The following is a 115343-nucleotide window of genomic DNA, read 5'->3' as shown; positions in this document are numbered from 1 at the left end:
TTGTTGCTTGAGATCAGGCTTGATGAGTTAAGGCAAACCTTGTTGCAAATACATGATGGCATCATTTACCTGCGCATAGCCGAAGTAAAAAAACTTAAGCCAAAAAGGTTGCTTCTTTTTAAATTGCTAAATGAATACGGTTTTAATGAAGCTACCATTGATGACCTCATTGCCTCGCTCGATAAACACTCGGGCCGGATATTTGAATCAGGAACACACACTTTATTGCTCGATCGCGATAATATTATCCTTAAGCCAAAAACTACTGTGCTACCTGCCGAAGTTATTATCAACGCTACAGACCATGAAGCAAATTTTGGCGTTTATAAGCTTAACTTGTTACATGACGATAGCCCGTTGATTATAAAGAACAATCCGCTGGCAGTATCTATTGATGCTGATAAGCTGGTTTACCCGTTAAAAATACGTGCATGGTACGAGGGAGATCATTTTTTTCCTCTTGGGATGAAAGGCAAAAAGAAATTGAGCGATTTTTTCATTAACCAGAAAGTGCCGCTGTACCAAAAGGAAGAAATCCCAATCCTGGTAAACGGCAACGGTGAAATTATGTGGATTGGCGGCTATCGCCCCGACGAAAGGTATAAAGTGAGTGATAACACTAAAAAAGTTACTATCTTCGAACTGTTTAAACTAACATGAGCGATAAATCCGTTTTTACTGAAAAGCAATACCTTGGCCGGGAATTTATACCGCTAACCATACGCCTGGTTTTAGCCATGTTTTGTTTTGCAGCCTATTTCTTCACCGACGAACGTGAGCGTAACGGCGATTTGCTGGTTGTTGTGGGCTTTTCCATCATCATTATTTCCATTATCCTGGGGTTCCTGCTGCATTTCCGCACCCGTGTTGAAAACAAAAGCGTTATGCTTGACGGCTTGTGGACAACCAAACTGGTAAAAATAGATTTGAACAGTATTGTTAAAGCCGAAAAAGGCACCTACAGCCGCTACATGTTCAACAATCCGGTTTATAACCTGCATACCAAAGGCACCATCCGCTTTTTCACATCAGGCAATGAAGCCATCCACCTTACAGATCGTGACGGTCTGCTTTATATTATCGGCTCCAAACATCCTAATGAATTTTTGAGGGCGATAAAAGAAGAGATGAAGAAGTAAATTTATTACATCTCCCATTGTTATATAATACAATCAATTTTTTATTAGAGTAGATCAGCGCGATATTTAGTCAAATAACAAACTTTTACCTGGTGCGTATCAAATCCTTCAACTCATCAACAAAACCGGGCTCTGTGGGCTGATAAAAGTTTGATGATATTATTTTTAAGTTATCCAAAATCACATATCGCGGAATAGATGATATATTTAACTGGCGCACAATAGCTGATTTAGTGGCCGCATTAAGGTGATAATTGTTTATTCCAAGGTGTTTTTTTTCGGCCAGGGATGCTGTTTTCCAGGATACTTCTTTTTGATCGAGATTAATTGAAATTACCTCAACAGCGTTTTTTCTCAACGCAGATCTTAAACTATCCATCACCGGCAACTGGGCCCTGCACGGCGAGCACCAACTTGCCCAAAAATCCAATATGTAAAACTGTTTCTTTGATTTAAGCAGATTATTTAATGATACTTTTTTTCCGTTTAAACCAATTAACATATCGTTTGCTATAAGCTGTTTGCCATCCAACATGTTTCTCATAATGTTGTCGAGATGTATCGAATAGCTTGTATTAGCCATCTTTCTCCTGTAGTCCTTCATTATTTCGTTAAATCCATTACCTTTTTTTACCGGAGAATGAGTTAAACAAATAAGAAGATAGCTGGATTTAAACCTGCCCAAATTAGCTGCCGATGCTTCTTTATATATGGTAATGCCATTAACATAGTCCCCACCTTTGTTAATGATTTTGAGCCTGACGTAGCCGTCAATCACACTCAATAAATCTTCGGCCAAAAATAGGTGTGGGCTATTTAAAACATGCTCGATATCCTCACTCAACTTTGAAAGTACAGGTAAAGCAGGCTCAAAGTATTGGCCATTACCCTCATAAAGCCAATTAAACAACCGTTTGTAATAATGAAGTTTACAGTTGATTGTCAGTTGCTCAAATGCTGATGAATCTATTTGAAAATTAGCCAAAAGGCCATTGATCCTATCCGTTTCTTCTCGAAATTTTCTATTAAATTCTGTATAAAAAGATTCCCAAAGTTCATTCTTGGAGGATACTGCTTTGCCGCCGGGCGCAGTAGTATAGTTGGTATAATATGAAATAGAATCGTTGGATAATACAATTCTTTTTTTTAATCTTTCTGTATTCAGAAATCCCTGGCTTGTTAATGATAAATTCAATGTATCTCCAGGCGATGCAAGTACTGAAAACTTTCTTTCTTTCGTGCTTTTATCTTTTCCAAACTCAAAAAAAGTCATTGTTAAGGCAACAGGAATATTGGTTGTTACATTACGTATAATTACAGTATCCTTTTCCCCGGGATTGATAAATTTAAGTTGTTTTGCCTCCAAAAATGCGTTCATATATTCGAGCCTGAACTGCTCATGGGCTTTAAGCCGGAATAGAATCGTTGCTTTAGAGCCGTTTTCCGTTGCTTGACTATGAATTGATTTGTGCTGATCAGGCCGAAACGCGGCAAAGAGCTGAATACATATTACAGATAGTAATATCTGGTAAAAAATTGGTTTAAGGTTCATAGATAAGGCTTATATCGGGTTATAAATCAAATATAAAGAGATTATTATAACGCTCACAGCCTCTTAGGATATATAATACATGAATATTTTACTACTCACTCTCCATCACCTTCATCAATTCCTCAATAAATAAAATAGCCGCACGTTTACGGTAAACTCCTTTTTGCCACAGGATATATGATTGCCGTTTGATATCTTTTGATTCGATGGGAATGGCGGCCACTTTATTCCAGCCGATGATGGCTTTTTCATTCAGGATAGTTGCCCAATGGCCGCTCTCAACCAAAGCCAGCAATGAATGCACATCATTGAGCTCAATTTTTATATTGGGCACTATCTTTTTGCGGTTAAACAAATCATTAATAAAATCGCGCGAGCTGAAGCCTTTTCCCGGTAGGATGAGATCAAGTTTGGCCAGCTCTTCCGGGCTTACTTTCTTGAGTTGGGTCAGCGGATTATTTTTAGATACCACCATTACCACGCTCGAACTAAACAATTCCTGCATTTCCAGGTCTTCGTCATCACTTTCATTGTGGAAAGCGAGGATCATATCCAGCTCGGCCAGTCGTAGTTTTTTTTCCAATTCTTCCGGGCTACCATAGGTAATAAAGATTTTGATGCCGGGGTATTTGGTACTGAACGGAGCCAATGCGGGCAACAATAAAGAAGTAAATGCATATGAAACGCCGATGTTAAGCTCGCCGATGGTAGCATTTTGCAATTCACTTATGGCCTGCTTGCTCCGCTGCACATCGTTAAGGATCTTGCGGGCATGAGTTAAAAATATATGACCAGCCTCAGTGATCCGTACGTGCTTGCCTATCCTGTCGAACAAAAGCATGCCCAGCTCCTCTTCAAGCTGCTTTATTTGTTGTGATAGCGTGCTTTGTGTAATGAATACCGCAGCAGCAGCCTCGGTAAAGTTCATGGTTTCGGCAGCCTTAACAAAGTATTGCAGTTGACGTAATTCCACAATCAATCGTTTTTATCTATCAATCCTATTAAAACAATCTATTTTACAAATGTATTGATATGGGCGATATTTGCAGCATAAAACAATTCAATAGTCTTGCATTAAGTACTCCCCTGAATTTGCTTTTGTTATGAATTGAACAAATGAATGTGTTTCGCTCTTTAAAGTACCGTAATTTTAAGCTGTTTTTTTACGGTCAGTCAATATCCCTCATTGGCACATGGATGCAAAAAACAGCAGTGAGCTGGCTTGTTTACCGCCTTACAGGTTCGGCACTTTTATTAGGAATTGTGAGTTTTGTGAGCCTTATTCCATCGCTAATCCTAGCACCCTATGCAGGTAGTATTGTTGACAGGCATAACCGTTACCGCATTTTAGTTATTACCCAGGTAGTATCCATGCTTCAAGCCGGTGCTTTTGCTTTCATGATCTTCTTTAAAATCTATAATATCCCAGCTATTATTGGCCTCAGCCTGTTGCAAGGTATTGTAAATGCCTTCGATGTAACCTGCCGCCAATCATTAATGGTGGATATGGTTGATGACAAGGCTGATTTGCCTAATGCCATCGCTTTAAACTCAACCATGACCAACCTGGCGCGTATTGCAGGCCCGGCAATTGCAGGTATCGTATTAAGTGCTTTTGGTGAGGATGTTTGTTTCTTCGGCAACTTTTTGAGCTATATCCCTGTGCTCACCTGTTTATTTATGATGAAGCTAAACACCATAGTGCCTGTCCGTTCGGAAAAAAGCATCTGGACAGAATTACAGGAAGGTTTCAGATACGTATCCGGCGACAGCGACCTGAGCAGTATGATCCTGATGCTTACTGCAAGCAGCCTGTTTGTGATACCATTTAATACACTAATGCCAATCTTCGCCAAAGATCTTTTTAACGGCGATGCAAAAACCTTCAGCTGGTTTGAGAGCGCAGCTGGTTTAGGCTCGGTAATTAGTGCGGTATATCTGGCTAACCTGAAGAGTAATAAAAACCTGGTAAAGATCATGTCGATAGCAAGTCTCATTTTTGGTACAAGCGTGCTGATGGTGGCCTATGCAGGCAAACTCCCTTTTGCTTTAATATTTATGGTATTTACCGGCGTTGGTATGATGGCGCAAACATCGGCCATCAACACCTATATCCAAACCCATGCTATCCCGGCTATGCGGGCAAGGGCTATCAGCTATTATGTGATGGCTTACCAGGGCATGATTCCGGTGGGAAGTTTGATGGCCGGTTGGTCAGCCAATGAGCTTGGGCCGCGCAGGGCTGTTTGTATCGAGGGAATTATTGGGGTATTGGCCACTGCATTGTTTGTATTATATAAAAGAAGACAGGCAGCAGGTGAAGCCGTTGAAGGCAAAGCAGTGTTCGTTAAGTAAATCTATTTCATCTACCTGTTTAAATAAAGAAGCCCTTTCAAGTTTTGGAAGGGCTTTGTTATTCTCTATAGAACGTCAATGACGATTTTATTTGTCTTTGAGACCTACATCTTCAAACCAATCTCCCTCAAGCGTTCATCCAGATACTCACCGGCAGTGATATCAGTATATAATTTAGGATGCTGTTCATCAATGCACGAATCAAGACTGGTCAGATCCATGTTCGATTTTGGGTGCAGGAAAAACGGCACGGAAAAACGGGAGAACTTCATCAGCTCACGCGGTGGGTTTACTACGCGATGGGTGGTTGATTTTAACTTGTTATTGGTTAAACGCTGCAGCATGTCGCCAACGTTAACTACCAGGTCTTCACCATAAGCTTTAACCGGGAACCAGGTATTATCGCGGGTTAACAGTTCAAGGCCATCGGCGCTGGCTCCTATTAACAGGGTGATCAGGTTAATATCTTCGTGGGCTCCGGCACGTACAGCATCATCGGGCACCGAATCAGGATCGGTTATAGGGAAATAATGCAGGGTGCGAAGTATTGAATTACCGTTATGAACTTTATCATCAAAATAGTTTTCGGGCAATTCGAGGTAAACGGCAATTGCGCGGAGTAAATGTTTACCAGCTGCTTCCAGTTTTTTGTAAACTTCGATGGTGGTTGGGTTAAATTCGGGCAGTTCATTAACGGTTACATTATCCGGGTACTGTGCTTTCAGTACCTCGTCATCAGTTACGGTTTGGCCAATTTGCCAAAATTCTTTCAGGTCGGGGGTTTTAAAACCTTTTGCCGTTTCCTTGCCTTTACCGGTGTACCCGCGCTGGCCTGCTAAGCCTGGGATTTCATATTGCTGTTTTACTGCATCGGGCAGGGCAAACAGCGTTTTAACCTGGTTGTAAAGCCTATCTATCAATTCTTTACTAAGACCGTGATTAGTAATGGTAACAAATCCTGTTTCGTTAAAAGCCTTGCCAATATCGTTCGAAAATTGCTTGCGTTCATCGGCACTGCCGTTTATATAGGTATTCAGGTCCAGGCGTGGAATGTTTACTGTGCTCATAGTTATCGTTTATAAAACAGGTAGCAAAATTATTTAATTTTTAAGCGAGGAATACAAGATAGTGATAAAATTTTATCCCCATAATTACGCTGACCCTGTTCTCATTAACTCTTTAAAACAATTTTTGCTTTAAACGTTTTATACTTCTGCTTGTCATACATTCAGCAACACCAATGTGACAGGCCATCTTAAACATACATTATTATGAAATTTATTAATAAAATATGCGGTATTAGCTTAATAGCATTTTTAATAATGCTTGCCGCACCAAACATGAGTAAAGCCCAGGAAGGAGGCTATGTATCCGACCAGGAGTTTTACGACGAACTTGATCCATACGGTACCTGGGTTAACGACCCGCAATACGGTAACGTTTGGATCCCGGACGCCGGTGACAATTTCAGGCCATATGCTACCCGGGGCCACTGGGTAGTAACCGACTATGGCAATACCTGGGTATCCGATTATGAATGGGGCTGGGCTCCGTTTCATTATGGCCGTTGGCGCTATGATGATTATTATGGATGGGAATGGATTCCAGGCCATGAATGGGCCCCGGCATGGGTAAGCTGGAGGCACGGCGGCGGTTATTACGGCTGGGCGCCTTTACAGCCAGGTATAAGTATCAATATCTCTTTTGGCAATAGTTACAATGTGCCCGACAATTACTGGGTTTGCGCACCACAGGCATATATTACCAGGCCGAATATCTATAATTATTATGTGCCGCAAACACGAGTAGTTAACATTATTCATCAAACAACAATTATTAACAACACTTATGTTAATAACAACCGTACTTATATAACCGGCCCAAGAGTAAATGAGATCAGGCAGGTTACTAACAACCGTAACGTGCGTGTTTACAACATTAACAACGTTAACCGGCCAAACGGCGGCGGCAGGATAGTTAATAATACAGTAAACATTTACCGTCCGGAAGTAAGAAAAGCACCCGATGCACGACCTGCAAGGGTGGTAAACGCTGCGGCTTACAGGCAGCAAAACCCTAATGATGGCATCGCCAACAGACGCGGCGGTAACGCTACTATCAACCCCAATAATGCGGCCCGTCTGCGTCAAATTGCCCGTAACGAAAGACCTGATAACAAAATAGTACAGGTTAACCATCCAGGCCCGGCAGCCCGGCCTAACCCGGAAAATGGAGCTCGCCCAAATCAGCCAAATGCAAGGCCAGGAGACAATCAAGCTCAGCGTCAGCAACAGGCTCAACAACGCCTGCAACAGCAACAAGCACAAAGGCAACAACAGCTTGATCAAAGACAAAATAATCAAACCCAACGCCAGCAGCAACAACAAGCCCAGCGTCAACAACAATTACAGCAAAGGCAGCAAGATCAACGGGTAAAAAGCGAGCAGCAGAACCGTCCGCAGTCCCAGCAGGAACAGCAAGCCCAAAGGCAACAACAAGTACAGCAAAGACAGCAGCAACAGCAAGCTCAAAGAGAGCAGCAGCTACAACAGCGCCAGCAGCAGGAACAGCAGCAGGCTCAACGTCAACAGCAGCAGCAACAACAACGTCAGCAACAAATGCAGGCCCAACGCCAGCAACAGGAACAACAGCGCCAGCAACAAATGCAGGCTCAACGTCAGCAGCAGGAACAGCAACGTCAGCAACAAATGCAGGCCCAACGTCAGCAGCAGGAACAACAGCGCCAGCAACAAATGCAGGCCCAACGTCAGCAGCAGGAACAACAGCGCCAGCAACAAATGCAGGCCCAACGTCAGCAACAGGAACAACAGCGCCAGCAACAAATGCAGGCCCAACGTCAGCAGCAGGAACAACAGCGCCAGCAACAAATGCAGGCCCAACGTCAGCAACAGGAACAACAGCGCCAGCAACAAATGCAGGCTCAACGTCAACAACAGGAACAGCAACGCCAGCAACAAATGCAGGCTCAACGTCAGCAGCAGGAGCAGCAACGCCAGCAACAACAACAGCGTCAGCAACAGCAACAACGCCAGCAGCAGGAAAGGCGACCTGCAAACCGGTAAAATAAATTTATAACCGCTGCAATAAACAGCACGTATAAAGCATTATATACGTGCTGTTTTTATTTATAATCGCTATTATTAACAATGAAGAAATTCCTGCATATTAATTATTTTATCATCGCACTTGTTATCGTACTCAGTTCCACCGTCAGGGCACAGGAAAACGTAAGCAAGTCATCAACCCAAATCAACTTTATTGAAAACTCCTGGACCGAAGCTCTAAAACAGGCTGCCCGTCAAAACAAATATATTTTTGTTGATGCTTATGCCACTTGGTGTGGCCCCTGCAAAATGCTCAAGGCTACCACATTTAAAAACAACAAAGTAGCCGATTTTTACAACGATAATTTTGTAAATGTAGCTATCGACATGGAAAAAGGACAAGGCCCTGCCCTGGCTGCTGAATGGGGACTGCAGGCCTACCCTACCATGATTATATTTACCAGCAAAGGCAAACCCGTATCAGGAACCGTAGGCTATATCAGGGCAAATGACCTCATTAAATTTGGCAGGCAGGCATTGAACAAATAATTGAATTTTAACTATAAAAAAGACCGGCGCTATAAGCAACCGGTCTTTTTTTTTAACTCAATTAACAACTTTATTTAGGTGTAGATAAAAGTACCTACTAATAAAGCCAACACCTGGTCCATAGATAATGGCTCGTCAAAAGCAGCGGTAGCAACAGCTACTGAAGTAGATGTGCCTGATACACCCGGCAATGTGGTGAGATTGACCCCGCCCTGGGTAACGTTTTGTTCGCCATCGTAATTTCCGTTAACCTGCGGCACACCGGTATCGTTGCCTAAAGTAGCGGTACTGGTGATCCACGGGGAAACGCCCAGCAACTGACGGATAGCCGATGCGTGACGGGCTTCAACGGCATGAATTGATAAAGCCGCCGTCAAAATATCTTTATTGCCCAGCAAGTTAGGCGCCTGGCCTTTATAAGCACGTACACCTGTATCTTCAAAAGCCAGCGCCACCTTCAAAAACAAGTTGTAATTGCCGAACAAACCTTTAAAGGGCCCCTCACCTGTGCCGCCGCCTGCTGTAAAGTCAAACTTGGGCGAAGTAACCGGCGTACCGCCCGAAGCTGTAATAGCTGATTTCAGGAAGGCCACGTGTTGGTTTTCGTCTTCTTTTACTGCGTTAATATAAGAGGCGCCTGCAGCAGGGATCAAACCTGCTGAGGCAGCACCTGTATTATAAAATGACGACTCAAGATATTCAAGTGTTAAAGCATAATTTAAAACCTCAATCACTGTTGGAGCAGCAGCAGCCCCGTACGCCTTTTTGAGCATGGTACCCATGGCAAACGGCACAGCGGCCATAGCCACTTTTGAACCGAAGCTGGTTATATTTTTGATAGCTGCACGACGCGGATTAAGCCTGTCGTTCAGTTCGGGATCAAATTTTTCTATCTCGTCTATTATATTAAATAAATTCATGGCGATGTGGGATTAAGCTGTGTAACTATAATTGGATGCACTCACTTTAGTTTTGAGGTAGGTGTTTGCGATAGGCAATACCTCGGCAATGGTAGCTGATTTATTCAACCCGTTGCTGTCTACCTGGTCATCGGCAGCAAATGACCCTGCAACAAGCATATTGCTAATCAATGCAGCGTGCCTTGCCTCAACCGATACAATTTTACCCGCAATGGTTAAATAACCGGCATCCTGAATCAGGTAACCGGCACCATCATAAGCTTTAACACCGGTATCTTCAAATGCTTTGGCAGCACCAAGTACGGCAGCTTTTTTGGTAAAATCGATAGTGCTGAAATCGACAGTAAGTGCAGGGATTGCATTACCGCCTAAAGCAGCTTTGAAAAATTCACGGTGTAGCACCTCATGATCACGGATACTTGTGAAAAGCGCTTTTTCATCGGCGGTCATGCCCGAATATGGCGTGGTAATTACCTGGATATAAAATGCGGCTTCCAGTTGCTCAAGCGCGTAAGCGTAGTTAAGGATCGCAAGATCGCCTTTGGCACCGATATCAATGCCCCCGCCAACAATTACCTTGTGGTCTTTGTGACAAGCTGCTGTAGCTAAGAGTCCGGCTGATGCCACGCCTAACCCCGCATAGCGTAAAAATGACCTCCTGGCCATATTTGCTCCGCCTATGCTTTCCTGTTCAGATGTTTTCATAGAGTTCGATTTTTAATGCTATAATTAGTTATCTTGTAGATGGATATACGCCCGTAATAACCCGCCGGATTTCAATTTGCGATAATTAAGCTACTCTTAATTGGAGTGTTTAACTGCGGGTAAAACCTATGGCTCTATTACAGCTAAAAAGACCTCCCCAAAATTCGGAATAATAAAAAAGGCCGAAACGCTCTCGCAGTTTTTCGGCCCTACATCTACCTATGAAAACAACCCTTTGAAAAGGGTATTAATACTTATCCAAACCTGGTGCCAAATCCTAAAACCGCTTTTAAACTTCTATAAATAAGCTTTTGAAGCTAACAGATATCCCCGTGTGGAAAGCAATCCCAAAATCGGGAATTATAAGCTACTATCATTAACCATTCTTAATTAAAAAGCAATCAGATCAGAGAGAGAGATTGAAATTTCCGCTAAATAAAAAAGGCCGGACAACTCTCGCAGTTATTCCGGCCCTACATCTACCTATGAAAAACAACCCTTTGAGAAGGGTATTAAACTATATTCAAACCTGATGCCAATGTTTAAAAATGGCTTTAAATGCCTAATTGGCAGCTTTTTAAAACACAAACACTTCTCAATGTGTAGAAATGACACCCAAAACCGGGAATTAATTTCCCATTGGTTAATTTCGGCAGGCTACATTTTAATCATCAGGCAACATAACGCCGTAATAAAAAAGGCCGGACAACTCTCGCAGTTGATCCGGCCCTACATCTACCTATGAAAAACAACCCTTTTTAGTAAGGGTATTAACTTTAATTCAAACCGGGTGCCAAATACCAAAACGCCTTTCCAGTATTCTAAACGCATTTTCAAAGGCCTAATGAATATAAAGTGTGTAGATACTTTCCGGGAATAGTGGTATAATTTTCCCAAAAGTTAAAACTTGACCGGCTAAACTACCTTGCCAGTCATCACATGCCTAGATGACATATCCAGTTATATAAACCTGCTTTGGAGAGGAAACCGGCATTAAACATTTGATAATAAAAAAGGTCGAAATACTCTCGCAGTATTTCGACCCTACATCTACCTATGAAAAACAACCCTTTGAGAAGGGTAATAACATTTATTCAAACGAAATGCCAATTAATAAACATGCATCTATATGCCTTAAAAACAGGTTTTTAATATTACTTAAATATTAAACTGTAGATTTTTTCCCCAAACGAGGGTGCTATTTCCACACCCAGGGGAAACGATTAAAAAGTCAAACAATTTTTAACATAAATGCTTAATCAGGAAACCATCCCATATAAACTTTGTTAAACCGATTATGGACTATAATGTATATTTACTGGCAACCGATCCTCAAAACCCCTGCAGGGATGTGATCCACTCCAGGGATACACGCCTCAAGGTAAAAGTTTACTGCCTTGATGAAGAACAATTTAGTCCGGATGACAACGAAATTCAGCTTTACGGCTACGCCGACCAGAAGCTTTACGCTTTTGAAACGGTTAGCGTAGCTGCCGAAGACGCGCTGGATTTGGTAGGCGCCATACAATGGTATGCCCACTACATCGAATTTCCGGAAATGGAAATTCTTCCGGAAGACCCCCGCCCGCGTGCCCAGTACAGGGATGTGAAGTAAATTATTAAAACACATCTCATTAAAAATCAACACATTACAAAAAATGCAAAATATTTTTTGAAGAATAAACATCAAGCCCTATATTTGCAGTCCCAAAAGCAAGGGAGCTTAGCTCAGCTGGTTCAGAGCATCTGCCTTACAAGCAGAGGGTCACTGGTTCGAACCCAGTAGCTCCCACTAAAAGCCTGACAGCAATGTTGGGCTTTTTTATACTTGCAATCTTCGCTAAATACTTCACAAAAGTATTTGCATTATATGGCAAAGTGATTTAACTTCGCCGCTCGGTTTTACCAAAACGATGGTAAAATTAAAAACAAAGGGAGCTTAGCTCAGCTGGTTCAGAGCATCTGCCTTACAAGCAGAGGGTCACTGGTTCGAACCCAGTAGTTCCCACAATAAAAAAGCCCTGCAAATCGCAGGGCTTTTTTATTTAAAATCAGCCTTTAAAGTCTTTCAAACTCATTATTATCGCAATACGCTTTGAGTTAATCCCCCTTGAAACTACCCACAAAAGCTTTAACCGCATCAGCAGTGGTTTGAAAGAACGTCGGCCCTGCAAGCAGCGTTATTTGAGTAACAGGCTTAGCGGAACTAAGCGAATGATTTTTCAAAAAAGCCTCCGTTTCATAGGCGCTTATAGCGCCTTTAATAACGTTTACAGCAACAACGCCTGTAGGCGAATCAATACCAGCATCCTTTAAATCACTGGCATGCGAGTAACTGCTTACCCCCAACCTTAAAGCTTCGCGCATTTCCACACGGCCAACGCTGATCATTAGTTCGGGATTAAAGGACTTTCGGTCGCCAAGCCCTATGATCAGCAACTTTCCGGCAGGCAAGCTGCCAACCGACGGTGTAATGAGCATTGTTTCCAGGGCCCTGCCTTCAAACCGGCCGCTTTTACGCAATTCGGTGAGTATCCCTTTTAAGGCCTCATCTACATGTACAAGGCCGTTAAGATTACGTGGCAATGCGGGCGGCGAATTAAAAATATCGCCTTCTGTGTATTCAAAAACACAAATTACCTGAAGTGGTGTTTGCTGATTGGAGGGTGATTGAACGGCAGTTGATATTGTTATACCGTCTATTTGGCCAATTGTTACCGATGTACCGGGAGCGGGTAAAGTTGACGCTTGTGTTTGTGCCCAACCTTTTGTAAAACTTACTAAGCTGATGATTGCCATTGCAAACATCAGCTTTAACGAGCCTGTATGCGATTTTATAGCTACTTTCTTGATTATTGTAATATTGTGTTCCATGGATGGCGATGTTTAAATTGATATTATTTATCTCTCTTACTAATACATCAAAAATGGAGGAAATTGAAAAACAAAAAGATGACGTAGATTAAGAAATAAAAAATCATCTTAAAAGCTAAATAAATCTAAACGCGATTCCACCATATCACATATGAGGCACAACCAAAATGTTAAGCATTTTTTGTTCTTTTGCTTTAGCCTATGCAAACGTTAAAACAGTTAAAAAACGGAGAATTAAAAGGAGCAGTATCGCTTAAACTATCAGAAAATCTTTCCCACTTTCCTGTTGAAATTTTTGAACTGGCAGATACACTGGAATATCTTGATCTTTCATTCAATAAACTGAACGCATTACCGTCAGATTTTGGCCGGCTCAAAAAACTGAAGATCTTTTTCTGCTCAGAAAACCAATTCACTATTTTGCCGGAAGTATTGTCCGATTGTCCGTTGTTGGATATTGTTGGCTTTAAATCAAACCAGATAAAAACCGTACCGCCGGCATCGCTTAATCCTAATCTTCGCTGGCTCATCCTCACCAACAACAAGGTTACCGAATTACCTGCCGAAACAGGCAATTGCAGCAGGATGCAGAAACTAATGCTTGCAGGTAACAGACTAACAAAACTGCCGGCTACACTTGCTGGCTGCCGTAACCTGGAGTTACTCCGGATTTCCGCCAATCAACTAAGTGAATTTCCCGGATGGCTCTTATCTATGCCCAAACTATCATGGCTGGCTTTTTCGGGTAATCCTTTCAGCTATAAACCAACTGTACATTCACTTACAGCAATTGATAGCAGCGAATTGGAAATTAACCAATTGCTCGGCGAAGGCGCATCCGGTGTTATCTCCAAAGCTACCTGGAGGCATGCCGGTGAAACCACTGAAGTTGCGGTTAAAATATTCAAAGGAGCAATTACCAGCGATGGCCTGCCCGAAGATGAGATGAACGCCTGTATTACCGCAGGCAACCATGACGGATTGGTAGAATTAATAGGCCAAATCGCCAATCATCCTGGAAATAAAAAAGGCCTGGTGATGAAACTCATACCAGGGAGTTTTTACAATCTCGGCCAGCCTCCCAGCCTTGTTAGCTGCACGCGTGATGTTTTTAAGCCTGACCAGACTCTGACACCCGAACAGGTACTAAAAATTGCAGGCACCATTGCATCCGTAGCGGAGCATCTGCACTACAAGGGGATTATGCACAGCGACCTGTATGCACACAATATTTTGATTGATGATGAAGCCAACACACTGTTCAGCGATTTCGGGGCAGCCTGCTTTTATGATAAAGCCAATACAACAATAGCCAACAAACTTGAACGGCTTGAAGTAAGGGCTTTTGGCTATTTATTAGACGACCTGGCAAGGCTATGCAATGATACAGAACATCCTGATCTTAAAAAGTTATTAGTTTTGAAAGAAAGCTGCCTTAGCGAACAATTAACAAACAGACCCACATTTCAATATTTAAACGCAAAATTTTCCGGATTAAAATAGCCGGTCAAACCTGCTGTATTCATCCGAAACGCTACAGCGAATTTCATTTCCCTGACAACCTGTTTTATTTTGGGAAAACGAGTTACCTGCCCGCAATATTTTTAATTTTTTAGAAAAATTTAAACAAAAAACGATAGTTTTTGATAATCCGTCGATTCATTTAATCTATTCGTCGGTTTTTTTTTGATTTTAATAATTCTTATAGTAGATTTGTAACTATTTCAATACAAGGTTACCACCTTGATTTGTGATAAGGTTTAGGTTTAAAGCCTCCAAGCAGCGAGTGCAAGGAGGCTTTTATTTTTTACCCTTATCCATAACGCATCAACTAAAATTTTAGTATATAAAAAAGTCCTGAGTCGAAAGTATTTAGCACCGATGTTGGTGTTGTCAAAAACATCTTTGTCCATTTGTCTTTTTAATGGAGAACTACGCCACAAGCATAGCGTAAAGACGTTGGTAACAATACCAACATCGGCAAGAGCCAACCAACCGTGAGATCAGCGATTTATGATTAAAATACCGCGGCGGTTCCGGTTGAGCAATGCTGCACTGCCTATCCAACTTTGAACTTAAGACTTACGACCAACAACTCAGTACCTAAGGCTTACTTATTTTCCTTCACCACGTCAATAAGCCAGGTCACCAGGCCGATAAAGCCGGCAATAAATAAACCAGCTCCCGCACCGCGCGCATAATCATCCCATTTTTCGTTGGGGCCGCTGGGAATGGCCATCCCTGCCGAAAACAGGATTATCCCGATTAATAAAAGATAAACAGAGCGTTTTGCTTTATTTTTCATCGGCGTAAATTAAAAAAATCATTTTTAAATTCTGTATTTTTGCAACCTCTTAAAAACGAGGTGAAATTATAGATGTACAAGGAATATAAGCAGTTAAACTTATCGCAAACCGGCAAAGAGATACTGGACTTCTGGAAACAGAAAAACATTTTCGAAAAAAGCATTACCAGCCGTCCGGCGGGTAGCCCTTATACTTTTTATGAAGGGCCACCGAGCGCTAATGGTATGCCCGGGATTCACCACGTAATGTCGCGCTCAATTAAAGATATTTTTTGCCGCTACAAAACCCTTAAAGGCTACCAGGTAAAACGTAAAGGCGGCTGGGATACCCACGGTTTGCCTATTGAGCTTGCCGTTGAAAAGGCCCTGGGCATCACTAAAGATGATATCGGCAAAAAAATAAGCGTAAAAGATTATAACGATGCCTGCCGTAAGGAGGTAATGCGCTATACCGACGTTTGGAACGACCTGACCGAGAAAATGGGTTACTGGGTCGACCTAAACGATCCGTACATCACTTACAAAAACGAATACATTGAAAGCCTTTGGTGGATTCTTAAACAGCTGCACAATAAAGATCTGCTGTATAAAGGTTACACCGTACAGCCATACTCTCCAAAATCAGGTACCGGCCTTAGCTCACACGAGCTTAACCAGCCGGGCACCTACAAAATGGTGAAGGATACCACCATCACCGCCCAGTTTAAAGTTAAACGCGATAATGATTCGGAGTTTTTGTTTAACGGCATAGATACCGAGGTATTTATTCTGGCCTGGACAACCACCCCATGGACTTTACCATCAAACTGCGCCCTCGCAGTTGGCGAAGCCATTACCTACGTTAAGATCAGTACCTTTAACCCTTACACTTACCTGCCGGTTTGTGTAGTTTTGGCTAAAGACCTGATTAAGAAATACTTTAAAGCTGAAGGCGAGAACGCTTCGTTCGCTGATTACAAAGGTGGTAATAAGATCATCCCATGGAAAATTGAGGCAGAAGTAAAAGGCAGTCAACTGGTGGGCATCCACTACGAGCAGTTGATGCCTTATGTAACCAACGAGGATCTGGAGAAAAATGCGTTCCGCGTTATTCCTGCCGACTTTGTTACTACCGAAGATGGTACTGGTATAGTACATACCGCATCTGTTTTTGGTGCGGATGACTTCAGGGCATGTAAGGAAAACAATGTTCCATCAGTAATGGTGAAAGACGAAACCGGCAAAGATGTTCCGTTGGTGAACAAACAAGGCCGTTTTGTTGATGAAGTTACCGATTACGCCGGCCGTTACGTTAAGGAAGAATATTATACCGACGCCGAGCGTGCCGAAGAAGGTTTTAAACCGACCGACGTACTCATCTCTATCAAATTAAAAACCGAGAACCGCGCGTTCGACGTTAAGAAATACGAACACAGCTACCCGCACTCATGGCGCAGCGACGAGCCGATACTATATTATCCGCTCGATAGCTGGTTTATCCGCACCACAGCGGTGAAGGATAAAATGGTGGAGCTGAACAAAACCATCAACTGGAAACCGGAATCAACCGGTACAGGCCGTTTTGGTAACTGGCTGGAAAATTTAGTGGACTGGAACCTATCGCGTTCACGCTACTGGGGCACCCCGCTGCCTATCTGGCGCGAAGAAAACGGTACAGAAGAGATCTGCATTGGTTCAATTGCCGAGTTAAATGCAGAGATCGCGAAATCGATCAAAGCAGGTTTCATGCCCGAAGGTTTTGTGCTGGAAGACATGCACCGCCCTTATGTTGATGATGTTGTTTTAGTATCATCAACCGGCAATAAAATGCTGCGCGAGCCCGACCTGATTGACGTTTGGTTTGATTCGGGCGCTATGCCTTACGCACAATGGCATTTCCCATTTGAAGGCCAGGAGGAATTTAAGAATGCTTACCCGGCAGATTTCATTGCCGAGGGCGTTGACCAAACCCGCGGCTGGTTCTTCACCTTGCATGCCATAGCGGTAATGCTAAGCGAAGCAAGTGATGAGGTGAAAGCCATCAATGAGCAGGTAGGTAATAAAGGCATCGCCTTTAAAAACGTGGTATCCAATGGTTTGGTGCTGGATAAAAACGGCAACAAAATGTCTAAACGATTAGGCAATGCCGCTGATCCGTTCGAAACCATCGAAAAATATGGCGCTGATGCCGCCCGCTGGTATATGATCAGCAATGCATCGCCTTGGGATAACCTTAAATTTAATGAAGAGGGGATAGATGAAGTTAGGCGTAAGTTTTTTGGCACGCTGTACAATACCTACTCGTTCTTTACATTATATGCCAATATTGATAAGTTCACATACAGTGAACCAGAGATAGAGAACCGCAAACGCCCGGAGATAGACCGTTGGATCATATCCCTGTTAAACACTTTAAGCAAAGAAGTTGACGGTTATTATGCCGATTTTGAGCCAACCAAGGCGGCCCGTGCTATCCAGGAATTTGTTGACGTGCATTTCAGTAACTGGTTTATCCGTTTAAGCCGCCGCCGTTTCTGGAAATCTGATAACACAGAAGATAAACTTTCGGCTTATCAAACTTTATATACCTGTTTAATTTCTATCAGCAAACTGATGTCTCCAATTGCACCATTCTTTGCCGATAGGTTATATTGTGACCTGAACGCTGTTACCCGCAAGGAAGAGTTTGAATCGGTACACCTTGCTTACTTCCCCGAGTACAACAGCGCACTGGTTGATGCCGAACTGGAAGAGCGTATGCAACTTGCACAGGATGTTTCGTCGTTAGCGCTTTCGTTACGTAAAAAGGTGAATATCAACGTGCGCCAGCCATTGAGCAAAATTTTATTGCCAATACTGGATAAAAGCTTTAAATTACACGTTGAGGAGGTTAAAGACCTGATTTTGTCTGAAACCAACATTAAGGATATCGAGTATATTACCGATACCGCAGGTTTCATTAAAAAGAAAATAAAGCCAAACTTCAAGGCCTTAGGCCAAAAAGTTGGTAAGGATATGAAAGTTGTAGCCGAAGCCATCACAAATTTCTCCCAGGATGATATAGCCGCTTTAGAAGCCAATGGCAACATCCCGGTTCTTGATGGCAAATACGAAGTATTGGCTACCGATGTAGAGATTATAGCCGAAGATGTACCCGGATGGCAGGTAGCAAATCTGGGAAAACTAACCGTGGCTTTAGATGTTACCATAACCAATGAATTAAAACAGGAAGGTATCTCGCGCGAGTTTATCAACCGTGTGCAGAATATACGTAAGACCAAAGGATTTGAAGTAACTGACAGGATAAACGTGCAGGTAAGCAGCACCCCGGCGATCAGAGAGGCCGTGGAAAACAATCTATCCTACATTTGCGCCGAAATTTTGGCCGACAGCATTACGTTTGTGGATAACCTTACCGGGGGCGAGCCTGTTACAATTGACGAACAAGAAATATTGATTGCTATTAGTAAAGTATAATGAAACAAGAACAAGAAAAAACCAGATATTCTGAAGCTGACCTGCAGGAATTTAAAGGGATTATCCTGGATAAAATGCGCATAGCCCGCGAGGAATTAAACTCATTGGCTACCTCATTGAGTTCGCCTAATGCCAACGGCACCGATGATACTGCCGGTACTTACAAAACATTAGAAGATGGTTCGGCCACGCTTGAAAAAGAGCAGATAAACCAATTGGCCGCCCGTCAAAAAAAGTTTATTGAGCAGCTTGAAGCTGCCCTTGTACGTATTGAAAATAAAACTTATGGTGTTTGCCGCGAAACAGGCAAGCTGATCCCGAAAGAGCGTTTACGTGCTGTTCCGCACACAACCCTCTCTATGGAAGCTAAATTAAAGCAATAAATGAAGGCTGCTTATACCAAACCTTTTTTAACTGCTGCCTTCATCATCCTTGCCGACCAGATCATCAAGACCTGGGTACGTGCACACATGCAGCTCCAGGACGAAATTCGCTTCCTGGGAAGCAGGGGAATGCTGCACTACACCGAAAATAACGGTATGGCATTTGGTATGGAATGGGGCGGCGATGCGGGCAAACTGGCGTTAACGTTGTTTCGCATAGTTGCGGTTTGCGGTATAATTTACACCCTTATTTATTTAATTAAACACAAATACCACCGCGGGCTCATCATGAACGTAGCGCTCATTTTAGCCGGCGCCATGGGCAATATTATCGATTCAACCTTTTATGGTATAATGTATAAATATGCGCCCTTATTTCATGGCCGCGTGGTTGATATGTTTTACTTCCCGCTATTGCGTGGCACCTATCCGTCTTGGTTCCCATTTTGGGCAGGCGAGTCATTCGAGTTTTTCAGGCCGGTTTTTAACCTGGCCGATGCCTCTATCTGTGTAGGCGTAATTATGATCCTCTTATACCAGAAACGCTATTTTAAACACGAAAAACCAGAAGTAGCCAGCCCCAACAGCGAAATGGTTGAAGAATAGAATTATTAAATACTTAATATATCAAAAGCCGCGATGAGCGGCTTTTTTCGGCTCATCGCCTGTCGCCCAGGGTTAGTCGAAGGGTTACGAAGGCCCGTCCACTATGCTTCGAGAACCTAAGCATAACATCCTTTTTCTTTACGTGCCGGCCTGTCACCCTGGGCTTGTCGAAGGGTCGCGCGCAGAGGCCTGCCCACCATGCTTCGAGAACCTACCCATGACAAGATAAAAAATATGGTTTTTCGCAGCAGATCAGCTTCGGGTGAAAACGAGCAGAACGATGCTGGGCGGTGCGGCTGCAGGGCATAGCAAGTTTTTGCAGAAGTGGTGGGTATATGTGTGCGAATCGGGGCAAAATAATTACAGCCGTGGTTCTGTTCGTTTTGCAGGGTGAAGGCCGTGCCGATGGCTATGGGGCCAGTTTGTGCGCAAAGAAGCCTCTCTGCTGTAAGCCTTTTTGGTTACTTTTGTGGCGACAAAAGTAACTGGCCCCGCGCGGCCAGGAGCGCGACGATGTAAGTCAAATACTAATGAAGCCCGTTACCAGCCTGTCGGGGATTGCTTCATTCCTTACAGCAATGACTTGACGCAGATGTCATTTTACCTTCAGAGGCCACCGGATTTAAATCACTCAGCATGACATCCTCTTTTTAGTTTCCTCAAAAATCCACGTAAACCAACCTGCAAACCTGCTTACTACTACTGTTGGCATCGGTAACAATCAATGCCCCCTTCTTAAACAGGGCTATACCTTCCCAGTTATTTTTAACACCATCAAATGAACGTATATATTTCCACTGCTTACTTTTACGGGTATTCAACATTACTATTGCAGCGTAAGGGTTGTTATGGAGGTAGTTAGGATCGGTTCTTAATTTACTGCCAATCTCCGGGACTGCTTTGCTAATATTAGCCTCTGACTTTTTCACCCAATCGTTATTTAGATAAGCATCGTAATCACCGTTCCAGAAATAATTTACACCGTAGATCTTCCCGTCACCGGCTGCTGCTATGTCCGTAATCCTGAAATACAGGAATGGTGTTGTAATTTGCTGAGGCATCTTACTAAACGAAGTATCTATCAAGTAGCCGCAGCCACCTTTAGACATTGCATTAAACTCATAATAAGCCAGCAACTTGTTTTCTTTAGGGAGATAGGTAACACTTTCAAACCCGGCATTGCTGATGGGTGGATATCTTCGCAGGGAAATAAAATGCTCCGGGTCAATTATCACTTCTCCTTTAAAGGTATCTAATTTGCCCTTCAGCACAAAACAGTATGGGTATTTATCGTCCGTTTCGATAGAAAGGAAAACCGTATTATTAGCGATGCTGATAGCTTCAAAGCCTTCATAGTTTGCTTTTACAGAATCGGGGAGCAAGTTCAAATTTTTTACGCTGATGGTTTTAAAGGCTGATAATGCTGTGTCCTGTCCATCTATAACCCTGTTGATGCTATCTGCAAGGATGCTATACAGGTTAAATGTACCATCCAATTTTGTTTCTTTATGATCGCCATATTGCGGTTCGAGGTAAAGGCGACCGCCATAAATAGTCATACCCGAAAATTCTTCGTTTACACCGTTGATGGCTTTTGGCAGAGGGATGTTTTTATACATATTTTGCGCCCTCGCAGCCATTGCCGAAACGACGGTTATCACCAGCATAAAAAACAATCTTCTCTTTTTCATATCGCCCGGATAATGTTGATTAAAAATAGATAATAAAGTCCGGAAAACTTTAACCTATGCCAATTCAATAAAACCCGTTTTAACACGTTATATATTACCGCAAGCGGCTAAATAGTGTATATTGGGACTTAACATAGCCGGATTTAACAATTATCACCAAACATTGTGAGTGTTAAACAGATATATCCGCCGCGATATATAACGATTTAACACTTTTTAACATTTAAGCATGGATTTTAGTTGGCGAAAAATTGAGCGGGTGTTTAAGTTTGCCTACCGAAACAAAAAAATTAATGGAAGAACAAAATAGTTACACAGGAAATGTTTCATCAGCAGCTCCGGCAGCTCCAACATCGTATTCAACCGATATCAGGGCACTGAATGAAATGATACAAAGGGAAAGCGCGTTTATCGACCTGCTGCTTATGGAGATGGATAAAGTGATCGTTGGTCAGCGTTATATGGTTGAGCGTTTGCTGATCGGTTTACTGGCTAATGGGCACATTTTATTGGAAGGTGTACCGGGACTGGCTAAAACGCTGGCCATCAATACCCTGTCAAGAGCCATTCATGCCGATTTTAGCCGGATCCAGTTTACCCCGGATTTGCTCCCTGCCGACGTATTGGGTACCATGATTTACAACCAAAAGAAAGAAGAGTTCATTGTGCGTAAAGGCCCTATCTTCTCCAACTTTGTTTTGGCCGATGAGATTAACCGTGCGCCTGCCAAAGTGCAAAGCGCGCTGCTTGAGGCCATGCAGGAACGCCAGGTAACTATTGGCGATACCACCTATAAACTGCCCGATCCGTTCCTGGTACTGGCAACCCAAAACCCTATTGAGCAGGAAGGAACCTATCCCCTGCCCGAAGCTCAGGTTGACCGTTTTATGTTAAAAGTGGTGATCAAATATCCTAACAAAGAGGATGAGAAAAAGATCATGCGCGCCAATATCTCGCCGTCAGGCATGAATAAGCCAAACGCTATCATCAAGCCAGATGAGATCATCAAAGCCCGCAAAATTGTGCGCGAGGTTTATATGGACGAAAAGATAGAGCAATACATCATCGACATTGTTTTTGCAACCCGTTTCCCCGATCAGTTTAAGCTTGCCAAATACAAAACGCTGATCACCTTTGGTGCATCGCCAAGGGCAAGCATCAGTTTGGCACTGGCAGCAAAAGCATACGCCTTTATTAAACGCCGCGGTTATGTGATCCCTGAAGATGTACGTGCAGTTTGTCATGATGTATTAAGGCATCGTGTTGGCTTAAGCTATGAGGCCGAGGCCGAAAACATCACCAGTGAGGATATCATTACCGGCATCCTAAACGTGGTTGAGGTACCGTAAACCTTACCCCTGCCCTCTCCAAAGGAGAGGGAGATAAAAAGATAAAATTGTTAATTAAAAGGCTTTTAAAGTCCTCCCCTCGGGGGGATTTAGGAGGGTATATGGCTAAAGACACCAAGGATCTGCTAAAAAAGGTAAGGAAGATAGAGATCAAAACCCGTGGCTTAAGTAACCACTTATTTTCGGGCGAGTATCACTCGGCTTTCAAGGGGCGTGGTATGGCCTTTAGCGAGGTGCGCGAATACCAGATCGGCGACGAAATCCGTACCATCGACTGGAACGTTACCGCCCGTTTTAACCATCCGTATGTAAAAGTGTTTGATGAGGAGCGCGAGCTTACCGTTATGGTGCTGATGGATGTGAGTGGTTCTGAAAACTTCGGCACGCAAAATCAGCAAAAGCAGGATCTGGCAACCGAGCTTTGCGCGGTACTGGCATTTTCGGCCATACAGAATAATGACAAGGTGGGCGTAATCTTTTTCAGCGATAAGATCGAGAAGTTTATTCCGCCCAAAAAAGGCCGCAGCCATATCCTGATGATCATCCGCGAGCTGATTGCTTTTCAGCCCGAAAACAAAGGCACTAACGTGGCCGAAGCGTTGAAATACTTCACAAGCGTTATCAAAAAGAAATGCACGGCCTTTGTGATCTCTGACTTTATTACGCCCGAATTTGAAAACGAGCTTAAGATCGCTAATAAAAAGCACGATATCATCGCTTTAAAACTCTACGACAAACACGAGGAAGAGTTCCCGAACCTGGGACTGATCCCGGTTAAGGACGAAGAAAGCGGCCATATCATGTGGGTAAACACCGGCGACAAAGCTGTTCGCGACGCTTTTAAATGGGATGCAGTGAAACGCAACGCCGCCCTGCAGGATGCTTTTCGTCGCTCGGGGGTTGATTATACTACCATTGGCACACATGAATCATACGTTAAACCATTAATGACATTATTTAAAAAGCGGGAAGGCCGGCGGTAAAATATATGAACAGGTACATGAAATACACCCTGGCTATGTTGGTATTGCTTGCAGGCTTTTACCAAACAGGCAGGGCGCAAAACTTTGGGGCTAAAGCTACACTGGATAAAAAATCGATCCTGATAGGCGAACAAACACAGCTCAACTTAAGTATTCGTTTTCACGCTAAGGACAGTATAGGATTTCCTAAACTGGCCGACAGCATCGGCAAGATCCGGATTGTAAACTTTAAGGCAGATACTGCTTTTGACAAGGGCGATCAATCCATCGAAACCATCAACAGGCATTATACCATTACCGCATTCGACAGCGGTACTTATATCATCCCGTCATCCGTGTTTAAATCGCCGGTAGGCGATTTAAACACGGACACATTGAATCTTGATGTCAGAACAGTTGCCGTTGATACAACTAAAGCTTTCTATGACATTAAACAGCCGCTGGCTGTTAAATACACTTTTTGGGACTGGCTGCGTGATAACTGGAAGCTGGTTACAGGTATATTGCTTGGCTTGATCGTTATTGGCGCCGTGGTTTATTATCTGTTAAAACGGCCTAAAAAAGAAGTGATCGTTGAAGAAGTTAAGCCCGATATCCCGTTGCATATCCAGGCCCTTCAAAAACTCGAAGAAATCAAAAACAAGCAGCTTTGGCAGCATGACCAGGTTAAACAATATTATATTGAACTGAGCGACGTGGTGCGCGAGTACCTTGAAAAACGGTACAACATCCAAGCCCTGGAGCAAACATCCGAAGAGATCTTTGCCAGCTTAAGGCACATGGACATAGCCAGCGAAGACAGAAACCTGTTAAGGCAATTACTCATACTTGCCGATATGGTAAAGTTTGCCAAAGAGAAACCCGCGGCCAATGAAAATGAAAAGAGCATGGAAAACGCCGTTACTTTTATTAAAGATACGCAACCCCGTGCCAGGCCAACCGATGTAAATGTGAAGGGAGATGAGGCAAAATGATTTGGTTTAAAGGAATAGAATTTGCTCATCCGGGCTTTTTCTGGCTGTTCATCAGCATTCCGCTTATGGTGGGCTGGTACATCTGGAAACAAAAGCAACTGCAGGGTAACCTGGCCATGCCTACCATCAGGGGTTTTGCCATGATCACCAAAAGCATGCTGCCGCGTTTCAGGCATTTGGGCATCATATTACGCTCATTTGCAATGGCTGCGCTTATCATAGCACTGGCAAGGCCTCAGTCGTCATTAAGCTGGCAGGATACTACTACTGAGGGCATCGATATCGTTATTGCATCAGATATCTCGGGCAGTATGCTCGCCGAAGATTTTAAGCCCAACAGGCTTGAGGCCGGCAAAAACATCGCTATTGATTTTATCCAGAACCGCCCTAACGACAGGATAGGCCTGGTAGTTTTTAGTGGTGAGAGTTTCACGCAATGTCCGCTCACCATCGATCACTCGGTACTGGTAAACCTTTATGCCGATATCAAAAACGGGATGATTGAAGATGGTACCGCCATCGGGATGGGCTTGGCTACGGCTGTAAACCGTTTAAAAGATAGCGAAGCCAAAAGTAAAGTAGTGATCCTGCTTACCGATGGTTCAAACAACTCGGGCTCTATCCCTCCGGTTACCGCTGCCGAAATTGCCAAACAGTTTGGTGTAAGGGTTTATACAGTTGGTATAGGTACCAACGGCTATGCCCCCTATCCTGTTCAAACCCCAATGGGTGTACAATACCAGCGCATGAAGGTTGATATTGACGAAGGTACACTGAACAAAATTGCTACCATTACCGGCGGCAAATACTTCAGGGCTACCAACAACAGCGCATTGAAGGATATTTACGAACAGATTGACAAACTGGAAAAAGCCAAGATTGACGTTACCCAGTACCGCAAAAAAACTGAGCGCTTTTTGCCGTTCGCAATTATCGCGCTGGCGCTTTTATCGTTGGAATTTTTAACAAGACACACCCTGCTTAAGGGAGCTATAACATAACAGCATGCTACGTTTTGCAAATACAGAATTTTTATGGGGATTGCTTGCTATTCCGCTGCTGCTCTTTATTTTTTTGAGGGTAAACTGGTGGAAACGTAAAGCAATTGCCTCGTTGGGAAACAAGGAGGTGGTGATGCAGCTGATGCCGCAGGTATCCTTTTCCCGCCCCTGGATCAAGTTCATCTTTTTTATTTTAGCCTATGCGCTTGTTGTTATCGGCATAGCCGATCCGCAACTGGGTTCCAAAACCGAAGAGGTAAAGCGCAAAGGCGCCGATTTGATGATACTACTTGACGTATCTAACAGTATGCTGGCGCAAGACCTTGCTCCTAACCGTTTGGAAAACGCCAAACGTGCGTTATCCCAATTGATTGATAAACTGCATGACGACCGTATCGGCATCGTTGTATTTGCAGGCCAGGCTTATGTACAGCTTCCGGTAACTACGGATTATGCGGCAGCTAAACTGTTCCTCAATACCATTAATACCGAAATGGTACCAACACAGGGCACAGCTATTGGCGCTGCAATTAATTTAGGCATGCAGTCGTTTGATTTTAAGAACGGAACCGGCAAGTCCATTATTATTATTACCGACGGTGAGAACCATGAGGACGATGCCGTATCGGCAGCCAAAGCCGCTTTAGCAAGAAATGTTACGGTAAATGTGGTTGGAGTAGGTTCGGAAGAAGGTGCACCAATCCCCATTTATCAAAACGGCAAACAAACTGGTTTCCATAATGACAGCACCGGCCACCCCGTAGTAAGCAAGCTTAATGAGCAAATGGGCAAGGAAATTGCCGAAGCAGGAAACGGTGTTTATGTACGTGCCAACAATGCCAACAGTGGCCTCAACATTGTAATGGACCAAATAGCTAAGGTGCAGCGCAAAATGACGGATACCAAACAGTTTAAGGACTTTGAAGACAGGTTCCAGTTTTTCCTGGCCATTGCCTTTGTATTGTTATTGGCCGAGTTCTTTATTTCCATCCGTAAAAACATGCGCCTAAGCAAGATCAAATTATTTGAAGTAAAAAACACATGAAGCAATATATCATAGCCATTTTATTAGTGCTGCAGGCTTCATTTCTTTTTGCCCAGCAGGAAAAAAAATACCTGAAGCAGGGTAACGAGCTTTATCAGCAAAAAAAGTTTAAAGAAGCTGAAGCGGCTTACCGCCAGGCCATGAGCAAAAAGGAAAAAACCCTGGAGGGTAATTTTAACCTTGGCGACGCCATGTTTAAGCAAAAGAAATATGATGATGCAGCGGCGCAGTTCAATAAACTGGCAACGGCATCCATTGATAAAAATGTAAAAGCAGGTGCCTATCACAACATCGGCAATTCATTTTTGACCGAAAAGAAATACCAGGAAAGTATCGACGCTTATAAAAAGGCCCTCATTAATAACCCTAAAGATGAGGAAACCCGGTATAACCTTGCCTATGCTCAAAAAATGCTGAAAAACCAGCAGGATAAGAATAAAGGCGGCGGGGGCAACAAGAATAATAAGGACAAGGACAAAAACAAGGATGAGAATAAAGATAACAAAGACAATAAGGACAAGGATAAAGACAAAAAAGACCAGGATAAAAATAAGCAGGACCAGGACAAGAAAGATCAGGATAAACAAAACCAGGATCAGAAAGATCAGCAGGGACAACAGCCTAACCAGTTGTCAAAAGATGACGCCCAGCGTATGCTTGATGCCCTTAACAATGATGAAAAGCAAACCCAGGATAAGCTTAAGAATAAAAAATTAAAAGGTGCTAAGGTGCCTATTTCAAAAGATTGGTAAATCCTGTTGTTTTGTAGATACTAATGAAAATTAAACTTTCCATATTAACGTTGCTGCTGTGTTGCTCAAGCCTGATTTTTGCGCAGGTAAAGTTCACGGCATCGGTAAATAAAACCACCATAGGCACAGGCGAAGTACTTGAAGTAACCTTTTCCATCAATGCCAATGGCGATCGTTTCGCGCCACCGGCTTTTGGCGGCTTCCAGGTAGTGGGCGGACCCAATGTATCCAACAGTATGTCCATGATCAATGGGGTTACTTCATCAAGCATTGCTTACGGATATGACCTGGTGCCTACCCGCGAAGGCGAATTTACTATTGGCCCGGCTACAATTATATCGGGTGGACGGTCTTACAGTACATTCCCGATAAAAATTAAGGTAGTAAAAGGCCAGGGCGGGCAGGCTAACCAGCAGGCTCAGCAACAACAAAGTAACGGCCCCGATAGCCGCAACATTCAAAAAGGACGTGTAAGCGATATCTCCAAATCATTGTTTTTACGTGCTGAGGTAGATAAAACAACGGCCTACATGGGTCAACAGATCATGATGAACCTGCGCCTTTATACCCGGGTTAACATCGCCAACGGCGAACCGGAAAAAATCCCTGATCTGAACGGATTTTACAGCCAGGAGATCAAAAACAATAATCCTAACGCCCAATGGCGCACCGAAATTTTAAATGGCGTACGGTACAACGTAACCGACATTAAGCAAACCGTACTGTTCCCAGAGCATGAGGGCGATATCACCATTGAGCCTTCGGTCATGAACTTCATAGTAAGGCAGCAAGCAGCTTCATCATCAGGCGACCCATTCGATGCATTTTTTGGCGGATACGAGGATGTGAAGTACAAGGTTAAAAGCACTCCTGTTGTTATCCACGTAAAATCATTGCCGCTGGCAGGCAAACCTGCCGAGTTTACCGGCGCTGTGGGTAAATTTAATATTGAAGCTTCGCTCGATAAAAAAGATGTAAAGGCTAATGATGCCATTAATTACACCATAAAGGTAAGCGGTGCTGGAAACCTGAAATTATTAAAACCGATAAGCCCAACTTTCCCGGCTGACTTTGAGAAGTATGAGCCCAAGATCACCGATACTATTACCATAAATGCCAGCGGGGCTTCGGGCAGCAGAAAATACACCTATCTGCTGATCCCAAGGCACCAGGGTGACTTTACCATCGATCCGGTTAAATTCGCATACTTTAACCCAGCTACCGGCAGATATGTTACTTTAACTACCCAGGCATTCCATATCAAAGTAGCTAAAGGCTCCGGTGATGGCAGTAACGTTACCGCCTTTTCAAACGCGGGCAAACAGGATGTTAAGGTGCTGAGCAATGATATCCGTTACATAAAAACCGGCAGCGAGCTAAATGAAGTAGGCAGCGATTTTTATGGATCGGGATTGTATTATTTCCTGCTGATCCTGGGTCCGGTAGGTTTTGTTGGCGCTTTGGTTTACGGTAAATGGCGCGATAAAAACAACGCAGATGTGGTTGGTTTAAAAAGTCGTAAAGCAGGTAAAGTGGCAGCTAAACACCTGGCCAGTGCCAAACAGCAACTAAACGATAAAAAGGCCTTTTATGAAAACCTGTTCCGTGGTCTGTATGGTTATTTGAGTGACAAGCTTAATATTCCTTACGCAGATCTGAACCGTGAAAAGATAGCATCAGAGCTAAAAGCACGCTCGCTTGATGAAAGCCTCATTAACGAGATGTTGGACACACTCGATCTTTGCGAAATGGCCCGCTATGCCCCTGTATCAGGCATTACCGAGCAACAGGTGTTTGATAAGGCCCAGAACATGATCAATAACATTGAAAATAAAATATAACATGATGAAGCGCATTGTATACTTACTGCTCATCATCGTTATGCCGATATATGCATTAGCTAACGATGAAGCTAACATCCTGTTAAAAAAAGGGAACGACCAATATGCCAAAGGCCAGTACAAAGAAGCCATAGCCACATACCAAAAAATTGTAGATGAGGGGCACCAGTCGGCAGTGGTTTATTATAATTTGGGCAACGCCTACTTTAAAAATGAGGATGTGCCATCTGCCTTGTTGTATTATGAAAAAGCGCACAAGCTTTCGCCGGGCGATGAGGATATCAATTTCAATATCCAGTTTGCCAATCAAAAAACAACAGATAAGGTAGAAGCCGGTACCGAGTTTTTCATAACCAAATGGTGGCACTCGTTTATTCTCCGCTTTTCGTTAACAACTTTGGCAGTGATGACAATCCTGTTCTTTGTTGCAGGATGTGCATTGCTGATAGTGTATAGGTTCACTAATTCGGTAAGCATAAAAAAATGGTCGTTTTATTTGGCTTTAGTGATATTGATTTTCGGATTTGCAAGCATGTTTGTTGCAAGTCGCCAGGATCAATATTTTGACGCACACCATGGCGCAATCATTTTCAGCACATCAGTAAACGTAAAAAGTGCTCCCACACCCAATGCCAAAAACCTGTTCCTGATCCATGATGGCACCAAGGTTGAGATACTGGAAAACAATAACGACTGGATGAAGATCAGGCTGGCCAGCGGCAACGAGGGCTGGATCAATGCCTCGGACGCTAAGGAGATATAGTTTTGAGGAGGTGAAAGGATAAAGGTAAAAGGCGAAAGGTTGCAGTCCTGATAGAGTTTAATTCACCACGATGTCATTTCGACGAACAAAGGGCGGCTTGTGCGGAAGGCTGTGAGGAGAAATCTTATACGCCCTACTTAGCGACCATGAAAGCGTTAGTACAGAGCGTATAAGATTTCTCTTTCGCCCTATAGCTCTTACCCTCCACCGCTCTATCGAAATGACAAAAAAATAAAAATGCTTTTTGCCTTAAGCTTTAGGTTTTAAGCTGTGTTTCGCTAACAACTCCAATACATCCTCTTCCGTTCCGGTAAAAGGGCCTGATGATTCTATTTTAAAACTGGCCATGGCGGCGGCAAACTCACCTGCTTCCTGGAAACCTTTGCCTTTGGCACGCTGATATAAATATCCTGCCATGTAGGTATCGCCGCAACCTGTAGCATCAACTACTTCAACCGGTTTATATGCCGGGATCTGGTAATAAACACCGTCGTTGTAAATAACCGACCCCATGCTGCCCAGGGTTACAACCACTTCTTTAACGCCCCATTCGTTTAACACTTTGGCACCTTCATGGATATCAGTGATACCGGTAAGTACTTCCATTTCGTGCTCATTCACTTTCAGAATGTGGATGTGTTGCAGGGCTTCGCGTTTTTCGGGCCAGTCGATAGCCACTACGTTTTTATCTTCCACTTTACGCAGGTACCCCTGCGCATCAAGAGAAAGCTTGCCGCGCTGAGCGAGAGCTTTTATAAATTCTACAGAAATATCATCGGCCAGTAAAGGACCTAAATGATAAACGTTAGACTGAATTTCGTCAAGTTGTTCGATAGTGAAAGGATCAGCTTTTTGCAGCACACGCTGGGTACGGTGATCCTGGTTAACAGAGTAAATATTTTCAAAGTAAACTGTTTCGCCACCTGTAGTAGCATGTACTTCGATACCCTTGTTACGGAGTTTTTCAACAACCGGCATTTCGCTCAAAGCAAGCGAAGTAACCAGTGTATAGTTCACGTCCATATTACGGATGGCGTTTGAAAAGTAAAAAGAAGTACCGCCAGCCATATGCTTCACCGCTTGCGGTGTCACCACTTTATCTAACGTAATATGCCCTACACAACAAATATCGTACATGAAAATTCCCTATTATGATTTGATACTCAGCTCCTATTATAAAAACAAACGGCAAATGTAAGAAATAGGATTTTGTGTACAACAAGTTATCTGTTTTGTGACAGGGAAATCACTTTATGAGTTACTTAGAATTTATACGATGCTCAACACATCCGCACCCGCCATTTCGGCCAGATCATCAAAATATACTGATGCCAGGTGCTCCCAGCTTAACCGGCTGCTGTATTGAAGTCCCTCTTCAATAAATTGTTCTCTCAGGCTATTACTTTTAAGCAGTAGTTCAATCCTTTCAACATAACAGGCGGCATTATAGGGTTCGCATTTAAAACCGTTAATGCCTTGCTCAATAAAATCTTTTGAACCGCCGCCATCGGCGATAACGCACGGTAACCCGGATGCCATAGCCTCAATCACCACATTACCATAAGCCTCAGATACCGATGGGAACAGGAACAGGGTTGACGATGCATATAACACCGAAAGCGTTTTATGATCTACCTTACCGGTAAACACCGCGTTGGGCATCTTTAATTCACAGGCCTTACGCGCAACACCGTCACCGGCAATTATGAAGTTAACTTCGGGGTGGCGGTCCTGCATGGTGGTATAGATCTCAAACAGTGTTTCCAGGTTTTTTTCCCAAACCAAGCGACTGGCAAACAAAATGGCGGGATTATCATTTCCCATCAACGGGCGCAGACTCTTTTTATGCCGAGGCGAAAACAGGCTGGTGTCTATTCCTCTCTGCCATAGTTTCATGCGATAGGTATCAACCCCCATATCAATCAGTTCGTCCTTCATAGTAACTGAAGGAACATACACCTGATCGCATTGATTATAAAAAGCTTTGTGGCTTTCCGACATCATCTGTTTAACCTTATTAATCAGGAATGGGGTATGTTTCAGGTAGTAATCGATATATGAAATAAAATGTGTGTGATAGATACTGATAACAGGCAGCCCCTGCTGAGTAGCATATTTTAACGCGAAACTACCTAAAAGCGATGGCGTAGCAATGTGTACAACATCTGGCGAAAAGTTATCTATCTCTTCTTTTAGCTCGCTCATCACCAAGCCAGGTATTGCCATGGTGTAACCGGTGTTAATTGGTAATGTTAAAGCCGGAACTTTTAATGATTCAAATCCGGCTATACTGTCGGGACCGGCACCATAAACAAACAGAAATTCAAAAATATTCCGGTCTATACGTTTAATGAGCTGATACATGGTGCGTATTGCACCGTCAAAATCTTCAATAAGTATCTCGGCGAAAAATGCTACTCTAATCTTTTTCATCTTATTGAGTGATTAGTGGGTATTACCTGGTGTTCACCTTCGCGTATCTTACAGGCTCCGGCCCCGTCATCAGGAACTCTCTTAATTCGGCTAATTTATCGGTGTTGATCAGGTCTACCTCACATTCAAGCAAAGCTTTCCATACTTCTTTATTTTCGGGGGATGCCCACAAGCGTACCCTCTTTTTATAGTGATGTGCTGCGGCTACATAATCGCGAAGCAATTGTCTCTGATCTTCGGGCATCGGGCCTTTACCTGTCCAGCTAATCAGGCGTGAATATTTGCAACTGGCAGTTTTATAAACGGTATTTGAAAGCGTATCGGTATGCACCTGCATCAGGTCTTCATCAATAAAAGCGTAGCGCTGCTTTTGCGCCTGAAGCATTTTATAAGGTTTATTGCCGGTGATGACAATTGTTACTTTTCCCTCTATTATTTCGCCATCATTATAACTCGACAGCATAGGCGCATAGCGTTTTAAAACTTCCGACAGCTTTGCATAAGTCTTTTCAGCGTCTGATTTTATATCGATCATCAGCGTAACCGGAGAAAGTGGGTATACCACCTCCCTGTTTTTACCCTCGTAACAGTTAAACAATGGCTTTAAATAAAGCTGCTCCAGGGTGCGTTTTTTTTGAAAAGCGGGCAACATATGTGCAACCAGCAATTCGTCATCACGCAGGTAAATGTCAGCTTCTATGTTTTGAAAACCGTTATCCAAAGCATCGTACAGCGGTCGGTTGTGCCAGTAGTCATTATGTGCGAAACCTTTAGAGAGCGGGTTATTTTGAGCCTGGCAGGTAATGGCTCTGAAGGTAAGGATAACAAAAAACAGAAATTTCAGGTGCTTGTGGCAAAATGCTGCTTGCATCGTAATTTGTATTTGTTGCCACAAATTTATCCTTCAGATATGTACAGGCAGTTATGTCATGGTAAAGTAAAAGCACGAACTGCTTTAATTTATTGTAAATGACTTAACATTTTCATCACATTAAAACATACAAATTGACATCGTTCGATTAAGCTGGAGTCACATTAAACAGATATTTTATAAAGAAGTGTTGATAAACCTATGAAAGCTTGCGAAGAATTGATGCCGCAAGCTCCTGCCAGTTATTTGCTTTTTCGGGAAGTGAACAAAGATCTGAGATAAGCATAAATACATCTTCCGCACTTTTGCCTTCCTGACTTAGATATCTAATCGACGTTGAACCGGCCGATTTGGATAGCTTTTTACCATCTGCTTCAAGCAACAGCGGATGATGATAAAATACGATATCATTAAAAGTCTGCTTCTCCAATACAGTCGCCACCTGAATCTGCGCCAGTGTTGACGCCCATAGATCTTCGCCCCTTACAATCAGGTCAACGCCATAAAACAGATCGTCAATAACTGAGGTAAGCTGATAAGCCGGGAAACCGTCTTTTTTCCTGACCACAAAATTTTCCATTTCGGCAGGTAGTTGAGTTAGGATAATTTTATCGTTATAACTTTTCACCTGCAATGTAGCAGCGTTATCTGTACGTAAGCGCCAGCTCGCTTCAGGGGTATTTAAAGGGATCTGCTTATCTGAGCAGGTACAGCTTCCCGTTTCACTCATCTGCTTCCGCGAACAGGTGCAGGCAAAAACAAAATCACCCGCAACCAATTGATCAAGAGCTTCGTTGTACAGCTGCATCCGATGAATTTGGGAGAACCGGGATTCAAAATCATCAGCATCCTGCGGGCCTTCATCCCAGGGGATTTCTAAAAAGCGGAGCGTATCAAAAATATCGGTTAAATATTCGCGATTAACCCTCGCCCGGTCAAGATCATCAATCCGCAATAATATTTTTGCCCCGTGTTTGCGGGCCAGTCCCGCAGTAACAGCAAACGACAAGATATTACCCACATGCAAAAACCCGCTTGGCGTTGGTGCTATGCGGGTTTTATTAAAATGTGTTGGTATGCTTGTCAATTGCTTTTTATGCTTGATGAACGCCACAAGATACAAAAGCGGCCGGCATCAACCAATAGTGTTATATCAGGGATTAAACCAGCAATGTACCACCATCAACAACTAAATTCAACCCGGTGCCAAAACTTTGCTTCATAAGATAAACAAATGCAAGGGCAACGTCATCGGCATGACCAACACGGCCGAGCAGTAATGTATCTTTTGCCCAATTATAAAGGCCCTCTTTATTTTCGGCAGGCAGGCTGTCCCAAAGGTTAGTATCAATTACACCGGGCACCACTGCGTTTACGCGTATTGGAGCAAGCTCAACAGCAAGCGCCCTTACCAAACCTTCAATAGCACCGCAAATACTGCTGGCCATCGACCAGCCGGCTGCCGGTCTTGTTCCCGCCGTGCCACCAGTTAGGTTTACCGAGCCGCCCTCATTAATGAACGGGATGCCATATTTAACAGCAGCATAAGCTCCCCAGTAACGCAGATTAAAAAACTTACGCGCAGCCTCGATATCTGTTTGATCGATATTATAAAGATTAATGTTTTCCGCAGCAGTATAAACCAGGTGGTCGAACTTCCCGGCCTGTTCAAAAAATGATTTAATATTTTCTTCGTGCGACAGATCCACGGCGTAGCCTTCAGCATCTTCAGGCAATTGACTTAAAGCATTATTGATCTTACTTTGATTACCTGAAACTATTACAACTTTAGCACCTTCGGCAGCCGCAGCTTTTGCTGTTGCGAAGCCTATACCAGTACTACCTCCCAATATAATTACCCTTTTGCCATTTAATGACGATTTACTTTCAATTTGATTGTTCATGATGTTTATTCTTTTTTGGACACCACAAAGTTCCCCCGCAAAAAACCGATTTCACTTACCATTTGGTAAAAAGCGAATATCTAATAGCTTTATTATAGAGATACCAGGTAGCCATAAGCAAACACAATATCCAACTCAATTAATATACTTATTTAGGCATATTACTTACCTAAAAAGCCCCCCGCTGTTAAAGCGGCAAATTTTGCTTTAAAAAGATCCATTATTGCAAACTTTACCATTTCCGTCTGCTTAAAGAAGTCGGTTTCCGCATATTTGAGCATAGCATTCATATACATATCGGCTGAATCTATTTGGTCAATTGCAGAAAAATAACGGCACATGCAGGCATAATAAACTAATGCTTCACCTACATGAAAAACATTGCGATCAGGATATAAATAATTAAGATCGGACTTGCCATTAAAAACGGCTAAAACTGCTTCAGGCTCTTCATGCACAAAAAGCATTCCCGCGTAATTAATAAGTGATGGAAAATAATCAGGAAATACATTGTACATTAAAGTTATGATTTCTTCAGCTTCATCATATTGCTGGTTGTTGATGTAAGCCGTTTGGAGCAGGTTGTAAAATGGCGGTGTTGCCGGGTATTTTAAACGCGCTTCCTCAAACTCTTTTACCCGAATAGTATCTTTGTTGGCAATAATCGTTCTTAGTCTATAATACTTGCCCGCCGCTTCGTCATTATCAAAACGATTGTGTTCCAATGCGCCTTCTGTTTCACTCAACTCATACTTAGCGCCAATATAACGCTCTGATAATATCTGCCGTTCTTGTTCCGTCCTTATTTTAGCATCGTAGGTCTCACTTACATTTTTCAGAAGTTTCAGCATTGCTCCCAATTCGTTTCCATCGTTGGGATAATCAATATCATCGTCATCATAGTCATCTTCGTCCCAGTCATCCATATCGTCAAATCCATCTCCAAGATATGTATGAGTAAAATTGCCTTCGCCCGCTGTTCGTTCAAGTGTAGCTATGATATTATTGACTTTCACAGCGTCATCATAAGGACCCGATACATAATGAGGTTTTCCATTTAATCCAAAATCAAGCTCCATCAGCTCTATCGCTTCATCATCTTCCTCTAAAATATACAGTGCTGTTTCAAATTCTTTGTGCGGCTTAAATCCGTAATCTTCGGCGTATGCTATCGCGCCAAAAATGATATTATGAGCAAGTACATAATCGCACCTCTCCCAATTGAACTTGTCTTTTAAATCTTCATAGTCGTCCTGGTACAAATTGAATTCGTATTGAGCACCCTTAACACCCAGGCAAAACATATCAACCAGGTAAATACCTGCTGTTACATTTCCGTTTTTGTGCTGGCGGGCCACTATGATATTACATAAGCCGGATGTCTCCCAATCATCATTTATCAGACATTCAAAAATAGGCAGCGTACGTGCCTGTGTTTTAATATACTTTTCCGGACTTAGCTGAATTGGCTTCATTGCAACTACTTTCCCTTTTTTCTTTTTTGACATAAGTCCCCTTATTGTAAACGGTTTTGTTATTGCTCGCAAAATAAGTCAAATGTTACAAGCACTAAAGCAGAAAGCCACAACACATCAAAAACAATTGCTCAACTAATACTACATTTGAGTTATGACATTTGCAGACAGGGTTATCCAATTCAATGAGCAGCTAACCTATACCGGCGATCCTTTACCCAAAGGCATCCGTATCATGAACCCGTTTAAGGAGCATCCGCAAACTATGCGTATTGTTGATGAGTTTTATCATAAATATTACAACGATAATCAGCAGCGCCACATCATTTTGGGTATCAACCCCGGCAGGTTTGGCGGCGGTTTAACAGGCATTCCTTTTACCGATCCTAAGCGGTTGATAGCTGAATGCCACATCAACTACGAAGGCAAAATGTCGCACGAGCCTTCTTCTGTGTTTGTTTATGAGGTGATCAACGCCTTTGGCGGCCCGGAAGCTTTTTATAAGCAGATCTATATCAATTCTCCCTGCCCGCTTGGCTTTACCAGTATCGATACCAACGGCAAGGAAAAGAACTACAATTACTACGACAGCAAGGAATTAACCCGCGCCGTTTACCATTTCATGATCGAAAACATCCGCAAGCAGATTGATCTGGGCATTAATACCGAAAAATGCTTTTGTTTTGGTACGGGAAAGAATGAAACATTCCTGCGCAAGTTAAATGATGAGTACCACTTTTTTGGCGAGATCATAGCACTTGAACATCCGCGTTTTATTATGCAGTATAAAACGGCAAGCAAGCAATTTTATATTGATAAATACCTTTCAGCTTTTGAAAGTATTGCGGGGTAAACAGACACTTATTTCATGGTAAAACACTTATATTATGTGCACCAACCAATTAACCTTTAAGCTATGACCCAAAGCAAGTTTTTAACATTCCTGCTGATGCTTTTTGTTTTTCCTTTTGTTTCAAAAGGGCAATCAGCTGCAAACAATAAACTTATCTCGCCCCGCATCAGGGTGATTATGGATAATGATTTTAGCGGCGACCCGGATGGCTTATTTGCGTTAACACATTTGGTATTATCACCATCGGTTGACGTTAGAGGGATTATTGGTTCGCACCTGAATGCCAATGATGGGTTCGACAAATCTAAAACCCAGGCCGACAAGGCTGCAAAAAAAGCTGCCGAGCTATTGGCTGTTTTAAAAATCAAAGATCAATTCCCGGTAATAGCAGGCTCTAACACCGCGATGGTAAACGACAGTACCCCGGTAAAAAGTAAAGCTGTCGATCTGATCATTAAAGAAGCATCCCGTACAGATACCTCACTGCCCCTTTATATCCTCTGCGGTGCCGGGCTTACCGAAATTGCGTCGGCAGTGCTAACCGAACCTAAAATTGCCGACAAACTCACACTGGTGTGGATTGGTGGCCCGGAGTACAGCGATCTTGCACTACCCCCACCCAATTACAGCAGCCCCGAGTATAACCTCAATATCGATATCAATGCGGCGAGAGCTGTGTTTAACCATTCTCAGCTAAAATTATGGCAGATTCCGAGGGATGGGTATCGCCAGGCGATACTTTCCTACTCAGAATTACTGCTTAAAGTAAAGCCGCAAGGCGAAACAGGGAAATACCTGGCTGGTGCACTTGAAAACGTCATGAAGCTCATCCAGCAATATCATCTTAATTTGGGTGAAACCTATATCATAGGTGATAGTCCGCTGGTGTTGCTTACCGCGCTGCAATCATCCTTTGAAGCCGATCCATCATCAAGTGAATATGTGTTAAAGCCCTGCCCGCTTATTAACGCGCAAGGGGGATATGATTATAATGCCAAGGGCCGTAATATCCGTGTTTATCGCAGGTTAGATATCAACCTCATGTTTAATGATTTTTTTGCCAAGCTGGAGTTGGCAAAATAAACGCTGCATTTGGTATATTTTTAACCATAAACCGTTTATTTAGTATTACCAAAAGCGCTGTTTTGTAATTATTTTGCATGGTCATAAACCTTTGTTATCATGCTTAAAATAATTGGCAAAAAAACTCAGAATACGCTCCTGCTTACATCACTATTATTTGCGGGGGGTAAAACCCTTGCCCAAACTAATGATGCATCGCTACCCCGGCTTATCGAAAAAAATGGCAGGCACGCGTTTTTAGTTGATGGCAAACCATTTTTAATGCTGGGAGGCCAGGCGCACAACTCAAGTGCATGGCCCGCTTTAATGCCAGGCGTATGGAAATCGGCCGGGGCAATGCACCTTAACACGCTTGAAGTACCCATTTACTGGGAGCAAATAGAACCCCAGCCCGGAAAGTTTGATTTTTCGCTGGTTGATACTTTGCTTACCCAAGCCCGGCAGCATAACGTTCATTTGGTACTATTATGGTTTGGTACCTGGAAAAACGGCAGTAACCATTACATGCCCGAATGGATGAAACGCGACGCGGAGAAATATCCAAACATAACAGGTAAAACAGGCAAGCCCATTGACTCGCCTTCACCTCATTCAAAAGCCACTTTAGATGCTGATATCAAAGCGTTTTCGGCAGTTATGCGCTACTTAAAGCAGGCAGATACGCAGCATACAGTTATCATGGTACAGGTTGAAAACGAACCCGGCTCATGGGACACCGTTCGCGACTATTCAGCCAAGGCGCAAAAACTGTTTGAAGCCGATGTACCCGCCCAACTATTAAAACCGGCCATACTAAAAGCCCTGAACGTGCCGGAAAATTCAAAAGGCTCATGGGCCAAAGTTTTTGGTGAAAGGGCTGATGAATACTTCCAGGCCTGGTCAATAGCCCGGTTCATTGAACAGGTGGCAGCAGCGGGTAAGGCTGAGTATCCGCTGCCGCTATATGTAAACGTGGCACTTCGCGATCCACTTACCAATCCGTCGGCAACCCATTATGAAAGTGGGGGCGCAACAGATAATGTAATCCCGATCTGGAAAGCAGCCGCACCATCTATTGACCTGCTTGCTCCCGATATTTACCTGTCGGGCAGCGAAAGAGTGCTGAAAGTGATTGACCTGTACACCCGGGCAGATAATCCCTTGTTTGTACCCGAAGCCGGGTTAGTTGCTGATAACGCCAAATATTTTTATGATGTGCTGGCCCACGGTGGTATTGGTTTTTCGCCTTTTGGAATAGATAATAATGGCGAAAGCTCAAACGATGAACACCTCGCCGAACTCCTTGCCCATTTTGCGGATGAATATGCCATGACAGCTCCTATGATGAGGGAGATGGCGCAATGGGCATTTGACGACAAGATAAAAGCAGTTGTTGAACATGAAGACGGTGCGGAGCAAAGCATTAAACTTGGTGTCTGGGATGCCATTATAAAATTTGGTAGCGGCCGGGGTGGTGAACTTAAACCCAATAAAGACCATAGCGGTAAAGCCATGATTGTTAGCCTCGACGAAAATAAATTCATCGTGACCGGAACCAATTGTCGCATCACTTTCCAACCGGCCGACAGCAATACCGGCAAGGCATGGCAATACCTTAAGGTTGAGGAAGGCTGCTATGAAAACGGCGTATTTAAATCGCTTCGCATCCTTAATGGTGATGAAACAGATTGGGGTGGCCCGGCCATTGGCGATAAGCCGAGGGTCTTGCAGATTTCGCTGGTGGTGAGGTAAGATTAATAAATGTAGAGACGCATAATTGCGTCTCTCGCAGGCAGGTCACGCATGCAATTTTCAATTAAATGAGACTCTGTACATTAGGAGACGCAATTATGCGTCTCTACATTAAACCCCTCCTACTTCACCTCATAAACCACCGCCTCATACGGCATAAGTGTACCACTTTTTGACGGCTTTTGATAATTGCCGATTAAAACCGTTGCATTGCCCAAATCCATACCTGTTTGAGCCGGAGCTGTTTTACTTGTAAAATTCAGGAGTACCAGCAGCCTCCTGCCGTTCAACTCCCGGGTGTAAGCATAAGTACCGGGGTTTTGTGCATCGAGCAATGTATATTTTCCGTATACCAGTACCGGGTTATCCTTCCGCAGCTTTACTATCCGCCTGAAATAATTCAACGTGCTATTGGCATCTTTTTCCTGCGCAGCAGCGTTGATGCTTTTATAATTGGGATTTACCTTTATCCAGGGTATACCCGTTGTAAAACCGGCATTGGCCGTGCTGTTCCATTGAAATGGAGTGCGCCCGTTATCACGGCTTTCAAAGGCTATTCGTTTTAAATATGTAGGCAAATCGGCACCAATATTTTTTTGCCGCTGATATTCATTCAAGGTTTGCACGTCACGATAGTCATCAATTGTGCTGAAACCGGCATTGGTCATGCCCAGTTCGTCGCCATTATAATAGTATGGCGTACCGCGCATGGTCATCAAAAATGTAGTGAGCATCTTTGATGATACAGCCCTGAACTCAGGGCTATCATTACCGAACCTGCTTACCAGCCGGGCCTGGTCATGATTAGCCAGAAATATAGATAGCCAGCCCTTTGCTGCAAATGCACTGTCCCATTTGGTGAATACCTGCTTTAAATGAGTTAAACTATAGCCTTCCGGTTTGGCAATATCCACTGCTTCAAAAGCGTAAGCCATGTTCAATTCATTCCTGTCGGCATCAACTAAATTGTGCCCATCTTCAAATGTGTTACCGGCACCTTCGGCCACACTCATTACGTTATATTTACTGAGCACTTCTCTGTTCATTTCCTGCAGGTATCCGTGCAAATTGCCCTGTACGCCGTAATATTGGGTAAAGTTTTTTTCAAACCCTTTCGGAAAGGCCGGGAATGTGGTATCCTTCGCGGCAAACTGGAAAGCATCCAGCCTGAAGCCGTCAATCCCCTTATCAGCCCAAAACTTCATTATGCCGTATACTTCATTCCTGAGTTTTGGATTTTCCCAGTTAAGGTCGGGCTGCTTGCGCGAAAAATAATGCAGGTAATAGGCATTGGTAAGCGAATCATAACGCCAGGCATCATGATTTACGTCAAATAAACTGTAGCGATAAGCGGGTTTGCCCTTTTCGGCGTTCCACCAGTGATAATATTCCCGGTACGGATTGTTGCGCGAGCTCCTGCTTTGCTTAAACCATTCGTGTTCATCGCTGCTATGATTTACTACCAGATCCATCACCAGTTTTATACCGCGGGAATGCATGCCTTTCAGCAAAGCATCAAAATCATCCATGGTTCCAAAATCCTTCATGATGTTGCGGTAATCGCTTACATCATAGCCATTATCGTCATTAGGCGAGCTGTAAATTGGGTTAAGCCAAACAACATCAACACCGAGGCTTTTGATATAATCAAGTTTGGAGATAATGTCTTTCAGGTCACCAATACCGTCTCCATCGTTGTCCTTAAAGCTTCGGGGATAAACCTGGTAAACTACGGCTTCCTTCCACCATTTGCGATCAATAGTGTCTGCTCTGCCTTGATTGATTTGCGCAGCCCCTGAAAAGGCGACAAACATAAAAACAATGAGGGCCACAAAACGAATGTAAGGTACGTTCATGATTATAATTGGTTAAGTTTTAGCAGGACGAAGCCGACTTTCTGTGGTTTATAACAAGAGAATATTAAGGTAGCAATATTTAAGCGAAACAAAAAATAATGCAACTAAATCCGTCGCCTTAGCACCCGTACAAATTTGAAGTTCAAACATTATGCACATTTCGGGGTTTAGAAATGAGCTAACACCTATCACAATTAAACAGTCAGTAAATTGAATTTTTAATATTTATATCCGTTAGCGTGCATCACAAACCACCACATAAAATCTCTGCCCTGCTTTTAAAAACAGTTTTATTCATACTATTTACAGGCATATCGGTACATGCTTTCGGCCAGGTACCTGTACCTGCCGATTCGGTAAAAGCCGATTCATTGCGCATTAAAGAAAAAGTAGTACAAGCGGCCAAACCGACTGATACTTTATATAAACAATATGACTTTGGCGACCTGGTGCGTAACATACTTCATCCCGGCCGACCGGCTGCAGCCGCCAATAAAAAGTCATCGGGAATTACCATCATACCCAACGTGGCATCTAATCCAACCATCGGGTCGCAAATTGGCATCAAGGCTGTAGCAGGTAAAAAATTAGGAAACGATCCTAATACCCTGTTATCGGTTGCTGCCACATCGGCATCTATTACCACCAAGGGGATCATCTATTTTTATATCAACCATAACATATATGCACCGGGTAATAAATGGAATTTTCAGGGCAGTTTGGTTGCAGCCAAAACGGTATCGCCCGATTATGGTTTGGGAATTGGCCAGGCATCAAGCGGCAGCGAAGCCGACCAGGTGCTGGCCAACCCCGGGCGTAAAGGCAGGGCGCTGCATTCGCAATTTTATAATATCCGCGAGAAGGTATACAAAGAAATTGATAAGGGGTTATTTTTAGGTGCGGGCGCTTCCTTTGATATCAGGCGAAAAATTGAGGATACCAAATCAACAACTGATCTTACCCCATACAATATCTATAGCGACCGTCATGGATTTGCCCGCGACCATTATGCTGCTAACGGCTTGCTTTTTAACCTGCAATACACCACCCGCGACAATCAAAACCGGGCCTACAGAGGGATTTACGTCGATGCCGGCTTCCGCATTAATCAAAGCTGGATGGGGAGCTCCAAAAATGCGGTACAGTTCACTACCGATTTCAGAAAGTATTTCAGCCTGTCAGAAACTAACCCCGAACATGTTGTTGCTTTCTGGAACTGGGGCTCATACCTTATCAGCGGTAACATCCCCTATCTCGAGCTGCCAGGCACCGGCAAAGATCCGGGCTTCCGGAGCGGCAGGGGTTATGTAGTACAATATTTTAAGGGTACGCAATACAACTACTCGGAAGTAGAATACCGTTTCCCAATACTGCGGAATAAATTTGTAAGCGGCGTGGCATTCGCCAACCTGCAAACAACCAATGATGAATCGGGCACCAAAATATTCCAGGTATGGCAACCGGGTTATGGCGGCGGTTTGCGGGTACTATTTAATAAAGCAACCCGTACCAATCTTTGTCTTGACTATGCCTTTGGTCGGTATGGTTCAAAGGGGTTCTTTTTGGGCTTGAATGAAGCATTTTAAAACGGCCTCTATGTTAATCACGAAGGCCGTTTCGTTAAATCGACTACGATAGTTCTGTATAGCTTACCTAGTATAAACAGCGAACTTAGTATTTTTAGCATTGAGCGGTGTCATCCATTTAATATCTTTTCTTTTGATCGTGCCGTTTAATTGATCTGCAATTACCAATTGTTTTTTATTTATCGATATCGAGTCCTTATCGGAAGATATCGCGATCCATCCTGTTTCATCCACCATATAAAACTTATTATCAACCTTAACCAACACATCCTGATTGCCAGCTTTTGCTGCAGATAGTTTATTATCAAATGTTCGGGCGATTTTTATCTGATCAAAATGTTCCAGCGTACTGTGATAATCCAGATCGCCAATCGCCTTGTTTACCATTTTTGAAAAAGAGTTTGATCCTGATCCTTTATCTAACCCAAAATACATCAGCGCTTTTGTATCTCCCGGCAAATTGCCCCAATGCTCACTTTGCATAATGTTATTATAGCCTTTTTTAATAATCTTTAACTTAAACCTCATTTCCCCATCGGCCATAAAACCAAGTGAGATCTTAAAATAGCCCCTTACATCCGTTTTGCCAAGCAGTTTTTCATCGGCCCCGTAAATACCAGCTGCTTCAATTGGTAATAAGGTTTTTGAATCAACAATGAGACCAGCGATGTCTATATTTCTTGTCATTTTGTTATGTTTGCTGGCCAATAGCACGGCCGGGGTGAAAAACAGAAGTATCGCAACAAAAGACAACTTTGTTATTAAAATTTTATTCATGACAGTATTTAAGTTTAGGTGAAGATAGGAGTTTAACTAAAGAAAAAGAAATACGACATAAAATATCTGTGCTGTTAATTATTATTCTTAATTTTATATTACAAGCACCTGTGAAACAACCATGTAAATAAAAATACATGACATTCCTAACCCTATCAATAACCGGGAAGCATGGCCAAAAAGAAAACAGCCGATAAAGACAGCATATGGAAAAGCCTGCAATTGAAACTGGGCGTTATCACTGTTATTTTAGGTTTACTAACTACCGGGTATAATTTGATTAAGAGAGACCCACCACCGCCGGTTAACCTTGATCTGAAGGCCAGCCTGGAAATTTCCTATATCAGCATGGTCAATGATATTTATGCCCTGGCGGGGGGTGATAGTGCTGTGCGGAAAAAGGATGCCTTTTATCTTGATTACCCCATACTCACCAATGAAATTTCGGATAAAAACCTGCAGAAAACCGATCAGCTTTTTAACGACACCACAGCTAACAATTATGACCTGTTTATCACCTGCCTGATGATCCAGAACAAAGGCAAAGGCGATGCATCAGACATTGAGCTTGACATGAGCAAGCTCAATATTAACCAGCCGCTTACCGTAACTGAAGACCCTCAAAGCAAAAATGATTATGACAGCCAGATCAGGGCCAAAGGCAACGCTATGAAACAAATTATAAAACTACCTTCAAGGCTTTCAACCGGGCAAGGAATTTTAATCCCCTTATTCGTGACCTATGATAAACCAAACCCTGTTAATAAAAACAGACAATGGAAAATTGAATCGAAAACAATTTTTCTGCCGGATAATATCCGCTATACAGAACCGGCAGATACCGCCCGGAAATCATTAACAATACGAAAAATGCTGAGCCCGGTGAGGCTGGCCGAAGGTGTACAGGGGCGCGGATAGTTCGACAATGATCAGATATTCATAAGAATGGAAAATAACGAAAACCCAATACCGGTCAAACAACCTAAAAACAGCCTCGCCCTTATCCTGATAGTGGCTGGCTGTATTTTGATCATTGGCAACCTGTATTTTTATATTGCCCGGCAAAAACGCTATACTATAAAAAGGCAACAATTGGACAGCCTTGCCAAACAGCTGGACACCGCTAACGCGAAATTTGAAATTGGTTATGGCGAAATGAGCATAGCCTCATACAACAAGATGAAAATAGCTGCCGGCCAAAAAGATCATAGCCCTTTGGTTTACCCGGTAATGAAGAACGAAATAGATGATCTCATTACTGCAGGAAGCTATCACCCCGACTATGGAATTTCTTCTACCTACCTGGAGCAGTTTACAACTTTATACAGGCAAAAAAAGCTGAAGCCAATGGGTACGGCAGTAGCCTGCTTAATTATTAAACAAGTTGGAAAAGGCAAAGCAGAATCTGTAAAGCTCGACATCAACCGTTTAAAGCTTGATGAAGTAAGTGAAATGTTTGACCCTACCGATATTAATAAATTTACAGATCCGGAACGTGCAGCTAAATCTTTCCATTCTAATTCACTGCAAATAGATCTTGGCCCGATGGATACCGGAGAGGCCTTACTCATGCCCCTTTACATCAGCAACGGTTTTTTAAGACTAACAGAAGGCGGCGATCCGCCGGGATGGTCGGTTACCGCCGGGCCAATACTTCTCCCGGTTAGTTTAAATTATATCAAAAAAGATAAGCGTATTCAAAAGATCCCGCTGCAAGAAGTACTTAACCGGCCTATAGAGATCCTGGATTAGGAATCAGTTAAGGTACGATATGAACTATCTGCCGGTTAAACAAATTTTATAAATAAACAGGCCGCTCTAATCACAAGAAAAGCGGCCTGTTATTTTGTTACTACTGAAACTGGTTATTGACCGCTTGTAGCGCTCCAGCCATCACCCCAGCCACTGCCGGCTGCTGCTTTGGTACCTTTTAAAAGTTTATCATATTTTACTGTCTGTTCTTTAGTTAAAACAGCTTTGATCTTTGAGATGGTAGCTTCCCGTAATGGCTTAATATCAACCATCATTTTCGTATTATCACCTTTATCAGCGGCTTTGATCTTTTCAAACTTATCGGATGATTCCTGGTATATCACCGCAATTTTTTCGGTTTGTTTATCAGTGAGCTTTAATTGCTTTTGCAGGTCTTTTGATTTTTCAACAGGTTTGGCACCGGGCTTGGTTTGCGCGTTGCCTGCTACAGCCAATCCAATGAACATGCAGCATAGTAATAAGAGTTTTCTCATGGTTAAGATTTATTTTAATTGTTGTTGATATAAATGTAACTATTTTGGTATAAAACCAGAGCTAATATTTTCTATTACAGAAACATAATTTAATTTGTTTTGGCTGCCATTTGCATCGGCATACAACCCGGCATGTTTTTACTGCGGAAAATCAATTTTGTTAATTGGAGGGTTTTGTATTGTGCATTACCCTCGGTAATGTTTAAAAACTGGTTAGGGGCAACATTTTTAAAGTGCTGCACAGCGCCGCTTCCTGCCCACTTGATCTCAATTTCATCAATTATCCTGGCCTGGCCAACGCCTATCTCCTGCTGCAATGGCGATGACCCAAAGCTCCCGCCCGAGTTAACATCTTTATAAACAGAACGTTTAACCCCATTTTCGGTAAAAGTGAGTTTAATATGGCTCCCAATGGCTGCATTATTGGCTTTTATGCCGTTCAATTTCAGGCTAATCCAGTTATTATTACTTACACCGGGGTTCATGTATAGTGAACTGGTATATGAGTCACCAATATAAGCCCCGCCCATTTGAGCAAAAATATCCTGGTGGCCGTTGTTCCGCAAATCGGCAAATGCAACACCATGGCCTTTTTGCAAATTACCCATACGTGATGACGAAGTAATATCGGCAAATCTTTTCCCGCCGATGTTCCTGAAAAATTTGTTAGGCACCAGCGATTTGAAATCGGGGTTCCCTGTACCAAAATACATATCAGGATAGCCATCATTATCAATATCGCCAAAGTTAGCGCCCATGCTGTAAACTACCTTATCCAAGCCTGCTTCTTTGGTTACGTTAGTAAAAGTGCCGTTATGATTGTTTTTGTATAGATAGATGTTGCCGGCTTCCGGCATGGCTTTGCCCAGGGCAGCAGCGGCACTGTAATACCCCAAAGTACGATCAAAGTGATAGTTGGCAACCATTAAATCGGGCCAGCCATCATTATTATAATCATAAAACCAGGTAGTAAAAGTCCGTTGCTTGATCTGGTCAAGGCCCGATTGCACGGTCACATCTTCAAAATCAACCCCGGCTTCGGTTTTGCCTTTATTTCTAAGCAGGTATTTGCGCCCGTCCATGGTTGAGATAAATATGTCGGCAAAGCCGTCGTTATCATAATCGGCAGACGTTACCCCTTTTACAAAAGCTTTGATGCCGCAATGGGCAGCCGTGGTTACGTTGCTGAATGTGCCATTACGGTTATTCATGTATAACTGGCAGGTTGATTCATCGGCGTAGTACATCGACTCCGAATTTTCGTTACCCACAAACACGTCCAGCCAGCCATCGTTATTAAAATCGGCCCAGGTTGCGGTTTGAGTAGGGTGAAGCATAAATAAACCACTTATGGCGGTTACATCAGTAAAAGTCCCATCGCCATTGTTGCGCAATAAGGAACTTGGTTGGTTGCCGAAGCCCTTGGTGAGCCATGCACCACGTAAAACAAAAACATCCAGTTTACCATCATTGTTATAATCTGTTTGCTGGATATTCAGCCCCCCGGTAATCCCTTTTAAACCGGCGGCTTCGGTTCGGTCACTAAACGTGCCGTCCTGGTTATTTTGAAAGTAATGCATCGGATCGCTCAGGTCCCAGCCCGATGTCATGATATCAAGATAACCATCGTTATTAAAATCATCAACAATGACCCCGCCTGCCCGGCCGTTGATGTTAAGGCCAAGGCTACCGGCCACATCAACAAAGGATTTAACCTGTGATGCAGTATCCGGGTCGGCATTAAGGCCCGGGATCAGGGCATTCTTAGGCACTTTTTGAGGATACTCGCCAAGCGTCATATAGGCTATATTAATCAACCAGCGCGACTCATAATCATCCGGGCGAAGCTTTAACAATGCTTTATACACTTCAATTGCTTTTCTTGAACCTGTTTGGATCTTGTGCACCCCATCATCTTTAATTGGGAAGATACATGATGAGCCGGTATGGTTAAGCATACAATTGCTCCGTTCACCCAAACGCATATAAGCTATGGCCTGTTCGGACAGCATCTCATCGGTCGACATAAAGTCGATATTATCCATCAAGTACTTATAAACGTTTACAGATTGCTGCTCCTGCCCGGCCTTTAACAACAGCGAGGCCTTTGAAAATAAAATTTCCTGGCTTTTGGCAAGCCGTTTAATGTTAAGCAGCGAATCGCAATAAGCCAGCTTCATTTCGGGGTTAAACGGGTTTGAAATGGTGTTATTCTTTTTATTTATCTGCTTCAGCACCTGGGCCATCTCCTCATTAGATGAGTTTTGGCATGATGCTATTATGGTGAAGCCGCACAGCAGCACAAGCGCGGCGGTAACTTTTTTCTTTATCATAGGATGTTTATATACCCTCGCGGATAAAATGCCATGGCTTTTACCCGCGATAGATGTGGTATTAAATTGTCAATAGAAATTTCGGACAACACGACCATGGGCATTAAAACAAATGCAGGTCGGTAAATAGACTAAATGGAGAAAATCAGCAGGTTGCTTTGGGTGGTTGTTCGGGAATATCCTGATGAAAACTTACTAACGATTGCACAGGTTGTACAACGTTTTCAGGCAATGGTGTTACAGGGCAGTAAAATTCAAATTGCACAAATGAAAGGCTTACATTATCCTTTAAAACCATTTTGCCAAAGGGCACATGCTCTTTTGGAGAAACAGGAGTACCCTTTATTCCTTTTGCATCAAGCACATTGCTATCGGCAAAGCGGGTAGTTTTATAATTAGGAATGCACATCAGGTGAAGGGCATTCCTCGTCAATCGCATTTTTACGTAATTGTAGGTGGCGTTTCCAAATGTAATATGCCCCGATATATTTTCAAAAGTTCGCCAATCATGAATAGCAGGTAAGTTAACCGGGATAGTGACTTCGGTAAGGTCATTTACATTATACAAGCCTTTCCCAACCTGTTCATTAAAAAACCGGTCCGATTTATAAACCAGGTATTGGTGCAAAGCCAGCTGCCCGCCAATGTTAAGCAGGTAAATATTGAGCAATATTAAGGCAACAATCTTTTTCAAATGGTTTATAGTAACCTAAAGATGAGGTTTATAAACGATATTTTCAAGCTTTATCTATATTATTATGCAATTAATATTATTTAACGGGATTTAAAATATATAATACCAGGCGCATAATTGACTCACCTTGTCGGCGCTCGGCCGGACCACCCTCTCTATAACTTCGCAGCATAGCGAGTAGGGAAAATAAAAAAACAGACAGAGGCTGTATCATAAATCATGATCAGCTTTTCTTTAATTTATTCAGATACTTAAGCGATATATAGTTTTGGGTTGGATTGCCCTGTTAACAAAAAGAGGGGTTAACAGGGTTAACACAATTCAGGATTAACATTCATACATATAACTAACAATCAGAGAATTGAATGTTTTTTTTCGAAAAAACGTCAACCCCTTTTTGTATAAATATTATCGGCTAATTTTAATTCATAAGTAACACCACACCAGGGGCGATCAATTTGATTTATGATACAACCCCTACCAGCACAGCGATGTTCGGATGGGTCGATGCGTTTAATGTATACAATCAGTATTATGCCTTTTTCAGCAGGAAACGTTTCTTTAACCAATCTCTGACAGGCTCATCATACAATTTTAGGCAACCGTAGGCAATAGCTATACTGACTATAAAAATCCCCAGCCCGCCAAGCAGGCCCTGTGCCATGGGTACCTTATTATTTGTTACCCAGGCTACGTGAAAATATATTAAAGGATAATGCGTAATGTAAAGCGGGTACGAAATATCCCCCATAAATTTGCAAATCCTGATCGAGTTTTTACTTTTTAAACTCCCGCCGGCGCCGATAGCAACAATTAACGGAAAAACGATAATAATACAAAAGGACTCATACAAACCATTCATCCATAAATGTTCAGCCCCTCCTATTCTTGGCACGCATAAAACAGCAATGATCAAAATACTACAAACCGTAAACGCGCCTTTAACATGAATGAGTTTACCCATGCGACACAACAACATGCCAGCAAAAAACGGATACAGCAACCGCGTGAACCCAATATAGAGCTGTGTTTTATCAACCGACCAGCCGCCGATGACATCGCCCTGCGGCCCCATCACGGTATAATGAATCAGAAGGCAGGCCGATGCAAAAACCAATATGGCCAGCAAGGTTTTGGAGAACTTGCGGATCACCAGCGCGTACAGGATATTAGCGATATATTCAAAAAACAGTGACCAGGCCGGCCCATTTAAGGGGTGCATTTCCTGCCAGCCGCGGATATCCATAGACGGCAGTATGGGTATCAGCGTACAACCAACCAACATTACCAATAGCATTTTCCAAACCGGCGTATCATGAATAAGCGGAAAGGCTGTGCCGCTTTGCGAATAGAAGAACAGCGCACCAATAATTGATCCGACAATAACCATTGGTTGCAGGCGAATAAGGCGGCGTTTGTAAAAATCCCATTGGGTCATTTTGCCCCAGCGGTCGTCATAGGCGTAGGCAACTACGAAACCCGAGAGCACAAAAAAGAAATCGACTGCCAGGTATCCGTGATTTATGATTTGCTTAAAGCGGTTACCATCAGCATAGGTTTCAAAAACATGAAAAGCCACTACAAAAAGGGATGCCACACCGCGCAATCCGTCAAGAATTTGATAATGGCCTTTTGATTCAAGGTACGTAGGGTTTTTACTCATCAGCAGGAAAAATAAAATTGGTTGTTTTGGGGTTGATAGCACGCACTGCAAACAGGGGCATAGCACCATGGGTATAAAGATGCTTTAATTTGTTGGCAAGTCAAAACCGCTGCTGCTGAATAGCTTAAATTTGCGACAAATACATAAAAATAAATTGCTTGTACTCCCGTTATAAGTCAGGAAATATTATATCCCTTAATATAAACCAACCTTTATCATGAAAAATATGCTAAAATATCCGCTAAGCGTCATCCTCTTATTTATCTTAAGCGCAATTGATCCCGCTTGCGCGCAAAAAAAGATTTCCAAAAGTGCCGACTCCGCAGCCCGCGTAAAAGCTTTGGAAATAAAAAAGTTTCAGGAGGCTGTAGAAGCAACTCCGGATAGCCTTAAAGCACATGATGCATACATCGGGAAAGCGGGTATATATAATCCTGCGCTTATTATCCAATACGACAAGTGGATGAAACAATATCCGCAAAAAGCAAATATTCCCCTTGCCATAGGCGAGGCTTTCTATAACCGAGAAATGCCGCAAGCAAAAAAGTACTTACTGAAAGTTACAGAAATAGCTCCTAACATAGCCAAGGTATGGTATATGCTCGCTTTTGATGCTGATAGATGGGGGCACGACACCCAGGCGTCAGAATATATGAAAAAGGCAAGTATCGCCGATACTACCGATGCCAGTTATGCCTATTATTATGCCGAAACACTTAAAAAACACGACCCAAATCTATACAAACAGAAAGTACTTGATATTGTGAAGCGCTTTCCTGGTAATGAGCGTGGCGCCCAGGGTTTGTACTGGCTTGCTGAAAGGGCGGTTGACACTGCGGATAAGATCGGGTACTTTGAGCAGCTGCATTCACTATATCCACCGAAAAAATCCGAATGGTCAAATGCAGGCATGCAAAGTTTATGGGGTGTCTATATAATCACCGATCCGGAAAAAGCCCTTTCATTAGCTACCGAAATTGGAAACTATCAAAACTGGAAACCTTTAAGACTTTTTACGGAAAATGTTATTGCCGAGCGAAAGTTGGCTGCAAACCAGGATTATAGAGGTGCGGCAACGTTGCTTGCACAGGTAAAACCGCCAAGGTATCCTGATATCAGTGATTTTTATTCGCAGGAACAGGCTTCTTTGCAGGAAAAAACAGGAGATGTTAAAGGAGCCTACGATACGTTGGTTAAAAAACTTGCAAAAATGCCAATTGAAAGCACTATGGCTATAACAAAAAGATATGGGGAAAAATTGGGCAAAACCAACGATGAAGTACAACAGGATATCCAAAATATCCGGGCCGGGGCCGCTGTTAACGCATATCCATTTGAACTTGGTCTTTATAGCGGTAAAGGAAAGCTTGGTTTAAAAGACCTTAAGGGGAAGGTGGTTTTGCTGACCTTTTGGTTCCCTGGCTGCGGGCCATGCCGACGAGAATTTCCGCATTTTCAAAAAGCTATAGACAAATTTAAAGGCAAAAACGTAGAATACATAGGGATCAATGTATTGCCCGAGCAGGATGCCTATGTATTGCCATTTATGGCAAATACTAAATTCTCATTTATCCCTTTACGCGGCACGCAGGATTTTGCTTCAAAAGCTTACGGCGTTACCGGCGAACCCGAAAATTTTTTGATTGACCAAAACGGAAAAATCATGTTCCGCAACTTCAGCATTGACGAAAATAACGTCCATTCGTTAGAAATGATGATCTCATCTTTATTGGAAAAAAGGCCATAAGGCTTAAGGTAAGAATGTTGGCATGCCCGCAGCTACAATCGCGGCTTAGCGGCCAGCACTATTGGCGTGGTTTCCACAAGCTCAAGCGATTTAACCATATCTTTTGTGGTGCTTTTGTATTTTTTAAAATGAGCCGTTTGCAAATGGGCCTGGTATGCGGCGGCATCGGCATAAATTTCAAAAACTGTTATGTGGGTAGGGTTATTCTTTTCGGCTACTGCGTATAGGGTTAAAACTCCCGGCTCAACGCGTACGGCGGTTTCGGCATGCTCTTTCAATGCAGCCATATAATTCTGCAATTGAGCAGAATCAATTACAAGTTTGGCTATGCGTACCACATTGTTTTTATCCTGGGCGGCGGCACTATGTGGCGAAAATATCGATAACATAAAAACTATTAAAACTGATAACAACCCGCTGCCAAAAGCCGGTATCCATGCTGTGCGGGTATGTTTTCCTGTTGGTTCTGAAATTTCATTTATAGCTTCCATTTTTTACTTTTTATAAATAACTCAACCACCATTTTCCTTTGTTGGCCTGTTTGTAATCATCATAGCGCTTGCATAAAGGATATAAGGCCATTACTATTCCAATCCAAACAAGATACGCAACAGGCAATGAAAACCCGTAGCCCTTCAGGTTTGTTGTAAACCAGATAGGTTGTTTCAGGAACCAGATCGTCCAGTCCTGCCCGGGCGTAAGCGCTGATGCGATAATTGCTATCAGGTGTATTATATAAATATGAATAAGGTAATAAAACATGGGCACCCTGCCGTATACCGAAACTACTTTTACAACAGCTCCTTTTGATTTTTCGGTAAATGACAGGAACAGAAAGGCCGCACCCAGCGTCAACAGCAGGTACAACAACGATGGCGGATATTTATTTACCTTAATAAATGACAGGATGGTAAATAATGTATTTTTCTGTACGTTCCATTTCACCGGATCTCCATAGAGGTTAGTATAACGTAATACAATAAACAAAACAATACAGGTGGCGCCGGCTATCCATAAGTTTCTTTGCCTTTTGCTAACTTCATAGCCCGCCGCGTACCATGCGCCTAAACAATAACCTAAAGACATAACCGCCATTAAGGGTACAATGGGATACCCTACCAATAAAATTTCCTTATGCCAGGTAAAAAACTGCTGGTCATGAAGCAGCGACCAGCCAAAAGCCGGCAAAGTGCTGCCCGGCACATGAACGCCGTCTAAAAGATTATGCCCCAATATGATTATAACGCTAATGCCCAGGACCAATTTTATAGGCAGATGGATCAATGCCGCCAGTATGATCATGCTTAAGCCCAGCGCCCATATAGTAATAAAGAAAAACATGGGAAATGTGATATTGAAGTTCCAGCCGAAGTTAACTACGAACATTTCGAGAAATATGAGCCACAATCCCCGTTTTACCAGGAATATGGATAACTCTTTTTTAGTTTTCTTTTGCCCGATGAGGTATGCCGATGTTCCGGCAAGCAGCATAAATATAGGAGCGCAAAAATGAGTGATCCACCGGGTGAAAAATAATATGCCGCTTGTTTTTGTAAGGTCAAGCGGATCATAAAAAAATGACCCGGAGTATAAATAATCCCTCACATGATCAAGGGCCATAATAATCATGATAGTACCCCGGAGAAAGTCAATAGAGGTTATCCGGTTTTTTAAAATTGTGCTCATTCAGGTTTTTGGGGTAAAATTAAAGATAGCTCTTTTTTGTAATCCGTTTTTTACAAAGATTTGTCAAATTCCATAGCCGACAAAGAGGGGCTGTAAAAAGGTCGCACGCAGAGGCCCGGATTAAACACTCAGCATGACACCAATTCAAGTCTGACTATAGACAATACTAATAAATTTTATCAGGTATTAAAATTACCATATTAGCCAATTCATCATTCACCAGTATACCACATGCCATAACATTCCTTTTAACCTGTGAATATGGCGAGGCTATTTGTACCACGCAAGTGCCGCAACTACCCATTCCGCAACATAATCCAAATCCCGGGATTGCCAAATAATCTGCTATGAGCGACATCAAACTATGATACTGCCCATGAACAATTTGTAACCGGTGACTTTCGCCCAGATAATTAAGTGTTAGCGGTATTTTATTGCTTTCCATTATTTGCAGGTAGTAAACGCCGGTTTAGTAACTAATAAAAAACTATCTTCTCCGCCCTATAACTACTGCAACAATGACCATAGCGGCAGCGGGAGGTATTTTATTAGTTGTAACCGGATGTATTCGGCGGTCCCCTGTATACATTGTTATTAAAAACACCCCTATAATAAACATGGCTAAGCAGCATATCCGGATATATCCCATAACTATAGTTATTTAGTTTGGCAGTATTAACTCTCATACAAACGTTACCTGCTAACATTTAAAAATTTGTTGAGGCGTTGAATTGGTCGCCACTTTATGAAAATATTACGTTTTACTTCACCACCTCACTTACCAAAATAACAGGACTGACATTAGTATAATTTGCAAAATCCGCACGGATGGCGTCTCTTTTGGGCGCTATAGCGGCTTGATAGTCGCTTAGGCTTTTTACATAAAAAGTGCCGACTGCCATAAAAGGCAGCGGTTGGTTAGGGATACCACTTGCAATCCCTTTTTCAATGCTGTATTTAACCAAATTTGATCCTAAAAGCTGCGCCACCATCGGCATGTGCTTCGTTTCATAATATTCCATATTAAAGGTTTTACCTTCAGCATAAGGATACATGACTGATATTTTAACTAAGCCCTTTTCAACAATAGCTTCGTTCTTCTTTTCCTGACTAAACGCAGTAAAGCAAGTGGCTAAAAGGATAAATGATAAAATTAGTCTTAATTTCATAACTGGTTTATTTAAATGATAAAGCATTCTATTTTAACAGATTACACAAATATTAAAATATTGCCATTATTCACAAAACATTATGCTGACTAATGTTTAAAGTCGCACGAACGGACATGCCACGAGATTGCGTATAGGACAAAAACAAAAGCCTCAAATCTTTCGACTTGAGGCTTTTGACTTTTTTCTGGTAGCGGGAACAGGACTCGAACCTATGACCTTCGGGTTATGAGCCCGACGAGCTACCAACTGCTCCATCCCGCACTGTTTTGATAGTGCAAATGTACAATAAGTTATCACATCTGTTTGTCACAAATTGGCTCATGTGGTCAACAATTTCTTAACACACTATAATCTAACCTTTTAATTTGGTTGATATAAGTCAATTTCTTTCTTACTATAAATCAATGTGTGGCGGTTGGGTACTTTGCACCTTTGTGATACCCTGACCGATGAACGGACAGGATCATAAAATTTCAAAGAAATGAAAACCGCTAAAGAATTATTGCTCAGCTATCTTGAGCATGTCAATAACCCCGATACAGCTATTGAACTTTTTGCCGACGACGCAGTGTTCGAGCTTCCCTACCTTGCAAGTTTAGGTTTACCCTGGCAATGGAAAGGCCGGGACGTAATATATAATTTCCTTAAAAACCTACCTAAAACATTCGGCAACTTCAAATTTCAAAACATCAGGATCCATATTGATACACCTGATCAGGCCTTTGGCGAATATGATGTGGACGCTATAGTCAATTCAACCGGTCGGGTTTATCCGCAAACCTATATGGGGCGCGTGGTTGCCGAAAATGGCAAGATCAAACTGATCCGCGAAGCGCTTGATATGGTTGTAGTGGCCAAAGGAATGTTTCCTGACGGGCTGGCACACTTAGCTTAAAGCTACTTACGAGCCTGGGCCCTTTTTTAAAAATTACAATTAACCATATCTTCCTTGGTTGTCCAAACCTGTTTTTCTTAGATTCATTGCCTCAAAAATGCTTCGATCAACGTACAAAGGCCTTAACTAAAATTGTTGAGGCCTTTGCAATAATCAGATACGCTATCATCAATTAGCCACATCATTATTTTCAATCCCTGTTTTGTTTTTATTGATCCTGTCTTTTAAGCCTCCAAAATTGTAGTTCAGGCTGATGCTGAATGACCTGTAATAGTTCATGCTTTGGTAGGTTTGATTAAACTGAGGACCAAATTTTTTGCTTACACTGTTACGGTATTTGGTAAATGGATTTTTGATCCCCCCAGAGATACTGAACTTATTTTTTACAATATCCTTGTTGAAATTGAACGCGCTGTAAAAAAAGCCGTTGGTGTACCCCTGTAAACCCGTAGGGTTGCGGCTATTTATACCCAAATCGGCATTCAGGGCCCAGCCATGGTTCAGGCGTACTACGTTTGATAGCGTGGCCCCATACATCAGCAGGTTATTATTCACTACTTTTCCGTCGGCCTGGCCTTGCAGCCACAAGTACATCATATTACCATTGAGGCTTACGTTGTAAATTTTAGTCACAGGGTAACTAAGGTTAAAATTAACGCCCGCACTGCTGGCCTTGCCTGTATTAGCATAGGTAACTTGTGTAACCTGGGTAGCCCGGTCAAAATTAACTACCTGCAAATCGAGATTGTTCATGAACGAATAGTCGAGCCCGATGTTTACTGATAATTTTTTATTGCTGCCATACCCAAGCTGGATATCGTTCAATAAAACAGGTCTCAGGTTTGGGTTACCGGTAACTTCATAATTAGGGTTTGAGCGGTCAACATAAGGGTTAAGCCTGTTGATTCCCGGCCTCCTGATCCTTTGCGAAAAACCGAAGTTGATACTGCTTTCGTCTTTAAATCTTTTACTTACCGAAACAGAAGGAACAATGTTAAAATAGTTTTGATCGGCCACAGATGCCGTACTCATGAAATCAGCCCGGATCACGGTTTCCTCAACCCGCACACCGGCATTGATGTTCCAACTGTTTAAAGCCAATTGATAGGAGTTATAAGCGCTAAATACATTTTGGGTATTGGTAAACGCGTTTGACTGCGCTGCATCATGCTCATATAAACCAGTTGTTTCATTTAATGAGCTATAGCTAAAATCGCTGCTGTTATTCCTGAATATAGCTTTAATGCCGGCATCAATGGTCATTTTATTTACTGGGGTAACAAAATCAACTTGTACAGTGTGTTCTTTAAATTTTTGTTTATCGCTTTGTTGAAAATTGGGGCCCGGGAAATTTACCCTGTCAAAAAATTGAACGTCGCCATTTTTGTTATTTGTGTTGCTGCTGTACACGTATGAGAATGTAAGTAGCCTGTTTTTAACTCCTTTAAAGCCCAATTCATAATTGATACCTGCATCAATGCCATAGCTGGTGGCCTTATTATTGTTTTGAAAACGGTATTGCTCAGGCTTACTATCGCCGGTTAGCAGGGACGACTGCCCGTTATGATCGGTTGCACGGCTGCCGTTATAATTGAACTGGGCGGTTAATAAATTCAGTGTATCTATCTGCAGGCTTAATTCGGTGCCGAAATAAGCGGTTTTATTATTTGAACGTTGATAACCTGTTTGCGCCAGTGTTGTACCGGCAGTATCAACACGCTTGTTGATATTATAGGTTTGCGGCGAATTGTTGATGCTGCCACCGCCAAAAGCAGAAACACCGAACTTGCCTTTTTTAGCCGTAACAGAACCTCCAATGCCGGGGCCACCTGTAGGCAAGCTTTCATTGATATTTACAGAACCATTGATACCATCGTTGACTTTTTTGCTGGTGATGATGTTAATGATGCCCGCCAAACCTTCGGCATCATATTTTGATGGCGGTGTGGTGATCACCTCAATCCGCTCAATGGTTGATGCCGGGATGCTTTTTAAAACGGCTTTAAGGTTGCTTTCCAAGCTGCCGGAGGGCTTACCGTTAATAAGCACTTTAAAGCTTGAATTTCCTTTGAGCAGTAAATTATCATCCCCATCTAATGACAGGTAAGGAATTTTCCTCATCATGCTTAGTACATTATTTCCCTTACTTTCAGGATCCGCCTTCAGGTCGTAAATTATTCTGTCGGCCTTTTGCCTGATAATCGGTCTTTCGGCGGTTATGGCAACCTCTTTCAGATTGGTCATTACATCACTTAGATAAACCGGTTTTAGCACCAGTGTTTGCTGCTGATGTGTAAGATCGAGGGGTATTGTTTTTGAACTGTAGCCAATAGCGTTAATAGACAGCGAATAGTTTGACGGTTGTACCGAAGCAAAACTGAAGGAGCCATCGTCTTTAGTAACAGCAACCATAATGGTTTCATTGGCAGCATTCTTTAGTCGTACGGTTATCAATGGCAAAGGCGCTTTAGTTACCGAATCAGCAATATCTCCTTTTACCTGCACCGCGGTTTGGCTATAACTATTGAGGTTATAAGTGATTAACACAGGCTAATTATTTAATCCTTACGGCGGCGAAGCAGCAGGTAATAGATTAGAAAGCCGGCTGAGATAAAGATCATTTCAACTCCGTAAGGAACGGGCGAATCTTCGGCACTGTAGGGGATGAATTGCATTACTATAAAACCTATACCGGCGCAAAGGAGGATGAGCCCCCATTTTAAGGCCTCGTTGCCTGAGTTTAACTGGGCCAGAAATTTCACGCTGTTCTCATCCAGCGGCCCCGATTTAATAATGCGTTTTTTCAGCATGTAATTATAAAGGGCAAGTATGAATATGGCTATCAGTATAAAGAATACAATGATTACGATGAATGGCATTAACTGTTTCATGATCTTGTTTGTTTAAGCATTTGCTACAGTAGTCAACACATGCTGTACCGCGGTTGCAATTATTTTAAAATATTTTTTTATTCTTTTTTTGCAACCGCTAAACCTTATATATTGACTACTGTAATATGTTTAATGAACACGAGGTTGTATCCAGAATATTAAATAAAGATCTCCGGGCTTTTGAACTGCTGGTAAAGCAGTACGAAAAGCTGGTTTTCTTTGTGATAAACCGGCTGGTGCAAGACCAGCAAAACAAGGAGGATATATGCCAGGAAGTTTTCATTAAGATTCACCAAAACCTGCACCGGTTTGAGTTTCAGTCGAAACTATCAACCTGGATAGCACGTATAGCCTACTTAACCGCTGTAAACTATTTTAAAAAGAACAAGAACAATCCCCCTGCCGAATATCCAGAAAATATTGATAATCATCATTTTACAGATAAAAACCCCGAACAGGAACTGATAAAAAAAAATACCGCAGCTTATGTTAACCTGCTTATTGAGCAAATGCCGCATCAATATAAAACAGTGTTAACGCTGTACCACCTAAATGAGTTTTCATGTGCTGAGATCGAAGAGATCACGGGCATCCCGGAAGGAACAGTGAAAAGCCATCTTTTCAGGGCGCGGAAATTATTGAAAGAGAAAATTGAAAAAGACCTTAAGAAAGAAAATATATGAAAGAGCTGGATGACGACGAATTACAGGAACTATTGAACAACGGTTTAGTTCCCGATAACAAAACACTTTCGGAAGAAGATAAGAACGACCTGCTTGCTTATCAAAACTTATTTACCGCACTGGGTACCGAGCCAAAAGAAGGCCTGCCTATGAGTTTTGCCGCTAACGTTAGGAGAAAACTGCAGGAACAAATCAACCGTAAAAACGATCTGCGCTTTAACTTGTTGGCACTTGGGATATTTGCATCGGGCTTGGCCTTGGCCTATGGGTTGCTATCGGTAATGAGCCCAGAAAGCGGTGATATGTTTTTAAATGCAATTATCAGCTTTAAATGGGTATTATTAACACTGGTTGCAGGGTTTGTGGGCTATCTTTTTATTGATCAGAGATTGGTAAACAGGAGTTATTAAGAACAGGGAAACGTAGAGATCATCATTGGGAATGGGGGTTAACAGGGTTAACACGAATTCAGAAACAAACCATCAAGTAACTGATAATCAATCGAATAAAACACAATAGCGGTTACACATCTCACAATGCGCAGAGCGGGCTTAAATGTTTTGTAACCTGCAAACGGGAGACGCATGTGATGCGTCTCTACATTAAGATTAACGGGCTTCTTCTAACGTATCAGGAACGGCATCTTCGTCCTCTTCCTGTGGTTGAGACTCTTCCTTAAACACACGGATGGTTTTAATATACCTGCGCTGGTAACGATCATTCATGGCGGTTTCAGTAACGCCATTTTCATCACCCGATGTAGAATGGATAAACACCAATGGTTCACCAGGTTGTGATATCACAATACCAATATGCCCTGCACTGTGGTAATTGTGACTGCGGGTTCCGGTAAACAAAATCAGATCGCCAAATTTGGCGTCTTTAATATCAATCCCCTTAACCGGCGCAAAATCCGATGAACTGCGGGGGATAGAGATGCCGAAATGAGTAAAAACATAATTAACATAGCCTGAGCAATCAAAACCTTTTTCCGGGTTGCTTGAACCATACCGATACCTAACGCCTTTCAGGGTTTGGGCAAATTCAACCAGCTCGTCGGGTGTGGTTTCGCCGGTTTCATAATTGGCCTCAACTTCGGCATAATGATGCCTCAACCTCGCATGGCTATGCAATTTTACCGTTTTATTTGCTTTATGTTTTTTTGATGCGTGAAGTACGGCAGGCTTTGCCGGCTTCATAAGTGATAAACAAGCTACAAGGAGGAGTTTGGAACCAATTACAACATGCATTTTGTAATGATAGGTAAAAATTTCCACGGATAGCAATCAAAATGTAAAAAAGATGATTGAATCTGATACTATTATTTCATTTGCTTCATCAAAACGTAAAATGGATGTTAAAATAACAGCCATTGAAAATTACCGCAGCCCCGAGGTAAAACATATCCGTTAAATAAGGCACCTATACTGGTAAGTAACCAGTCTGATCCTGAAAAATACCTGAAACCAGTAGCCGGAAAACCACAAACTTTCATTGCGCCCGAACTGATCAGTCCGGCTAAGTTCAAAGGCTTGGAACTGATCCCTTTTTACAAATTACATGATGCCCGGTATATGATCTACTGGCACCAGGGAGATTTGAAAGAGGCAGGGAATTAAATAAATGTTAAAGCCTTATAAATTATGCCCCTCAAGCTTCGCTATTGCCTGTTCAACAAATTTTTCATTGGAGAAAAGTGTCCGTTTTCTATCGCTCCAACCGTGAAGACGGTTTAATATTTCATCCAAATTTTTGGTCTTGAACTTGACAGAAAGAAAATCTATAGTAGACAATAGCTCCAACCCAAAAGCAGAGTAAAACCCGGATAAAAAATTTTTGGTTTTGTTTACAATATCAAGAAAAGCGAGGTTTGATTCCTGGCTAAGATATGCCAGAACATCCTCTTCCGTGTCCATCATAATACCCAACTCTTCAAATGGCTTTTTATCCATAGCGCTATACCCTGTGATATAATTTCCGTTTAGATAGTAAAGCACACGTCTCACTTTACCCGAATAGGGGCCATAGAAATTTGGCTCAAAAGTTAGTTTAAACTCGCTTTTTGCCCCAAAGCGCTGCAAAAAATAAGCAACCTTTTCAGCAGCAAACTCCGATACAAATTCCCCGCTTTTAGCAAGGTCGAACAAGACCGCTAATAACATAGCCCGGGCAGGTGTCAATTTAGCGCGCTCCTCTTTCATAGCCTCTTTTATCACAGCATTAGGTAAGTAGACCTGAATATCACTCTCTATTCCATTTAAGTTTGACTCTATCAATTCCTTAACTTTATTCCATTCTAAGCCCCCGTGCCCTGTTCCTAAAGATGGTATTGCTATCGACTTAATCTGCCTTTCGTTTATTACAGATGCCAGCTGTTTCAAGCCTGTGTCTATATAGTTATATTCAGATGGTTTACGCCAGTCTGTTTTAGTTGGCAAATCAATTATTATCTTCTTACCATACAACAACGATTCTTCTTCGGTAACTATTAGATTGCCAATATCAAAACTTTTATTTTTGCAGGCCTGTTGATAGATTTTAAAATTGTGAGGAAATTCCTTTTTGAATTGAAGAGCCAATCCTTTCCCCATAACTCCAACAGTGTTTACGGTATTCACCAAAGCGTCAACCCTACTTTCTAATATATTCCCTTCAATGTATGTAATCATCTGTTAAAAATAGTAATCAGGTTTGATAACAATTTTACTTTCACTAATATCAAATGCCAAAAGTTTTTGTTTGGCATTTTTATTATAAACTGCAAACCCTAATATTGCACTTGCAGGTATATCGTCTATGACCAAAAACTCGGCCTCTTTTCTTCTTTTCAAATCAAGATCATTGTAATCAACCCAATATTGTGCGTTTATTGCTGAAAGATCAATTATATTAAGAATATCATCTATATCTGCTTCGTAAAAAAAATCAGTCAGATCGCTTACTGCATGCCCGTTTGAAAAAACAAACCTCAAATTATGAACCCTTATCTGCTCAACACTTGTAATACAATAAACAATATCTTCTGTAGATACCGGTCGCATGTTATAATATATGCTATTGGCCCCTTGCTTAATTACATATAGCATTGGCATCCGCGCACCGAAGTAAAAAGGGATGTAACGCCCAAGTGCTTCGCCATTTGGTAATATAAAACTTTCCCTCTTTGATATTAAACTTCCGGATCCAATAGGGACGTAATCTTTATTGCTATTGGCCGACCATTGATGAGTAATGCCGTTTTTAAGAATATGTGGTATATTCTCAACATGTGTCATCCTGTATAAATATATCTTTTTCAGTTATCAATAGATAAATAACGTTAAATATAATCAATACATCTCTATTAAGAGAACATCAAACAAAAAGCCTCAAATTTTTCAACTTGAGGCTTTTCATTTTCTTCGTAGCGGGAGCAGGACTCGAACCTACGACCTTCGGGTTATGAGCCCGACGAGCTACCAACTGCTCCATCCCGCACTGTATTGTGCTATATATTTGAGATCCGGCCATAACCCCGGAAAGGTGCTTCCAATTATCAAAATGCAAATTTGCACTCCGTTTTAATTGGACTGCAAAGATATAATTCGTTTCTTTGCAGTCCAAATATATTTTTAATTATTTTTTTATGGCTCATCAGGCAGGTTTTGTAAGTATAATAGGTAAACCCAACGCAGGGAAATCAACCCTTATGAACGCGCTGGTGGGCGAAAAAATGTCCATCATCACCCCTAAAGCGCAGACTACACGCCACCGCATTTTGGGTATTGTGAATGACGAAAACTACCAGATCGTGTTTTCGGACACCCCTGGTGTTATCAAACCGCACTACGCCCTGCACGAAAGCATGATGCACCAGGTTGACGGTTCTATTGTTGATGCCGACCTTATTTTGCTGGTTACAGACATTTATGAAGAATATGACGAAGCAGACGTTCTTAAAAAACTGGAACGTTCATCAGCGCCTCTTGCCGTACTCATCAACAAAATTGACCAAAGCGATGAAGAAACCGTAAAAAAGAAGGTCGAATTTTGGCAGGAGAAATTAAACCCTAAAGCCATCTTCGCGATATCGGCATTGCATGGGCACAACATTAAGGCCATTATGGATTTCGTGATCGAAAACCTGCCGGAGCATGCCGCTTATTACGAAAAAGATGCGCTAACCGACCGTAACGACCGCTTTTTCGCTTCAGAAATGATCCGCGAACAGGTGTTTAAACAATACAAAAAAGAAATTCCGTACAGCACCGAGGTTATTGTAACCGCCTTTATTGAGGGCGAAAAGCTTTACCGTATCAGCGCAGAAATTATTGTTGAGCGCGAATCGCAAAAGAACATCATCATAGGCAAAGGCGGCGAAATGTTAAAAATTACCGGCACCTATGCCCGCCGCGCCATGGAAGACTTTTTTCAGCAAAAAGTTTTCCTGGAGATGTTTGTAAAAGTGATCCCCGACTGGCGTACCAAAAAGAATTACCTCAAACAATTCGGGTACGAATAGAAAGAACAGAACCAAGACTTTTAGAATCAAGATGCAGGATAATCCAACATCTTGATCTATCATTAATAAAAATTAAAAATTTCGTAGAAGCATTTGTTAAGTTAGATAGATTTGTATTCCTGAATCTTGATTTCTTGCATCCTGACTCTTAATAAAAAAGCATGAGTAACATAGTAGCCATTGTGGGCAGGCCCAACGTAGGCAAATCAACATTATATAACCGTTTAACCGAAAGTCGCAAGGCCATTGTTGATGACTTTAGCGGTGTCACGCGCGACAGGCATTACGGCGTTGCCGAGTGGCTTAACCACAATTTTACCGTTATTGATACAGGCGGCTATGTAGCCAATTCAGACGATGTTTTTGAAACCGCCATCCGTGAGCAGGTTGACATTGCCATTGAAGAAGCTTCGGTAATCCTTTTTGTTGTTGATGTTACAACCGGCATCACAGATTTGGATGATGAGATTGCCAACCGCCTGCGCAAAAGCAATAAACCTGTTTTTGTGGTAGTAAACAAGCTGGACAATAACAACCAGGTTGCCGATGCTATGGTGTTTTACAGCTTCGGCCTTGGCGAAATCTACAGCATTTCATCAATGACCGGCTCAGGTACCGGCGAATTGCTCGACGAAGTGGTAAAACACTTTGAAGACGAAGTACTGGAAGAAAACACCCGCCCTAAATATGCTATTGTCGGTCGCCCCAACGTGGGTAAATCATCTATCATTAACGCACTTATCGGTAAAGACCGTAACATAGTTACCCCTATTGCCGGTACCACCCGCGACTCTATCCATATCCATTATAACCAGTATGGTCATGATTTTATGCTGATAGATACAGCCGGGATGCGTAAAAAAACCAAGGTTAAGGAAAACATTGAGTTTTACTCGGTAATGCGTACCATCAAAGCACTGGAAGAAGCCGATGTAATTATCCTGATGATTGATGCGGTTGAAGGCTTTGAATCGCAGGACATCAATATCTTTCACCTGGCCGAAAAGAACAAAAAAGGCGTAGTAATTGTGGTGAATAAATGGGATTTGATTGAGAAGAACAGCAAAACCATCAAGGTTTTTGAAGAGCAGATCCGCGATAAGATAGCCCCCTTTACCGATGTGCCTATTGTATTTACCTCAGTTACCGAAAAGCAAAGGGTATTAAAGGTGATCGATGTAGCCAACCAGGTTTACCAGAACCGCGCCCGTAAGATCCCTACTTCAAAACTAAACGAGGTAATGCTGCCAATTATCGAAAACTACCCGCCACCATCAATTAAAGGTAAATACGTTAAAATAAAATACATTACCCAAATTGCCGGCACTTCGCCAATGTTTGCGTTTTTCTGCAATTTGCCGCAATATGTAAAGGAGCCTTACTATCGGTTTATCGAAAATAAACTAAGGGAAAACTTTGATTTTTCGGGCGCGCCGGTGCAGGTATGGTTCAGGCAGAAATAAGAACCTTGATTTTTAGGATTTGAGGATTACCTTGAATTTGATCTATCAAATCCAGACTTTCAAAGGTTCACCACCGCGTCATTGCGAGGAACGAAGCAATCCCCTATTCGAAGGTACGCCCTGCATAGTCCGCGATTGCTTCGTCCCTCGCAATGACGTTTTTTACCCCCTGGTTGTTACGTTTCCATCCCCCTCTCCGTAATACTGCTAAACCTCAATACTTTACACTTCATGAAAAAGTTTTACTGTTTAGTACTAATAGTACTGGCCGCTTTTACTGCATGCAAAAAAGGCGAGCTATCATCTACCGGCGGAGAAGATAATGGCTGCATCAGTCGCGTTAAACGTGATTATAGCGACAGCAATAGAGTTGAACTGGCAACAGCTATTACGCTCCTGCAAAAAAATAATATCCCGGTTAACGGCCTGGTAATATATAGAGTTATTTTAAACGATAGCATAAGCAATAATGGTCCGCTTAATATCTACCAGCATGTTATAGCCTATGAAGAAAGCAAAGGTTTACCCATCTTTAATTCGGGAATAGGCTATCATTTTAGGAACGAGGTTTTTTCAACTACCATTGGCCGGCGCTATGGCACACTTAGCCTAAATACTACAGCAACGGCTCCGCTGCTCCAAATACGTAAAATTTTTATTGATGCTTTTAAAAAAGATGGCTATACCATTGATAACCGCGTTAATGAATCATCATGCCTTAATGCGGAGTTCGGGTATTACAACCTAACGCCGGATACGCCTGATCAGCCTCATTTTGCCAAAGTATGGAAGGTTACTTTTATGAATTACGATTATCCGGTGGCCTACATTCAGGATGATAACCGAAAACTATTATCCTATTTCAACGGATTATTAACACTGAACAAAACCAATAAAAAATAAAATACCGGCGCAATTGGCATTTCTTTAGCCAGCCGGCCATTCTACTTTGTCAGTTTAAAAACACAAAATGCAACATGGTTGCATTTTGTGTTTTTGTCATTTACCTTTATCCATAATTAACCGCAATATCATATGAAGGATTTTGATGTGATCATTATCGGCGGCAGCAGCGCCGGTTTATCTGCAGGCATGGCTTTGGGCCGTGCCATGCGTAAAGTATTAATTATTGATAGTGGCATGCCCTGCAACCGCCAAACGCCACACTCACACAACTTTTTTACCCGCGATGGTCAAACCCCGCACGAGATTTTGACTATTGCCCGTGAACAAACTTTAAAATACCCAACTATCACGCTGCTCCATAGCGAGGCCACTCAATGTACACCAATAACTAAGGGCTTTGAGGTTAGTACAATATCCGGTGAAACATTCAGCGCAAAGAAAATTATCCTTGCTGCCGGTATTAAAGATCAAATGCCTGACATTCCCGGCTTTGCCGAATGCTGGGGAATATCGATTATTCATTGCCCCTATTGCCATGGTTATGAATACGGCTATCAGCCTACAGGCATATTTGCTAATGGCGAAATGGCTTTTGAGCTGGCTAAACTTATTTCAAACTGGACCAAAGATCTCATCCTGTTCACTAACGGAAAATCAACTTTAAACGAAGGTCAGCAATCCATTATCAGTCATAATAATATACAAATTATTGAGGGGGAAATAGCAGCGTTTGATCATCATGACGGCCAGATAACTACCATCCATTTGCAAAACGGCTCCGAAATAAAACTTAAAGCATTATATGCGAGGCTCCCATTTGTGCAACACAGTGATATTGCATTACAATTAGGCTGCTCATTTACCGATCAGGGCCACATCCAGGTTGATGCACAGCAAAAAACAACGGTACCCGGCGTTTACGCCGCCGGCGACAGCGCTTCGGGCATTCGCTCCATAGCCAATGCGGTTAATAGCGGCACAATGGCAGGTGTTATGGCAAATTTGGAATTGATTAATGAGATTTTCCTGGCGGAAAAGAATTAGGATACGTAGAGCGTAAAAACTACTGTCATTTCGACGAACAAGCGCGGGGATCGCGCTACGCCAGTGAGGAGAAATCTTATACGCAGGCACAGCCATACAAGCATAATGTATAAGATTTCTCTTTCGCCCCGGCGCTCATGCCCCTCACGGACTCACTCGAAATGACATCTTTTGTTTAGCCTCCTTACTGCTCCAAGCCTTTTTTAAAGGTCACATCATCGGTGTTGATCACTTTAAAGTAGGCGTTATCACCCCATTTAAAGCGGGCCGCCTGGGCTTTGAGGATCGTTTTAATAGGCTCCCTTGAGATCTGTACTTCGTGCGAATCCATTTCTTTAATGGTTTGCGAGGCATACAGTATAAATTTATCTACCTCGTCATTACTAACAGCATATTGAGTTAAAAACTCAGCTTCAGTCGGATATTTTTTAAGTAATTGCTGCTGGCGGTCAACAACGTAAGCGGTAAATAATTGCTGCTGGCTCAGGTCCTGGATAAGAGGGGTGAATTTGCTGGTATCCGCCGGTACAAAAACATCGGGCATAATGCCTCCGCCGCTAAAAACTTTACGCCCGCTTGAAGTATGGAATGATGGGGTACCTTTAAAAACACTATCATTAAGGTTGCTTTGTTCTGAAAAAAGTTCGCCTTTTTGCATACGCTGGGCAAGTTCATTGCGATAACTGTCAACCCCGTTTTTGTATGATTTCTGGATAGAGCGGCCCGAAGGGGTATAGTACCTGGCCACTGTTAAATTCACTGCTGAACCATCGTCAAAAGCAAACTGCTGCTGTACCAAACCTTTACCAAATGATCGTCGACCAACAATAGTAGCCCTGTCAAGGTCCTGCAGGGCCCCTGCTAAAATCTCACTGGCCGAGGCCGAATATTCATCAATAAGCACGGTAAGTTTCCCTTTCTGAAACATGCCCGAATCGGTGGCAAAGTAATCAGTGCGGGGCTCGTGGATACCTTTAGTATAAACTATCAGCTTTCCATCGGCTAAAAACTCATCGGCTAATGATGTAGCAGCGTTAAGGTAGCCACCGCCATTGCCTCTCAGGTCGAGTAGCAATTTATTCATACCGTCAACTTTTAGCGCCGTTAACGCCTTTCTGAAATCGAGGTCGGTAGTGGCCGAAAACTTACTGATCTTGATATAGCCGGTGTTAGCATCGGCCATATAGACGGCATCAACGCTGCTTAGGTCAACATGTCCCCGTTTAACCATAAGTATTTTTAAATCTTTGCTCAGCGGAGGCACAACACTCAGTTTTATTTCTGCATCCTTTTCACCCCTGAAAACACCATTTATCCGGGAGGCTGTTAGCTTGCTCCCCGAAAATTTTTTATCGTCAACATTGATCACCTTACTGCCCACCAGTAAGCCTGCTTTTTCGGCCGGACCGCCGGCATAAACCTGCGTAATGATCAGCGTATCACGCAGTAACTGGTATTCGATACCAATACCGTTAAAACCACCGTCTAACCGTTCATTAATGGATTGCGCCTGCTGCTGCGGTAAATAAAGCGAATGCGGATCAAGGTTTTGAAGCAGGTTATTTACCGATACACCTTCAATACTATCGATATTAACGCTGTCAACATAGTTGCGGTCAACCAGTTGCAGCACCTTTGCTATTTTACTATTACTCACAAAGGAGAAGCCAAGGTTACGCGCGGCAAAATCCTTGTTAAGCACCTGGCCTATCATCACCCCTACCAGCAGCAGGATTATTGTCCGGAAAATTACACCCGCGGTCCTCTTCATAACTTATTACACACAAAGTTAACAATTGCAGGGTCAATAATTTTTACCCGCACCCTTGCATTTGATGATTTTTACCGAATTTTGTTATAAATTATTTGAAAATAAGCAATGGAAACCACTACCGAAAGGGAATCGCACTACAAAAACCTCGAAAAACAGACCGTAAGGGAAATTTTAGAAAACATTAATAACGAGGATAAAACGGTTCCGCTGGCAGTGGAAAAGGCATTGCCACAGATAGAAGCCCTGGCAACTATCACCGCAGAAAGGATGAAAAACGGCGGACGTTTATTTTACATAGGCGCCGGCACCAGTGGCCGTTTAGGCGTGGTTGATGCATCAGAATGCCCGCCGACATTCGGCGTTCCGTTTGATATGGTGGTGGGCTTGATAGCAGGCGGCGATGGCGCGATCCGCAAAGCTGTTGAATTTGCTGAAGACGATGCTATACAGGCCTGGAAAGATCTGGAAGCTTTCGACATTAATGATAAAGACGTAGTTGTTGGCATAGCCGCTTCGGGCACTACACCGTATGTGATCGGCGGCTTAAAAACGGCTAATGAGCATAATTTAGTTACCGGCTGTATTGTTTGTAACAGCGGCAGCCCGGTAGCGGCTGTGGCGCAGTACCCGGTTGAAGTAGTAACAGGCCCTGAGTTTTTAACCGGGTCGACCCGCATGAAGGCCGGTACCGCACAAAAATTAGTTTTAAATATGCTGAGCACAAGTGTCATGATCCAGCTTGGCCGTGTAAAAGGGAACAGAATGGTTGACATGCAGTTAAGCAACCACAAATTGGTGAACAGGGGCACCCGCATGGTAATGGACGAAACCGGGCTGAACGAAGAGGAAGCAGCCGGGTTACTGAAACAATACGGCAGCGTACGAAGCGCTGTTGATCATTATTTAAAAAAATAAACTGAATTTGAAGATGTGTTGATTTGGAAATTTGAAGATGCTTGTATTCGATAAATTCTCAAATTCAAAAAATTCGGGTTCAGACAATTTGAAATCAAAAACATGCACGATATTGAACCATATTACCGCTGGAGAGACGATTACGTGGCATCGGAAGATGAGTTTTCGCCTTTTTATGCGACAGAATACAGCGAATTTGAATTTGACAAGCAGGTATACAATTACCTGCTGCACCCGCAATGGGACTCATTCGGCTCCAATACCCTTTATTTAAAAGTGCTTTTTGCCGATTATGATAAAGGCTACACAATTATTGAGCTGATAGGTGAATGGAATGATGCCATCAATAACGACATTATGATGCTGAAGCGTGAGCTGCTCGACCTGATGATAGATAATGGCATCACTCATTTTATCCTGATCGGCGAAAACGTACTCAACTTTCATTCAAGCGATGATTGCTATTACGAAGAGTGGTTCCAGGATGTAGAGGACGGCTGGATAGCAGGCATCAACTTCCGCGAACACGTGATAGACGAATTTAAACACAGCAATATCGACTATTACATCAATTTTGGCGGCGAACTCGATAGCATTGGCTGGCGTACCCTGAAACCCATACAGGTTTTCAAAAAAGTGGAGGAGCAGTTGATGAGGAGATTGAATTGAGAATCAAGATTCAAGAAGTCAAGAGCCAGGAAAGCGCCAACAGGTAGCCAGACTTCTTCTTGCCTCTTGACTCTAATAGTCTTGCACCTTTCTTCATGCTGCATTCACCTTTTATTTATATATTCGTACTATAATTTTTAACACAAAATGGAATTTAAAGATCCCGAATACGTTTATAAAAACGTAATACAATTAAATGAACAGGATGCATCCCGCAAATTCATAGCTAATGTATTTATGTGGATGTTTGTCGCACTGGGCCTTTCGGCTTTATGCGCGTTCATATTTTCAGGCAACCAGGCATTATATGAAATGCTTAGGGACCCGGCAACAGGTGGCAATACTGGCTTAGGTACTATTGTAATGTTTGCACCGCTCGCTTTCGTACTAATTATATCATTTGGCTTTAACCGTTTATCATACGGTGTTGCAGCATTGCTATTCATTGCATTTTCTGCAGTTATGGGCATTAGCTTAAGCTATATACTAAGAGTATTTACAGAAAGTTCGGTACTTGGCGTATTTATTACAACCTCAGTTGTTTTCGGTATAATGGCTGTAGCCGGGTATACCACCAACACAGATCTGACCAAATTTGGATCGATTATGATGATGGGGCTCATTGGTATTATTGTGGCATCATTATTTAATATGTTTATGCATAGCTCCCAGTTAGAATACATCATTAGCTATGTTGGCATCGCCGTATTTGTTGGACTAACAGCTTACGACGTTCAAAAACTAAAACGCATAGGAGCCGGTCTTGAATATGGCACGTCATCAACAAGCAAAATGGCCCTTTTAGGCGGTTTAACTTTGTATCTTGATTTTATCAACCTTTTCCTGATGATCCTCCGTTTATTCGGCAGAAGAAGATAATCTCATTAAGAAATTCAATCATAAAGCTGCCTCCGCAAAAGGCGGCTTTTTTTGTTTAACAATGTGGCTTAGCTATGATATTTAGCGTACGTTATACACTTGCAAATGATAACTTTATTGCGCAACTTTGCAGTGCTTATGGAGAAAGACGGAGGGATTAGACCCTGCGATGTCTTAGCAACCTGTGCTTCACAAGGTGCTACATTCTACCAGGCGGCAATTACGCGCCCGGACAGATAAGCGAAAGTCATAACAACACCCGACTTTTCGAGATAAGCTGTATTTAGATTTGAGATATTAGACGTGAGATTTGAGATAGCATCTGCTTTTTCCAATTGCCTGTTTAGTGTCTTTTTATCAGATATATGGGATTAAAGATTTAAGGATCTGGCAAAGACTTTTTGCCAAGGTCTCACATCTTATATCTCATATCTCACATCTCAAAAAATGGACATTAGAAAAGAATTACAGAAACGCATCCTGGTGATTGACGGAGCAATGGGTACCATGATTCAAAGGTACCAGCTCACGGAGAAGGATTTTCGTGGCGAGCGTTTTCGCGATCATCATAGCGACCTGCAGGGCAATAACGACCTGCTCAATATCACGCGCCCTGATATTATCAAAGCCATCCATGCCGAATACCTGGATGCCGGTGCGGATATCATTGAAACTAACACTTTCAGCACACAGGTAATTTCCCTTGCCGATTATCACCTGGAAGAACTGGCTTATGAACTAAGCTACGAGGGTGCACGCATTGCCCGCGAAGTAGCCGACGAATATACCCGGCGCACCCCCGAAAAGCCGCGCTTTGTTGCCGGTGCCATCGGGCCAACCAACCGTACTGCTTCCTTATCGCCAGACGTTAACGACCCCGGATATCGCGCCGTTACCTTTGATGATCTGGCCGAGGCCTACTATGACCAGGTACGCGGTTTGGTTGACGGTGGTTCGCACCTGTTATTGGTTGAAACCATATTTGATACCCTGAATGCAAAAGCAGCCCTGTTTGCCATAAAACGTTATGAGCAGGAGTGTAAAGCTGCAGGCAAGGATTTTCCTGCTTTCAGGAATTCGGGCGGGATCATGATCTCAGGAACCATTACCGATGCTTCAGGCCGTACCCTTTCAGGGCAAACTGTCGAAGCTTTCTGGAACTCGATAAGCCATGCCAACCTGCTATCAGTAGGCCTAAACTGCGCTTTGGGTGCGCGGGAAATGCGTCCGCACCTTGCCGAGCTTTCTGAAAAGGCAGGTGTATTTATTTCGGCCTATCCAAACGCCGGCTTACCCAACGAGTTTGGTCAATACGATGAAACTCCGCATGAAACCGCTCATCAGGTTGACGATTTTATCAAAGCCGGCCTGGTTAATATAGTTGGTGGGTGCTGCGGTACCACGCCCGAGCATATTAAATGTATTGCCGATAAGGCTGCCAAATATCCGCCCCGCCCCATTCCGGAAATTGAGCCGGACATGCGCCTGAGCGGTTTGGAATCCGTTACCATAAAACCCGAAAGCATTTTTGTTAATGTGGGTGAGCGTACCAATATCACCGGTTCACCAAAGTTTTCCAAATTGATCCTCGCCGAAGATTATGAGGCAGCTCTAAGTGTTGCTCTGCAACAGGTAGAAGGCGGCGCGCAGGTCATCGATATTAACATGGATGAGGGCATGATTGATTCGGAGGCTGTGATGGTAAAATTCCTGAACCTGGTTGCTTCTGAACCGGATATTGCCAAACTGCCTATTATGATCGACTCATCCAAATGGACGGTGATTGAGGCTGGTTTAAAATGCGTACAGGGAAAAGGTATCGTGAACTCTATCTCCCTTAAAGAGGGCGAAGAAAAATTTAAGGAACAGGCCCGGAAAATCTTAAGCTATGGCGCTGCTACCGTTGTAATGGCCTTTGACGAAACCGGTCAGGCCGATTCACTGGAGCGCCGGATCGAGATCTGTAAACGGTCATACGATATACTGGTGAACGAAGTAGGATTCCCCCCGCAGGATATTATTTTCGACCCAAACATCTTAACAGTTGCTACCGGCCTGGAAGAACATAATAATTACGCGGTTGATTTTATTGAAGCTACCCGCTGGATCAAGCAAAACCTGCCGCACGCTAAAGTGAGCGGCGGTGTGAGTAATATTTCATTCTCGTTCAGGGGTAATAATACCGTGCGCGAGGCTATGCACTCGGCTTTCCTGTACCATGCTATTAAAGCGGGTATGGATATGGGTATTGTAAATGCCGGGATGCTGGAGGTTTACGAGGAAATTCCGAAAAACCTTTTGGAGCTTGTAGAAGATGTACTCCTTAACCGCCGCCCGGATGCTACCGAGCGCCTGGTTGAGTTTGCCGACACCATCAAAAGTAAAGGCAAAGAAGTAGTACGCGACGAAGAATGGCGCAAAGGCACCGTTCAGGAGCGCCTCTCCCACTCGCTGGTAAAAGGCATTGTTGAATACCTTGACGACGATGTGGAGGAAGCCCGCCAGGCCTACAGCAAACCCCTTGAGGTTATTGAAGGTCCGTTGATGGACGGTATGAATATCGTAGGCGACTTGTTCGGTGCCGGTAAAATGTTTTTACCACAAGTGGTAAAATCAGCCCGTGTAATGAAAAAGGCTGTGGCTTACCTACTGCCTTTTATTGAGGAAGAAAAAAAGAACAACGTAAATGCCGATCAGCGCGCCAACGCCGGCAAGGTGTTAATGGCCACCGTAAAAGGCGATGTACATGATATCGGCAAAAATATAGTTGGCGTAGTGCTGGCTTGTAACAACTTTGAGGTGATTGACCTTGGGGTGATGGTGCCCGCGCAACGCATTATTGAAGAGGCTAAAAAGCAAAACGTTGATATCATTGGGTTAAGTGGTTTAATCACCCCATCGCTTGATGAAATGGTGCACTTTGCCAAGGAAATGGAACGCGAAGGTTTTACCATTCCGCTAATCATTGGTGGTGCTACAACGTCGCGCATTCACGCTGCCGTAAAAGTAGCGCCGCAATACTCCGGGGCTGCCATTCACGTTTTGGATGCTTCGCGCAGCGTTACCGTTTGCAGCAATCTAATGAGCAAGGACAACCGGGATGCCTATATCCAGGGCATTAAGGATGAATATGCCAAAGCCCGCGAGGCACATGCCAACAAAAAATCGGACAAGCGTTTTGTAACTATCGAAGAAGCCCGTGCCGGTAAATTCCAGATTAGCCTGGATGGCGATGTGGCGCCGAAACCCGCGTTTACAGGCACCAAAGTATTTGAGAATTTCCCGCTGGAAGAGTTGCTGCCTTATATCGACTGGACGCCGTTTTTCCATACCTGGGAACTTCGCGGCAGCTATCCGAAGATCTTTGACGATAAGTTTGTAGGCGTTGAAGCCAAAAAACTATTTGATGATGCGCAGGTATTGATGAAACGTATTGTTGACCAGAAACTGTTCACCGCAAAAGGTGTAATTGGCTTCTGGCCGGCCAATGCCGTAGGTGATGATATTGAATTATATACCGATGAAAATCGCACAACAGTTTTAAATCGCATCCATACCTTACGCCAGCAGGCCGAAAAGGTGAAGAATGATCCGTATTATGCCTTGTCAGATTTTATCGCACCAAAAGAAAGCGGTGTGCCTGATTATTTCGGCGGCTTTGCGGTAACAACCGGTTTAGGTTGTGATGAATTGGTTGCTGAGTTTGAGGCCGACCATGACGACTATAACAGCATTATGGCCAAAGCCCTTGCCGACCGCCTTGCCGAAGCTTTTGCCGAAAAAATGCACGAACTGGTACGTAAGGAATACTGGGGCTATGCCAAAGGCGAACAGCTAAGCAATGCCGACCTGATCAAGGAAGAGTACCAGGGCATCCGTCCGGCACCGGGTTATCCGGCCTGTCCGGACCATACCGAAAAAACCACCTTGTTTGAATTACTAAAAGCAGAAGACAACGCAAACATGCACCTAACCGAAAGCCTGGCCATGCTGCCGGCCGCATCGGTAAGCGGTTTCTACTTCGCACATCCGCAGGCAAGATATTTTGGCTTGGGTAAAATCAGTAAGGATCAGGTTGAGGATTATGCTATCCGTAAACAAATGCCATTGGAGGATGTGGAAAGATGGTTAGGGCCGAATATTAATTATTAGCCCCCCGGCCCCCTAAAGGGGGAGTAAGGGAAGAAACGACAAAGCGAGGGCTTGTGCGATTCCCCTCTTGAGAGGGGTGGAGGGGTGTGTTAACGGAGCGAAAAATAAACGCCACATAATACACCCCGCCAACACACAATTCCACCGCGCCCCCTCTCAAGAGGGGAACTTAAATTGTAATTATAAAACTTAAATAAAAAAATTCCCCCTTGGGGGTTAGGGGTCAAATGAAAATACCTGAACATATAGCAAACGCCAATGGCAAAACACTCTTTTCTTTTGAACTGATCCCGCCTTTAAAGGGGCAAAGTATCCAGGGCATCTATAATGCTATTGATCCGCTGATGGAGTTTAAACCTCCGTTTATTGATGTTACTACCCTGCGCGAGGATTTTATTTACAAGCAGCATCCAAGCGGTTTGCTCGAGAAACTATCGTACCGCAAACGCCCGGGCACTATTGCCATCTGCGCGGCTATCATGAACAGGTATAAGGTTGATACCGTGCCCCACCTGCTTTGTGGCGGCTTTACCAAAGACGAAACCGAGAACGCCCTTATAGAATTAGAGTTTTTAGGTATCGAAAACGTACTGGTATTGCGTGGCGATGCGCGCCTTGGCGATTCATCATTTGTACCTACGCCTAATGGCCATTGTTATGCTACCGATTTGCTGCAGCAGGTAGTAAACCTTAACAACGGTATTTATTTGCATGAGGACCATGGCAATACAGCCAAAACAAACTTTTGTATTGGCGTAGCCGGTTATCCCGAAAAGCATTTTGAAGCCCCGAACCTTAAAACCGACTTTAAATACCTGAAGCAAAAGGTAGAAATGGGTGCACAGTTCATTGTAACCCAGATGTTTTTTGATATTGGTAAATACAAGGAGTTTGTAAATGGTTGCCGGGCCAACGGTATCAATGTGCCTATTATTCCGGGGCTGAAACCGATCACATCATCAAAACAATTGGTTACGCTGTCAAAGACATTCCATATTGATATTCCGGAAGATCTGAGCGATGCTATCCACGCCTGTGCCACCGAAAAGGATGTAAAAGAGGTAGGTATTGAATGGATGATTAACCAGTGTAAAGAACTGATTGCTTTTGGCGCACCGGTACTGCATTTTTATACCATGAGTAACGCCGGGCCTACTAAAAGGATTGCGGAGGCGATATTTTAAGAACTTTTCACAATGTCGATTGTAGGCTAACCATGCCCAGATTTAATAAAATGAGAGGGCGCCGACATGCAACGGCACCCTCTTCCCCCGTTCACATGCAGGTTACTTGCAAAAGATAACCTGGTTCGTTTTTCCCCAGTCGTTAATTTCGCCGGTGGTTAATTTGCGATAGGTTGTCAGGGTTAGGCTATAGGCGCATGAGGGCCATGCGCTAAAAGGTGGAGTTAAAACAAATGGTGACGGCGAGGCCATGTCAAATTTCTTAGCATCTCCGCGCGGAGTTGTGCCACTGGGCAAACCGCTGACCGTACCCGTAGCGTTTGACCATACACCCAGCGACCAGCTGGCAATCAGTTCATGATCAACTGTGTAATCGGCATGGGCGGTTCCGCTTACCGGAGTGCAGCCGCTGCCTCCGCCGGCAAAAAGCTCTTCCAGCTTCAGCAGGTTCACTTCGTTCCAGTTATTCACATAGATTTTGCCGATAAGCGATTGGGTATTCAGGTTTGGCGAGCCTGGATTAGCCGGATCGTCAGTAGTTTGAAATTGGATGTATAACATTCTGCCGTTTTTCTGATCCGCCACAGGTACAGCTAAACCAGGCGTTAAACCGGCGCTGGCATCGCCGCCGCCGATGATGGTAGTTGTGTTTAAGTAAAACAACGAGCCATAAAAGCCATTATCAAGCGCGGGTTGGTCAACCCGTACCCAGCCGTTAACATCCGGGTGCAGCACATGATCCGGGATTGGGTTAGGGTAATTATCTACCGGTACGCTATCGGGCACAGAAGCCGGTTGATTGATATCGATCACTACATCCTGAAATGCGGTGGTACCATTCCAGGTGATTTGCCGGCTGGCGACTTTTAAGGCTGTAGTTTCCATCTGGGCGGTGGTTACCGGGCTGAAGTTCACGTTATCGGTAGAAAACAAAAAGCGGTAATAAAGCGGGCTGGCCGGCGCGGTGGGCACTTTCTTGGTGGCGTAGCCCCCCAGCTTAACCGAACCAAAGAAACCGTAACCTGTGCCACCCGCTCCAAATTTGCTGATGAGGGTTTTACCGCTGCCGTCGATATCAGATGTAATGCTGAAATTCCCTACCGAAGTAAACCATGGTGTATCGCTGGTAATAATGCCGCCGCCTTTAATACACAGCTTTACGCAGAAACAGTTATTGGCGTTGTGCCTGTCGTTTTGGCGGCCGCGGGTGCGGTCTTCCGCTAACAATACAGTGCCAGATGAGCTTTCAACCCTGAAATAATAATCAGGTCCGGCAGGCCATTCTACATTAAGCCATGGCAATAAGGTTTTCCTAAAATTGTCGCCAGGATATACGATAGTGAACTTGCCGTTGTTATCGGTATAGGCGTTGCCCAAATAGTCGTCTTGCAGCAGGTCTACATCATAAGCAAAAACTTTAACACCGGGGATTGGCTTTTGGGTTTCACAATCGTTTACATAACCGCAAACTACCCAAATATCCAACAGGGTAAGGATACGGCAAAACCATTTGGCATCTATTTTATAATCAAATCTCGCATATTGAGCACTTTCCTGGCTGCTTTTATACAGGGGTTGCAGCGTAGTAATGTGGAACTGTAATGCCGGATCCTTTTTAGGCAAAGGAATTTTGAAAGGCACGTTGCCGCAATACCAGTCTACATCAATACTGCCGCCTTCATAGCCTGATTTGCCGCCATCGATTTCTATAGTAAAATCGCCGTTTTCCTGCACATCGGCCTGGGTGATGAACAGCCGTTCCTTGGCTTTCAGTTCATCATCATTTACCTGATGAAAGGTTTGTTTGGGATCGGCTACAGCAAGCCGGGTTTCATTTTGCTGATCGGACGGGCGATAAACTTTTACCGATGTACCCGCAACGGGCAGTTCGCAATCTGAACATAATAAACCGCGAAGGTTCCCTTTAATAATGTAGTTCATAAGTTTTTGATTAGTATTTGTACCGGCTTACTCTTTAAACTGGATTTTCAGCATACTCCACCGCAAGCAGGCTGATGTCCAGCTCATTTGCTGTGTCAAAGTTTGGGTAAAACGGCTGCGCAATCAACGTTGCCAGTACGCTATTATAGCCTGTGCTTGTACGTGATATAAAAGCGTATCATCAACATGAACCAAACGTAGAATTACGTTTAAAGGGAAAGTATATAACAAAAAAGCGCCCTCCCAAATAGGAAAGACGCTTTGCAATCACATTTTAGGTTGTTATTGATACAGATACGTTTCGGTGAGGTGCTGCATAGCTTCTTGGAACAAGGCAAAAGCAGTTTCCTCATCATTTTGGTTTATCGCGTTAAGCGAAGTAGCAATATATTTATCGTACAGGCCTTTAAATATCGCCTCTTGGTTTGGTGTTTTGTCAAGAGCTTCCAGCAGCGATGCAGAAATGGTGTAATATTTCTCAACTTCCACACCACTAAACTTATCGGTTAGTATTTTATCGCGGAACGCGCGCAGTGTATTTAACTGGCCTTCGGCTTCGGTGCCTAACATAGTAGTTGTAATACGGGTAAGGGCGCATGGGTCTTTGCCTGTAGTTGGGCAACCTGTTGAACCTGGACACGGATATGATTGATCTCCTATTAAAAACATATTGCTTTCAGGGTGTATAATTGCTTTATAAGAGTAGTCAGCATCAATACTGTGCCCGAAGTGATAGACCAAGTTATTTACTTTTGTGCTACATACGAGTTCGGTTAATATTTCTCTTCCCATGAACGATCCGCGGTTAATTTGTGTATAAGCCATAGTCGGATCAAGCTTTTTAAAATTCAATACATGATTAAATAATACCTGCCATGTTCTTTCTAATGAAATAACTTCACCAGTGTTAGTCATAAAACCATGCTGGTTGATAATGGAATTAGGTAAACTGGCAGTTACTGTGTAATTACAGGGGATCAGTATCAACATTCTTGATGAAGGATCATTGGCATCTTCAAGGCCGTTCATAAACTTGATACCGGATACGTTTTCGCCGCTTAAAACAGTTTCAACAGCTGTGCGGCTAAGCATTACCGATTTAACTTCTGTAGGGAATTTTTGCTGAAAATTTTCGGTTAACTCTTGATAAAAGCTTTCGCTGATGAACTCGCCTACCTGATCAGGGCTGATCTGTGTAATTAGCATTTCTTGTTTCATAAAATTGAGGTTAAGGTTTTTGTGATATTATTATCAAAAGCAATTTAATAAACAATATCCATATTCAGATATTATATTAAAAACTTTTTTGCATCCTGAAAAACAGGATTATTTAAGCGCAAAAGACCTATATAACCAGCAATTTCATGCCACGTAAGATTACAGTTTCTGATACGTAAAAATACGTATAATACGCGGGTAATAAAACGCATATAATTTGTAATTCATTAATAACCAACAACATAAAACCAAACCAAAAACCTATCATAACCTATATGGCCGGGGCATCTCATTGAGAGAGATACTTATTAGTATTAGTTTTATACAAAAAAATCCCTACACGCTATTATTTTTTATGGAAACACAAGAAAGAAGACCTTCATCACCTATCACCGGAAAAGAAGGCGCACCGATTGATATCAACCTGGCCGCCGAATGGACAAAGAATCACAGGCATCGTAATCCAAAAGATATCATATCACAATTTTTCGGACAGGAAATATTAAACACCATATTAAAGCAAGATGGCTGCATGGGCATCCGTATCTATTATGCCAACGATCAAAAACTTAATAGCTGGCAAAAGTTTTGGGTTTCTGTAAGCAATTTCCTTTTATCTGTTATCGCCAATGTTAGCGGGCAGCAGCATTTTATAATCACTGGGGTAACGGCTGATGGAGAAGATCAACTTCCAGGCAATAAATCAGCAGTGGCTAAAGAGTCTGCCAAAGGTGTTCAAACCTTCGCACTCATGACAGCCCAAAATGACAATATTGTTGGTGAACAGGCTATGCCATGCCCTGGAACATCTGGATGCCCACAAAATATACTTACAAACGATTAGATATCTATCCTAAACACCATGGATGTCGCCCTATTATTATCTAAAATATCAGTAATTTCTGGCGTTGTCCCGCTATTGGCCGCTGCCTATAATTACAAGGGGTTGGATAGACTAATGAAAACATTGTCACTATTTTTGCTAATATCAAGTCTTTTTGATTTTGGTCAATGGTTGGCTTTCGCTTTCAAACCATATACAGGACATCCATTAAACACCAATCCATTACTTCATGTTTATGTTACAATTAGCATTATTTTCTTTGGTATTATCTACTATAATTTGTTTAGAAATTCGATACTGAAAATAACAACATTAATATTAGCAGCTTCGACAATGAGTATTGTATTGTATTATGCGAGGCATCCTTTCGATTATCCATCGGTTTCGAATACAGCATCAAGTCTTTTACTAATAGTATTGTCGCTTATATACTTCTATCAGCTTTTAAATCCACAAACCTTTATTCATATTGAAAAACAAGGTTTATTTTGGTTTAATTCAGGCGTGCTATTTTACTCAGCAGTCAATATCTTTTTATTTATGCTTTTTAGCAAGATACCTGATAAGGATAAAGCAGATTATTATGTTATCTTTAGCATAACTAATATTATTACGAATCTAATATACTCTGTTGCATTACTTTGCAAGCCACAAAAAAAGGCATAGCAGGTTTGCATATTATGATCATGTATAACAGCCTTATTTTAGAGATAACCCAAAATGGCTTAATCCCGGTACTCATCATCGGGACACTCGTAGTTGTTATATTGATCGGCTTTTTATTTTTCTTCGTGATTATTTACCAGCGAAGGATGCTAAAAAACCAGGCAGAGTTACGCGCCATGCATGATGCACGGCAAACAGATTTAATGAACGCTGTTTTTGAAACCCAGGAAAGTGAGCGCAGACGCCTGGCCGAAGACCTGCACGACAGCGTTGGGCAGGTGCTTTCGGCAATCAAGCTTAACCTGCACCGGCTGGACAAAAATTGCGTGAGCGAGGTAAGCCAACCCCTGCTGATAGATACCCGCAAACTGGCCGATGAGTGCATCCAGGAGATCAGGAACATTATACAAAACGTCCTGCCTCCTATACTTACCGACTATGGATTGCTGATTGCTGTTGAGGCGCTGTGTACCAAGGTGGAAAACAACACCCATATCAAAGTTAATTTCACTAAAAATTTTGCCGACAAGCGCTTCTCTAATGAAATTGAACTGGCACTGTACCGCATAGCCCAGGAGTTGTTTGGTAATGCTATCAAACACTCGGAAGCTACGGTCATAAACCTTAATATGGCCTTACAAGCCGGTTACCTCATTATGGAGTTTAAGGATAACGGCAAAGGCTTTAATATGGGCGATGTTAAGCAGGGCTTTGGTCTTAAAAATTTACAAAGCCGCGTGCAACTCATTAATGGCGAAATAAATACGTACAGCAAACCGCTTAGCGGGGCAATCAGTATCATTAAATTAAAAGTAGCATAGTTAAAATCAATAGTTTATATTTATTGATAATTTGAATCTTGTTAACAACCTATGGGCCCAATTAAATTAGGTATAGTAGACGACCATAAAATTTTCAGAAATGGTTTAAAAGCTACCCTTGAAGATTGCGGAGGTTTTGAGCTGGTACTCGAAGCTTCGAACGGCAAAGAGCTGATAGGCTTATTGACCGACAAAACCCCCGATGTTATATTGATGGATATTAAAATGCCCGAAATGGACGGCATCCAAACCGCCACCTATGTCCATCAGCATTTTAAGGACATTAAGATCCTGGCGTTATCCATGTTTAATGAAGACAAATACATTGTGGATATGATGAAAGCCGGCGCGTCGGGCTACCTGCTTAAAAACGCCGAACCGGAAGAGATCATCGAGGCTGTATCAACCGTTTATAACAAAGGTTTTTATTTTAATGAGCATCTTTCTATAACGCTCATCAAACAGCTGGTAGGTAACGACCACGCCGATAATATCCCCAATAACAAAACCGACCTTAACGAGCGCGAAATTGAAGTGCTTAAACTGGTTTGCCAGGAGTGCTCCAACCAGGAGATAGCAGATAAAATTTTCCTGAGTGTGCGCACGGTTGAAGGTTACCGCGCAAGGCTGTTTGAAAAAACCGGATCGAAAAATTTAGTAGGGTTGGTTATTTACGCTATTAAGCGTGGTATTATTAACGTCACGTAACCATTGGTACTAAGCTATAGAAAAGGGAACTTTCGGACTTCTGACGTTGGACTTAGTAACAACTACGCCGACAACTTTTTATCGCCGGCCAGGTTGCGCATAAACCTTTTGCGGTAGTTAAGTGGGCTGAGGTTCATTTTGGCTTTAAACATTTTATAAAAGTGCGATACATCGCCAAAGCCACTCTCATAGGAGATCTCTGAAATAGGCTTATCTGTTTGCACCAGTTGCTGTATGGCATAATTAAGGCGATACTCAATTATAGTTTCCATGAATGTTTTGCGGGTAACTTTTTTAAAGTATTTGCAAAAAGCATTCGGGGTCATATTGGCAATACCGGCCGCTTTATCTAATGATACATGTTTTCTGAAATTTTCAACCAGGTAAGCAAATACCGGGTTAATACGCTCACGCTCGGTATTTGAGCGCTCGCCAATAATGCGGTTCTGATCGAGCAGCACGTACTCTTCTGATGAAGCCATACGGTGCAGGATCTCGAGCAAACCTATCAGCATCCTGAAATTACTTTTCTCTTCAACCAGGCTAAGCAGTAGTTTGTTAACTTCGGCACGCGTTTCGCCATAAAATGACACTCCGCAACCGCTTTGCTGAAAAAGTTTTTTGATAAGCTGAAGCTCAAATTTGTTAAAAAACTCCTCGCCCAAAAAAGCATCATTAAACTGGATCACCACCGCGCTTGCCTCGCGAAGCACTGTTTCATTGGGTTCAAGTTTCCAGCAATGCGGCAGGTTAGAACCAAGCAACACCAGATCGCCGGACGCAAAATCTTCCATGTGGCTGCCAACATAGCGTTTGCCGGTGCCGCTGATGATACACGTTAATTCATATTCTTCATGAAAATGATAAGGGGCATCAAATGCCAGCTTATCAAATTTCCGTACCAGAAATGACTGCGTATTTGTAGGTTGAAGAACTTCGTACGACGCTTTTATCATTGCATATTTTAACGTAAATAAAATTCTAATTCAAATTACGGATAAAATCATCCATAAATGTACCATTCATTTCATTTTTTTTCAACTAAAGTTAACCTTACTTTGAAATATAAACCTAAAAACTATGGATACACAGATCGCTCATTTACCGTCACTTGATAATTTTATAAAACTATCCAACCACAATATTAATGAATTTCGTGAAAAAGGCCATACCCTTGTACACGAAGTGCTTACAAAAGATGAAATTGCTGCCTATCGCCCCGTAATTGTTGGCGCGGCCGACAGGTACAACACCGAAAAGCGCAAACTGGAAGAGCGCGATACTTATGGTAAAGCCTTTTTGCAGATCATGAACCTTTGGCAGGTTGATGAAGATGTTAAAACCTTTGTAATGGCCAAACGCCTGGCCAAAATTGCCGCCGACCTCATGGGAGTTGAAAATGTGCGTATCTATCACGACCAGGCACTCTTTAAAGAACCCGGCGGCGGCCCTACCCCATGGCACCAGGACCAATATTACTGGCCCATCGATACCAACAATACGGTAACCCTCTGGATGCCCCTGGTTGATATTGATGTAAACATGGGTATGCTGACCTTTGCCTCGGGTTCATACGTTAATGGCGCTGTATTTAACCATGAAATTTCTGACGAATCGGAATCGGCGTTTGACGAATATGTGAAAGAGAAAGGGTTTGAAATAACCCGCGCCAAAACCATGAAGGCTGGCGACGCAACCTGGCACCGGGGCTTCACCATCCACAATGCTCCCGGCAACAACTCAGACAAAATGCGCGAGATCATGACCATCATTTATGTAGCCGATGGCGCCCGCGTCACCCCTTACAAAAACGAATGGCAAAAAAATGATCATCAAAAATGGCTTATGGGTAAGCCTATCGGCGGGCTGATTGATTCGGAGTTGAACCCGAAGGTGCTCTGAACCGCTGATGATTTTTGATTGCACTGATTACGTTGATCGTATGAACATGTTAAAGCATCAGCGAAATCAACGTAATCATTATCAATCAACGGTCACGCTGCCACCCAAACCGCATCAATAAACCATTTTTTGGTATCAAAAAACTGGCCTACCGGTTGAAAGCCTGTGTTTATGGCTATCTGATCGGTTTGCATAAGGGTAAACTTTTGGGATATCTCCATATAGATGTATTCATCCTTCTTGAAATCTATTTTTTCGTTGCCGATGCTTACCTGCTGATCTTGCAAACTGATGAGGTAGCTTTTGCACGCCCCGGTTTCAGGATCGTAGGTTGGATAATGTTCAAACTTGCTTATATCAAAATTAGCATGCAGCTCGCGGTTAATGCGGCGTAACAGGTTGAGATTAAACTCGCGGGTAATACCATCTTTGTCATTATAAGCAGCAAGAATAACGCGCGGGTCTTTTTTCAGGTCCATGCCAATTAACACCATATCCCCTTCTGATAGGTTATTCCTTAGCTCACGACAAAACTCTATAGCCCCATCAAGTGGCATATTGCCGATGTTTGAACCTAAAAACAGCACCACTTTACGCCTTGGTGAAATAGCTGCAGCCTTATTCAGCATTTCAAAATATTCACCGTTAAGTCCGGTGATCTTTAAACCTGGCAAGGTTACGGGCAGCGTTATGTTGAGGTATGATATTACATTATCTGAGATATCAATAGGCAAATAAGTAAAATCAGCCTTTTTATCCAGCAGATATTTAAGCAGGTAAGAGGATTTTGTGGCATCACCAGCACCAAGTTCTATCAGGTCAAAAGCATCGCCATCAGCAATCAGCGCATCGCAGATTTCAGCGGTTTTTTCTGAAAAGATCTCCAGTTCGCAGTTAGTCGGATAGTATTCAGGGCAGTTCATGAGCTCCTGGAACAGCTTATCGCCATTGGCATCATAAAAATACTTTGAATTGAGATGCTTTGGCTCCGCCTGCAGCCCTGCTACAACGTCGGCATAAAACTGCCTGTTTTCGGCGCTTATGTCACAATTTACGGCTGTGGGTGTAAAGGCTTGGTTCATAGATGTGGTGGTGTTTTGTGTCAATTTACCTCGCAAGTCTTATGCCAGTAAATTGCCATCGTAAATTTGTCTGAAAAAAATTGCGATAAGTTGCACGACTATGACCCGGAGGTGTAACTTCTGACGCGCCGCGCAAAACTTTCTGGTTAACCATAAACTTGCCATTGTATTCGCCTATGGCACCCGGCGCCTTGGCAAAACCCGGGTAAGGCAGGTAGGAACTTTCTGTCCACTCCCAGCGGCGCCCCCAGTTAAATTTTGAAGAGGCAGCTTCCCACTCAAACTCGGTCGGCAAACGCAAGCCCTTCCACGAAGCGTAAGCATAGGCTTCAAAATAGCTGATATGGGTAACCGGATCTTTCAAATGAAGTGGCTCTAAACCGTGATAGGTATAGTTATGCCATTCATTATCTATCAAATGCCAATACAAAGGCGCTTCTACTTTATTGGTTTTCACCCAATCCCAGCCTTCGGCATGCCAGTGCCGGAAATCATGATAACCGCCGCTGTTAATAAATTCCAGGTATTCGGCATTGGTTACCAGTTTGGGGCTTATTTCATAAGCATTGAGGTATACTTTATGCCGGTTAAGCTCATTATCGAAACAAAATCCATCGCCGGTAAAACCTATTTCATAAATGCCTTCATCCATGCTGATAAAAGCATCACCCTCCCCTTCATCAATACGGGGGGCAGCGTAATTTTTATTATAGGCAGGAAACAGCGGATTATGGCCCAGGATGTATTTAATATCCGTCATTAAAAGTTCCTGGTGCTGCTCTTCGTGGTTAAAACCGAGAATAAGGAGTTCTTTAACATCGTCACCTACTTCGCCGCATAAAAAGCCCTCCATGGCCTCGTCAACATATTTACGGTAACTGTAAATTTCAATAACCGTTGGGCGGCTTAAGTTACCACGATCTGTACGGATCACGCGCGTGCCAACAGTTTCGTAGTAACTGTTAAAAACGTAATTATAATCAGGATTATATTCCTTGTAACCCATGAAGTAGGGCTTAAGGATGAACGTTTCAAAAAACCAGGTAACGTGACCAATGTGCCATTTAGGCGGACTAACGTCCACTACGGGCTGCACCACATAGTCTTCCGTTTGCAAATACGAACAAATTTTTTCTGTACGTTGGCGTACCTCTTTGTACCGGGCTATTAAATCCATCGATGTTATTTCTTATCCAAAAACTGTTTTAAGTTTGAAATTGTTTTAATCCCCAATTTCCTGGCCTGCTGCTGCCTCATCATTAAAGCGTAAGCATTGTTAAAACCAATGGGTTTAAGCCATTTAATTTGATACCTGCTTTCAAACTGGCGTTGTACATAATTGTATGTGCTATCCCTGTTTACTGTTACCTCATTAACCGTTTTTGGCGATGCCTGTAAAATAGCCAGCAAACCCGTCCCCGTGTATTCTGGGTAAAAATCTATCTGGTTATTGGTTAGCGCGTCAAAGCAAATTTTGGTGCCGCCAAGGCCTGTTTTGGTTGATACCTCATGATCTGTATAACCCTTTATCAGCATGCTGTACATATTAGCCAGGATGTATTGTTCACCAAATATCTTTGAACCTATCCGCACTATACCATCGTTCCCGCCCCGTTCCGGTCGCCATAATTTATTGGCAACCAAAAAATCCTTTGCAACGCGCTCGGGGCTTTGGTGAAGATAGTCGGTACGGTAATTTAAAACCGTCATGACTGAATCATTTATTTTGCCCGAAAGCAGATTTAATGTCGGCTCAAGGTCAGGAAATTTTTTCAGGGCATCATCGCGAACAATTGGCGCCGCATAGTATGGCGGAAAAATGTGCTTATCATCATCCAGCACAACCAAATCGTAAGCTTTTAGCCTGCCATCGGTTGAGTATCCGCTGATCACGTCGAGATGCTTCTCAAACGCAGCTTTATACATTACAGCATCACTGATTACGATAGTATGGATCTTTAAGCCATATTTGCTCCTAAGGCCGAGGTCGCCGTCCTGCCTGCCCATAAACTCGGGCGTAAAACCCGCGGTAAGCCTTCCTTCTGATTTTGCCGGGATGATATAGAACAGGCATAAAACAATCAGCAATACCGGAAAAGCATATACCACCCGTTTAAGCTTTTTAAAGCTGACCTTCTGCACCATCGACAGTAATAAATCAAAAATAACAGCAAGCAAGGCCGATGGGATTGCTCCTGCCAGGATCATGTTGGTATTATTAAGTGAGATCCCACCGAAAATAAACTCGCCCAAACCACCGGCTGCAATGAGCGAGGCCAGTGTTGCCACGCCAACGTTGATCACCGTAGCGGTACGGATGCCCGCAAATATTACCGGCATAGCCAGGGGCAATTCTACCTTAAACAGTATTTGCCATTTGCTCATCCCCATAGCAACAGCAGCTTCTTTAACGGCCGCATCAACCCCTAAAATGCCCGTGTAGGTGTTGCGGATAATGGGTAGAAGTGCGTATAGCAATAATGCAACAATGGCTGGCTTAGGACCAATCCCTAAAAGCGGGATCATGAAACCAAGCAACGCTATACTGGGAATTGTTTGCAATACACCTGCAATACCTAAAACTACACCGGCGAATTGTTTTTTACGAACAATAAGAATGCCCAGCGGCAAGCCAACCAATACAGCTATACACAACGAAATAAAAGTAAGCCCGATATGCTGCAGTGTTTGTTCCTGCAACTTGCCGGCCTGCTGCTGTATAAACTGCCATAAAGTTTGCTGTTGCTCATTCATGGGCCTGATGGTTTTTATATTGATAAAAGGCCGTCATCAGTTGTTCAAAGCTTACAGTTTTAATCTGGTTTTGATCTTTGCTGATATTAATGGTTTCGCCGTTATTAAATTTAAAACTCTCCAGGGCTTCCCACAGGTTAATACCAGCTTCAAATGACGAAGCTTTTGCTTCTTTGTTCAACTCTGGTAACAACTCCCAAAGGTCAATCAGTTTAATCGCCTTAAATTCCAGCTGCAACCGCTGATGTTTCAGAAAATCCTTTACAAAATCATTGACAGGATTAAAAAGCAATTGAGCAGGTGTGCCCGACTGTACAATTTTTCCTTTATCCATCAGGCAGATCCTGTCGCCCAATTCAAAAGCTTCCTGTACATCGTGCGTTACCATGATGATGGTTTTACGCTTAAGCTCATCAAGTGCCTTAAATTCGGCGTGGATTTTTGATCGGGTAACATTGTCCAACGCCCCGAAGGGCTCATCCATCAACAGCACCGGCGGGTCCGAAACCAATGCTCTGGCCAGGCCAATGCGCTGCTGCTGGCCACCGCTCAGTTCGTTAGGGTAAATATTCAGATACGAAGCATCGAGGTGGAGTTTTTCCATTAGCTCGGCCGTGCGCTTTTCAGTTTTCTGCTTATCCCATTTTAATAAGTTAGGAACAACCGCTATATTTTGAGCAACCGTATAATGCGGAAACAAGCCATTATTTTGCAATACGTAGCCAATTCCGCGGCGCAGGATTTCAGGCTGCTGCTCCATGATGTTTTTACCATGAATGTAAATACTGCCTTTGGTTGGCTCAATAAGCCGGTTGATCATTTTTAGCGTGGTGGTTTTACCGCAGCCGCTGGTGCCCAACAAAATGAGGTTCTCCTGCTCCCCTACCTCGAAAGATACCCCATCAACTGCTTTAACCCCACCAAAATATTTGCTTACCTTATCAACCTTGATCATGCGCGCTGGTTTAATCCCCAAGGGTCATGAAAAGGTTATTCAGCGATTCGGAATACAGTGGATGGGCAAAAACACAATAGCGGATCCTATCGTAAGTGATACCGCCTTCCATGGCCATTTGCAGCACAGTCATGATTTCTCCGCCTTCGGGGCCAAGTACCGTAGCACCTAAGATCTTTTTCGTATCGGGATCAACAATGGCTTTCATAAAACCACGTGTATCGCCGGTTTCAATAGCACGCGCCACATGGGCCATGGGCAGTTTTGCTACTTTATATTTAATCCCCAGCTTTTTTGCCCCGGTTTCATCCAAACCGATCCTGCCCAGTTGCGGATCGGTAAACATGCAATAAGGCACCGGACGGTCCTGGATGTTATAATCCGTTTTTTCAAAAAGGTTACGGTAAACAATGGTATAATCGTTATAGGAAATGTGTGTAAACGCCGGTCCTCCTTTTGCATCTCCCAATGCATAGACACCGGCGGCGGAGGTTTCCAGCTTATCGTTCACTTTGATATTACCATGCTCATCCGTTTCAATCCCGGCGATGGGCAAATTCAAAGCCTCCGTTTGCGGTTTACGGCCGATGGCCACCAATACATGGGTGCATTTAATTTTGCGCTCCTCCCCTTTTTGAGCTATTGTTGCTGTTATTTTGCCGCCGGCTTTTTGTTTAAACTTAACAGCCTGAGCATTATTGAGTACCTCGATTTTCTCCAGTTCGAGGATCTTTTGCATCTCTGCCGAAATATCCTCATCCTCATGCGAAACTATCCGCTCTGATTTTTCTAAAATAGTAACCTTGCTGCCAAACCGCCGAAACATCTGCCCAAACTCCAGTCCAATGTAATTTCCGCCAAGCACAAGCAGATGCCCCGGTACTTCTTCCAAATCAAGTATGGTGGTTGAGTTGAGATATTGTATCTCATTCAATCCTTCAATTTGGGGAATCAAAGGCAGCGCGCCGGGGTTTAAAAAGATAAGATCGGCAGTAATCGTTTGCTTTTTCCCGCTATTAAGCTTAACCTCAACCGTTTTTTCGCCGGTAAAAGTCGCCTCGCCTAACACCACATCGAGGTTCTGTGTTTTTTCGGCAGATTTTAGTCCGCCATTACGCGAGCGTAATACGATATCATCCTTACGTTTTTTTATGGCGGCAAGATCAACCGAAAACTTTTTTACCGGCACGCCCAATTCATGACTTTTACCGGCCATGTAAGCCGCCTTTGCCGAAGCAACCATGGTTTTAGTAGGCGTACAGCCATCGTTAACGCAAGTACCGCCATAAAATCGTTTCTCAATTATAACGGTCTTTTTCCCGGCATTAGCCAATTTTTTGGCTAATGGGGCGCCGGCCTGACCGGCGCCTATAACAATGGCATCGTATGTTTTCATAGCTTTATTCGGTAATTTTCACGCCCTTCCAAAACGCCACATAGTTAGTAATGTTTTTTGCGGCATCCTTTGGTTCGGGATAATACCAGGCAGCATCCTGGTTTTCTTTGCCGTCAACTTCGAGGGAATAATATGATGCCAGTCCCTTCCACGGGCAGGTTGTATGCACATCGGACGGTTTAAGATACTCGGCCTTAACACTTTCTTTAGGGAAATAATGATTATTTTCAACAACAATAGTGTCATTGCTTTCGGCAATGACCTGGTTATTCCAGATAGCTTTCATAAAAAGATGATTGATTTATGGAATAAAGATAGCTTTAACCCTGCAAGGTTTGCAAGCCCCATCTTAATTTTTTATTTTATTTAATTGATATACAACAACTTTCATCAACAATTTGGATTTTTTTTATTCTTTATTTTAATTTTATTATTTAAACTCTATCTTTGCAATCCCAAATCAAGGGAAACAATAAAAAAGGCCCGTTCGTCTAGGGGTTAGGACAGGAGATTTTCATTCTTCAAACAGGGGTTCGATTCCCCTACGGGCTACCACAAGACGCGAAACCTCAAATCGAAAGATCTGGGGTTTTTTAATACGTTATCAATCCAGCGTTTTCCGGGATTGTGTAATGCAAGTTACAGGAAACAAAATAAAAAAGGCCCGTTCGTCTAGGGGTTAGGACAGGAGATTTTCATTCTTCAAACAGGGGTTCGATTCCCCTACGGGCTACGAAGCCGCTTTGCGAAAGTAAAGCGGCTTTTTTATTTTTAGAACCTTTGTCTCATTTCAGAAATCCACATGGAGAAGTTTCTTAAAACGCCTGATCAAATATCTGCTTTAATGCAGCATTGGTTCCTTTCTTATCATCGTAAGGACAGAGATTCTTTTTCAGGGTCTGAAGCTTTCACCTTTTTTGATCTTATACCTGAAGGTCTCCAACAGGCACTTCTTCAGCGAGCAAATTTAGATGAGCACGAAAAGCCCGTATTCTTGCTCAATTGCGGCAATGCCGGATTTGTATTGAATACCACTCATAGATTCATAAGGATAGGCGAATCTGATCTTGATTCTATTTTTTATACAGAGTTTACGTGGCACAGTGGTTATAAATCAATAAGGATAGAAGGGGCGCCAATAGGAATTAAGTCGGATGGATATTTTGCCGAGTTCGGTTTGGAAACCCAAAGACGTGAAATTGTATATTGGTTGATCCCATCCGGAAAAGCCGGGTTTGCTTTTTGGAATGTCACAAAAAAATGTGAGCTCATAGGGCGAAAGTATCTTTAACAGGTTCACTGAAAACATCGAACTGAATTCATTCCTTCCATTTCGAATAACGGGCGTTATTAGGGCAACAACGGGTGTATTTGCTTTGGTGCTGATGATGCTATATATCGCTATGATGGAAATTCCATTACCGGATTTAAAGATAAAGAAGGGCAGAAATAACAACAAGGAATGACAATGCGAGGTTTAGCACACATAAACTTTAAAACAAGTCAACTACATCCAACGAAAAAGCCGATTAAACCTGTCGTTAATCAGCCTTTTCGTTGGATTCTGAAACATGCAGCAGGTCTGAACCAACCGAGCTGCATTTCCTTCCCCTTGATTTTACCCCTTATACCCCGGATCAAACTCCACAATCCATTCAATACCATATTTATCCCTGAACATACCGGCGTATGTACCCCACGGACTGTCGCCAATCGGCCCTTCGACCTCTCCTCCGGCTGATAGTCCGTTAAATATTTTGTCGGCTTCTTCACGACTTTCGGCGCTCGCATATATTTTAGACCTGTTTTCGTTTTCGCTTACCTTCCCCATAAATCCAGGAACATCGTTAGCTATCAACACATTGTGTTTACCGATAGGTAGTCCAATGTACATTATTTTGTTTTCTTCGCTTTCCGCCACCTGGAATTCAGGGCCAGCTAAGTCTTTGAAGCGAATGATCCTGGTGAACTCTCCGCCAAAAACTGATTTGTAAAAACTGAATGCTTCCTGAGCGTTGCCATTGAAGTTGATCCAGGGATTAATTGCTCTCATAATTTTTAGTTTTTAAATTGTTATGTTTTTTGTTTAACTCTTCGGTTATTAATATTCATTTCACCTTATGATTTTTGCGATAAGGTTGAAAACAGATCGTCCAGGTTTTTCAACATCAGCATCATTCCTTTGGTGAAACCATCGGTTAAGCGCTCCATTCGTTCGAGCGATTCATTATAAATGGAAATATTCACTGTGGTTATGCCTTCTTGTTCGCTGAAATTATAATCCCATTCGGAGCCCGGTAATTCGGGATTTTCATCTTTGTCGGCAAAAGAATTGTATAATTGAAAATTGGTTTTGGGCGTAATAGAGGTGTATTTCTGCAACAGCCAGCGTTCTTGCCCGTCGGGGCTTATCATGGCGTAAAATCTTCGTCCCCCAACTTCAAAATTCATGTATTTGGTTTTAGAGCGCATTGGTGCGGGTGCAGCCCACTGGTCAAGTATTTCCTGTTTGGTAAAAGCATCCCATACCAGGTCAAGCCCGGCATCAAACTCCCGGGTTATAAATACCTTTTGCGCTACTTTATCAACGGTAAAATCAAATAGCAAATCGTTGTTCATATTTTTTGTTGTTTAATTGTTGATAATACTTTGTCGAGCTGATTAAACTGTGTTTCCCAGCTTTGCCTGAATTGGGCCAACCAATTATCAAACTCCTGCATTTTCTTTGCATTAAAGTGATAATAAATTTCCCTGCCCGAGTGCTCAGGTTTAATCAGTTCACATTCATGCAGTACTTTAATATGTTTAGATACTGCCTGCCGGGTCATATCAAATTTTTCGGCCATTGCATTAGGCGTTAACGCCTTAATAGCAATTAAAGTTAAAATCGCCCTGCGTGTCGGATCGGCTATGGCCTGGAATAGATCTTGTTTCATTTTAAAACGCGCAACTTTTAAGTTGCGTAAATATATATGCAACTTTTGAGTTGCGCAAATTTATTTGCGATTATTTTTTAGATGGTTGACGAGATTGTAGAGAGCTTATGAGTTAGGACACGAGATTTTCATAATTCAGGCATGGAGTTAATATCAGCATAAATGTGTCGGCAATGAGATTGAAGGTACTTTTTCTGAAGTTATCTGCATTTCAAAATATCTTTTCAATATGTGTTAGCCTGCCATTTGAATTTAGACCTTCAATCACCAATTTAAATCTGTTGGCCAGGTCGTTATTATAGAATCGTATCACATACTCTTTCATTTTCTTGTTGAATATTATATTGGGATTCCAATATAAGGTTTTCCGATAATCCGGATTTGCCAGGTTTACCCCTGTTGCATACCGGGGCGAATAAAATTTTATTACCGGAGAGTAACCCCGAATTGTGGCATATTTGTTTCCCTGACTATCGAAATCATACCCCCTTCCTTTTTTTGTATACACAGCAATAACTCCTCCGGATGCACCGAAAATCCCTCCCATTGATGGATCATATACCTTAACGTAGTCAAACTCGGTCATCCCAATGCTACGGATATCATATGCTGAACTTTTTTGATTGTTAAGAAAGAAGGTAACAGAGTCCCTCCTCCATGTCGCGGTAGGATTGAGTGATATAGCATTTGAGATTTCTAAACCCGGAATTTTTCCTAAAAGGTATTGAAAAAGTGAAACAAAGGTTTCAGCTTTCTTATCGTTCCCAATATTAAAGTTTTTGGAGATACCTCCGCTGAAAACGCCTGATGTATAGATTTTATCAACTTTTTCATTTTCCGGAAGGGCTTTTGCCTGTATCCTGACTTCTTTCAAAGTTTTAACATTCCCGTTTAAAATATACTCAACAGGAATGCTAAATAATTTTTTATTGTAACCGGGCAGCTCGGGCAACTCCTCTTTTAAGCTATAATTTAATGTTTGAATACTGTCGATCAGCCCATTGCTGATAGGGATTTTATACAAACCTTCCTGTATCGTTTTATCCCTGGTTCTGAAATATAACTTCGCATCGCCATAAAATATCAGGCCATCTTTGAAAAAAGTCCCAGACTTACCAGTTTCAAGAGGTACCAAAACGGAGCTCGAATCAGCTGCCTGGATAATAACGCTAATGTCAGTATCTGAGGGGCCTTTAGATAATTTTAACCCCGCATTCTTCTTTCCGTCTATCGCTAAATAATTGTGATCAACAAACGAATTAACTGTTTGCTTCCAGGTTGTATCAGTCCATTCATATTTTCTCCAGCCGTGAGTCAGCATTACCAAATCAAGGGCTCCCGATACACTATCAATTTTGTTTGAAAAATAATAGTAAGGATTGACGATTTTACCTCTGAGTTCCCCGGTTAAAAGCAGGTTTGAAATGATATTATCGTCCCAGTTAGCGTGATTTGACCAATTATAATCAGATATAGAAACTGAAATATTCGACCTAAGCGTATCTTTCACCGATAGCAGAATTTGATTAAGCCCGCGCTTTCGCTTATCTACCGTTGTAAACTGTGTATCTACTTCAAAGAAGTAGTTTAAATTGTTCACGAAAGTTAAACGCCCGGCTATAGGAACGCCAGCCGCATTCAGCAATTTAATTTCCATTATACCCGTTGGCAAATCCTTCAATGGAACAACACCATTTATTGCTTCACTTTGCGAGAGGTTAATTTTTGCTTCGTAAATCTGGTATCCGTCAATCGTTGCAATGAGGGTGAGGTTTTTATCATTTTCATCCACAAGTTTTGTGCGGTATACGAAAAACTTTTTCCCATCCCTAACATCATTAACGTGTATGCCCACACCGTGGTGCTTTCTTTGCGGAAGTTCCATATGATGGTCTAATCCGTCAGCGGTTTTCCATTCCGCAATGTATTCTTTCCCGGCTTCCGGAATCATTGTCATGCTTCCCATCCCGTCATGTTGCGTTTTAAAGTCAGCAAGCACTTTACCATTACATTTCACAACACCCGTAACATTTACTGGCATATCACTATTATCAGTGAAACTAAAGGCAACAAGAGAAGGAAGCCCATCAATCCAATAGCCCCCTTCGGGCAAAAAGCGAGGTAATACAGTAGTGGAATCCTGGCTTGTTTTTGATACATTAATTTGAGATACCGTAATCCTTTTAATGTAACCCTTACCCTTGGTTTCTTTTAAAAAATTCAAAGTATATGCACGGCAATACACATCTTGCAAATCCTTAGTGTCTGGCAAAATAATACTACCCGAAGCGGTCGATTCGTAGATCGGCGCTGTAACCCGTCTTTCCAGATGACCGTCTGTAGTATAAATTTCAAAATAAAAGTTCCTGGATGCTTCTTTGATATTCCCTGCCCGAACCAAATAAGCTTTAAACCAGACAGTATCGCCGGGTACGTAATTATCACGATCAAGATGAACGTATATTTTACTGAATTTCTGCCGATCCTGGAAATCCTGCGTTTTCAAATCGCCATCTTGTGCAAAACTTGGGTGGCATAAAAAATTGATCATTATAATAAATCCGAGCCTGCCGCACAGCGCATGTTTTTGACTTTTTTTAAATATTCCGTACTTGGATAAGGTCATCAGCTATAGGTTTTATTGTTTTTCTAATATATTGATTTACAACCATTACTAAATCTTCTATTTTATTACTACTTTTAAATCAACTGATTATCATTCCAATAACGATGAGAAGACTGCTACTCCTATTTTCCTGCCTTCTTGCAATTATTTGCGCCGCCTCATGTCGTAAAAGTGATAATGCTACCCTTTCAAAGCCGAGTCCCGATTCGCTGAAAAAACCGGTTATTATCACACCGCCCCCAGTAACATTGGTTGGCCGGTGGGATGTAAGCGCAGAAAAATTCGTAAAATATCGGGATGGTGCAGAAATATCGAATACCACCGGCGCAGCTGCTCCTTATAATTTAGCTTACGTAATTTTTAATAACGACAGCACTTATACGTGTTTAGCGATGGACTGGTACCCGGCACTTTCAACATATGGAGTGGTGAAGGACGAAGTTGCCGGGACTTATCGGCTTGCTGACAGCAGTTTATCCGTATCCTCCTACCTGGCTGGTTTAAATACGATATATTATGGTGGCCCTCCAAATTCGCCGCCTACCTTGACGCCCGTTTCGGATAAAATGGTGTTGAGACAGTTTACGGATTCCACCCTCACTGTGCATCACGAATATGTATTTAATGCCACCGATCCATCGGCCGGGCCTATTGGTAATTACAAGTATATCTGGGACCTGTATTACAGGAAACATGGTTATTAATCAGTTCCTGCAAGGTACAATCATACTGTTAAAACAGGTCGCATTCTTACTTTCGGTACATAACTAGGGCTTAAATAAAACAATACCGGCAACATCTGTGTCGCGATCCACCCCGCAACTTGTCGTTTTCACACAGTACACAAGCCTAAAATACCCACCATCTTTGTATTGTCAATCAAATCGAAACAATTAAACTAACATTCCATGAAAAGAGTATTTAAAGGATCTAATGTCATCCAACCGGTATTGATAATTGCTATGTTTCTTTTTACAATATTTCAATGTAAAGGGCAACAGCTTAAGCCTGCCGCCAGTGGCTATGCACCGGTTAATGGCATCAAAGTTTATTACGAAGTTTATGGCGAGGGTAAGCCTATCGTTTTGCTGCACGGTGCATTTTATACCATTGAGCTGAACTGGGCGCAGTTAATCCCTGAACTCTCAAAAACAAGAAAGGTAATTGCCCTTGAAATGCAGGGGCACGGACATACGCCATATTCGGACAGAAAATTAGACATTGCTACCCTGGCAAGTGATGTGGAAGGAGTAATGGATTTTTTAAAAATTGATAGTGCCGATGTTGCAGGATACAGCATGGGAGGCTCTATAGCTTACCAGTTCGCCGTAAAAAGCCCTAAAAGGGTGAAAAAATTGGTGATCATTTCATCCACCTACAAAACTAATGGCTGGCTACCTGTGGTAAATGGTGGTTTTAAAGGCTTTAAGCCTGAATTTTTTGATAATACCCCTTTAAAAACTGCATATGATGCAGTAGCACCCGACAAAACGAAATGGAGAAAGTTTATAGAACAAATGATTGTTTTTGCCGGGGTACCCTTTGACGTGGGTGATGCCAATATTGCAAAAATCGCCTCGCCGGTGTTGCTTATTTCTGGCGATAATGACGGGCTGGACAAAGTGGAGTTGGCAAAAACATACCAATTATTGGGCGGTGGTGTAGCTGCAGATTTAGCCCCCATGCCAAAATCGCATTTAGCCATTGTACCGGCGCAGAGCCATGTGGGCTTAATGCAGCAGACCAAAACTATCTTGGATCTTCTGAATGGCTTTTTACAATAACAAATCTTCAGTTTTGAAAATAAGGAGTTTGAAATTTTGAGCAAATTCCATTTTCAAACGGAGAATATAAATGACAGATTTATCTATAAACCAATTATACATAAATGAGAAAAATCAGAATTTTTGAACATATCTCGCTGGATGGTGTGATAGAACATGACGGAGACTATACCTATGGCGCATGGACAACACCCTATCGCAGTCCTGCCGGGGCGGCAACCCTCCTGGAGGCATACGGGCCAAACTTCGACCTGCTGCTTGCCCGCCACACTTACGATATATTTAGCGGATTTTGGCCTACTGCCGGAGATTTCCCAATGGCAAATGCTATAAATGCCGCAACAAAATACATAGTAACCCACAGGCCCGACAGCCTGGAATGGGGGCCGGTAAAGGGTTTGGGCGAGGACGTTATAGCGTCTATTCGCGATCTCAAATCAACCGATGGCCCCGACCTGATCGTTGTAGGAAGTTCAACGCTAACTTCTGTGTTGCTTGACCAGGGACTGGCTGACGAGGTTGTGCTCATCACCTACCCGGTATTGCTTGGCCGGGGTAAACGCTTATTGTCGGACACTATTGACGCCCGGGAACTTGCTTTTGTTAACTCGAAGAGTACGCCCACAGGTTTGCTCATCAACACGTACCGGCACGTCGGCACGTTGAAAAAATAACTTTTCGCCCCGGAGGGAAGAATTTCCCAAACACACTACAAAGCCACTTTACAAAAATAGAGCGGCTTTTTTAATTACGTCCGGGAACACAGCACCTACCCTTACAAACTGACATTTGATAAACCGTGCCAACTGCATTTAATTGTTAATTTTGCAACAGATAAAAATTTAAGAATGTCGATAACTACCGAAGACGAAAAAATTGGGATGCAGCAGGCAAGTGATGCTGTAGCCATTACGCTCAGGAGGATGCGGGAGTACGCAAAACCGGGTATCTCTACAAAAGAGCTTGACGAATACGGCGGCGAATTACTGGCACAACTGGGTGCAAGATCTGCACCTTTGTTAACCTACAATTTCCCGGGACATACTTGTATAAGCGTGAATGAGGAAGCAGCGCACGGTATACCTTCGGCCGATAAGATCCTTAAAGAAGGCGACCTGGTAAATATAGATGTATCGGCAGAGCTAAATGGTTACTGGGCCGATAACGGCGGGTCCTTCGTTTTAGGGCAGGATATCCACGGCTATGGCAAACTGGTGGAGGCCTCGAAAGAGATCTTAAAAAAAGCGATCAAAAACATTAAAGGCGGTGTCCGGATTTCGGAGATCGGCAGGTTAATTGAAACTGAAGCCAAAAAAGCCGGCTACACGGTAATAAAAAACCTGACCGGACATGGTGTTGGCCGCAGTTTGCACGAAGAGCCGCATGAAGTTGCCAACTTCTGCGACAGGTATAACACTGCGCGCTTTAAAAAGAATTCGGTGGTGGCGATAGAGACATTCATTTCAACACGGTCGACAATTGCCGATACTCAAGCCGATGGCTGGACATTAATTGGCAATAAAGGTGGTTTTGTTGCACAGCACGAGCACACCATTATGGTAACCGGCGGTGAGCCGGTAATATTTACCGCACAGAACGGTATTTGGGATTAATTCTTTTTGGAACAGATCAGGCAATACCCTGAAGTATGTATTAGATAACTACTAAGCCGCTTTACCAAACCGAGCGGCTTTTTTGTGCGCATGCTATGACAAGCCGAGGGTATACAGTCATTTAAAAAACGCTGCAAAGCAGAACCGTGTATTTTAGATTTAATTTACCCGTTAACCTATTATCCATTAGTATTTTATTAATTTGGAGTAGTTATTAACCTCATTCATTTGCTTGAAGCCGTATACATTCCATATCACCCTTTATGACGCTGCGTTTTTTGGGATGCTGTTTATCGGCCTCACTTTTATCCTGCTTTTATGGTTCACCAGGAAAACAAACCAGTCGGCAAACCGGTTGTTGGCGACGATACTGGCTATTGCTGCTTTTTGGATATTTCGGATCCTCGGCACCGATATCGGGCTGTCAACCTATATTACCAACTGGGGCCGGCTGCCGCTGCAGTTTTCGCTGGCATTTGGCCCGCTCATTTTCTTTTATGTACTTAAAATAACCCGGCCGGAGTATAAATTCACCCGCAGGGACCTGCTGCATTTCAGCCCCTTGTTAGTCGAACTAAGCGCCTGGGCTTTAGAAGTACTGGAAAGTATAAAAACAGGCCGAGCAACTTATGATACGCTGATATTTCAACGAATAAACCCTGTATTACTACTATTAGCATTTATCTCGGTCATTATTTATCTATACCGGTGCCGCAAGCTGATCGAAAACTTTTACCAGGAGCTAAAATTTAACGGAGGCGACCGGTACCGGCATGAGTTGAAATGGATACATAACCTACTGACAGGCTTCGGGTTGTTATGGCTGTTGTGGATCCCTTTTATAGCTGCCGACTATTTTTATTATGATTACCAATTGGGCATACAGGCCTACTACCCTTTGTATTTCCTGCTAATGTCCATGCTTATCTGGATGGCGGCAAGAGCATTTTCAAGGCCGGAAATTACCGCACAGGCAGATAGCTTACCGGTTTTTAAACCATTACTACCAGCGGAGCTGAAGCGAAAAGGCGCTTGGTTAAAGCGGGTTGTTAAAGAAAATAATTACTACCAGGATCCTGAGTTGAGTTTAAGCTCCCTCGCCGAAAAGCTCGGTATGCATACCCATGAGTTATCACGGATCATCAATACTGTGCTCAAAAAAAGCTTCAATGATTTTATTAATGAATACCGGGTACAGGCTGCTGCGCGGAAAATGCAGGACCCCGCTAATGATCATATCACCCTTTTAGGGATAGCGTTTGAATCGGGATTTAACTCCCAAAGTACCTTTAGCCGCATTTTCAAGCAGGTGACCGGGAAAAGCCCGCAGGAATATAAAAACAACTTAAAAAAAGAATACCCAACTTATAAGTTGAGAAGCGATACCCAATTTGCGCCGGTAGTTTTGAATCATGAAACCGCTCCTAAATGGTCTCATGATAAAACAAACCGCAACTTTATGTTTAAAAATTATTTCAAAATCGCCTGGCGTAATTTAACACGCAATAAAAGCTATGCCGCTATTAACATTACCGGCCTGGCCGTAGGTATTGCTGTTTGTATGGTGATCTTTATCATTATACAGTTTCAAACAAGCTTTGATAGTTTTCACCCAAAGAAAGACCGTGCCTATCGTGTGCTAACCGAATACCATCACGCAGAAACTGGCGATATTACCTATGGCAAAGATATCCCCTTTCCGTTGCCTTTAGGATTAAAAACGGCTTTCCCCCAAATAGAACAAGTTGCCCCAATTTTTGCAAGCCAGAATGACCAGTTAATTATACCTGACGAAAACGGCGTCACAGTAAAAATGTTTAAGGAACAAAGGGGCCTGTTTTACACCAATCCGTCGTTCTTTAAAATTTTCAACTTCCCGCTGCTTGCCGGCTCATACGCTTCATTAAAAGATCCTGACAACGTACTGCTTACCAAAGAGGTTGCTGAAAAGTATTTTGGCGACTGGAAATCGGCAATGGGTAAAACCATTAAATTGCAAATGGGCGGCTTTATGTTTGAGCATGGCACAGACGTATTAAAAGTGTCGGGGATCCTGGCGACCATTCCCCCAAATTCCGACTTTCAGCTCAAACTTGTTGTTAGCTTTGGCACTGGGTTTACAGGAGACTATTTAGCAAAATCTACAGATTGGAACAGAACGGTAACTGATTTTGGCTGCTATATTTTGTTACCTCAGAGCCTTTCTGCCGACAATTTTAATCAACAGCTGAGAGCTTATTCACAAAAAGTACAATCTTCTGATAACAAGGACAGCCATATTATACAATCATTAAATGTTGTTCATTATGATTCACAAACAGGCAACTACAGCAATCAAACAGCCAGCCATCAGTTGCTCAATGTATTGTGGTTAATTGCCGCGTTCATCCTGCTCATTGCCTGTGTAAACTTTATCAACCTCTCTACCGCGCAGGCTGTTAACCGGGCAAAAGAGGTTGGTGTCAGGAAGGTTTTGGGGAGCAATAAATCGCAATTGCAACTCCAGTTCATTGTCGAAACATTTTTGATCGTAGCAAGCGCTGTATTACTTGCAGTTGCTATTACCATGCTTGCATTACCTTATATAAGCCGGCTTTTAGAGTTGTCGCTTTCATTCAACATATTCAGCAATCCTTCAATTATTTTATTCCTCCTGGCTGTAGCAGTTGTTGTAACTGCATTAGCGGGTTTTTATCCTTCTATTGTTTTATCGCGTTTCAATCCTGTTAATGCTTTAAAAAGTAAACTTACAACAGATCCCGCAAAGGGAATTTCATTAAGAAGGGGCCTGGTGGTGTTTCAATTCATCATTGCGCAGGCACTGATCATCGGAACGCTCGTTATTGTAAAGCAAATGAACTATTTTATGGATCAGCCTTTAGGCTTCGATAAAGAAACAATTGTTAATATTCCGTTCCGGGTAGATAGTCTTCGAATGAGCAGGCTGAGTTATTTGAGGGACCAGTTATTATCCATAAATGGCGTACAAGCGGTATGCTACAGTTCGAACACCCCGATTGAAAACGGTAATGATACGTGGAGCGCAGTCAGGTTTGACCACGCAACAAAAGAAACAGGTTTCAAGGCGATTACCAAATTTGCCGACGAAGGCTACGTACCCACCTACAAACTAAAGTTGATAGCAGGAAGAAACCTTCAGCCCTCTCCTTTAACCCGGGAGTTTTTGGTAAACGAATCGTTTGTAAAAAGCTTAGGGATTAAAAACCCCGGGGATATATTGAACAAGGAAATCAGCATATGGGATGGTGTAATAAAATGCCCGGTTGTTGGCGTATTAAAAGATTTTAATGACAGGTCTTTCCGACACGGCCTTGCACCATTACTTATCGCCACAAACATCACCATGTATAATCAGGCCGGCATAAAGCTTAAAACCACGAATGTTTTTTCGACTATGCAATCTGTTAAACAAGTGTTCGAAAAAACATTTCCCAATTTTGTTTATGAATACCGGTTTTTGGATGATAAAATTGCAAGTTTTTACAAACAGGAAAATCAGTTAGCCCAGTTGTATAAAATTTTTGCAGCTATCGCGATACTTCTAAGCTGCCTGGGTTTGTATGGCTTAGCCTCGTTCATGGCTGTACAACGGATAAAAGAAGTCGGCATCCGCAAAGTACTTGGCGCTACGTCAGGCAGCATCGTTTATTTGTTTTCGAAAGAGTTTATTATACTCATTGCTATCGCCTTTGCCATCGCTACCCCCATTGCATGGTATTACATGCACCAGTGGCTGCAAGCTTATGTTTACCGCATCAATATCAGTTGGTGGCTATTTGCGGCGGGTGGAATGGCAGCAATTGTTATTGCACTTGCAACCATAAGTTTCCAGGCAATAAAAGCCGCGAAAGCTAATCCGGTGAAGAGTTTGAGGAGTGAATGATTAAGTGGTTCAGTTTGGCAGGCAAACAAAGATATTAAATGGATTTGGTTCAATATAATATGTTGAATTATTTACTTTTAACAAATTAAATTCTTTAAATTGATCGCATAAAGAATCTAATTAAACCCTATGCGGAACGCAGCCGCTAAACCTTAACATCAACCTCACATATCAATACAGCCATGATCAAAAACTATTTTAAAGCAGCGCTTCGCAATTTCCGGGCGCACCGTTTTTTTACTTTCGTAAATATAGTGGGATTGGCTATTGGTGTCAGTGCGGCCCTGGCTATTTATGTTATCGTAAGTTTTGATCTCAGTTTCGATAGGTTTCACAACGATAGTGACAGGATTTACAGGGTCGTAACGGACTTTTCATACATGGATAAGGTAGTAGCCAAATTGGGCATGGTAAATGGCCCGCTTCCCGCAATAGTAAAAACAGAAGCACCTGGTATAAAAACTGCCACCCGCTTTTTAGAAATGAAAAACACTGATGTACAGGTCCCCGATGAAACATCAAGTCCGGTTAAATTCAGAGGTGAAAGTAGTATTGTACTGGCTGATGATGAATATTTTAATCTGTTTAATTACAAATGGCTGGCAGGTTCGCCAGCTACAGCACTTCGAGAGCCATACCAGGTGGTACTTACCTCTGATCAGGCCAGGAAATATTTCCCCAATGCCCCTTACAACCAATTATTGGGCAAAACGGTTATATATGACAGCATCAAAACAACCGTTTCGGGCATAGTTCAAACTCCCGCTCAAAATACCGATTTTTATTTTAAGGATTTTATATCCTATCCAACCTGTTTGCATAATGCTAATCTGAAAAACATGACCCGTTTAACCGAGTGGCCGGGTGTGGTGTGGCAATTATTCATTAAGATTGATAAACATGCGAATGCCGCTGACATAGAAGAGCGGATCAACGGGTTGCTGAAAAAATACAATAAGGAACTAAGGCCTGGAGACGGCCAGACTGAACATTTACAATCATTCCGCGACCTGCATTTCGACCCGGTATATGCCAATTTTGAAAAAGGGAGGCGGGCAAACAAGACTACGCTATATAGTTTACTCATTGCTGCCGGATTTCTGTTATTGCTCGGATCCATCAATTTTATTAATCTTTCAACAGCGCAGGCTGCACAGCGGGCCAAAGAAATTGGGATCCGTAAAACTATGGGTAGCAGCAGATGGCAGCTAATTGTACAGTTTTTGAGCGAAACTTTGGTTATCACACTTGTTGCCATCTGCATAGCCATGGTACTGACACCGGTGATACTGAAATTCTTTGCAGATTTTATCCCACCGGGCGTATCTGTTAATTATTTTGATAGTAACCTGTTGCTGTTTTTATTCACACTCCTGATAACAGTAACCCTACTGGCCGGGTTGTACCCCGCAATTATCCTTTCCGGGTACCGGCCGGTATCTGTATTGCATAACCTGCCGAACAAAGATACAGGCAACAGCGGCGGAACGTTGCTTAGAAAATCGCTATCAGTTACGCAGTTTATAATCGCCCAATTTTTCATCATGACAACGCTGTTGGTTAATAAACAGGTTTTTTATGCGCTGCATAAAGATATGGGCTTCAGTAAAGATGGGATCATCAACATAAGTACTCCTCTCAATACGATAAATACTAACAAACAACAGTTATTTAAAGACAAAATAAGTCAGATCCCCCAGATCGACGTAATGAGTATCGGAAGCGAGCCGCCTGCTGATGAAAAGATCGGAGTATGGGAAGTAACTTATAACGACGGAAAAAAAGAAGTTAAAGCAACGCTTCAACAACGAAACGGCGACGAGAACTACCTTAAAGTTTACCGCATAAAATTATTAGCCGGCCGTAACCTGCAACCGGCAGATTCACTGACCGCCGTACTGGTAAATGAAAAATATACTCATATGATAGGTTTTCAGAACCCCGCGGATGCTGTTGGGGCATCTTTTGATTATGAGGGCAATAAGAGGATGATAGTTGGCGTAGTTGCTGATTTTTATCAGAAATCACTCCGGGCCCCAATCATGCCCATGTCTATACAAACCCCGCATTACCGGTTTAATGATCGGTTTTTCCATATCTTGCTAAAGCCTCAAACTACCGGAAATAACGATTGGAGCAATGCCATCGGCAGAATGAGAAAAGCCTGGACGGAGGTTTATCCAGATATTGAATTTGATTATCATTTTTTTGATGAAGAGGTAGCCCGTTTTTATGATGGCGAACAGCGCACATCGAAATTACTTGGCTGGGCAACCGGACTGTCTATATTAATCAGTTGTTTGGGCTTACTCGGCCTAACCATTTTTAATACCAACAGGCGCACACGGGAAATTGGTATCAGAAAAGTACTTGGCGCGTCGGTAACACAAATAGTAAAGTTATTGTCGTCAGAGATAGCCAGATTAATTATTTTATCTTTTATATTGGTTATGCCATTTGCCTGGTTCGCAATGAATAAATGGTTACAAAGCTATGCGGACCGTACGCCAATAAGCTGGTGGATATTTGTTCTTAGTGGAATTGGAATGTTGTTTGCCGCATTTTTAACATCAGCTTTTCAAACAATAAGGACGGCCTCCTCAAATCCGGTAAAAAGTTTAAGAAACGATTAAAATGCCTTTTGTAAAAACATTCTTTATTATTCTTTCAAAAAACCAGTTTTTATTTAGTGGTGTCAAGCCACCACTAAAGTCAGAAATTTCTAAACATTAAACCTTATATCCCCTGAAGTAAATGCCGTCGTATTTTACATGGGGGACATTATTTTAACCCCAGCCTGCTGCGCAGAAGATCCCGGTATGTGCTGCCTATCGGGATTTTTTCGCCGTTAATAATAAGCTGATGTACTTCGATCATGGTAATATGTTTGATAGCTACCACATACGATTTATGCACCCGTAAAAAATCCGCTGCGGGTACAAGGTCAAAAATATCCCCCATATTTTCACGCACCAGGATATTTCTGTCTTTAAGGTGAATGGTGATATAATTACCATCTTTTTCCAGATACAAGATCTCATCTACTTTAACCTGGTAAGTTTGCGGACCGCTTTTGATAAAAACGGTGGGCTCATCCTCTTTGCTTACTCCATTTTTTGAAGATAGCGCTGCCACCGCTTTATTTATGGCTGCAAGAAAGCGCTCAAAAGTGATAGGTTTCAACAGGTAATCGAGGGCGTTCAGGTCGTAGCTTTCTACCGCATAGTGACTATAAGCGGTAGTAAAAATGATCATTGGCCTGGGCGACAAGGTTTGCACCAACTGCATTCCGCTGATATCAGGCATATTAATATCCAGAAAAATAAGGTCTACCTTTTCGCGGTTCAGGAATTCGATGGCCTTCACCGGTTCGCGAAAGGTGGCTTTCAAATCAACCAGGCTGGTTTTAAGGCAATAGCGCTCTATCACTTCAAGCGCCTTAGGCTCATCATCAATGGCAATGCAGGTTATCATTCCAGGTCAATTTCGAGTTTAACAATATATTTCCCCTGGTCTTCATTGATCTGCAGGTTATGTTTGCCGGGGTACAAAAGATCGAGCCGTCGCTTTACATTTTCGAGCCCGATGCCGCTTTTTTCATCCTCCATTTTTTTGATGGCGCTATATTTGGTATTGACACAGGTAAAGATCAGCTTATGGTCTGCAAGCACAATGGCAATATCTATCCCGGATGTTTGCCCAATAGAAACGCCGTGCTTAAAGGCATTTTCAACAAAAGGGATAAATAGCATCAGAGCGACGACAACAGTTCCCGTCTGCGCAGGGTGATCAAATATCACTTTTACCTCATCATCTGCATAACGCAGCTTATTCAGGGTAATACAGTCTTCCAGGTATGCTATTTCTTTATTTAGCGGCACGCCACCGGCATTGCTGTCATAGATCATGTAGCGCATCATGCCCGAAAGTTTGGAAATCCCGTCGGCAAGCTCATCATTCCCCTTTTCCTGTGCCATCGAAAACAGGTTATTGAGGGTATTAAACAGGAAATGCGGATTGATCTGCGATTTAAGGAATTTGATCTCAGTACTCAGTTGATAAGCCTCCAGCTGATTGCGTACCAGTTCAGTTCGGGCCCATTCTTTCAAAAAGAAATAGGCTATTGAAAGCCCAGCCGCAGTTAAAAAAATAAGCAGCATGGTGAGCTGCATGTGCACCCAGTTCCCTATTGCAAAAAATGCGTTATGATTTGGTATCAGGTGATTAAGGCCATCCTTGCCTGCTGCAAAACCAGGGGGCGGAGGCCCCATGGGTAGGCTATTGTTCAATTTAGAACCAACTAAAATATAATTAGCAAGAAAGACCAATATAAACCAGCCCGCGGCGGTAGCGATGCCTGCAAATAAGCTTTTATACCGAAGCGCCTTTTTAAAGATCCAAAATATATTGCCGTAAAACAGCAGGGCCAGAAACGCGAGTGTAAAGCGGGAATACGGAAAAATGGTGTCTACCTCACTTCTTTCCATGATCTTTCCGTTGTGGTTTACCCGGATCTTGACCGTTGAGCTGGTTAGCGAATTCAGGGTATAGTACACCCCTATCCAGAACGCCAGATGGATCAGTATCTCGATGATATGTTTAACCTTGATACGGTGCATTCTTCAAAAGTATATTAAGCCCGGCTTATTCATAAATTATTGATGTTAATATAGCGATTTGCCGGCTAAACGGGCAATTTTTGAAATCCGGGCTTAACGCCACCGGAAATTTGTTTTCGGCAGAAGCTCAAATAACAAATATCCATTCTATGCAGAAATGATGACGCTGTTCATACCAAAGTTTTTGGTGGATTTAAAGGGCAAAGTACTATTGCTTAAAAATATCCAAATTATGAAAAAGCGATTTTTATTGTGCACAGCCCTTTTATCATGCACCATTATGGCCCGGGCACAAAAACCGGATACCGCACAAGTGCTGGTACACTACAAGTTTTCCCACATCAGGGATACTACCAACCGGGAACACCCCTACACCGAGAACATGGTTTTGATTGTAGGAAAAAATGCCGGGGTTTATAAAAGTTATGACAAGCAGCTGCAGGATGCGCTATTTAAAAAGCAGGTACAGGAACAGGTAGCCAACTCACCCGACGGACATGTAAACATCCAGCGGAGATCATCGGGCTCGGGTACAGACTATTACCAGTTCCCAAACGTTAAAAAACTGGCAAGGAAAGAACCGCTGCTGTTCAATAGCTATCTCATAACAGATGCCCTGCCCGCCATCGAGTGGAAAATAAGCGGAGATACAGCAACGTTTGGAGGCTTGCATTGCCAAAAAGCAACAGGCCATTTCAAGGGAAGGGATTATACGGCCTGGTTCAGTCCTGATCTGCCGCTGCATATAGGCCCCTGGAAACTCAATGGACTACCAGGGGTGATTGTAGAGGCTTATGATACCAAAAAAGAAGTTTATTTTAAGTTTGACGGGATTGAAAAAGCGGTCATATCTCCCCAAAAGGGTGATCAGCCAACCGGCCCGGCCCCGGATAACCAGGGACGGATGGCCGTGATGATAGGCATGGACGACCAGGTTGGCGATCCAAATATCATCCAGCTCCCCACCAATGCCATTAAAACTACCGAAAAGGAGTTTTCCAAATTGCAGGAGGCCATGCGTAAAGACCCTAATGCCTTTGCCCAGTCAATGGTGGCTGCACAGGCGGCAAGTCAGGGCAGGCCAGCCCCAAAAATCGATATCAGGATCGGGCCGCAGCCGGTGATCAATAACCCGATAGAATTGCCTGAAAAGAAATGAGCCGGATTATAAAGTCAGTATGGTTGCTGGTTATAGGGTTACTGTTTTCGGCTCACGGCTTTGGTCAAAGTATTAAGGGCACAGTGAAAGACAGCACCGGGAAACCGGTGCCTTATGCCACCATTAACCTCAAAAACGCGGCCACTAATAACATTATAAACTATACCATTACCGATACCAGAGGCGCCTACATTTTGCCGGCCCCGGCAGATACACCCGTGAGCGGCCTGCTGGTCGAGGTGCGTTGTATAGGCTATAAAAATGAGAGCAGGGTCATTACGGATTTGCAAGCTCCCGTTGATTTCACTTTATCTGTTTCCATCAACCAATTACAGGCCGTAGTGATTAAAAGCAGCCGGCCGGTGTTGCGGACAAACGGTGATACCCTAAGCTATAAAGTATCTGATTTCAGCAGTGTGCAGGACAGGGTTATTGGCGATGTGATCAAAAAACTGCCGGGTATAACGGTTGCCGCTGATGGCAGGATCAGCTATAACAATAAGCCGATCTCCAACCTGTACATCGGTGGTGATAACCTGCTGGACGATAAATATAATATCGCTACCACTACCATTCCCCAAGGGGTGGTAGACCAGGTGCAGGTGATCCAGAACCACCAGCCCGTTAAAGTGCTCCAAAATAAAGTAATGAGCGATGATGTGGCGCTCAACCTCAGCTTCAAAAAAGGCGCTAAATTGCAGATGGTGGGGCAAGAGAGCATCGGCGCGGGCTTGCCGGGCAATTATGATGTAGATTTGAACGCCATGATGTTTAAGGATAAGTACAAAGCCATTAATTACCTTAAAGGCAATAACACAGGTAACGACCTGCAGCAGGACCTGGTATCGCACAATTTTGCCGATAATATGCAGCGGATCGATAACGATGTGCCGGCCACCATGTTATCGCTTGGTTCGGTGAATGACCCGGCTTTATCACGTAACCGGTATCTGTTCAATCGCCCGGGGATCCTCAATCTCAATAACCTGGTCAATTTTAAAAAGAATGTGCAGATGAAGATCAATGCTTACTATTTGCGCGATACCCGGCGGCAGGACTACAGCCAGCACACCACCATCTTTTTACCCGGCGATACGGTACGCTATAATGAAACTCAACGTAACCGCTTCCGCCCCCACATATTGCATACCCAGTTTACGCTGAACATTAACCAGGATAAATATTACCTGAACGATGTGTTGCTGATGGATAACAACCGGTCCACCAATTACTCAGACCTGAATACAAACGGCGGCATGGTAAACCAGGTATTTAAAGATAACGCGCTGAATTTTTCTAATGAATTTAACCTGATCAAATCCTTAAGATCAAACAACATTATCCAGGCTTACTCCTATATCAGTCATTCGACTGAGCCCGAGAGCAGGACAATTGGGCCGGACTATAACAATCCAATTTTTAACAATGATGTCCCTTATGCGCAGTTGGTGCAAAATGTGAATGTACCTGCGTGGTATACCAATAACTATATTTCTTTCAAAATACCGTCGAACCTTATCACGCAAAGTTTCAGAACAGGGTTCAGTGTTCAATCACAAAAGTTAAACTCAGATCTAAACGTTGTACAGACTAATAATACCATCAACCTGCAATCAGACAGTTCCATCAACCATTTAAACTGGACAAGAAAAAAACTATACACGGAAGCAGCCTACGATCTGCCAGGCAGTATCCTCAAAGTGAACCTCACCTTGCCGTTAAGTCTGCAGCAGATCAATTATTCGGATGGCCTGTATGCCCTGCGTAAGGGTTTAACCAGGTTATATTTCAATCCGCAGCTAAAAGTAAAATATCAAACCGGGATGGAGAACTACCTGAATTTGCTTTACAGCTACCGCAGTGAGGCGGGTACCATAGAAGATATGTACCAGGGCTATATCCTGAAGGACTACCGGACACTTTATGCCAATAATGCCGGCCTTACCGAACGGCAGAACCAACTTGTGGCCCTTGGGTTTAACTACCGCAAGGCGCTCACCCTTTTGTTCGCCAGCCTGAACATTGTTTATAACCATATCGTTTCCAATAATATCGCTTCAGAAGTAATTACCAACACCCTGCGGCAGCGTGTAGTGCTGCCATACCGCAACAGTACCGATTCATGGACGGTGAACGGCACCGTCAGCAAATATTCCTTTGCTTTAAAAACCACTTTCAGCGGAGGGATACAATGGCAAAGTAATAAGTCGGTGCAGATCCAGAATAACGTGCTGCTGCCTTTCAATACCATTTCCAGAACCATCAATGCCGGTGCAGATACCAAAGTGAATGAGCAGGTAAATTTTAGCTATAAAGTTATATTTACCCAAATCCAAAGTCATTCGGCTGTGGAGGCATCGGCTTATCATATTAACCAGTTGCTTCAGCAAGCCTCGATCAATTATAACCCTGTAACCAATTTGCAGTTCAAATTATCAGGCGAGCATTACTTTACCCGTCAGCAAGGCAATCCTGAACTCAAATACTTTTTTGCAGATGCCTCGGCAAAATTCAGGGTCGAAAAATGGAAAACCGACCTGGAGCTGAGTGCCGCTAATTTTCTGAACGTAAAAACTTATAACACGCTTTATTTATCGGCCAATACATTAACCGCCAGTTCGTACACCTTGCCGGGAAGGATTATATTGCTCAAAATAATGTTTCATATTTGAGTGGTGTCAGGTTTTTTCAGGCAACCTATCCGGCCTGCTGCTCCTCTTCCGTCAGTTTCAGCAATGTGGCTTCATTTTTTATGCGGATGCTTTTGCCCGATATTTCGATGATCTCCTCATCGATAAAATCATTAATGGTGCGAAAGAGTGATTCATAAGCTGCGCCTGTAAATGAGGCCAGATCCTGCCGGGTAAGTTCAATATTGATAAAGCCCTGTTCATTTAGGCCGAATTTGTTTTTAAGCGAAATAAAAGCCTGGGCTACGCGGCCTTTAACCGGCATGTGTGCCAGGTTGCGCATCCGTTTTTCCGATTCCTGCAATTCGTTGGCAAAGAAGCGCATCAGCTTAATAACAAAGTTATTGTTAACCTGCAGTGTACTTTCAAAAAAGGGCATTTCGATATAGCAAATTATACCTGCCTTAATGGCTGTGGCCGAAACCGGGTAAAACTCAGTACTGCCTAAACCAAGATGCCCAACAATATCGCCTTCGCGGGCAAACCGGAGAATAAGCTCTTTTTCCTTATCCCACTTTTTATGAACCTTTACCGTGCCTGAATAAACAAAGTAAATGCCGGTAACGGGATCACCTTCTTTAAAGATCTGCTGCCCCTTTTTTACAATGATATTTTTCCTGGCGGCGCTGATTGCCGGGATCCAGTCGGGCAGGCAGTGTGTACATAAAAAGCAAGTCCCCAAATCGCATTTATCTTTGTTTTTCGCCATTTATTGATGTGTATTTAAGCCGGTGCTGTTATAAAAACATGCTAATTTATTAAAAGCGGCGGCCTTTTGGCTGTTCCCAGGTAGCCATGTTAAAAATAACTCCCAAACTTAACAATACCGCACCGCCAAAAACAGGCCATGGAAATGAGCGGATGCCATTGATGTTAATGCTCCATGGATGGGAATCGAAAGGGTTAACGGTATTCAGGTTCCTGAATAGCAACAATCCGGCAATGATGCTTGCGGCACCTAAAACAGAAAGAATAATACTGGTAATTTTCATAACTATTGTTTGTGCAATGATTTTTATTAAAAACTTAGCAAATGTTAAATAAAAACATTGCATATGCAATATAAAATTGAAAATAAAATTTATTTATGCTGCTTTAAGTATTACCTTTGCAAGAAAAATAGCACAGTCCCCTAAAACGGAACGGGACTAATCAAAACATGGAAACAAAACAGAACGCCATCCCGGTTTCACCTTCACTAAATGATCTTTATAATTTTAAATCCGGCTTAAAAGGCACCAGGCAAATGAAAACAAGGCTGATCTTTATATCGGCACTTTGTATACTTATTGCCGGCCTTATCAGCGTAATAGCCAAAGGCCTTATCTATCTTATTAATATCGTTACCAAT

99 protein-coding genes, 6 tRNA genes, 1 pseudogene and 1 riboswitch (2 of these 107 cut by a window edge) are annotated in these 115343 nt (G+C 42.8%); of the genes and pseudogenes, 57 read left to right on the top strand and 49 right to left on the bottom strand.

What is annotated here, in order from left to right; all coding sequences use genetic code 11:
* Together tilS and BLS28_RS24190 are read left to right on the top strand one after the other, a co-directional pair.
* Positions 1 to 660 carry the 3' portion of a tRNA lysidine(34) synthetase TilS gene (gene tilS, locus BLS28_RS24195; RefSeq protein WP_091173612.1) on the top strand. It extends 678 nt beyond the left edge of the window, so only the last 660 of its 1338 coding nucleotides appear in the window; the start codon falls outside the window, past its left edge; the stop codon is at positions 658 to 660.
* Positions 657 to 1139 carry a hypothetical protein gene (locus BLS28_RS24190; protein ID WP_091173610.1) on the top strand — a complete coding sequence of 161 codons (483 nt, stop codon included), beginning with the start codon at positions 657 to 659 and terminating at the stop codon, positions 1137 to 1139. Before tilS ends, BLS28_RS24190 begins: the two co-directional genes overlap by 4 nt.
* A gap of 85 nt (positions 1140 to 1224) precedes the next feature.
* Here BLS28_RS24190 and BLS28_RS24185 read toward each other — a convergent pair whose 3' ends face one another.
* Together BLS28_RS24185 and BLS28_RS24180 are read right to left on the bottom strand one after the other, a co-directional pair.
* On the bottom strand, positions 1225 to 2691 hold the full coding sequence (locus tag BLS28_RS24185; RefSeq protein ID WP_091173606.1) for a TlpA family protein disulfide reductase: 1467 nt from the start codon (positions 2689 to 2691) through the stop codon (positions 1225 to 1227).
* A gap of 91 nt (positions 2692 to 2782) precedes the next feature.
* A complete protein-coding gene (locus BLS28_RS24180) occupies positions 2783 to 3664 on the bottom strand; it encodes a LysR substrate-binding domain-containing protein (RefSeq protein ID WP_091173660.1) in 882 nt (293 codons plus the stop codon).
* A gap of 143 nt (positions 3665 to 3807) precedes the next feature.
* On the opposite strand from BLS28_RS24180, the gene BLS28_RS24175 reads away from it, so the two are divergent.
* Positions 3808 to 5046, top strand: a complete 1239-nt coding sequence (locus BLS28_RS24175) for an MFS transporter (protein ID WP_176844552.1) — start codon at positions 3808 to 3810, stop codon at positions 5044 to 5046.
* Positions 5047 to 5150: 104 nt separating this feature from the next.
* Here BLS28_RS24175 and BLS28_RS24170 read toward each other — a convergent pair whose 3' ends face one another.
* Positions 5151 to 6113 (bottom strand): isopenicillin N synthase family dioxygenase, encoded by a 963-nt coding sequence (locus tag BLS28_RS24170; protein ID WP_091173603.1) that lies wholly within the window; start codon positions 6111 to 6113, stop codon positions 5151 to 5153.
* A 204-nt stretch (positions 6114 to 6317) separates the two neighbouring features.
* Here BLS28_RS24170 and BLS28_RS30995 point away from each other — a divergent pair, with 204 nt between their 5' ends.
* Positions 6318 to 8129, top strand: coding sequence for a DUF6600 domain-containing protein (locus BLS28_RS30995; RefSeq protein WP_176844551.1), 1812 nt, complete (start codon positions 6318 to 6320; stop codon positions 8127 to 8129).
* An 84-nt stretch (positions 8130 to 8213) separates the two neighbouring features.
* The gene (locus BLS28_RS24145; protein ID WP_091173590.1) at positions 8214 to 8660 is read left to right on the top strand and encodes a thioredoxin family protein; all 447 of its coding nucleotides are present in this window, start codon (positions 8214 to 8216) and stop codon (positions 8658 to 8660) included.
* Between the two features lie 74 nt (positions 8661 to 8734).
* Here the strand turns inward: BLS28_RS24145 and BLS28_RS24140 are convergent, their stop codons facing one another.
* A complete protein-coding gene (locus BLS28_RS24140) occupies positions 8735 to 9580 on the bottom strand; it encodes a ferritin-like domain-containing protein (protein ID WP_091173587.1) in 846 nt (281 codons plus the stop codon).
* Positions 9581 to 9592: 12 nt separating this feature from the next.
* Complete coding sequence (locus tag BLS28_RS24135; RefSeq protein WP_091173583.1) at positions 9593 to 10285, bottom strand: ferritin-like domain-containing protein; 693 nt, start codon at positions 10283 to 10285, stop codon at positions 9593 to 9595.
* A 1297-nt stretch (positions 10286 to 11582) separates the two neighbouring features.
* On the opposite strand from BLS28_RS24135, the gene BLS28_RS24125 reads away from it, so the two are divergent.
* The 3 genes from BLS28_RS24125 to BLS28_RS24115 all read left to right on the top strand — a co-directional run bounded on the left by BLS28_RS24125 (position 11583) and on the right by BLS28_RS24115 (position 12293).
* Entirely contained in the window at positions 11583 to 11900 is a 318-nt protein-coding gene (locus BLS28_RS24125) for a hypothetical protein (protein WP_090535036.1), read from the top strand.
* Between the two features lie 102 nt (positions 11901 to 12002).
* A tRNA-Val gene (locus BLS28_RS24120) sits at positions 12003 to 12077 on the top strand.
* Positions 12078 to 12218: 141 nt separating this feature from the next.
* Positions 12219 to 12293: transfer RNA gene (locus tag BLS28_RS24115), tRNA-Val, on the top strand.
* Positions 12294 to 12385: 92 nt separating this feature from the next.
* Here the strand turns inward: BLS28_RS24115 and BLS28_RS24110 are convergent.
* Positions 12386 to 13159 carry a M17 family peptidase N-terminal domain-containing protein gene (locus BLS28_RS24110; RefSeq protein ID WP_256337525.1) on the bottom strand — a complete coding sequence of 258 codons (774 nt, stop codon included), beginning with the start codon at positions 13157 to 13159 and terminating at the stop codon, positions 12386 to 12388.
* Between the two features lie 201 nt (positions 13160 to 13360).
* On the opposite strand from BLS28_RS24110, the gene BLS28_RS24105 reads away from it, so the two are divergent.
* Positions 13361 to 14662 carry a leucine-rich repeat-containing protein kinase family protein gene (locus tag BLS28_RS24105; RefSeq protein WP_091173577.1) on the top strand — a complete coding sequence of 434 codons (1302 nt, stop codon included), beginning with the start codon at positions 13361 to 13363 and terminating at the stop codon, positions 14660 to 14662.
* A gap of 607 nt (positions 14663 to 15269) precedes the next feature.
* On the opposite strand, the gene BLS28_RS24095 is transcribed toward BLS28_RS24105, so the two are convergent.
* On the bottom strand, positions 15270 to 15464 hold the full coding sequence (locus BLS28_RS24095; protein WP_091173572.1) for a hypothetical protein: 195 nt from the start codon (positions 15462 to 15464) through the stop codon (positions 15270 to 15272).
* 72 nt (positions 15465 to 15536) lie between these two features.
* Between BLS28_RS24095 and ileS the strand changes: the two genes are divergently transcribed.
* Genes ileS through BLS28_RS24080 form a run of 3 tightly spaced genes read left to right on the top strand, consistent with a single transcriptional unit; the run spans position 15537 to position 19909 of the window.
* A complete protein-coding gene (ileS, locus tag BLS28_RS24090; protein WP_091173569.1) occupies positions 15537 to 18920 on the top strand; it encodes an isoleucine--tRNA ligase in 3384 nt (1127 codons plus the stop codon).
* The gene (locus BLS28_RS24085) at positions 18920 to 19303 is read left to right on the top strand and encodes a TraR/DksA family transcriptional regulator (RefSeq protein ID WP_090533802.1); all 384 of its coding nucleotides are present in this window, start codon (positions 18920 to 18922) and stop codon (positions 19301 to 19303) included. The genes ileS and BLS28_RS24085 overlap by 1 nt, the downstream gene beginning before the upstream one ends.
* Complete coding sequence (locus BLS28_RS24080; protein WP_090533800.1) at positions 19304 to 19909, top strand: lipoprotein signal peptidase; 606 nt, start codon at positions 19304 to 19306, stop codon at positions 19907 to 19909.
* A gap of 659 nt (positions 19910 to 20568) precedes the next feature.
* Here BLS28_RS24080 and BLS28_RS24075 read toward each other — a convergent pair.
* Positions 20569 to 21600 carry a hypothetical protein gene (locus BLS28_RS24075; protein ID WP_091173563.1) on the bottom strand — a complete coding sequence of 344 codons (1032 nt, stop codon included), beginning with the start codon at positions 21598 to 21600 and terminating at the stop codon, positions 20569 to 20571.
* Positions 21601 to 21893: 293 nt separating this feature from the next.
* Between BLS28_RS24075 and BLS28_RS24070 the strand changes: the two genes are divergently transcribed.
* The 8 genes from BLS28_RS24070 to BLS28_RS24035 all read left to right on the top strand — a co-directional run bounded on the left by BLS28_RS24070 (position 21894) and on the right by BLS28_RS24035 (position 30308).
* A complete protein-coding gene (locus BLS28_RS24070; protein WP_091173559.1) occupies positions 21894 to 22949 on the top strand; it encodes an AAA family ATPase in 1056 nt (351 codons plus the stop codon).
* A gap of 101 nt (positions 22950 to 23050) precedes the next feature.
* Positions 23051 to 23932, top strand: a complete 882-nt coding sequence (locus BLS28_RS24065; protein WP_091173557.1) for a DUF58 domain-containing protein — start codon at positions 23051 to 23053, stop codon at positions 23930 to 23932.
* A gap of 5 nt (positions 23933 to 23937) precedes the next feature.
* Positions 23938 to 24906, top strand: a complete 969-nt coding sequence (locus tag BLS28_RS24060) for a BatD family protein (RefSeq protein ID WP_091173553.1) — start codon at positions 23938 to 23940, stop codon at positions 24904 to 24906.
* Positions 24903 to 25907 (top strand): vWA domain-containing protein, encoded by a 1005-nt coding sequence (locus BLS28_RS24055; RefSeq protein ID WP_218134506.1) that lies wholly within the window; start codon positions 24903 to 24905, stop codon positions 25905 to 25907. Before BLS28_RS24060 ends, BLS28_RS24055 begins: the two co-directional genes overlap by 4 nt.
* 4 nt (positions 25908 to 25911) lie before the next feature.
* Complete coding sequence (locus tag BLS28_RS24050; protein ID WP_091173551.1) at positions 25912 to 26952, top strand: vWA domain-containing protein; 1041 nt, start codon at positions 25912 to 25914, stop codon at positions 26950 to 26952.
* Positions 26949 to 27704 carry a tetratricopeptide repeat protein gene (locus BLS28_RS24045; protein WP_091173548.1) on the top strand — a complete coding sequence of 252 codons (756 nt, stop codon included), beginning with the start codon at positions 26949 to 26951 and terminating at the stop codon, positions 27702 to 27704. Before BLS28_RS24050 ends, BLS28_RS24045 begins: the two co-directional genes overlap by 4 nt.
* A gap of 23 nt (positions 27705 to 27727) precedes the next feature.
* Positions 27728 to 29545: a BatD family protein gene (locus BLS28_RS24040; RefSeq protein ID WP_091173544.1), complete on the top strand. Its 1818-nt coding sequence runs from the start codon at positions 27728 to 27730 to the stop codon at positions 29543 to 29545.
* Between the two features lies 1 nt (position 29546).
* Positions 29547 to 30308, top strand: coding sequence for a tetratricopeptide repeat protein (locus BLS28_RS24035; protein WP_256337524.1), 762 nt, complete (start codon positions 29547 to 29549; stop codon positions 30306 to 30308).
* A 249-nt stretch (positions 30309 to 30557) separates the two neighbouring features.
* On the opposite strand, the gene BLS28_RS24030 is transcribed toward BLS28_RS24035, so the two are convergent.
* From BLS28_RS24030 to BLS28_RS24005, 6 genes and pseudogenes are all read right to left on the bottom strand, one after another.
* Entirely contained in the window at positions 30558 to 31445 is an 888-nt protein-coding gene (locus tag BLS28_RS24030; protein WP_091173540.1) for a PfkB family carbohydrate kinase, read from the bottom strand.
* Positions 31446 to 31577: 132 nt separating this feature from the next.
* On the bottom strand, positions 31578 to 32741 hold the full coding sequence (locus tag BLS28_RS24025; protein ID WP_091173537.1) for a glycosyltransferase family 4 protein: 1164 nt from the start codon (positions 32739 to 32741) through the stop codon (positions 31578 to 31580).
* A gap of 22 nt (positions 32742 to 32763) precedes the next feature.
* The gene (locus tag BLS28_RS24020; protein ID WP_091173534.1) at positions 32764 to 33612 is read right to left on the bottom strand and encodes a phosphatidylinositol-specific phospholipase C/glycerophosphodiester phosphodiesterase family protein; all 849 of its coding nucleotides are present in this window, start codon (positions 33610 to 33612) and stop codon (positions 32764 to 32766) included.
* A gap of 199 nt (positions 33613 to 33811) precedes the next feature.
* A complete protein-coding gene (locus tag BLS28_RS24015; protein WP_176844550.1) occupies positions 33812 to 34699 on the bottom strand; it encodes a glutamate--tRNA ligase family protein in 888 nt (295 codons plus the stop codon).
* Positions 34700 to 34772: 73 nt separating this feature from the next.
* Positions 34773 to 35528, bottom strand: a pseudogene (locus BLS28_RS24010) (SDR family oxidoreductase); the annotation flags it as partial.
* 149 nt (positions 35529 to 35677) lie between these two features.
* Complete coding sequence (locus BLS28_RS24005) at positions 35678 to 37024, bottom strand: hypothetical protein (RefSeq protein ID WP_091173524.1); 1347 nt, start codon at positions 37022 to 37024, stop codon at positions 35678 to 35680.
* Positions 37025 to 37145: 121 nt separating this feature from the next.
* Here BLS28_RS24005 and BLS28_RS24000 point away from each other — a divergent pair, with 121 nt between their 5' ends.
* The 3 genes from BLS28_RS24000 (at position 37146) to BLS28_RS23990 (ending at position 40658) form a co-directional block, all read left to right on the top strand.
* Positions 37146 to 37844 carry an SMUG2 DNA glycosylase family protein gene (locus tag BLS28_RS24000; RefSeq protein WP_091173520.1) on the top strand — a complete coding sequence of 233 codons (699 nt, stop codon included), beginning with the start codon at positions 37146 to 37148 and terminating at the stop codon, positions 37842 to 37844.
* Between the two features lie 63 nt (positions 37845 to 37907).
* Positions 37908 to 38927 (top strand): nucleoside hydrolase, encoded by a 1020-nt coding sequence (locus BLS28_RS23995; RefSeq protein WP_091173517.1) that lies wholly within the window; start codon positions 37908 to 37910, stop codon positions 38925 to 38927.
* Positions 38928 to 39026: 99 nt separating this feature from the next.
* Complete coding sequence (locus BLS28_RS23990) at positions 39027 to 40658, top strand: GH35 family beta-galactosidase (RefSeq protein ID WP_143020855.1); 1632 nt, start codon at positions 39027 to 39029, stop codon at positions 40656 to 40658.
* A 122-nt stretch (positions 40659 to 40780) separates the two neighbouring features.
* Here the strand turns inward: BLS28_RS23990 and BLS28_RS23985 are convergent, their stop codons facing one another.
* A complete protein-coding gene (locus BLS28_RS23985; protein WP_218134505.1) occupies positions 40781 to 42514 on the bottom strand; it encodes a glycoside hydrolase family 13 protein in 1734 nt (577 codons plus the stop codon).
* Positions 42515 to 42753: 239 nt separating this feature from the next.
* Here BLS28_RS23985 and BLS28_RS23980 point away from each other — a divergent pair, with 239 nt between their 5' ends.
* On the top strand, positions 42754 to 44100 hold the full coding sequence (locus tag BLS28_RS23980; RefSeq protein WP_256337523.1) for a BamA/TamA family outer membrane protein: 1347 nt from the start codon (positions 42754 to 42756) through the stop codon (positions 44098 to 44100).
* Between the two features lie 63 nt (positions 44101 to 44163).
* Here the strand turns inward: BLS28_RS23980 and BLS28_RS23975 are convergent, their stop codons facing one another.
* Complete coding sequence (locus BLS28_RS23975) at positions 44164 to 44787, bottom strand: hypothetical protein (RefSeq protein WP_143020854.1); 624 nt, start codon at positions 44785 to 44787, stop codon at positions 44164 to 44166.
* Between the two features lie 261 nt (positions 44788 to 45048).
* Between BLS28_RS23975 and BLS28_RS23970 the strand changes: the two genes are divergently transcribed.
* Both BLS28_RS23970 and BLS28_RS23965 read left to right on the top strand, forming a co-directional pair.
* Positions 45049 to 45795, top strand: a complete 747-nt coding sequence (locus BLS28_RS23970) for a hypothetical protein (RefSeq protein ID WP_091173510.1) — start codon at positions 45049 to 45051, stop codon at positions 45793 to 45795.
* Positions 45796 to 45822: 27 nt separating this feature from the next.
* Positions 45823 to 46629, top strand: coding sequence for a hypothetical protein (locus tag BLS28_RS23965; protein ID WP_091173508.1), 807 nt, complete (start codon positions 45823 to 45825; stop codon positions 46627 to 46629).
* 113 nt (positions 46630 to 46742) lie between these two features.
* On the opposite strand, the gene BLS28_RS23960 is transcribed toward BLS28_RS23965, so the two are convergent.
* The 4 genes from BLS28_RS23960 to BLS28_RS23945 all read right to left on the bottom strand — a co-directional run bounded on the left by BLS28_RS23960 (position 46743) and on the right by BLS28_RS23945 (position 51813).
* Positions 46743 to 47123 (bottom strand): hypothetical protein, encoded by a 381-nt coding sequence (locus BLS28_RS23960; RefSeq protein ID WP_129570436.1) that lies wholly within the window; start codon positions 47121 to 47123, stop codon positions 46743 to 46745.
* Positions 47124 to 47212: 89 nt separating this feature from the next.
* The gene (locus BLS28_RS23955; protein WP_091173501.1) at positions 47213 to 49456 is read right to left on the bottom strand and encodes a CRTAC1 family protein; all 2244 of its coding nucleotides are present in this window, start codon (positions 49454 to 49456) and stop codon (positions 47213 to 47215) included.
* Between the two features lie 145 nt (positions 49457 to 49601).
* Positions 49602 to 50150: a hypothetical protein gene (locus BLS28_RS23950; RefSeq protein ID WP_091173497.1), complete on the bottom strand. Its 549-nt coding sequence runs from the start codon at positions 50148 to 50150 to the stop codon at positions 49602 to 49604.
* 532 nt (positions 50151 to 50682) lie between these two features.
* Positions 50683 to 51813 (bottom strand): acyltransferase family protein, encoded by a 1131-nt coding sequence (locus BLS28_RS23945; protein WP_091173494.1) that lies wholly within the window; start codon positions 51811 to 51813, stop codon positions 50683 to 50685.
* A 217-nt stretch (positions 51814 to 52030) separates the two neighbouring features.
* Between BLS28_RS23945 and BLS28_RS23940 the strand changes: the two genes are divergently transcribed.
* Positions 52031 to 53560 (top strand): TlpA disulfide reductase family protein, encoded by a 1530-nt coding sequence (locus BLS28_RS23940; RefSeq protein WP_091173491.1) that lies wholly within the window; start codon positions 52031 to 52033, stop codon positions 53558 to 53560.
* A 32-nt stretch (positions 53561 to 53592) separates the two neighbouring features.
* Here the strand turns inward: BLS28_RS23940 and BLS28_RS23935 are convergent, their stop codons facing one another.
* The 5 genes from BLS28_RS23935 to BLS28_RS23915 form a co-directional block, all read right to left on the bottom strand.
* Complete coding sequence (locus tag BLS28_RS23935) at positions 53593 to 54051, bottom strand: putative quinol monooxygenase (protein ID WP_176844549.1); 459 nt, start codon at positions 54049 to 54051, stop codon at positions 53593 to 53595.
* A 10-nt stretch (positions 54052 to 54061) separates the two neighbouring features.
* Positions 54062 to 55246, bottom strand: a complete 1185-nt coding sequence (locus BLS28_RS23930) for an acetyltransferase domain-containing protein (protein ID WP_091173489.1) — start codon at positions 55244 to 55246, stop codon at positions 54062 to 54064.
* A 166-nt stretch (positions 55247 to 55412) separates the two neighbouring features.
* Positions 55413 to 55691: a hypothetical protein gene (locus BLS28_RS23925; protein ID WP_091173485.1), complete on the bottom strand. Its 279-nt coding sequence runs from the start codon at positions 55689 to 55691 to the stop codon at positions 55413 to 55415.
* Between the two features lie 316 nt (positions 55692 to 56007).
* On the bottom strand, positions 56008 to 56442 hold the full coding sequence (locus tag BLS28_RS23920; protein ID WP_218134504.1) for an EthD family reductase: 435 nt from the start codon (positions 56440 to 56442) through the stop codon (positions 56008 to 56010).
* A 161-nt stretch (positions 56443 to 56603) separates the two neighbouring features.
* Positions 56604 to 56679, bottom strand: a tRNA-Met gene (locus BLS28_RS23915).
* 220 nt (positions 56680 to 56899) lie between these two features.
* On the opposite strand from BLS28_RS23915, the gene BLS28_RS23910 reads away from it, so the two are divergent.
* Positions 56900 to 57313, top strand: coding sequence for a nuclear transport factor 2 family protein (locus BLS28_RS23910; protein ID WP_091173479.1), 414 nt, complete (start codon positions 56900 to 56902; stop codon positions 57311 to 57313).
* A gap of 168 nt (positions 57314 to 57481) precedes the next feature.
* Here BLS28_RS23910 and BLS28_RS23905 read toward each other — a convergent pair whose 3' ends face one another.
* Together BLS28_RS23905 and BLS28_RS23900 are read right to left on the bottom strand one after the other, a co-directional pair.
* Positions 57482 to 59860 (bottom strand): TonB-dependent receptor domain-containing protein, encoded by a 2379-nt coding sequence (locus tag BLS28_RS23905; protein ID WP_091173476.1) that lies wholly within the window; start codon positions 59858 to 59860, stop codon positions 57482 to 57484.
* Positions 59861 to 59871: 11 nt separating this feature from the next.
* Positions 59872 to 60204 (bottom strand): DUF6249 domain-containing protein, encoded by a 333-nt coding sequence (locus BLS28_RS23900; protein WP_091173474.1) that lies wholly within the window; start codon positions 60202 to 60204, stop codon positions 59872 to 59874.
* Positions 60205 to 60329: 125 nt separating this feature from the next.
* Between BLS28_RS23900 and BLS28_RS23895 the strand changes: the two genes are divergently transcribed.
* Together BLS28_RS23895 and BLS28_RS23890 are read left to right on the top strand one after the other, a co-directional pair.
* Positions 60330 to 60887, top strand: coding sequence for an RNA polymerase sigma factor (locus BLS28_RS23895; RefSeq protein WP_091173470.1), 558 nt, complete (start codon positions 60330 to 60332; stop codon positions 60885 to 60887).
* Positions 60884 to 61297, top strand: coding sequence for a hypothetical protein (locus BLS28_RS23890; RefSeq protein ID WP_091173467.1), 414 nt, complete (start codon positions 60884 to 60886; stop codon positions 61295 to 61297). The genes BLS28_RS23895 and BLS28_RS23890 overlap by 4 nt, the downstream gene beginning before the upstream one ends.
* A 198-nt stretch (positions 61298 to 61495) precedes the next feature.
* Here BLS28_RS23890 and BLS28_RS23885 read toward each other — a convergent pair whose 3' ends face one another.
* The gene (locus tag BLS28_RS23885; protein ID WP_176844548.1) at positions 61496 to 62086 is read right to left on the bottom strand and encodes a C40 family peptidase; all 591 of its coding nucleotides are present in this window, start codon (positions 62084 to 62086) and stop codon (positions 61496 to 61498) included.
* 225 nt (positions 62087 to 62311) lie between these two features.
* Between BLS28_RS23885 and BLS28_RS31640 the strand changes: the two genes are divergently transcribed.
* Entirely contained in the window at positions 62312 to 62506 is a 195-nt protein-coding gene (locus BLS28_RS31640) for a DUF4986 domain-containing protein (RefSeq protein ID WP_091173460.1), read from the top strand.
* Between the two features lie 15 nt (positions 62507 to 62521).
* Here BLS28_RS31640 and darG read toward each other — a convergent pair whose 3' ends face one another.
* The 3 genes from darG to BLS28_RS23865 form a co-directional block, all read right to left on the bottom strand.
* The gene (gene darG, locus BLS28_RS23875; protein ID WP_091173456.1) at positions 62522 to 63556 is read right to left on the bottom strand and encodes a type II toxin-antitoxin system antitoxin DNA ADP-ribosyl glycohydrolase DarG; all 1035 of its coding nucleotides are present in this window, start codon (positions 63554 to 63556) and stop codon (positions 62522 to 62524) included.
* A gap of 3 nt (positions 63557 to 63559) precedes the next feature.
* Complete coding sequence (gene darT, locus BLS28_RS23870) at positions 63560 to 64162, bottom strand: type II toxin-antitoxin system toxin DNA ADP-ribosyl transferase DarT (protein WP_091173454.1); 603 nt, start codon at positions 64160 to 64162, stop codon at positions 63560 to 63562.
* Positions 64163 to 64291: 129 nt separating this feature from the next.
* A tRNA-Met gene (locus tag BLS28_RS23865) sits at positions 64292 to 64364 on the bottom strand.
* A 148-nt stretch (positions 64365 to 64512) separates the two neighbouring features.
* Here BLS28_RS23865 and era point away from each other — a divergent pair.
* The 4 genes from era to BLS28_RS23845 all read left to right on the top strand — a co-directional run bounded on the left by era (position 64513) and on the right by BLS28_RS23845 (position 68801).
* On the top strand, positions 64513 to 65388 hold the full coding sequence (gene era / locus BLS28_RS23860; RefSeq protein WP_090533711.1) for a GTPase Era: 876 nt from the start codon (positions 64513 to 64515) through the stop codon (positions 65386 to 65388).
* A gap of 161 nt (positions 65389 to 65549) precedes the next feature.
* Positions 65550 to 66851 (top strand): ribosome biogenesis GTPase Der, encoded by a 1302-nt coding sequence (gene der / locus BLS28_RS23855; protein ID WP_091173447.1) that lies wholly within the window; start codon positions 65550 to 65552, stop codon positions 66849 to 66851.
* A 231-nt stretch (positions 66852 to 67082) separates the two neighbouring features.
* Positions 67083 to 67754, top strand: coding sequence for a hypothetical protein (locus BLS28_RS23850; RefSeq protein ID WP_091173445.1), 672 nt, complete (start codon positions 67083 to 67085; stop codon positions 67752 to 67754).
* A gap of 132 nt (positions 67755 to 67886) precedes the next feature.
* Positions 67887 to 68801 carry an NAD(P)/FAD-dependent oxidoreductase gene (locus BLS28_RS23845; protein ID WP_091173442.1) on the top strand — a complete coding sequence of 305 codons (915 nt, stop codon included), beginning with the start codon at positions 67887 to 67889 and terminating at the stop codon, positions 68799 to 68801.
* Positions 68802 to 68985: 184 nt separating this feature from the next.
* Here BLS28_RS23845 and BLS28_RS23840 read toward each other — a convergent pair whose 3' ends face one another.
* Positions 68986 to 70572 carry a S41 family peptidase gene (locus BLS28_RS23840; RefSeq protein WP_091173438.1) on the bottom strand — a complete coding sequence of 529 codons (1587 nt, stop codon included), beginning with the start codon at positions 70570 to 70572 and terminating at the stop codon, positions 68986 to 68988.
* A 108-nt stretch (positions 70573 to 70680) separates the two neighbouring features.
* On the opposite strand from BLS28_RS23840, the gene murQ reads away from it, so the two are divergent.
* From murQ to BLS28_RS23815, 5 genes are all read left to right on the top strand, one after another.
* Positions 70681 to 71490 (top strand): N-acetylmuramic acid 6-phosphate etherase, encoded by an 810-nt coding sequence (gene murQ, locus BLS28_RS23835; protein ID WP_091173434.1) that lies wholly within the window; start codon positions 70681 to 70683, stop codon positions 71488 to 71490.
* Positions 71491 to 71592: 102 nt separating this feature from the next.
* Positions 71593 to 72159: a hypothetical protein gene (locus BLS28_RS23830; protein WP_091173431.1), complete on the top strand. Its 567-nt coding sequence runs from the start codon at positions 71593 to 71595 to the stop codon at positions 72157 to 72159.
* Positions 72160 to 72306: 147 nt separating this feature from the next.
* Positions 72307 to 73038, top strand: coding sequence for a Bax inhibitor-1/YccA family protein (locus tag BLS28_RS23825; RefSeq protein WP_091173427.1), 732 nt, complete (start codon positions 72307 to 72309; stop codon positions 73036 to 73038).
* Positions 73039 to 73171: 133 nt separating this feature from the next.
* A riboswitch (SAM riboswitch) is annotated at positions 73172 to 73281 on the top strand.
* A 204-nt stretch (positions 73282 to 73485) separates the two neighbouring features.
* The gene (gene metH, locus BLS28_RS23820; protein WP_091173423.1) at positions 73486 to 77190 is read left to right on the top strand and encodes a methionine synthase; all 3705 of its coding nucleotides are present in this window, start codon (positions 73486 to 73488) and stop codon (positions 77188 to 77190) included.
* A 227-nt stretch (positions 77191 to 77417) separates the two neighbouring features.
* Positions 77418 to 78374: a methylenetetrahydrofolate reductase gene (locus tag BLS28_RS23815; protein ID WP_091173421.1), complete on the top strand. Its 957-nt coding sequence runs from the start codon at positions 77418 to 77420 to the stop codon at positions 78372 to 78374.
* A 102-nt stretch (positions 78375 to 78476) separates the two neighbouring features.
* Here the strand turns inward: BLS28_RS23815 and BLS28_RS23810 are convergent, their stop codons facing one another.
* Complete coding sequence (locus tag BLS28_RS23810) at positions 78477 to 80315, bottom strand: hypothetical protein (protein ID WP_091173418.1); 1839 nt, start codon at positions 80313 to 80315, stop codon at positions 78477 to 78479.
* A 282-nt stretch (positions 80316 to 80597) separates the two neighbouring features.
* Positions 80598 to 81533 (bottom strand): hypothetical protein, encoded by a 936-nt coding sequence (locus tag BLS28_RS23805; protein WP_091173412.1) that lies wholly within the window; start codon positions 81531 to 81533, stop codon positions 80598 to 80600.
* Positions 81534 to 81825: 292 nt separating this feature from the next.
* Between BLS28_RS23805 and BLS28_RS23800 the strand changes: the two genes are divergently transcribed.
* Genes BLS28_RS23800 through BLS28_RS23785 form a run of 4 tightly spaced genes read left to right on the top strand, consistent with a single transcriptional unit; the run spans position 81826 to position 84572 of the window.
* On the top strand, positions 81826 to 82377 hold the full coding sequence (locus BLS28_RS23800; RefSeq protein WP_218134503.1) for a hypothetical protein: 552 nt from the start codon (positions 81826 to 81828) through the stop codon (positions 82375 to 82377).
* 18 nt (positions 82378 to 82395) lie between these two features.
* Positions 82396 to 83043 (top strand): hypothetical protein, encoded by a 648-nt coding sequence (locus BLS28_RS23795; RefSeq protein ID WP_091173405.1) that lies wholly within the window; start codon positions 82396 to 82398, stop codon positions 83041 to 83043.
* On the top strand, positions 83019 to 83864 hold the full coding sequence (locus BLS28_RS23790; protein ID WP_143020853.1) for a sensor histidine kinase: 846 nt from the start codon (positions 83019 to 83021) through the stop codon (positions 83862 to 83864). Before BLS28_RS23795 ends, BLS28_RS23790 begins: the two co-directional genes overlap by 25 nt.
* A 51-nt stretch (positions 83865 to 83915) precedes the next feature.
* The gene (locus BLS28_RS23785; protein WP_091173398.1) at positions 83916 to 84572 is read left to right on the top strand and encodes a response regulator transcription factor; all 657 of its coding nucleotides are present in this window, start codon (positions 83916 to 83918) and stop codon (positions 84570 to 84572) included.
* Positions 84573 to 84634: 62 nt separating this feature from the next.
* On the opposite strand, the gene BLS28_RS23780 is transcribed toward BLS28_RS23785, so the two are convergent.
* Positions 84635 to 85528, bottom strand: a complete 894-nt coding sequence (locus BLS28_RS23780; protein ID WP_090533677.1) for an AraC family transcriptional regulator — start codon at positions 85526 to 85528, stop codon at positions 84635 to 84637.
* 124 nt (positions 85529 to 85652) lie between these two features.
* Between BLS28_RS23780 and BLS28_RS23775 the strand changes: the two genes are divergently transcribed.
* The gene (locus BLS28_RS23775) at positions 85653 to 86474 is read left to right on the top strand and encodes a phytanoyl-CoA dioxygenase family protein (RefSeq protein WP_091173394.1); all 822 of its coding nucleotides are present in this window, start codon (positions 85653 to 85655) and stop codon (positions 86472 to 86474) included.
* Between the two features lie 92 nt (positions 86475 to 86566).
* Here BLS28_RS23775 and BLS28_RS23770 read toward each other — a convergent pair whose 3' ends face one another.
* From BLS28_RS23770 to BLS28_RS23745, 6 genes are read right to left on the bottom strand one after another with little or no spacing between them, the layout of a single operon-like run.
* Positions 86567 to 87556 carry an L-histidine N(alpha)-methyltransferase gene (locus BLS28_RS23770; RefSeq protein WP_091173391.1) on the bottom strand — a complete coding sequence of 330 codons (990 nt, stop codon included), beginning with the start codon at positions 87554 to 87556 and terminating at the stop codon, positions 86567 to 86569.
* Positions 87557 to 87581: 25 nt separating this feature from the next.
* Entirely contained in the window at positions 87582 to 88733 is a 1152-nt protein-coding gene (gene egtB / locus BLS28_RS23765) for an ergothioneine biosynthesis protein EgtB (protein WP_091173387.1), read from the bottom strand.
* Positions 88734 to 88738: 5 nt separating this feature from the next.
* Entirely contained in the window at positions 88739 to 90310 is a 1572-nt protein-coding gene (locus BLS28_RS23760; protein ID WP_091173383.1) for an ABC transporter permease/substrate-binding protein, read from the bottom strand.
* Entirely contained in the window at positions 90303 to 91265 is a 963-nt protein-coding gene (locus tag BLS28_RS23755; RefSeq protein ID WP_091173379.1) for an ABC transporter ATP-binding protein, read from the bottom strand. Before BLS28_RS23755 ends, BLS28_RS23760 begins: the two co-directional genes overlap by 8 nt.
* A 10-nt stretch (positions 91266 to 91275) precedes the next feature.
* A complete protein-coding gene (locus BLS28_RS23750; protein WP_091173375.1) occupies positions 91276 to 92661 on the bottom strand; it encodes a mercuric reductase in 1386 nt (461 codons plus the stop codon).
* 4 nt (positions 92662 to 92665) lie between these two features.
* Positions 92666 to 92947, bottom strand: coding sequence for a DUF427 domain-containing protein (locus BLS28_RS23745; RefSeq protein ID WP_091173371.1), 282 nt, complete (start codon positions 92945 to 92947; stop codon positions 92666 to 92668).
* 194 nt (positions 92948 to 93141) lie between these two features.
* On the opposite strand from BLS28_RS23745, the gene BLS28_RS23740 reads away from it, so the two are divergent.
* From BLS28_RS23740 to BLS28_RS23730, 3 genes are all read left to right on the top strand, one after another.
* Positions 93142 to 93216: transfer RNA gene (locus tag BLS28_RS23740), tRNA-Glu, on the top strand.
* Positions 93217 to 93322: 106 nt separating this feature from the next.
* A tRNA-Glu gene (locus tag BLS28_RS23735) sits at positions 93323 to 93394 on the top strand.
* Positions 93395 to 93463: 69 nt separating this feature from the next.
* Entirely contained in the window at positions 93464 to 93952 is a 489-nt protein-coding gene (locus BLS28_RS23730) for a hypothetical protein (protein ID WP_091173367.1), read from the top strand.
* A 327-nt stretch (positions 93953 to 94279) separates the two neighbouring features.
* Here BLS28_RS23730 and BLS28_RS23725 read toward each other — a convergent pair whose 3' ends face one another.
* From BLS28_RS23725 to BLS28_RS23710, 4 genes are all read right to left on the bottom strand, one after another.
* Entirely contained in the window at positions 94280 to 94714 is a 435-nt protein-coding gene (locus tag BLS28_RS23725; protein WP_091173365.1) for a VOC family protein, read from the bottom strand.
* Between the two features lie 65 nt (positions 94715 to 94779).
* On the bottom strand, positions 94780 to 95280 hold the full coding sequence (locus tag BLS28_RS23720) for an SRPBCC family protein (protein ID WP_091173362.1): 501 nt from the start codon (positions 95278 to 95280) through the stop codon (positions 94780 to 94782).
* On the bottom strand, positions 95277 to 95597 hold the full coding sequence (locus BLS28_RS23715) for an ArsR/SmtB family transcription factor (RefSeq protein WP_091173358.1): 321 nt from the start codon (positions 95595 to 95597) through the stop codon (positions 95277 to 95279). Before BLS28_RS23715 ends, BLS28_RS23720 begins: the two co-directional genes overlap by 4 nt.
* A 211-nt stretch (positions 95598 to 95808) precedes the next feature.
* A complete protein-coding gene (locus tag BLS28_RS23710; RefSeq protein ID WP_143020852.1) occupies positions 95809 to 98148 on the bottom strand; it encodes a hypothetical protein in 2340 nt (779 codons plus the stop codon).
* A gap of 179 nt (positions 98149 to 98327) precedes the next feature.
* Here BLS28_RS23710 and BLS28_RS23705 point away from each other — a divergent pair, with 179 nt between their 5' ends.
* The 6 genes from BLS28_RS23705 to BLS28_RS23680 all read left to right on the top strand — a co-directional run bounded on the left by BLS28_RS23705 (position 98328) and on the right by BLS28_RS23680 (position 108157).
* Positions 98328 to 98927: a hypothetical protein gene (locus tag BLS28_RS23705; RefSeq protein WP_091173352.1), complete on the top strand. Its 600-nt coding sequence runs from the start codon at positions 98328 to 98330 to the stop codon at positions 98925 to 98927.
* Between the two features lie 204 nt (positions 98928 to 99131).
* On the top strand, positions 99132 to 100007 hold the full coding sequence (locus BLS28_RS23700; protein ID WP_208102392.1) for an alpha/beta fold hydrolase: 876 nt from the start codon (positions 99132 to 99134) through the stop codon (positions 100005 to 100007).
* A gap of 104 nt (positions 100008 to 100111) precedes the next feature.
* The gene (locus BLS28_RS23695) at positions 100112 to 100681 is read left to right on the top strand and encodes a dihydrofolate reductase family protein (protein ID WP_091173348.1); all 570 of its coding nucleotides are present in this window, start codon (positions 100112 to 100114) and stop codon (positions 100679 to 100681) included.
* Between the two features lie 174 nt (positions 100682 to 100855).
* Positions 100856 to 101620 (top strand): type I methionyl aminopeptidase, encoded by a 765-nt coding sequence (gene map / locus BLS28_RS23690; RefSeq protein WP_091173345.1) that lies wholly within the window; start codon positions 100856 to 100858, stop codon positions 101618 to 101620.
* A gap of 232 nt (positions 101621 to 101852) precedes the next feature.
* Positions 101853 to 105524, top strand: a complete 3672-nt coding sequence (locus tag BLS28_RS23685; protein ID WP_091173341.1) for an FtsX-like permease family protein — start codon at positions 101853 to 101855, stop codon at positions 105522 to 105524.
* A 182-nt stretch (positions 105525 to 105706) separates the two neighbouring features.
* Positions 105707 to 108157: an FtsX-like permease family protein gene (locus BLS28_RS23680; RefSeq protein ID WP_091173337.1), complete on the top strand. Its 2451-nt coding sequence runs from the start codon at positions 105707 to 105709 to the stop codon at positions 108155 to 108157.
* A gap of 148 nt (positions 108158 to 108305) precedes the next feature.
* Here the strand turns inward: BLS28_RS23680 and BLS28_RS23675 are convergent, their stop codons facing one another.
* The gene (locus BLS28_RS23675) at positions 108306 to 108998 is read right to left on the bottom strand and encodes a LytR/AlgR family response regulator transcription factor (protein ID WP_091173333.1); all 693 of its coding nucleotides are present in this window, start codon (positions 108996 to 108998) and stop codon (positions 108306 to 108308) included.
* Positions 108995 to 110143, bottom strand: a complete 1149-nt coding sequence (locus tag BLS28_RS23670) for a sensor histidine kinase (RefSeq protein ID WP_091173329.1) — start codon at positions 110141 to 110143, stop codon at positions 108995 to 108997. Before BLS28_RS23670 ends, BLS28_RS23675 begins: the two co-directional genes overlap by 4 nt.
* Positions 110144 to 110375: 232 nt before the next feature.
* Between BLS28_RS23670 and BLS28_RS23665 the strand changes: the two genes are divergently transcribed.
* Together BLS28_RS23665 and BLS28_RS23660 are read left to right on the top strand one after the other, a co-directional pair.
* Positions 110376 to 111302 (top strand): GLPGLI family protein, encoded by a 927-nt coding sequence (locus BLS28_RS23665; protein WP_091173628.1) that lies wholly within the window; start codon positions 110376 to 110378, stop codon positions 111300 to 111302.
* Positions 111299 to 113974, top strand: a complete 2676-nt coding sequence (locus BLS28_RS23660) for a TonB-dependent receptor (RefSeq protein ID WP_091173325.1) — start codon at positions 111299 to 111301, stop codon at positions 113972 to 113974. The genes BLS28_RS23665 and BLS28_RS23660 overlap by 4 nt, the downstream gene beginning before the upstream one ends.
* Positions 113975 to 113999: 25 nt before the next feature.
* Here the strand turns inward: BLS28_RS23660 and BLS28_RS23655 are convergent, their stop codons facing one another.
* Both BLS28_RS23655 and BLS28_RS23650 read right to left on the bottom strand, forming a co-directional pair.
* Positions 114000 to 114701, bottom strand: coding sequence for a Crp/Fnr family transcriptional regulator (locus tag BLS28_RS23655; protein WP_091173321.1), 702 nt, complete (start codon positions 114699 to 114701; stop codon positions 114000 to 114002).
* Between the two features lie 49 nt (positions 114702 to 114750).
* Positions 114751 to 114984, bottom strand: a complete 234-nt coding sequence (locus BLS28_RS23650) for a hypothetical protein (protein ID WP_090533632.1) — start codon at positions 114982 to 114984, stop codon at positions 114751 to 114753.
* 167 nt (positions 114985 to 115151) lie between these two features.
* Between BLS28_RS23650 and BLS28_RS23645 the strand changes: the two genes are divergently transcribed.
* On the top strand, positions 115152 to 115343 hold the beginning of the coding sequence (locus tag BLS28_RS23645) for a chloride channel protein (RefSeq protein ID WP_091173314.1). 1665 nt of this gene lie beyond the right edge of the window; the window shows 192 of its 1857 coding nt (coding positions 1-192); the start codon lies at positions 115152 to 115154; the stop codon falls past the right edge of the window.

The sequence above is a fragment of the Mucilaginibacter gossypii genome (genome assembly GCF_900100945.1).
GTDB classification, from domain to species: domain Bacteria; phylum Bacteroidota; class Bacteroidia; order Sphingobacteriales; family Sphingobacteriaceae; genus Mucilaginibacter; species Mucilaginibacter gossypii.
The sequence above is the reverse complement of the archived record's forward strand: the minus strand, read 5'-3'. Positions and strand labels throughout refer to the sequence as shown.

Bases quoted from the DNA above. Each gene is read 5' to 3' on its own strand.
- BLS28_RS24035 (WP_256337524.1), top strand. From the start codon at position 29,547: ATGATGAAGCGCATTGTATACTTACTGCTCATCATCGTTATGCCGATA.
- BLS28_RS23700 (WP_208102392.1), top strand. From the start codon at position 99,132: ATGAAAAGAGTATTTAAAGGATCTAATGTCATCCAACCGGTATTGATA.
- BLS28_RS24065 (WP_091173557.1), top strand. From the start codon at position 23,051: ATGGCTAAAGACACCAAGGATCTGCTAAAAAAGGTAAGGAAGATAGAG.
- BLS28_RS23720 (WP_091173362.1), bottom strand. From the start codon at position 95,280: ATGAACAACGATTTGCTATTTGATTTTACCGTTGATAAAGTAGCGCAA.
- BLS28_RS23960 (WP_129570436.1), bottom strand. From the start codon at position 47,123: ATGAGAAAACTCTTATTACTATGCTGCATGTTCATTGGATTGGCTGTA.
- BLS28_RS24175 (WP_176844552.1), top strand. From the start codon at position 3,808: ATGAATGTGTTTCGCTCTTTAAAGTACCGTAATTTTAAGCTGTTTTTT.
- BLS28_RS24080 (WP_090533800.1), top strand. From the start codon at position 19,304: ATGAAGGCTGCTTATACCAAACCTTTTTTAACTGCTGCCTTCATCATC.
- BLS28_RS23655 (WP_091173321.1), bottom strand. From the start codon at position 114,701: ATGGCGAAAAACAAAGATAAATGCGATTTGGGGACTTGCTTTTTATGT.
- darG (WP_091173456.1), bottom strand. From the start codon at position 63,556: ATGATTACATACATTGAAGGGAATATATTAGAAAGTAGGGTTGACGCT.
- BLS28_RS24075 (WP_091173563.1), bottom strand. From the start codon at position 21,600: ATGAAAAAGAGAAGATTGTTTTTTATGCTGGTGATAACCGTCGTTTCG.
- BLS28_RS23780 (WP_090533677.1), bottom strand. From the start codon at position 85,528: ATGATAAAAGCGTCGTACGAAGTTCTTCAACCTACAAATACGCAGTCA.
- BLS28_RS23945 (WP_091173494.1), bottom strand. From the start codon at position 51,813: ATGAGTAAAAACCCTACGTACCTTGAATCAAAAGGCCATTATCAAATT.
- BLS28_RS24000 (WP_091173520.1), top strand. From the start codon at position 37,146: ATGACATTTGCAGACAGGGTTATCCAATTCAATGAGCAGCTAACCTAT.
- BLS28_RS24185 (WP_091173606.1), bottom strand. From the start codon at position 2,691: ATGAACCTTAAACCAATTTTTTACCAGATATTACTATCTGTAATATGT.
- BLS28_RS23680 (WP_091173337.1), top strand. From the start codon at position 105,707: ATGATCAAAAACTATTTTAAAGCAGCGCTTCGCAATTTCCGGGCGCAC.
- BLS28_RS23850 (WP_091173445.1), top strand. From the start codon at position 67,083: ATGAAAAAGTTTTACTGTTTAGTACTAATAGTACTGGCCGCTTTTACT.
- BLS28_RS23750 (WP_091173375.1), bottom strand. From the start codon at position 92,661: ATGAAAACATACGATGCCATTGTTATAGGCGCCGGTCAGGCCGGCGCC.
- BLS28_RS23775 (WP_091173394.1), top strand. From the start codon at position 85,653: ATGGATACACAGATCGCTCATTTACCGTCACTTGATAATTTTATAAAA.
- BLS28_RS24030 (WP_091173540.1), bottom strand. From the start codon at position 31,445: ATGTACGATATTTGTTGTGTAGGGCATATTACGTTAGATAAAGTGGTG.
- egtB (WP_091173387.1), bottom strand. From the start codon at position 88,733: ATGGATTTAATAGCCCGGTACAAAGAGGTACGCCAACGTACAGAAAAA.
- BLS28_RS23830 (WP_091173431.1), top strand. From the start codon at position 71,593: ATGCACGATATTGAACCATATTACCGCTGGAGAGACGATTACGTGGCA.
- BLS28_RS24085 (WP_090533802.1), top strand. From the start codon at position 18,920: ATGAAACAAGAACAAGAAAAAACCAGATATTCTGAAGCTGACCTGCAG.
- BLS28_RS23995 (WP_091173517.1), top strand. From the start codon at position 37,908: ATGACCCAAAGCAAGTTTTTAACATTCCTGCTGATGCTTTTTGTTTTT.
- BLS28_RS24190 (WP_091173610.1), top strand. From the start codon at position 657: ATGAGCGATAAATCCGTTTTTACTGAAAAGCAATACCTTGGCCGGGAA.
- BLS28_RS24045 (WP_091173548.1), top strand. From the start codon at position 26,949: ATGAAGCAATATATCATAGCCATTTTATTAGTGCTGCAGGCTTCATTT.
- BLS28_RS23985 (WP_218134505.1), bottom strand. From the start codon at position 42,514: ATGAACGTACCTTACATTCGTTTTGTGGCCCTCATTGTTTTTATGTTT.
- BLS28_RS23705 (WP_091173352.1), top strand. From the start codon at position 98,328: ATGAGAAGACTGCTACTCCTATTTTCCTGCCTTCTTGCAATTATTTGC.
- BLS28_RS23715 (WP_091173358.1), bottom strand. From the start codon at position 95,597: ATGAAACAAGATCTATTCCAGGCCATAGCCGATCCGACACGCAGGGCG.
- BLS28_RS23675 (WP_091173333.1), bottom strand. From the start codon at position 108,998: ATGATAACCTGCATTGCCATTGATGATGAGCCTAAGGCGCTTGAAGTG.
- BLS28_RS23660 (WP_091173325.1), top strand. From the start codon at position 111,299: ATGAGCCGGATTATAAAGTCAGTATGGTTGCTGGTTATAGGGTTACTG.
- BLS28_RS23745 (WP_091173371.1), bottom strand. From the start codon at position 92,947: ATGAAAGCTATCTGGAATAACCAGGTCATTGCCGAAAGCAATGACACT.
- BLS28_RS23755 (WP_091173379.1), bottom strand. From the start codon at position 91,265: ATGATCAAGGTTGATAAGGTAAGCAAATATTTTGGTGGGGTTAAAGCA.
- BLS28_RS23940 (WP_091173491.1), top strand. From the start codon at position 52,031: ATGAAAAATATGCTAAAATATCCGCTAAGCGTCATCCTCTTATTTATC.
- BLS28_RS24095 (WP_091173572.1), bottom strand. From the start codon at position 15,464: ATGAAAAATAAAGCAAAACGCTCTGTTTATCTTTTATTAATCGGGATA.
- BLS28_RS24020 (WP_091173534.1), bottom strand. From the start codon at position 33,612: ATGCAAGCAGCATTTTGCCACAAGCACCTGAAATTTCTGTTTTTTGTT.
- BLS28_RS23670 (WP_091173329.1), bottom strand. From the start codon at position 110,143: ATGCACCGTATCAAGGTTAAACATATCATCGAGATACTGATCCATCTG.
- BLS28_RS23900 (WP_091173474.1), bottom strand. From the start codon at position 60,204: ATGAAACAGTTAATGCCATTCATCGTAATCATTGTATTCTTTATACTG.
- map (WP_091173345.1), top strand. From the start codon at position 100,856: ATGTCGATAACTACCGAAGACGAAAAAATTGGGATGCAGCAGGCAAGT.
- BLS28_RS23955 (WP_091173501.1), bottom strand. From the start codon at position 49,456: ATGATAAAGAAAAAAGTTACCGCCGCGCTTGTGCTGCTGTGCGGCTTC.
- BLS28_RS23970 (WP_091173510.1), top strand. From the start codon at position 45,049: ATGGCCAAAAAGAAAACAGCCGATAAAGACAGCATATGGAAAAGCCTG.
- BLS28_RS23725 (WP_091173365.1), bottom strand. From the start codon at position 94,714: ATGAGAGCAATTAATCCCTGGATCAACTTCAATGGCAACGCTCAGGAA.
- BLS28_RS24060 (WP_091173553.1), top strand. From the start codon at position 23,938: ATGAACAGGTACATGAAATACACCCTGGCTATGTTGGTATTGCTTGCA.
- BLS28_RS23990 (WP_143020855.1), top strand. From the start codon at position 39,027: ATGCTTAAAATAATTGGCAAAAAAACTCAGAATACGCTCCTGCTTACA.
- BLS28_RS23925 (WP_091173485.1), bottom strand. From the start codon at position 55,691: ATGGAAAGCAATAAAATACCGCTAACACTTAATTATCTGGGCGAAAGT.
- BLS28_RS30995 (WP_176844551.1), top strand. From the start codon at position 6,318: ATGAAATTTATTAATAAAATATGCGGTATTAGCTTAATAGCATTTTTA.
- BLS28_RS24145 (WP_091173590.1), top strand. From the start codon at position 8,214: ATGAAGAAATTCCTGCATATTAATTATTTTATCATCGCACTTGTTATC.
- BLS28_RS23910 (WP_091173479.1), top strand. From the start codon at position 56,900: ATGAAAACCGCTAAAGAATTATTGCTCAGCTATCTTGAGCATGTCAAT.
- BLS28_RS24125 (WP_090535036.1), top strand. From the start codon at position 11,583: ATGGACTATAATGTATATTTACTGGCAACCGATCCTCAAAACCCCTGC.
- BLS28_RS23810 (WP_091173418.1), bottom strand. From the start codon at position 80,315: ATGAACTACATTATTAAAGGGAACCTTCGCGGTTTATTATGTTCAGAT.
- BLS28_RS24005 (WP_091173524.1), bottom strand. From the start codon at position 37,024: ATGTCAAAAAAGAAAAAAGGGAAAGTAGTTGCAATGAAGCCAATTCAG.
- BLS28_RS23650 (WP_090533632.1), bottom strand. From the start codon at position 114,984: ATGAAAATTACCAGTATTATTCTTTCTGTTTTAGGTGCCGCAAGCATC.
- BLS28_RS24040 (WP_091173544.1), top strand. From the start codon at position 27,728: ATGAAAATTAAACTTTCCATATTAACGTTGCTGCTGTGTTGCTCAAGC.
- ileS (WP_091173569.1), top strand. From the start codon at position 15,537: ATGTACAAGGAATATAAGCAGTTAAACTTATCGCAAACCGGCAAAGAG.
- BLS28_RS23815 (WP_091173421.1), top strand. From the start codon at position 77,418: ATGAAAATACCTGAACATATAGCAAACGCCAATGGCAAAACACTCTTT.
- BLS28_RS24110 (WP_256337525.1), bottom strand. From the start codon at position 13,159: ATGGAACACAATATTACAATAATCAAGAAAGTAGCTATAAAATCGCAT.
- BLS28_RS23840 (WP_091173438.1), bottom strand. From the start codon at position 70,572: ATGAAGAGGACCGCGGGTGTAATTTTCCGGACAATAATCCTGCTGCTG.
- der (WP_091173447.1), top strand. From the start codon at position 65,550: ATGAGTAACATAGTAGCCATTGTGGGCAGGCCCAACGTAGGCAAATCA.
- murQ (WP_091173434.1), top strand. From the start codon at position 70,681: ATGGAAACCACTACCGAAAGGGAATCGCACTACAAAAACCTCGAAAAA.
- BLS28_RS24170 (WP_091173603.1), bottom strand. From the start codon at position 6,113: ATGAGCACAGTAAACATTCCACGCCTGGACCTGAATACCTATATAAAC.
- BLS28_RS23770 (WP_091173391.1), bottom strand. From the start codon at position 87,556: ATGAACCAAGCCTTTACACCCACAGCCGTAAATTGTGACATAAGCGCC.
- BLS28_RS23895 (WP_091173470.1), top strand. From the start codon at position 60,330: ATGTTTAATGAACACGAGGTTGTATCCAGAATATTAAATAAAGATCTC.
- BLS28_RS23785 (WP_091173398.1), top strand. From the start codon at position 83,916: ATGGGCCCAATTAAATTAGGTATAGTAGACGACCATAAAATTTTCAGA.
- BLS28_RS24140 (WP_091173587.1), bottom strand. From the start codon at position 9,580: ATGAATTTATTTAATATAATAGACGAGATAGAAAAATTTGATCCCGAA.
- BLS28_RS23710 (WP_143020852.1), bottom strand. From the start codon at position 98,148: ATGATCAATTTTTTATGCCACCCAAGTTTTGCACAAGATGGCGATTTG.
- BLS28_RS23730 (WP_091173367.1), top strand. From the start codon at position 93,464: ATGGAGAAGTTTCTTAAAACGCCTGATCAAATATCTGCTTTAATGCAG.
- BLS28_RS23665 (WP_091173628.1), top strand. From the start codon at position 110,376: ATGAAAAAGCGATTTTTATTGTGCACAGCCCTTTTATCATGCACCATT.
- BLS28_RS23795 (WP_091173405.1), top strand. From the start codon at position 82,396: ATGGATGTCGCCCTATTATTATCTAAAATATCAGTAATTTCTGGCGTT.
- BLS28_RS23695 (WP_091173348.1), top strand. From the start codon at position 100,112: ATGAGAAAAATCAGAATTTTTGAACATATCTCGCTGGATGGTGTGATA.
- BLS28_RS23920 (WP_218134504.1), bottom strand. From the start codon at position 56,442: ATGCTTTATCATTTAAATAAACCAGTTATGAAATTAAGACTAATTTTA.
- BLS28_RS24070 (WP_091173559.1), top strand. From the start codon at position 21,894: ATGGAAGAACAAAATAGTTACACAGGAAATGTTTCATCAGCAGCTCCG.
- metH (WP_091173423.1), top strand. From the start codon at position 73,486: ATGGACATTAGAAAAGAATTACAGAAACGCATCCTGGTGATTGACGGA.
- BLS28_RS23760 (WP_091173383.1), bottom strand. From the start codon at position 90,310: ATGAATGAGCAACAGCAAACTTTATGGCAGTTTATACAGCAGCAGGCC.
- BLS28_RS24025 (WP_091173537.1), bottom strand. From the start codon at position 32,741: ATGAAAAAGATTAGAGTAGCATTTTTCGCCGAGATACTTATTGAAGAT.
- BLS28_RS23805 (WP_091173412.1), bottom strand. From the start codon at position 81,533: ATGAAACAAGAAATGCTAATTACACAGATCAGCCCTGATCAGGTAGGC.
- BLS28_RS24055 (WP_218134506.1), top strand. From the start codon at position 24,903: ATGATTTGGTTTAAAGGAATAGAATTTGCTCATCCGGGCTTTTTCTGG.
- BLS28_RS23825 (WP_091173427.1), top strand. From the start codon at position 72,307: ATGGAATTTAAAGATCCCGAATACGTTTATAAAAACGTAATACAATTA.
- era (WP_090533711.1), top strand. From the start codon at position 64,513: ATGGCTCATCAGGCAGGTTTTGTAAGTATAATAGGTAAACCCAACGCA.
- BLS28_RS23845 (WP_091173442.1), top strand. From the start codon at position 67,887: ATGAAGGATTTTGATGTGATCATTATCGGCGGCAGCAGCGCCGGTTTA.
- BLS28_RS23975 (WP_143020854.1), bottom strand. From the start codon at position 44,787: ATGACAAGAAATATAGACATCGCTGGTCTCATTGTTGATTCAAAAACC.
- BLS28_RS23930 (WP_091173489.1), bottom strand. From the start codon at position 55,246: ATGAGCACAATTTTAAAAAACCGGATAACCTCTATTGACTTTCTCCGG.
- BLS28_RS23885 (WP_176844548.1), bottom strand. From the start codon at position 62,086: ATGAAGCCGGCAAAGCCTGCCGTACTTCACGCATCAAAAAAACATAAA.
- BLS28_RS24135 (WP_091173583.1), bottom strand. From the start codon at position 10,285: ATGAAAACATCTGAACAGGAAAGCATAGGCGGAGCAAATATGGCCAGG.
- BLS28_RS24105 (WP_091173577.1), top strand. From the start codon at position 13,361: ATGCAAACGTTAAAACAGTTAAAAAACGGAGAATTAAAAGGAGCAGTA.
- BLS28_RS23965 (WP_091173508.1), top strand. From the start codon at position 45,823: ATGGAAAATAACGAAAACCCAATACCGGTCAAACAACCTAAAAACAGC.
- BLS28_RS23890 (WP_091173467.1), top strand. From the start codon at position 60,884: ATGAAAGAGCTGGATGACGACGAATTACAGGAACTATTGAACAACGGT.
- BLS28_RS24050 (WP_091173551.1), top strand. From the start codon at position 25,912: ATGCTACGTTTTGCAAATACAGAATTTTTATGGGGATTGCTTGCTATT.
- darT (WP_091173454.1), bottom strand. From the start codon at position 64,162: ATGACACATGTTGAGAATATACCACATATTCTTAAAAACGGCATTACT.
- BLS28_RS23935 (WP_176844549.1), bottom strand. From the start codon at position 54,051: ATGGAAGCTATAAATGAAATTTCAGAACCAACAGGAAAACATACCCGC.